Origin of the sequence: Nocardiopsis terrae, from assembly GCF_014651695.1 — a bacterium.
In the GTDB taxonomy this organism is placed as follows: domain Bacteria; phylum Actinomycetota; class Actinomycetes; order Streptosporangiales; family Streptosporangiaceae; genus Nocardiopsis; species Nocardiopsis terrae.
Map to the genome: position 1 here is coordinate 492,076 of NZ_BMXJ01000004.1, position 115,343 is coordinate 607,418.

Below are 115,343 nucleotides of genomic sequence, written 5' to 3' on the forward strand. Positions count from 1 at the left end.
GAGCCGAAGAAGTAGTCCACGACCAGCTCGGCGGGCACGTCGTCGCGGAAGACGCCCTCGCTCTGCCCCTGTCCGATCATGGCCCGGAAGAGCTCGTGGTACTTGCGGCGCTCGGCGCGGACGCTGCGCTGTTTCTCCGGGGCGAGCTGGTGCATGGACCGGAAGAAGATCTTGGTGTCGTCGAGGTTGGCGATGCTGGTGACGATGACGTCGGCGGCGGCGGCGTGGACGCGTTCGGCGACGGGTTCCTCGCGGGAGGAGATCTCGACGAGGTGGTCGGTCTGCATCCGCAGGACCCGGGCGTAGATCTCGTGGAGCAGGTCGTCCTTGGAGCCGAAGTAGTGGTACATGGCGCCCTTGGTGACGCCCGCGGCGGCCACGACCTCCTGTACCGACGTGCTCTCGAACCCCTTCTCGGCGAAGAGCCGCGTGGCGGCCCCCAGCAGGCGTTCGGGCACGGTCCCGCGCTCGGCTCCGGTTTCGGCCGTCCGCTGTCCTCGTACCATGTCCCGCCTCACGTCGTGCCCCCGTTCCCTCGGTGGTGATTCGCCCACCGACCGAGCAAGCATACCGACCGGATGGTACCCGGCGTACGGGCACGGGTCCTTCGGGAACGGGGACCGGAGACGGTCAGACGAGGTACTGCTCCGCGTACTCGCCGGAGGGCTCGATCGGGGTGATGACGTCCACCAGGGCCCCGGCGGGATCGGCCACGATGAAGTGCCGCTGGCCGAAGTCCTCGCTGCGCAGGGACAGCACGGGATCGAGGCCGCCCCGGACCACGAGCCGCTCCCACTCGGCGTCCGCGTCGGGCACCTCGAAGTTGAGCAGCATGCCCTGGGCCGCGCCCCGGCGGCCCCCGGGCAGGGTCGGATGCCCCGCCTCCAGCAGGCCGAGTTCGTAGCCGGGCGGCCCGGGGTGGCGCAGGCTGACGTACCAGTCCGCCACGAAGGCGTCCTGGAAGCCGAACCACTCCTTGTAGAAGGCGTGGCTCTCCTGGAGCCGGGGCGTGCACAGGACGGGGTAGAAGCTACTGAGACTCATGGCTCTCCTTTCACATACCAACGGTATGTTGAGTTGTGCCACTGACGTGCCAGAACTGTGCAAAGAGGAGGTTCGTTGTCCGAGGAAACCGGGTCCCGGGCCGAACAGCGGGCCCGGACCAGACGGACACTGCTGGACCAGAGCCGCCGCCTGTTCACCGAACACGGGTACGGCGGGGTGGGCCTGGCCGAGATCGTGGCCGCCGCGGGCGTCACCAAGGGCGCGCTCTACCACCACTTCGACGGCAAGCCCGCGCTGTTCCGCGCCGTGCTGGAACAGGTCCAACGGGAGGTGGGCGCCGCCGTGGCCGGGGCCGCCGAGGCCCGAACCGACCCGTGGGAGCAGCTGACCGCCGGGTGCCGGGCCTTCCTCACCGCCAGCACCGCACCCGACGTACGCCGGATCATGCTGGTGGACGGCCCGGCCGTGCTGGGGTGGAACCAGTGGCGGGCCCTCGACGAGTCCTCCTCCGCCCGCCACCTGGAGGAGTCGCTCGCCGCGCTGGCCGAGTCGGGAATCCTGCGCCCCCAGCCGGTCGCCCCCCTGGCCCGCCTGCTCTCGGGTGCCATGAACGAGGCGGCCCTGTGGCTGGCCGGGTCGGGGGACGGACAGGACCTGGAGGACGTCTGGTCGGCGCTGTCCCGCCTGCTGGAGTCCCAGCGCCGTTCGGAGTAGCGCCGTGACTGACACCGGAGCGCCCGGGCGGGGCGATATCGTGGCCCCCATGGCGCAGGGGGCACAACAGGAACGACCGTCGGGGGCGGGTCCGGCCCACGGGTCCGGGGACGAGGCGGACCGGTTCAGGGACGACTTCGTCGGACGCTTCTCCGAGTACTGGAACTCCCAGGGCCGCCCCAGGGCCGAGGGGCGCATCGTGGGCTTCCTCCTGGTGGCCGACCGGGACGCGGTCAGCGCCGAGGAGGTCGCCGAGGGGGCCGGGGTCAGCCGGGGCTCGGTGTCACAGTCGGTGCGCCGCCTGCGCGAGCTGGGCTTCGTGACCCTGGTCGAGGTGCCCGGCCAGCGCTCCCGGCTGATCAGCATGGACGAGGACGTGTGGGGCGGCTTCCTCCGCAACGAGCGCTCCTACCTGCGCCAGCAGCGCGACCTCGCCGCCAGCGCCCTGGAACGCCTCCCCGGCCTGGGCGCCTCCTCCCGCACCCGGCTGCGCAACATGTACGACTACATGACCTGGCTGGACGGCTACCACGACGTCCTCCTGGAGCGCTGGGAGGAGTACAAGGCGGCCCGGCCCGGGCGCGGGGACCCGGGGTCCGCTCCCCGCTGACCCTGCCCGTGGTGCGGGCCCGGCGTACCGGGCCCGCACCACGGGCAGGGCCGCTGGCAGCCGGGGCCGCGGAGGACTCACCGGCCGGCGCGTTCGCCCCGCAGGGCTCGCTCGTGCGGGATGACCAGCGGGGTGCCGGTCCGGGGGTCGGGGACCACGTCGCAGGCGAGCCCGAACACCGCTTCCACCCGCTCGGCCGTCACGACGTCCGCGGGTGCGCCGTCGGCGACCACCTCTCCCCCGTCCATCATCACCAGGCGGGTGGCGAAGCGGGCCGCCTGGGCCAGGTCGTGCAGGACCGCGACGACCGTGCGGCCGCGCCGGTGCAGGTCGGCGAACAGCTCCAGCAGGTCGTACTGGTGGGCGATGTCCAGGTAGGTGGTGGGTTCGTCCAACAACAGGGTCTCGCTGTCCTGGGCCAGGACCATCGCCACCCAGGCGCGTTGGCGCTGACCGCCGGAGAGCGCACCCACCCGGGCCCCGGCCAGCTCGGACAGCCCGGTGAGTTCCAGGGCGCGGGCGATGGCGGTCTCGTCCCGCGGGGTCCACTGGCGCAGCAGCGTGTGGTGGGGGAACCGGCCGCGCGCGGCCAGCGCCCGGACGGTGATGCCCTCCGGCGCGAGGGGGCTCTGCGGCAGCAGCGCCAGTCGGCGGGCGACCGCCTTGGGCCGTTGGGAGCGCATGTCGCGGCCGTGCAGGAGCACCCGGCCGGATTCGGGCCTGTTGACCCGCCCCAACGCCTTGAGCAGGGTGGACTTCCCGCAGCCGTTGGGGCCCACGATGACGGCGAACTCGCCCTCCTCGATGCCCAGGTCCAGGTCGCGCACGACCGGGTCGCCCCCGTAGCCGAGGGTGAGCCCCTGGGCGGACAGCACCGGTGCGGTTTCCTGACGCGCGTCCTCGCCGCTCACAGAGTTCCCTTTCGCCATTCACGGATCAACAGGTAGCCCAGGTACACGCCGCCCAGGGCCATGGTGAAGAGGCCGACCGGCAGTCCGTCCCCGAGGGGCGAGTGCTGGACGGCCAGGTCGGCGCAGACCAGCAGCAGGGCGCCCACCGTCCCGGACAGGACCAGGTTGGGTCCCGGTGCGGCGCTCAGCCGGCGGGCGATCTGCGGTGCTGTCAGCGAGAGGAACGCGATCGGCCCGGCGACGCTCACCGCGGCGGCCGAGAGCACCACGGAGAGGGCGACCGCCCCGGTGCGTGTGGCGGTGGAGCGGGCGCCCAGGGAGTCGGCGAGCTCGTCGCCCATCTCGTTGACGGTGATCGGCCCGGCCAGGGCCAGCACGAACGGCAGCGTCAGGGCCACCGCCAGCCAGATCGTGGCGGCGTGGTCCCAGGAGCGCGCGCCCAGGCTGCCGTTGACGTAGGCGGACAGGACGCTGGCCTGGTCGCGGGCCATCACCGAGACCACGAAGTGGGTGAAGGCCGAGGCCATGGCGGCCACGCCGATCCCGGCGACGATCATCCGGCCCGGGTCGCGCAGCCCGGTGCCGGTCACCAGGTACACGGTGACGATGGCCAGGACCGCGCCGGCCAGTGCGCCCACGGGTACCGGGACCACGCCCGGCAGCATCAGGGCGGCCACGGCGGCCCCCGCTCCGGCGCCCGGGGCGAGTCCGATCACGTCGGGGCTGCCCAGGGGGTTGCGGGTGACCGACTGGAAGAGGGCGCCCGCCAGGCCCAGGGCGACCCCGGTGCCCGCCGCGACGACCAGTCGGGGGCCGCGCAGGCGTTCGAGTACGAAGAGGTGTGTGGCCTCGCCCTGTCCGCCGAGCACCGCGGGCAGCTGGGCGAGGGGGACGCCGAGACGCCCCAGGCTCAGCGTGGCGGCGGCAGCCGCGGCCAGGCCCGCCAGCAACAGCAGGGCCGCCGCGACCGAGCGCGGGTGCACGGGCAGGGCGAGGACGCGGCCGACCCGCAGCACGCGCCCGGTGGGGCGGACGTCCGGGGCAGGGAAGGGTCCGGTGTCCGAGGGGTTCGTACCCGAGGTGGCCGGGGCCGGGGGTTCCGCTTCGGGAAACGGGTGCTTCGGGCTCGTCCGGCTCATGCGGCCCCCTTCGTCCTACGCAGTACGTACAGCAGCACCGGGGCGCCCACGAAGGCGGTGACCACGCCGACCATCAGCTCCGTCGGCCGCACGACGGTGCGGCCGAGGACGTCGGCCGCCAACAGCAGCGTGGGGCCGACCAGGAGCGCGAAGGGCACCTGGAGTCGGAAGTCCGCCCCCACCAGGGCACGCACCACGTGCGGAACGGCGAGGCCGACGAAGGCGATGGGGCCGGCCGCCGCGGTGGCCCCCGCGGCCAGCAGGACCCCGGCGACCAGCCCGCCCGCACGGGTGACGGTGACGTTGGCGCCGGTGGCCACGGCCGCCTCGTCGCCCAGGGCCAGCGCGTTGAGGCCGCCCATGACGGCCAGGGCGATGAGCAGGCCGGGGACGACGACCGGCAGGACCGCCGTCACCACCTCGGTGCCGCGTCCGGCGAGGGAGCCCACCACCCAGTAGCGGTAGCTGTCGAAGACGTCGGGCATGCTCAGCGCGACGGCCTGCACGTAGGCGGTCAGGACGGCCGAGACCACCGCCCCGGCCAGGAGCAGGCGGACCATGCCGCCGTCGCCGCCCCTGGTGCCCACGGTGTAGGCCGCCAGTCCCGCCAGGAGTGCTCCGGGAAGCGCCCACCAGACCGTTCCGGCGACCGAGGTGGGGCCGAGCACGGCGGTGGCGGTGGCCACCGCGGCGGCCGCCCCGGCGTTCACGCCGAGCAGCCCGGGGTCGGCCAGCGGGTTGCGGGTGATGCCCTGCATGAGGGTCCCGGCCACCGCGAGGGCGGCCCCGGCGACCACCCCGACGAGGGTCCTGGGGATCCGGCTCTGCACCACGGTGACGGTGTAGGGGTCGGCGCCGCCGGCCAGGGCCCGCCACACCTCGGCGGGGGCCGTGGGTTTGCTGCCCGCGACCAGGCTGAGCAGGACCGCCCCGGCCAGGGCCGCCGCGCCCGCGCCGAGCACGAGCACGGCGCGGGCGGGCCCGGCCTTCGGGGTCGTCGTCTTCACGTTCACCTGGAGTGGGTCAGTCGTCGAGCTGGTCGGCGGCCTCTTCGATGAGGGGCACGTAACGGTCGATGACCCAGGGGACGGTGAGCGGGTTGGTCAGCGAGGTGGCCGTGACGAAGGAGGTGTCGTCGCTGGCGACCACGGCGCCCCGCTCGATCGCGGGGATGGCCGCGTACAGGTCCTGGCCCTCGATCTCGGCGCGGGTCTCGGGGTCGCTGTAGAAGGTGAAGACGAGGTCGCTGTCGGCGAGCTTGTCGGCGTTCTCCAGGCCGATGACGGCGGAGTCGGTGCCCTCGGTCTCGGGGAGGGTCTCCACGACCGGGTCCACCTCCAGACCCAGTCTGCGGACCATGGCCACGCGCTGTTCGTCGGGCATGAAGACACCGAGGGTCCCGGGACCGTCGGTGTAGATGTAGGAGAAGGTGAGGTCGGCGAAGTCGGGGTGGTCGGCGGCGGCCTGCTCGAAGCGCTCCTCGATCTCGACGACCAGTTCCCCGGCCTCCTCGGGCTGGCCGAGCGCCTCGCCGATGATCTCGATCTGCTGGTCCCAGTCGGTGCTCCAGGGCAGGTCGGGGTAGGCGACCGTGGGGGCGATGTCGCTGAGGACGTCGTACTGCTCCTGGGTGACACCGGACCAGGGGGCGAGGATGACGTCGGGGGCGAGCTCGATGATCGCCTCGAAGTCGATGTCGTCGGCGCCGGCGAACTGTTCGGGGAGCTCCTCGCCGGACTCGGTGACGGCCTCGTGGATCCAGGGCAGGTAGCCGGTGTCGTCGCTGCCCCACTCGTAGCTCTCGATACCGACCGGCACGGTGCCCAGGGCGATGGCGGTCTCGGCGGAGCCCTGGCCGAGGGTGACCACGCGCTCGGGCCGGTCGGGGATCTCGGCGGTGCCCAGGGCGCTCTCGATGCTGACGGGGAAGGCGCCCCCGGCGGAGGCCGCGCCCCCGTCCGTGCTCTCGGCGCTCTCGTCGCCGCTGCCGCAGGCGGCCAGGCCGAGGGCCAGGGCCGCGGTGAGTCCGATACCGCCGACACGGCGCAGGGTGGGGTTCATGCTCACTGCTTTCTTCGTCACGGGGAGCGGCCGCGTCTTCTTCGGCGGGCCGTTTGCAGGGGGACGCCCGGGTGCGGGCAGCACAAAATCCAGGCATATCGGGGCAAATCCCCGACAGGAACATAGGTTAGTCTAACCTCACCTGGGAGGATTTCAAAAAATATGAAGCCCGAGCGCCGACTCGCCCGGCCCCGCACGCACTACGGGCGCCCGTCCCGGTGGGAGGGGCGCCCGTGGTGCGTCGCGGTTCGGGGACCGCGGTTCAGGGACGGCGGCCGGTGAGCACGTTGCTCACTCCGCCCAGATAGCCGACGTACCGGCGGGCGGCCAGGGCGCCGGCCCGCTCCCGGCCCAGGACGCGGGGCGCGGACAGGCGCAGGACCGCCTCCGCCCCCGAGGCCAGCAGCGCCAGGGAGGCGGGTCCCCTGCGGACCGATTCGTACCGGCGCAGCGCGGCGGCGGGATCGGCGGCGGCCCCCTCCTCCGCGAGCGCCAGGCTCAGCGCCCACGCGTCCTCCAACGCCTGGTCGGCCCCCTGCGCGGCGGAGGGCGGGAAGGCGTGCGCGGCGTCGCCCAACAGGGTCGCGCCGCCCCTGCCCCAGACCCTGGGCACCCGGTGGCGGACGTGCTCGGTCAGCACGAGGTCCTCGTCCCGGACGTGTTCCAGCACCGTGCGCACGTCCGGGTCCGTCCAGTCGCCGAACAGCCTGCGCAGCACGGCCGCCGGGGACTCGGGGCGGGGGGTGCCCGGACGCCAGCGCACGTCGAACCAGCACCGCACGAGCCCGTCCCCGGCCGGGGCCATCCCGCACGTGCCCTGCCTCCCCTGGACCAGGGCCGCGTCGGTGCCCGCCGCCAGGCCCACGGGCACCCGGGCGAGCACCTGCCAGCTCGCCCACCCGGTGGGGCGGGCGGGATCCCGGTCCCACAGGTCGCGCCGGGCCGCCGAGCGGGCCCCGTCGGCACCGACCACCACGTCACCCGTGGCACTGCTGCCGTCACCGAAGAGCGCGCTCACGGTGCCGTCGGGGTTCACCCGTACCCGGGTACAGGCCCGGCCGAAGCGCACCGTGCCCTCGGGCAGCCCCTCGGCGAGCAGCTCCAGGAGCGCGCTCCTGGGCACGGTCCGGCTCCCGAAGCCGTAGTGGTCGCGGGCCGCGTCCGCATCGAGCGTGTGGCGCACCCGCCCCGAGGGGTCGCGGTTGCGCACGCCGTCGAGGCGGCGTCCGATCCCCCCGGCGTCCACGCCCAGGGCGCTCAGGGCGGCGGTGCCGTTCGGGTGGAGGCCGAGCCCGGCGCCCTCGGAACGGAGGTCGGCCGCCCGCTCGTGGACCTCGACCGCGTGCCCCTGCCGGATGAGCCCTCGGGCCAGGGCGAGTCCGCCCGTACCGGCTCCGACGATGACGATCCTCATGAAAGCCCCAATTCCGCTCGCTCGGCTGCCAACACAGTACTCACGGCCCCGCTCCGCGAGGGGCGGCGCGGTCAACGGGCCAGATGGATACGGGCCTCCCAGGGGCGCAGCGGGGCCAGGGCGTGCTCGGGCGCGGGATAGTTGCCGAGCAGCAGTTCGGGTTCGGTTCCCGCCACGTCCCCGGGCAGGTCCACCCGCGCCGTCCGGTCGCTCCAGTTGGCCAGCACCAGCAGCACCTGTCCGTTGAACGTGCGGGTGTAGGCGTAGACCCGGGGGTCCTCCTCCAGCAGCGGGGTGAAGCTGCCGTGCGAGACGACCGGGTGCTCCTTGCGCAGCGCGATCAGGTGCCGGTAGTGGTGGAAGACCGACCCCTGGTCGGCGACCGCGGCCTCGGCGTTGATCTCGGTGTGGTTGGGGTTCACCCCGATCCACGGCGTCCCGGTGGTGAACCCGGCGTTCTCACCGGCGTCCCACTGCATCGGGGTGCGCGCGTTGTCCCGGCTCATCCGGGCGATACCGGCCATGGCGGCGTCGGCGTCGACCTTGCCGGTCTCCACCATGGTGCGGTGGTAGTTGAGGGTCTCCAGGTCCCGGTAGTCGGCGATGTCGTCCAGGTGGGCGTTGGTCATGCCCAGTTCCTCGCCCTGGTAGACGTACGGGGTGCCCTGCATCATGTGCAGCGTGGTGGCCAGCGCGGTCGCGGACTCCACCCGGTACCGGCCGTCGTCGCCGAACCGCGAGACCGCGCGCGGCTGGTCGTGGTTGTTCCAGTACAGGCTGTTCCAGCCCCGGTCGTTCAGGCCCACCTGCCAGCGGTTGAGCGAGGCCTTCAACCGGACCAGGTCCAGCGGCCGGGGGTCGAACTTGCCGCCGGGGCCGTGGTCCAGGTCCACGTGCTCGAACTGGAACACCATGTTCAGTTCCCGGTTGACCGGGTTGGTGTGGATGCGCGCCTGCTCCACGCCCACCCCGGGCATCTCCCCCACGGTGAGCACGTCGCGCCCGGCGAAGGCCCTCTCGTGCATCTCGTGCAGGAACTCGTGCAGGCGCGGACCGTTGACGGCGTGTTCGGCGAAGACGCCGTGGTCGCCGACCACCGGCCCGTCCGGGAGTTCGGGGTTCTTGGACACGAAGTTGATGACGTCCAGCCGGAACCCGTCCGCGCCGCGGGCCAGCCACCACAGGGCCACCTCGTGCACGGCCGCGCGCACCCGGGGGTTCTCCCAGTTCAGGTCCGGCTGAGAGGGGCTGAACAGGTGCAGGTAGTACTCGCCGCGCTCCTCGTCGTAGGTCCAGGCGGGCCCGGAGAAGACCGAGCCCCAGTTGTTGGGCGGGCCCCCGTCCCGGCCCGGACGCCAGAAGTAGAAGTCGCGTTTGTCGTCGTCGCCCGCGCGGGAGGCGGTGAACCAGGGGTGCCGGTCACTGGTGTGGTTGACGACCAGGTCCATCACCAGGCGCATACCGCGCTCGTGCAGCCCGTCCCGGAGCCGGTCCCAGTCCTCCAGGGTCCCGAACCGGGGGTCGATGCCGGTGTAGTCGCTGATGTCGTAGCCGTTGTCGTGCCACGGCGAGGGGTAGACGGGTGACAGCCACACCACGTCCACACCGAGCAGTTGCAGGTAGTCCAGTTTCTCGATGACGCCGGGCAGGTCGCCGACACCGTCGCCGTCGCTGTCGTTGAAGCTGCTCGGATAGACCTGGTAGACGACGCTGGACTTCCACCAGTCGGCGCTGGGTTCGGGCATGGGTTCCTTCTCCGCTCGTGGTCGGCTCACCATTCAATCGTTCCCGGGCCCGGGACGGCAGGGGAAACGCGTGGCGGATCCGCTTCGGTCCCCTCCTCCGTGCCGGGCGCGGCCCGGGCAGGACCGCGCACCGGCGACGGGGGGAGTTGACGCGCCCGGCCCGCCAGGCATAGGACCACAGGAGACACCAGACGAAGGGGACCCCATGTGCTTGCACGGAACCGGTGAGACCGTCAGGGCCCGGGCCGGGGGCTCCGCGCCCGCCGGACCGCCGACCCCGTCGGCCGCCCACCGCCCCTGGCCGAAGGGGTTCCGCAGGGTGGCCGACCTCAGCCACACCCTCTCCCCCGGTATGCCGTCCTGGGACGAGGACAAGCCCGTCCGGGAGACGCTCGCGCCGCCCGCGCCCGAGGGGGAGTTCGGGTTCTACGTGCAGCGGTGGAGCATGTCCGAGCACACCGGGACCCACCTGGACGCCCCCGGACACGTGATCGGCGGCGGTCGGCTGGTGCCCGACATCGATCCGGGTGAACTCGTCGCCCCGGCCGCCGTGATCGACATCCGCGCCCGGGCCGCGGAGGACCCCGACACCACGGTGACCGTGGACGACATCCGCGCCTTCGAGCGCCTGCACGGCCGTATCCCGGCAGGGGCGGCGGTCCTGATGTGTTCGGGGTGGAGCACCCGCTGGGCGGAGGGCGACGAGCGGGTCCGGGGCACCGCCGAGGACGGTTCGTGGCACTTCCCCGGATTCTCCCCCGAGGCCTGCGAGTTCCTGGTCTCCCGGCGCGGCATCGCCGGAACGGGCGTGGACACGCTGAGCACCGACCCCGGGAACTCCACCGAGTTCCCCGCCCACGAGGTGGTGGGGCGCGCCGACCGGTGGGGGCTGGAGGCCCTGACCGGGCTGGAGCAGCTGCCGCCGAGCGGCGCGATGATCACGGTGGGGGTGCTGCCCGGCCTGGACGCCTCCGGCGGCCCGAGTCGGGTGCTCGCCCTGTGGTGAGCCCGCCCTCCCCGGGCCGGGACCGGCCGGTCGGCTGAGTCGGGGGCAGCCGGTCGGCTGATCCGGCCGGTCAGTCGATCCGCGGCCGTGGGATGCCTCGGTCGGGGGTCCACTCCAGCAGCATGATGGTGGCGTCGTCGGTGAAACTGCCGCGCTGGTGGTCGTGGATGGCGTGGATCAGGCGCCGCAGGGTCTCGGGGGCGGGTTCGTCGGCGGAGGCGGCCCGGATGACGAAGTCGGTGAAGCGTTCCAGGCCGAACATCTGCCCGTCGCTGTCGTGTGCGTCGGTGACGCCGTCGGTGTAGAGCAGGACCTGGTCGCCGGGTTCGAGGGCGAACTCGTGGACGGTGCGCGGGGAGACGTCGGTGAAGACCCCGTCCAGACCGAGCGGGAGTTCGGGGGTGCGGTCCATCGCGCCCTCGACCAGTCGCCTGTCGCGGATCAGCAGGGGCGCGGGATGGGCGCAGTTGACCCAGGAGAACACCCCGGTGGACAGGTCCAGGGTGGCGAACACCGCCGTGCAGAAGCGTTCCGGCAGCCAGGTGACCAGGGCGTGTTCCACGTTGTCGGTGAGTTCGGCCAGGTCGGCGCCGTTGCGGCGGGCGCTGCGCGCACCGGCCATGGCGACCGACGCGGTCAGCCCGGAGGCGAGGTCGTGCCCCATCGCGTCGAGGATGACGGCGTGCAGGGTGTTGCGGGTGATGGAGTGGTCGAAGGCGTCGCCGCCCAGCTCGTAGGCGGGTTCGAGGACCGCCGTGGAGACCCCGCGCCTGGCCCCCAGGGTGCGGGGCGGGAGGAAGGCGCGCAGCATCTCGGTGCGGAGCTGCACGTCGCGGGTGCGGGTGCGGCGGACGTAGGTGTCGCTGTAGGCGCGCTTGGACGTGACGACCAGGGCCAGCAGCGAGGCGAGTGTGTGGCAGCGGCGGAGTATGGGTTCGTCGATCCGGGGTGTGCGGATGTGCAGGACCCCCACCCGGTCGGCGCCGTCCTTGAGCGGCAGCCAGAGGCTGAGCTCGTCGGCGCCGCCCTCGGCCAGCCGCAGGGTGTCGGAGCGGTAGGCCTCCCCCGCGACGCTGGAGTCGACGTCGAGGATGGGCCCGCCGGTGAGCGGGACGAGCAGGCGCTGCTGCAGGTCGACCAGGTGCACGGTGATCTTGCTGAGGCCGATCGCCGTGCCGTAGCGGCCGGCGGCCTCCAGGACCTCGATGGGCCCGCTCTCGTGTACGGACCTGACGAGCTCCTGGAACAGCAGCTCACTCTTGCTGAGCGGTGTCACTTCCGCCACTCCCGGCTCCTGCATGCCCCACCCCCGAAGGTCTCAGTGTCACACCGGCGGGAGCTCCGGCCCAGCCTTCGGACCGCGTGTCCCTTAGCAGGTCAAACCGGATGTATCTCCCTCCGGGCCCGCTCGGGGTCAGGGCTCAGCGGCGGTTCGGGGTACCGGCCCGGACACGAGCCGGTCCGGTTCCCGGGGTGAACGCCGCCACGGCGTGGGCGGCGCCGCGCTCCTCCGAGCGGGAGACGACCCGGCCGCGGTGCAGGCGGAGCGCGGTCTCGGTGTCGTCGTCGGCTCCGGCCGCCCCTGCGGTGGCGGCGACGCCGGGGTCGGGGACGATCCGCGGCCGCGCCCAGGCCCGGGCCGGAAGGCGCGAGGAACTGTGGCGGACAGTCCGCGAGCTCACCGACGAGGGCACGACCGTCCTGCTCACCACCCAGTACCTGGAGGAGGCCGACGCCCTGGCCGACGACATCGCGGTGATCGACCGGGGCAGGGTCGTCGCCGACGGCACCCCTGCCGAACTCAAACGCGTGGTGGGCGGGCAGGCCGTCTCCCTGCGACCCGCCGACACCGCCCGGACCTGGACGGCCGCCGCCGTCATGGAGCGGGTCGCGGGCCGTGCGCCCGAACAGACCCGGCAGACCCTGTCCGTACCGGTCGACGGCGACTCCACGGCCCTGGCATGGCGCTCGCCCTCCGGGAGCGCGGTGTCTCCGTCACCGAGTTCTCACTCCACCTGCCCAGCCTCGACGAGGTGTTCTCCGCACTCACCGGCACCGCCCGCAGGAGCGGGGCACCTTCGGACACGGACGAGGAGACCAGCGCATGAGCGCCCCCACCGGCAACAGCCGCGGCACTGCCCCGGCGGCCCCCGACCGCCGCCCCGCCCCGCTGCTCGGCTCGGTCCTGGCCGACCTGGTCCGCTACCTGGCCACGGTGCTGATCCTGTTCGCGATCGGTTCCCTCATGGACTTCCGGGTCGGGACCGACCCGGCCTCCGCGATCGCCGCCGCGGCCCTGGCCATCGGGTTCGGGTTCGCCCTGAGCTGGGTCATGGTGTTCCTGGGTGTGCTGATACGCGACGAGAACGGCGTCATGGCGATCACCTTCATCGCGATCCTGCCGCTGCTGCTCGGCACCAGCATGGCCGCCCCCGTCGACACCCTGCCCGGCCGGCTCCGGGCCCGGGCCGGGGCCAACCCGGCCATCCACGCCATGGACGCCGCCCGGGCCCTGCTCACCGGCACCCCGGCGGGTGACTCGCTCGTCCTCACCCTGGCCTGGTCGGCGGGGCTGGCCGCGGTGTTCGCGCCCCTGGCCGTGTGGGCCTTCAACCGCGAACGCTGCCCCCTCGGGCCCACGGGCCCTGTTCGTTCCGGGCCCGCTCCCCCCTACGCTGGCTCCGCCGGTCCAACCCATCTGGGCCGTCCCCTCGGCCCGGCCCCTGCGGGGCGCCCGGCGGGGCGGCGAGAGGAGTCGAGTTGAACGTCAAGCACCACCGCGTCGAGGTGAACGGCCTCCGTCTGCACGTCGCCGAACAGGGCGAGGGTCCGCTGGTCCTGCTGCTGCACGGCTTCCCTGAGAGCTGGTACTCCTGGCGGCACCAGTTCGCCGCCCTGGCCGAAGCCGGGTACCGGGTGGTCGCCCCCGACCAGCGCGGTTACGCCCGCAGCGACCGGGCGGCCAGCGTCGAGGAATACTCCCTGCCGCACCTGGCCGGGGACGTCACCGCGCTGATCGGCGCGCTGGGCGCCGAGGAGGCGGTGCTGGTCGGGCACGACTGGGGCGCCCCGGTCGCCTGGACCACGGCGCTGCTCCGACCGGACCTGGTGCGCGCCGTGGCGGGGTTGAGCGTGCCGCCGCTTCCGCCCACCGGGATGCCGTCGACCGGGTCGTCCCGGCGCACCTACGGGGAGGGCTACTACCAGGTCTACTTCCAGGAGCCCGGCAGGGCCGACGCCGAGCTCGCAGCGGATCCGGCCGCGACCATGCGCCGCCTGCTGGTCGGCGCCTCCGGCGACAACCCGGACCGGAGCTGGCCGCGGCCGTGGATCGTCGGCGAGGGCGAGGCACTGCTGGACGGCATGCCCGAACCGGCGGAGCTGCCGGACTGGCTGACCGCCGAGGACGTCGCCGTGTTCGCCGAGGACTACTCGGCCCCGGACGCGTTCACCGGCCCGCTCAACTGGTACCGCAACATCGACCGCAACCAGGGCCTGATGTCGGCCTTCCACGGCCTGCGCATCGAGGTCCCGGCCCTGTACGTGGCAGGCGACAGGGACATGGTCACCGTCCTGGAGGGCGTGCCGGAGCTGCGCGGGATGCTGCCGCTGATCGCCCCGAAGCTGCACGCCGACATCACCCTGTCCGGCTGCGGCCACTGGACCCAGCAGGAGCGCCCCAAGGAGGTCAACGCCGCCCTGCTGGACTTCCTCGCCGCCCTGTGAAGGCTCCCGCCCCTCTCCCCGGCGGGATCCTCCTGGTGATCTTGCTACCAGAAGCGACACAGGCGCCTTGGGATCAAGTGGTTGTTGCACCGACCCGGGCACTGTGCTTTTCAGGGGTGCGCCGATCACCGTGATCCTGCGCGCGGGTGTCACTGGCCCCTGTGCACCGAAGCTGCGCGTCCCGCCGCGCTGGGATCTCAACCGCGATCCGTACCCGTGTTCCGCCAAGCCCGTTTCTACCGGGCCCCGCGCAGCCCCGGGCCATCACTCCTTCGGGCCGCTCCAGGACAGCAGGTGCAGGGCCGCGCCGACGCTGACCGGGTCGTGGGCGAGCGGACGCGGCAGCAGCTCGTCGCAGCGGGCGAGCCGCCGGACCACGGTGTTGCGGTGGGTGTACAGGCGCTCGGCCACCCGGGCGGCGTTGCACTGCTGGTCGAGGTAGGTGCGCAGGGTCAGGTGCAGGACGGGGTCGGCGCGTGCCAGCTCGCCGAGGGTGTCCGCGACGAACTCGTCCGCCCGGCCGACGTCCTGGCTGAGCAGCGCCACCAACTGGGCGTCCGTGTAACCGCCCGCACGGCGGGAGGTACTCAGGCGGGCCATCATGCGTTGGACGGCCGCGGCCTCCAGGTGGCTCTGCCGGAAACCGTCCAGGTCCGCCCGCGGGCGGCCGAGGGCGACCCGGACCGCGGGGACGGCGGCGAGCCCCGACTCCAGGTCCTCGGTGCGCGGCGCGGTGGAGACCGGGAGCCACAGCCACATCGACGAACCGGTGGCCGGCACGGTGAGGCGCCGCGGTGTTCCGGCGGCGGCCAGGACCAGCTCGGCGGCCTGTTCGAGCTGGTCGCCGGTGACGTCGTTTCCCCAGATGATGGCGGCCAGGTGGCTGCCGGTCAGGTGGTAGCCCAGGCGTTGTTCGGCGCTGGAACGGGAGACCGGTGCGCCTTCGAGGATCAGGGACACGGTGGTCAGCCGTTCGGAGTGGGTGCCCTGGCCGAGTTCCCGCCGCTCCTGGCGCATGACCTCGCTGACGGCGTCGATGGTGTCGTCGATGAAGGTGTAGATCGACCGCGAGGTGAGGGCGAGCACCTCGTGCAGGACCTCGGCGTCGGAGGTGAGGCCGAAGCAGATCTCCATCCAGCGGCGCCAGGCGACGTTCTGGCCCAGCCGCCAGATGTCGAGGGCCTTCTCGTCCAGGTCGCGGCGGACCATGTCCCGGACGGACTCCAGCAGCTCGGGGCTCAGGTTGGCGCTGACCCGGGCCCCCGGACGCTGGATGTTGGCGGCGGCCCAGTGCAGGAGGTTGGAGAGGTTGGCCCGGCGGGCGCCGTCCTCCAGCACCGGGTCCACGTGCGCGGGGGACGTGCCGCTGGCGTGCCGGACCGCGTCGAACAGCTCGTCGAGCCATTCTTCCCGAGGGTCCAGCGCCTGTTCGGCACCCTTGCGGATGACTTCACGCGCCCGTGGTGAGGGTGGTTCCCAGTCGTGTCTCACCGGTGGATTTTATACCTCCCAGGCAGCTCGGATGAGGCGTTTTGGCCATGATGACCCGCCCATGCCGTTCAGCCCCTGCTACGGCGCGAGCGCACCGCGGCGGTGAAGACGCGCTGGTAGCCGGTGGGCAGGACGCGGACGAGGGCGTCGAGGAGACGGGCGTCGGCGCCGATGAGCACGCGGGGCCGGTCCCGGCGCACCCCGCGCAGGATGGCCGCGGCCGCCTTCTCCGGCGAGGTGATGAAGAGCTTCTCGAACTCCTGCCCGGCCTCCTCACCGCTCCTGCCGGTGAGTTCGCGGACGCTGTCGTCGTGGCGGGCCGTCCTGGCGATGTTGGTCCTGATCCCGCCCGGGTGCACGCAGGTCGCCGAGACCGCCGAGCCCGCCGCCTTCAGGTCCTGGCGCAGGGACTCGGTGAACCCGCGCACCGCGAACTTGCTGGCGTTGTACCCGCTCATCAGGGGTTGGGCGCTCAGCCCGAAGACGCTGGAGGTGTTGACGACGTGCCCTTCCCCCGAGGCCTCCAGGTGGGGCAGGAAGGCCTTGGTCCCGTAGACCACGCCCCAGAAGTTGATGTCCATGATCCAGCGGTAGCTGTCCAGGCCGATCCCGCCGACGGTGCCGGACAGGGCCACCCCGGCGTTGTTGAAGACGAGGTCGACCCGGCCGTGGTCGGCGACGACCCGGTCGGCCCAGGCGTACACGCCCGCCTCGTCGGCGACGTCGAGCACGGTGGTCGTGGTGGTGACCCCGGAGTCGGCGAGCAGGGCGGCGGTCTTCTTCAGGCCCGCCCCGTCCACGTCGGAGAGGGCGAGGTGACAGCCCTGGGCGGCAAGGGCCAGCGCGAGTCCGCGCCCGATCCCGGATCCGGCTCCGGTGACCGCGGCGACCTTGTCGGCGAGGTTCTTCATGGCGGGGTTTCCTTCGACGGGGGAAGACGGGGAAGGGGGTTGTTCGGGGATCGTTCAGCGGCCAACGGAGAGGTACCGCGAGCTCAGCTCTCGCGGCTCTCGCTCTTGACCCGCTCTGTGCGGGCGAGGCCGGTGGTGAGGTCGACCAGATGGTCGAGGACCCCGGGGGCCAGGTGGTGGCGCATGCCCGGGACGAGGACGTGCCGGGCCCCGGGGATCGCCCGGGCCGTGGCGCGGCCTCCGCTGGGGTGGACCATGGGGTCGGTGTCCCCGTGGACGACCAGCGTGGGCACGGTGATCCGGCGCACCTGTGCGGTGCGGTCGCCGGACGCCTGGATGGCGCCGACCTGGCGGGCCACCTCCGCGCCGCTGCGGGGGCCGCCGCGGCGGTCCCAGACGGCGCGCGCCCAGGTACGCTCCAGCTGCTCGTCGGGCGGGTGGACCGCGGACCCGATGTGCGCGAGCAGGGACAGGTGCCGTTCCACCGACTCCTCGGCGGTGCGGGCCGCGGGCCTGGCCATCCGGATCAGGGTCGAGGTCGCGGGCTGGCCCACCCTGCGGTTACCCGTGGTGGAGAAGATCGAGGTCAGGGTGGCTGCACGGTCGGGATGCCGGGCAGCGAGGGTCTGCGCGATCATGCCGCCCATGGACATGCCGACCAGGTGGACGCGGTCGACGCCGAGGTGGTCGAGGAGGCCGCGGGTGTCGGCGGCCATGTCGGCGAGGTCGTAGGCGTCCGTCCGGGGCCGGGCCAGCAGCTGACGCAGCCGCCCCGGCGGCGGTGCGGCCATCCGGGTGGAGCGGCCCGCGTCGCGGTTGTCGAACCGGATCACCCGGAACCCGCGGTCCACGAACCCCTGAACCATGCGCTGGGGCCAGGAGGTCAGGTCCAGGGCCAGGCCCGCGACGAGCAGGAGCGGGGTCCCGTCCGCGGGGCCGTCGACGCGGTAACAGATCCGGATCCCGCCGGGCAGGTCCGCGAACCGGTCACCGGACGCCTCCGCGGGCGCGGGCGCGGGCCCCGGGTCAGCGGCTTCGTTCTCGGTGTGCTCGGGGCTCTCGGTGTGCTCGGCGCTCATCGGGTGGCCGCCGTCCCGGTGTGCGCGGAGTCGGTGTGCGCGGCCCCGGCCCGGCTGAAGTGCAGTTCCGGGTCAAGGACGCTGTCGGCGCGCAGCAGTTTGACGTCCGAGCGGTAGTCCATCGAGGTCAGCCACGGCATCCGGTCTCCCTGGCGGGGCAGCTGGTCGATCGCCCGCTTGACGTAGCCCGCGTCGAAGTCGAGGAGGGGCCGGGTCGGCATCGCCGGGTCGGAGACCTCGGGGCGGGCCACGTCGTGGCCGTGGGCGTCCATGTGCGCCAACAGGCGGCAGAAGTGCTCGCACAGCAGGCCGACCTTCAGCGTCCAGGAGCTGTTGGTGTAGCCGATCGAGAAGGCCAGGTTGGGCACCCCGGAGAGCATCATGCCCTTGTAGGCGACGGTCTCGGGCAGGCGGACCTGCTCGCCGTCCACGGTGATCCCGATCCCGCCGAACGCCTGCACGTTCAGGCCGGTGGCGGTGACGATGACGTCGGCCGCCAGCTCGCGGCCGGATTCGAGGAGCACCCCGTTCTCGGTGAACGTGCTGATCCGGTCGGTGACGACCGAGGCCCTCCCCTCCCGGATGGCCTTGAACAGGTCCCCGTCGGGCACCGCGCACAGGCGCTGGTCCCAGGGGTCGTAGGGCGGATTGAAGTGCTCGTCGACCGGATAACCCTCGGGCAGCTGCCTGGTGTTGGCCCACCGGATGAACCGGCGCGCGGCCTTGGGGTAGCGCTGGCACAGGGACCAGATGAGGCGCTGCTGGGCGATGTTCTTGCGCCGGGTCAGCGCGTAGGCGCGCTCCGGCCCGAAGAGCCTGCGCAGGGTGTTGGCGACGGCGTCCTTCTTGGGCACCGCCATGATGTAGGAGGGGGTGCGCTGCAACATCGTCACGTGCGCGGTGGTCTCGGCCATCGCGGGCAGCAGGGTGACGGCGGTGGCGCCGCTGCCGATGACCACCACGCGCTTGCCCGCGTAGTCGAGGTCCTCGGGCCAGTGCTGCGGGTGCACGATCGTGCCGCGGAAGCGTTCCCGGCCCTCGAAGTCCGGGGTGAACCCCTGGTCGTAGCGGTAGTAGCCGCCGGCCGCGAACAGCCACGAGCAGGTCAGCGTCGCCTGCTCGCCGCTGTCGGTGCGCTCGGTCAGGACGGTCCACCGCGCCTGCTCACTCGACCAGGACACCGAGACCACCTTGTGGTGGTACCGGATGTGGCGGTCCAGGCCGTTCTCGGCCACGGTCTCGCGCAGATAGTCCAGGATCCGCGGCGCCGAGGCGATGGACTCCTCGTCCCGCCACGGCTTGAACTCGTATCCGAAGGTGTGCAGGTCCGAGTCGGACCGGATGCCCGGGTAGCGGAACAGGTCCCAGGTGCCGCCGGAGGCCGCCCGCGCCTCCAGGATCGCGAAGGACTTCGAGGAGAGTTCGGCCTTGAGGTAGCGACCGGCTCCGATCCCGGAGATCCCGGCGCCGACGATCAGGACGTCGAGGTGCTCGGCTGCGGCTGGATCCGGGGAGGACGGGGCAGAGGACATGGCGACTCCAGGCGACGGCGTACGGACTCCACCATCGTGAAGCATGGGAGCTCAAGCGACCAGTGGCGATCTGCACCAGTTCGAGCCCCACATGGTGCGAGGTGCACTACCGGACCGCCACCGCAGCCGTCCCGGTCATCGAACGGTGCCGAGCATCGGCGGGGCGACGACTCGATCAGACGCCGAGACGGCGTCCGGACCGCGCTACTCCTCCAAGGAGGAGGTCGCCATGGCCGCGGAGGGCAAACTGTGGGAGGACTACGCCCGGCGGCTGACCGGGTTCGCCCCGGCACACCGGTCCTGACCCAGCTACGGGACCGCTACGTCCGTTCGGTGCGGGAGATGCCCGGGGACTGGACCGGGCGCTACCTCGCCACCCGGGGACTGGCGGCCAGGACCCCCGCGCTGCGCGACCAGCACACGGACGCCACCGACCGTCTGCGGGCACGGATCACCGAGGCGCTGGAGGAGGCGTTCGGGGCCGACGGCCGCCAGGACGTGCGACTGCGCCTGGCCGCGGACAGGACGCTCTCCGCCGTGCGCTACCTGTCTTGTCCGAGAGTGCTCCGGCCTTCAGGCCGGAGGTGAATCGGATCCGATTTGCACGTTGCGCTCATATCTCTGTACATGCTGTGTTGGCGACGGGGGACAACCAACCCTGTCGCTGTGTCACCGCCGGGCAGGCGGAGACATGAAATGCCTGCGGAGGCCAGGTAAGACCGGTCAACTCACTTTCCGGCACCGGCCGATGAAACAGGAACCGGCTGTCACCGCGAGGTGCGCAGCACCACTCGCCCGTAAGGGCAAGTCGGAATCCCCGCCGGTTCACGGTGGGGAGGATGTCAAGGCAGCAAGAACTGGCGGACCGCGGAACGGGCCGGGGACGGCGAGACGCTGGTCGCCGAGCTGGTGGCCGCCTTCGACGCCCTTCCCGGCGCCGTCGCCCTGAGCCCGCCGCCCCGCACCTGACCGCGGCGGCCCCGCGGCCGGGCGAGGCCCGCAACCGCCCTGTCCGCACGCCCGCACAGGTCAGCGGCCTGCTCCGTGCCCGGGGCACGGCCCGGACAGCGCCCCGGCGCCGACTCCGGGGCCCGGGAAGCCCTACGGGACAGGAGTTTCAGGTGTGGCCCCAGGTGTCGGAAACCCTTCGTGTGTCACTAGACTGAGCGCCCCGCAACCTCCCCATGACAGGATGCCCGTGGCCCCCCGCTGCCCGTACGCCGAACTCCACTCCGCTGACTTCCAGGCCGACCCGCACGCGGTCAACCAGCAGATGGTCCGAGACCACGGACCCGTCTTCCCCGCCGAGATCTTCCCGGGGATCAGGGCCTGGGTGGTCGCCGACTACACGTTGATCACCGCCTGGTGCCGGGACACCCGCACCTTCCGCCGCGACTCGCGCCTGTGGCTCGACTGGCGCGAGGGCCGAATACCCGACGACGCCCCGGCACTGGCGATGATGGGCTACCGCCCCAACCTCCTGTACGCCGACGGCGACGAGCACGCCCGCCTCAAGCGCGCCGTGGTCGACTCGCTGGGCCGGGTCCCCGAGAGCCGGGTCGGGGACATCACCCGCCAGCACGCCGACACCCTCATCGACGCCTTCTGCACGCGGGGCCGCGCCGAACTCGTCTCCGAGTACGCGCGCCTGCTGCCGCTGCTGGTGCTGTGCGACCTCTTCGGCTTCTCCCCCGACGTCGGCCAGCGCGTGCTGAACTCCCTCAGCGACCTGTGGGACGGCGTCGACGCCGCCAAGGCCAACAGCGAGTACGAGCGCGCCCTGTCCGACGCGATCTCCGCCAAGCACGCCGCGCCCGGGGACGACATCACCTCCTGGATGCTCCAGCACCGTGCGGGCCTGACCGACGAGGAGCTGCTGGCCCAGCTCGTCGTGACGATCGGGGCCGGGGCCGAGCCCACCGCCAACCTCATCTCCGGCACCGCGCGCACGCTCCTGGTGGACGACGAGGTCCGCCAGGCGTTCCGGGGCGCCCGGGTGGGGGTCAGCGAGGCGATCGACCAGGTGCTCTGGCGCGACCCCCCGGTGAACAACTACCCCGTCCTGTACCCGGTGAAGGACGTGCGGACCAGCTCCGGCACCCTGATCAGGGCGGGTGAGCCGATCCTGCTCGGTTACGCGGCCGCGCACGCCGCCATGTCCGGGGGCGGCCCGGACCTCGAACAGGGCAACCGCGCCCACCTGGCGTTCGGGGTGGGCCCGCACCGCTGCCCGGCCCAGGGGTTCGCCTACGCCATCGCCCAGGTCGGGGTCGAGACCCTGACCAAGCGGCTCCCCGGCCTGCGGACGACCCAGGACACCCTCCAGTGGCGCCCCGCCCCCTTCGCCCTGGCACTGGCCCAGCTCCCGGTCACCTTCACCCCCGACTCCCCGAAAGGCAGCACGCCGCCATGGCAGCAGACATCCCCGTCCTCCACCCCTACGACCTCCACCGGCAGACAGCCGGGCTCCGCGGCCGAGGCCCCGTCGTCGAAGTTGAAATCACTGGTGGCGTGGTTGTTCGGGCGCTGACCGGACACGACGTGATCATGGAGGCCCTCGCCCACCCCGACGTGCGCAAGGAGGCGCGCCACTGGCGCCCCTGGGCCCAGGGCGAGATCCCGATGGACTGGCCGCTCATCTCCTGGGTCGCCCCGGACAACATGCTCACCGCGGACGGGGACCGGCACCGCCGCCTGCGCACCCTGGTGTCCCAGGCGTTCACGCCCCGCCGGGTGGAGGTCCTGCGCCCGCGCGTGCAGGAGATCACCGCGGAGCTGCTGGACGCCGCCGAGGCTGCGGGGCCCGGGCCGGTCGACCTCAAGGCGGCGCTGGCGCTGCCCCTGCCGATGACGGTGATCTCCGAGCTGTTCGGGGTGGCCCCCGAGCACCGCGACGCCCTGCACACGCTGATCAACCGGGTCTTCGACGCGACCACCACCCCGGAGGTGGCGGCCCAGACCAACGCCGACATGCAGACCTTCCTGGGCTCCCTGGCCGAGGAGAAGGCGAAGAACCCCGGCGACGACCTGACCAGCGCCCTGTTGGCGGCACGCGCCGAGGGCGACGAGAGGCTCTCGCAGAGCGAACTCGTGTGGACCCTCATCCTGATGATCGGCGCCGGCTACGAGACCACGATGAACCTCATCGGCAACGCCGCGCACGCCCTGCTCACCCACCCGGAGCAGCTCGCGCTGGTCCGGAGCGGCGAGGCGTCCTGGGCGGACGTGGTGGAGGAGACGCTGCGCTGGGACGCCAGCATCCAGTACCTGCCGCTGCGCTACACCGCCGAGGACCTCACCCTGGCCGGGGTGCACGTGCCCAAGGGCGAGGCCCTGCTGGTGGGCTTCGGCGCCGCCGGCCGGGACCCGGGCCAGCACGGTTCGGACGCCCACGTCTTCGACCTGAAGCGGGAGCAGAAGGGGCACCTGGCCTTCTCGCACGGACCGCACTTCTGCCTGGGCGCGGGGCTGGCCCGGCTGGAGGGCAGCACCGCCCTGGAGGCGCTGTTCTCCCGGTTCCCGGACATCCGGCTGGCCGAGGGCGAGGAGGTCCCCGAGGCGCCCTCGATCGTCGCCAGCGGCCGTTCCCGGCTGCCGGTCGTCCTCGGCTGACCCGTTTCCCGGCCCTGCCCTACCTTCGGAGCCCCGCGTACCACCGTGCGCGGGGCTCCGCCTCGTTCAGGGCCGCAACAGCATCTATCCATCCTCGCTTATATAAGCCCTCATTGATATTGTGGAGCCATGCACGCCTTCGACGTTCTCGGTGACCCGGTCAGGCGGCGCCTCCTGGAACTCCTCGCCGACGGCGAGCTCAGTTCGGGCGAACTGACCGCGGTGGTCCGCGAGGAGTTCGGGATCAGCCAGCCCGCCGTCTCACAGCACCTGCGGGTCCTGCGCGAACACGGGTTCACGACCGTGCGCGCCGAAGGCACCCGGCGGCTGTACTCGGTCAACGCCCGGGCCCTGCGCCCGGTGGACGAGTGGCTGGACCCGTTCCGCCGGTTCTGGGGACCGCGCCTGGCCGCACTGGAGACCGAGATCGCCCGGGGGAAGCGGCAACGACGCATCCAGGAGGAGCAATGAGCGAGAGCACAGCCGTCGACGTGGACGGGCAGATCCGGGCCGTGTCCCGGGAGCTGAGGACCGGGGAGCGCGACGGGGAGCAGACGATGGTGTCCTCGATCAGCCAGCGCTACGACACCACGGTCGAGGACCTGTGGGAGGCGTGCACCTCGGCCGAGCGCCTCCGCCGCTGGTTCGCCCCGGTGACGGGCGACCTCCGCCTGGGCGGGGAGTACCAGGTGGAGGGGAACGCCGGCGGCACGATCGAGGCCTGCACGGCGCCCCACTCCTTCAGCGCCACCTGGGAGTTCGGCGGCAACACGAGCTGGATCACCGTCCGGGTGGACCCGGAGGACGAGGGGGCGCGGCTGACGCTGAAGCACACCGCGCCCGCCGACACCGAGTCGGAGTTCTGGCAGCAGTTCGGCCCGGGCGCGACCGGGGTGGGCTGGGACCTGGCCTTCCTCGGCCTGGCGCAGCACCTGCGCTCGGGGGCGCAGATGCCCCAGGAGGCCGAGGGCTGGGAGGCCACGGAGGAGGGGCGCCGGTTCATCTCCGGGAGCAGCGCGGCCTGGGCAGAGGCGAACGTGGAGCTCGGCACCCCGCGTGCGGACGCCGAGGCCGCCCGGGAACGGACCACCGCCTTCTACCTGGGCGAGGAGCCGCCCGCCGAGGGCTGAGCGGGGAGCCGCCGGGGCTCGGACGCGGAGGGAGGCCGCCACGATCCCGTTGTCGTGGCGGCCTCCCGCGTGTGGGCCCGGTGCCCTGCATTCAGGGTTCTGCCCCGGCTCACTCCCGCAGCATGTAGGGCCGTACCAGGGCGCCCGCCACCCGGTCGGGATGGACCCAGTCGCTCCCCGATCCCGCTCCCTGGGCCCTGCCGGACAGCTCCAGCCGCCGAGGCGCCGGGGCCAGCGCGATCCTCGGCTCGCTCCCCGTCGGGGCGCCGATCACCTGGGCGAGGGCCCAGGCCAGAGCCGAGGCGAACACCCACCACAGGCGTGCGGTCATCGATTCCCGGGGCCTGCGGTGGCGGCCGCGAGTAGAGTTCTGCATGGTCAATCCCCTGTTCTCTCAGGTGGTTGATCAGCCCGGGCCGGTGATTGGTGCACCGGCCCGGGCACACTGCTTCTTGTCCCGGTGCGCTCCACGGGGGCACCCGGGTGTCAATGGCCCCGGTGCGCGTCGCACTTGTGCGCCCCCGGGACTGCGCTTCCCGCCGCGCCCGCTCAGTCCGCGAACCGTGTCCGTGTCCTCAGCTGACCAGGTCCAGGCCGATCTCGCCCAGGTCCGGCTCCCGGTCCAGGCGGATGATCGCCCGCAGCAACAGCGGCTGGCCCCGCTGACCCTCCCACCACCAAAAGTCCGCGATCCGATCCACCAACCACAGGCCCCGTCCGCCCGGGTTCAGCTCCCCGGGCTGACGGTCCACCACCTGCGGCGTGAGCACCGGCCCGCCGAACCTGGGCCCCTGGTCCAGCACCCCCAACAGCACGGTCCTCTCCCCCAGGAACTCCAACGAGAGCCCCATCCGGCCGTACTTCTCACTGCTCGCCGTGTGCCGCACAGCATTGGTGGCCAGCTCGCTGCCCACCAGCTCCACCCAGGACCCGCGCCCGCCCCGGAGCCGCCGATCCCGCACGAACCACGCCCGGGCCCGCGCCACATCGGCGCAGGTTCCACCCAGGTAGCACCACGCCGCGGACGACCACCCCACCCCACCACCAGGCCGCCGAGGCCCATGTATCCGACCACCACTCACAACGCCCTCCTCAAACACACCAACCACACGGCAACAGCTTGTTCTGCTGCCCTCCGCCCCAAGCATGGACCGCCAAAACTAAAACTGCAATACTGCAGAAAGAAGTCATGCTGTTTACGTAGATTGATTGTCGAATCATGCTGAGTGATACGGTTCACGAAGATCAAGGGAGGTCAGACAGCATGGCCGTACGTCTCAGCCCCACCGCCCGCCAGCGACGCCTCATGGCCGAACTGAACCGGCTGCGCGACAACTCAGGCCTCTCCAGAGCCGAGGTCGCCGAACGCATCGGGAGCACCGACAGCACGCTGTGGCGCTACGAGACCGGCATGACCCGCCCCAAGCCCGGAGACGTGGCCATCCTCCTCGACGTCTACGGCGTCCACGGGGCAGAACGCGAAGAACTCATCGAGATGGCCAAGCACGCGCGCAAACGCGGCTGGTGGCACCGGCACCGTCAGACCCTCAAGCCCGGTTTCGACAGCTACATCGGCCTGGAGGCCGCCGCCTCGGTGGTGCGCACCTTCCAGACCGCTGTGGTACCCGGCATCCTGCAGACCGAGGCCTACGCCCGCGCCGTCATCGAACAGACCGCCATCACCTCGGCTCCGGACATGGTGGACGAAAAGGTCCTGGTCCGCCTGTCACGCCAGGAACTCCTCACCCGCGAGGACGCCCCGCTTCAGGTCGTCGCAATCCTGGACGAGGCAGTCCTGCGCCGCCAGGTCGGCGGGCCCGAAACGATGCGTGGACAGGTCCAGCACCTCATCGACCTGGCCCAGCGCCCCAACGTGACCATCCGCGTGGTGCCGTTCTCCCATGGTGCCCATCCCGGACTGGACGGACAGTTCAACCTTCTCGAGTTCCCCGAGCAAGCCGACCCGGATCTGGTCTACCTGGAACAAGCTGGTAGCGGTCTGGTTCCGGAGGACCCGGAAGAGGTACGCAGGTATACGCTGATGTTCGGGAGCCTGTTGGGCAAGGCCCTCAAGGCCGACGAAACCCTCTCCTTCATGCGCGGGCTCCTGCCAGACAACCAGTAAGCCCCCCTCGAACGATGAGGAGGCCCGGAGATGTCCGCGCCACGCACCCCCGCTCACACCTCATGGCACAAGAGCAGCTACAGCACCAACGGCGGCGACTGCGTTGAGGTGGCGGAAGGCAAAAACGTCCTGGTCCGCGACACCAAGCACCGCGAGCACGGGCACCTCGCCTTCCAGAGCACCGAGTGGGCCAACCTCCTGACCACTCTCCAGCGCTGACGCGAACGGGTACCCCACCCCATATCCGGGGTACCCCTTCCCCAGGAAACAGCGCATGCGATGGGTCAAGGCCAGCACGAGCACCAGCGCCCAAGACTGCGTACAGGCCAGATCCGCCCGCGAAGGCGCGACCGAGCTCGGGGGCACCAAAACCCCGAAGGTCCCACCGTCACCGCCCCAACGCCGCCTGGGACCACTTCCTCGACCTGGTCGCCATCGGCCGCACCACCTACGGACGCCTGCGCACCGAGTTCCTGCCTGCCGGGGGCTCCACCCTCACCGACACCGCCACCCCGAACTCCCCCACCCTCGTCTGCACCAAGGGCAGAGTGGAACGTTCAAGCTCGGAGCCCACACAGGAGGGCCGCGCGATATCCGCCCCCAGAACATCCCCGTGAGCTGAGGGGTCATCGGCGCCCTGTCTGCCATCTACTGGGTGGGCAGCCGACAGCCCGAGCTTTGTGACCCAAGGGCGAAAATCCCCGTAGCGAGCGCCTTTCGTCGCCCCCACCCTTCGGGAATCTATTCGATCCGGAAGAGGTCCGCAGACATACGCCGATGTTCGCGAGCCTGGGCAGGCCAGACAGTTCTGCACGGTGCGCTTCTATTCCGCAACCACAGCCAAGCACGGGATCAGCATATTCGACACCCTGGCCAGGCCACACAAAGGTGAGTTCCAGATACTCAAAACCGCGCGATCTCTCACCGGAAAATCTGGAACGTTACGAGAAAATAAAACAGGAAAACAACAACAACGAGAAATAGCAGAGTCCGGCAAAGAACATCAAGGACAGATCCCACCGCCTCCACTGCTGAACCCCAGTAGAATCAACTGAAGCCAACCTGCGAGACCTATCCTTGATTTCAGCATCCATAGCCCTGGCAACTCGCCTAAAATTCCTATACTGCAACGCAAGAGAAAAAAGAGAATCCGGGAAAGCAACAGACCTTATCCTGGTGCCATTTTTCAATACAAGCTGCAGTCCACCACTCCAGCTGACGGATTTAATTAAACCGATCTCAACGTCAGTCTCTGTGGAAAAATTTCGAACCGTGACCCTGTCCAAAGCCACATCCACACCAGAGAAAACGCAGAGCTTGAAAATAAACCAAATCAAAACTGACACAAACGGCAGCAGCAGAATCAATGCCACAACGCCATCCGTAAAGATTTGACTTGCATTGGCCACCGCCCCTCCAAGCCCAATGAACAGGACTCCAAAAAAAGCAGATACGACACAGGCAAAGGCAACAGAAGACCATCGCCGAAACCGGACTACGCGATCTTTATTCGCTCTCACTCTTAGCAACCCCACCTAGTCGGCAGCCACGAAAGGCCGCCGTCATACTAGGCGCGGGCTCCGGCCCACCGCGCACCCAGGTCCGACCGCCGGCGCCCCCGGACGAAAAAGCACCTCCCGACGTGTCGAACGCGGGCCGGTGACGCCGGCCCGCCTGGTGGCGGTGGCCGGGCGCCGCTGGCGGGTGGAGGAGTCCTTCCAACAGGGCAAGGGCCGGGCCGGACGAGCACCAGGTGCGGACGTGGACCTCCTGGCACCGGTGGAGCCTGCTGGCCATGGTCGCCTACGCGTTCACGGCCGTGTGCCGCCTGCGGGAGAACCGCGACCATCCGGTCCCGGAAGGGTTGGTGGCGTTGACCTGCAACGAGATCGCCCCCCTGCTGCACATCCTGTTCGTTCTCCCGCCGGATGTGGAGCACACGCTGGTTTGGTCGGTGTTCAGACGCGTCCACCAGACGCGATCCCGCGCATGCCACTACCGCAGACAAGTAGCCCGCGAATCATGACAAACAGGAACTACAACTGGAGTAATAGGGGTGTTCACCAACCTGGATATCATCAGCCAAGGCGTCCGAATCACCGCATTCTTAGCTCTGGCCAGCATCCACCTGCCAGGACTCGGGCAGGATCACGACTCCCGACTCTCCTGAACTGATCACACCTCATGGTTCAGCAATTTCTTACGGGAGTGCAGTCCGGCTGTCCGGTCGCGTGCGGTGGCTCCCCGAAACGAGCTGACGAATCTCCTGGCGACCCACGCCGGCCCATGATTCAGGCCCAGCGGAGAAGCCACCGCACATCCTCCCTGTCAGTCCTCGAACACCAGGTGGAGAGGGGGACTCGGGTAGGACTTAGCCGCGTACCTCTCCAGCGACTCCCGCAGGGTCTCCGCGTCGTCAGGGAGAGTCCGCACCAGATGCGCCCAACCGGTGAAGCGGATGGTTCCCGGCAACTGCACCAGTCCGGTGATCGTGTCCCAGAACGCGTCCCAGTTGTGCCCGTACATGTCCGGAAAGCCCAACTCCCGCTTCAGCAGGCGCTGGAGCCCGCGCGCCGAGGACACGCCGTGGAGAGCGATCGTCACGTCAAGGGTCTCCGCCGAGTCGTTCAGGGTGAAGACCACCGAGTCCCACGCCCGCAGCACCGCGTCCCGCAGATGGGAGATCCCCGCCGCGGCCTCGGGACAGTCCTTCACCAGCCCACCCCATCCAACGACGTGCACGACCTCGTGCACGGGCCCGGCGTCGAGGACGGCGCGTTCCAGGGTGGGCCAGTCTCCCCGGGCCGACCACGGCACCCGCAAGGCGTTGCCGAGGATGCGACGGATCTCCTCGTCCTCCCACTCCTCGATCAGATCGACGATCATCGCATTCTCCTCATAAAGCGAACGGCGAACGCTCGCACTCTATTTGTAGGTTCCGACGAAGTGGGAGGTCTCGTAATGATCTGCCGTGACATACAACAGACCATCACTGGAATACAGGAGGCGGGTCCCGGGCTGCTTTGATCGCTTCATCTTATTACTCAATCCAACGTCTGCCTCATACCATACGCGACCGGGATAAGACGGCACCACCTGATACCTGTTCTCAAAGACATCCCCACCGACCTGTCCGCCCGGAACGTGATTGTTCAGAGCCTTGCCTTTAACCCATCCAGCCGCCTCTGCTTCGGCCTGTGTCACATACTGGGACGGGAGTTCACCGGTCGCACGGAGGCTCGCGATGACTTCGTTGGAGCTCTCCGTGGCCCCCATCACCTCGCGGTAGCGGACCATGTTGATGAGCGTGTCGGCACCCTTGTAGCTCGACCGGAGAGTACTGAGGAAGACCACACCCCCGAGCGCCCGGTCAATACCGGAAACGTTCTCGCCTGTGACGGGGTTGTCTCCTGTGATGCTCTCGTAGACGCCCTTGGCGTCCCCCACCCCGGGCGTGAGATCGAGCAGCAGGGACATACGACGCTGCTGCTCAGCGGACGCGAAGATCGAGTCGAGGTCGCGCTGGCCGAAGACGTCGTCCATCCCGGACAGGTCGAGGTCACTCAAATCCACGGGGACCGAACGCTCGCCCTCGATGAGATCGCTGAGGCCACCGAGCTCGGAGACCATCCCCGAGGCACCGGAGTTGAGCTTCTCCAATCCCTCATTGGCCTCCTTGATCCCCGCGTTGGTCTGGTCCATGGCCGCGTTTGCCTGGTCGATCCCGGCGTTCATCTGGGAGAGGCCACTGTTGACCTCGACCATCGCCGAGTTCATCTGATCGAGGCCCCTGTTGGCCTCGGCGATGCCCGCGTTGACGTCTTCAAGGGTGCCGTCGAGACCAGTGAGGAAGTCGTTCGCGTCCTCCGCGAAGTCCAGGAGCGGGCCCGCCATCTGCATGACCTCATAGGTCACCTTGCCGAGCTGGGCGGTGAGTTCGATGAGCTCCCGGACCTGGCGCACGGTCTGCTGGAACTCTTCCAGGTTCGCTTCGTCCTTGAGGTGTTCAGTGAGGTCAGCCGGCCCCATGTCCGCGAAGCGCTGCACTGACTCGATCACGTCGAACTGTTCGTTCTCCGCCTCGTTGTAAACGTGCAGCACGAACCCGTAGACGAGGACGGTGTCAACGACGGCCCTTGTGGTTCCAGCAGCACATTGGGCCCTGGCGGTGAAACCGGTGTCGTAGCAGCTCTCCATCAGTTCTTCGTTGGAGCGCCCCGAGTGGAGCCCGGCCATCGCTGGCGACTGCATTCCCAACTGAAGAATCAGAGCCAAAAAGAGAACAATTGAAATACTTCTTCGCATTACCGATCAAACTATTATCAATGGCCTTATCACTTCCATTTTCTCAGGATGATGAAGCGGTTCAATAACAACCAGTCCCACCTCGGCGTGACCAATGTTACTCAGGAGTAGAAAATCCCTGGTCATAGAACTGGACATGGGGTGAGCCACAGTTCGCCCGATCTGCCTGGCTACGACGGTCAGGCCGGCCGGAGTGAGGGCGGGCCAAGTTCGCCTGAAAGCGGGGCGAGCTGGCCACGCGGCCGGATTGCGGGGTGACACTGCCGAACGGGGCTGATCCGCCCCGGTGGTTCGACTACCCGGCCAAGCCAGGGCGCGGCAGGTGGATGTCCAGGGTATGGGCGGTGTGCGTGTCGTCTTCGGCTTGCACTCAGCCGCAGGAGCACCTGCTTCCCCTCAGGCCGCCGTCATACCAAGCGCGGGCTCCGGCGCACCGCACCCCCAGGTCCGCCCGCCGGCGCCCCCGGACGAAGAAGAACCTCCCGACGTGTCGAACGCGGGCCGGGCCGTTCGTCGAGAGGATGTAGGAGCAACCGAGCAGTGAGGAACCGAGCATGCGCACCCTGATCGTCACCGCGTTCGTGTCCGTCGACGGAGTCATGGAGGCTCCCGGCGGGGAACCCGGGTACCGAAACTCCGGCTGGACCGTCAACGCCGTCGAGATGGACGAGGCGGCCTACGAGATCAAGGGCCGCGAACAGGAGGAGGCCACCGCCCTCCTTCTGGGGCGGCGCAGCTACGAGGCCTTCTCCCCCGTGTGGCCCTCCATGACCGAGTTCGCCGGGTACAACGCCATGCCCCGCTACGTCGTCTCCACCACGCTCACCGAGGACGACCCGCGCTGGCCCGCCACCGTCCTGCGGACCCTGGACGAGGTCGCCGAACTCAAGGAGACCGAGGGCGGGCCCATCTCCGTGCACGGCAGCGCCGCGCTCGGTCGTTCACTCGCCGACGCCGGGCTGGTCGACCGCTACCACCTGCTGGTCTTCCCGCTGCTCCTGGGCGCGGGCAAGCGCCTGTTCAGCGACACCGACAAGGACGCAACCAAACTGGACCTGGTCGAGCACGCGGTGTACTCCAACGGCGTCCAGAAGCAGGTCTTCGACGTCGTGCACTGAACCCGGACCGCCGGGGCGCCGCGGCCTCAGGACCGTCCGGACCGGGCCGCCGCCCGGTCCCCGGCGGGACCCCACCAGAGCCAGGTCAGCGCCGCCCCGGCCAGGGCGCCGAGAACGTTGAGGATGACGTCGTCGGTCGACGTCACCCAGCTGTCCTCGCTCAGGTACTGGAGGGCCTCGATGGTGACCGCGATCCCCGCGGCCGCCAGGGCCACCCGGGAGAAGGACGCGAACGCCCCGGAGAAGGCCAGGGGCAGCAGGGCCCCGAACGGGGCGAACAGCGCGATGTGCCCGCCGTTCTGGTACAGGGTGGTCGAGTTGACCCCCGTGCTCCACATGTCGGCGAACGGGACCAGCTCCACGCCGTGCGGACCACCCGGGTTGACCAGGGTGAGGACGACCACCGGCACCAGGGAGAAGAACACCAGGACGTCGGGCACGGCGCGGGAGAGCGCCCTGCGCCAGCCGTGTCCCGGGCCGAGGCGGACCAGGAACACCACCAGGACCAGAACCGCGACCACGGGCAGCAGGACGAGGAGGAGGGGGAGCAGTCCGGTGACCGAGGAGAAACCCATCGGGCCAACCTAACGGTCCCCGCGTCCCCGAAGACACGCGAACGGCCGGCCCCGGAAGGGCCGGCCGTTCGTGCGTTGTCCGGCTCCCTAGCGCTTCATACCGCGCTCGATGGCCTCGATGATGCTCGGGCGCAGCTCGGCGGCGCTGATGATCGCGTCCACCGAACCCACCTCGACCGCGCGCTGGATGCTGTGCACGCTGTCGAACTCCGCGGCGACCTCGCCGAGCTTCTCCGCGCGGACCGAGGACTGCACCTCGGACAGTTCGGCGCTGAGCTCGGCCCGCTCCCCGGCCCCGGCCTCCGACACCCGGGTCTGCAGCTCGGTGACCCTCGGGTCGGTGGCGGTGCGCTTGTTCACCTCACCGGAGAAGACCACCGCCGCCGCCGGGGCGCCGCCGAGCACCGAGGCGAAGGAGCCCTCCAGCGCCAGCACCGTCATGTTCGGGTTGAGCGCCTTGGAGAACACCACGAACGCGCCGCCGTGGTAGCGGGAGATCACGCAGAACACGATCGGGCCGTCGAAGTTGACGATCGCCCGGCCGATCTCCGCGCCGTACTCCAACTGGAGCTTGCGCATCGACTCCGGGGAGCCGTCGAACCCGGACAGGTTGGCCAGCACCACCAGCGGCCGGTTGCCGGAAGCCGCGTTGATCGCCCGCGCGGTCTTCTTGGACGAACGCGGGAACAGCGTGCCCGCGGTGTAGGTGTCCGGCCCGTCGGTGGGCGGGAACCCGTGCCGCTGCACCGACTTCGACTCGATACCGATCAGGCAGACCGGCCAGCCGCCGATGTGCACGTCCTGCACCGCCGAGGTGTCGGCGTCGGCCATGCCCGCCCAGCGCTCCAGCACCGGGTGGTCCTGGTCGGACAGGGCCCGCATCACCGTGCGGATGTCGAACGGCTTCTTGCGGTCCGGGTTGTGCTCCGCGGAGAAGATCTCGCCGACGGTGGTGAAGTCGCTGCCCTCGATCGCGTGCGGGAAGTCGGAGACGTCCCGCTCGTCCGCGTCGCTGGTGACCGCCTTGCGCGGCGCGCCCTCGCCGGGCACGACGTAGGTGTGGTCGTAGTGCGCCATCAGCACGTCGCGGGCGGCCGGCAGGTTCGGCGCCCAGTACTGCGCCTGGCCGTTCGGACCCATCACCCGGTCGTAGCCGCCGATACCGAAGTTGTCCTCGGCCGACACGCCGCCGGAGAAGTCCAGCGACTGCTTGCCGGTGAGCACCATGGTCGAGTCCGGCGTCATCACCAGGATGCCCTTGGTGTGCATCAGCATCGTCGCCTCGGCGTTCCAGTACGGCTGGGCGCCGACGGTGATGCCCGCGACCACGATGTTGATCTCGCCGCCGTCCTGGGTGAACTCCACGATCCGCTTGAGGGCGGCCGCCACCCAGTCCATGTTCTCGGTTCCCGAGGTCATCGAGATCCGTGCGCCCGCCGAGAGCGCGAACCACTCCAGCGGCACCCGCATCCGCTCGGCCAGGTCGATCGCGGCGATCACCCGGGTGCACTCGGGCTCCGACAGCGCGCCCAGCGCCTTGGTCGGGTCGCCGAGCAGCACCACCCGGGTGACGCCCTCGGGGTGCCGCTCGGTCGGGGTCGTGACCACGCCCGCCACCATCGCGGCGGTGTTGCGGCCCCTGGGCCGGTCCACGGGGACGAGCGCGCCGTGTTCGTCGAGGTCGTGCTCGGTGAAGGTGCCCTCGGGCCCGGCGAGCATGCCGGTCAGCTCGTACGGGTAGACGGTTCCGCGGCGGGCGGCGCGCAGCACCTTCTGCCGGTAGTCGTCCAGCGGCTGGACCGGTTCGGTCGAGGGCCGGTCCACGTGCACGCTCGCGCCCTTGCCCGGGTCGAGGGTGATCCGCACGGCCGTCTCGGTGAGCTCGCCCTCGTCGGTGCGCTGGCGGGCCACGAACTGGACCTCCTCCAGCCCGGCGCCTTCGGTCGTCGGCAGGATGCGTTCGACCAGGGCGTTGAGCTCGTCGATGCTCAGCTCGGCCGGCGGCCACACGTACATCAGGATCCGGTTGGTGTCGAACCGCTTGTTGTGCGGCCGCTGCGCCTGGACGTTGCGGATCGCGTCCAGGCAGGCGGCGATCGTGCCCTCCACGGCGGGCAGCGCGACCAGCCGGCCCTCGGCGTCCCGCAGCGGCGTCAGGTCGCGGACCTGGCCCATCGCGAACAGCCGCTCGTCGGCGGGGTTGCTGCGCGCCACGGCCTTGAACAGGTAGACCTCCTCGTCCGCGGACGGCAGCCGGGTGAGGTCGAACTCCCGCAGGCGCTCCAACTGCAGCCGCTGGGCGATCTGCGGGTGCAGGCCGCGGATCAGCCGGTCCTCGGCCAGCCCCCCGTCCTGCGGGCGGAAGGTGAAGTGGTGGTGCATGACGGCACCGCTGGTACCGGCGACGGTCGCGGTGATCCGGCGCACCCCCTCGGGCAGCACGCGCTCCGCGAGGAGCTCACCGAGCCGCACCGCCATGGCGTCGGCGTCCGGCTGGCCTTCCCAGGTGAGGTAGAGGTCGGCGACCAGCCCGCCCTCGGGCGCGTCGGCGGCGAGTCCGGCGACGGCTCCCAGGGCCTCGGGCAGGGCGGCGATGTCCACGGCGGTGGTGACCACCCGGGTGGCGCCCCCGGCGCCGGTGTGCTCGGCGGTGACGAGCTGGCTGCCCGCGGCACGGAGCGTGGTGACCCCGGACAGGCCGCGGTTGCCGTAGTAGCGGCGGGTCAGCACCTCCAGCAGCGGTGCGTGGTCCTTGCCGGGGCGGCCGATGCGCTGGCCGATCAGGCGGACCAGCGGTTCGGAGCTGGCGACCATGGTCTGGATCCGCTCGGCGCGGTCCGGGGCGTCCGGGTCGCGGTCGAGGTGGCGCAGTTCGTCGCGGACCGCCGCGTAGACCCTGGCGCGGTTGCGGCGCAGCAGCGGCTGGGTGAACCAGCGGAACACCACGCCCCGGGACAGGTCGGACACCGCGGGGAAGCGCACCTGGGTGGCCTCCACCAGGTGTTCTAGGACGAGTCCGGCGCGTTCGCCCACCGACTCCTGGGGCGGTGCGTCGGCCAGCCACCGGCGCAGCAGCTCCGAGACGATGGTGACGCAGGCGCCCATGCGCTGCTGGGCCAGGAAGATCCGGAAGACCGCGTCCTCCAGCTCCGGGGTGCGGTCGAGGTCGGTGACGCCGTGGTGGGCGAGGACCCGGGTGAGCTTGGTCTGGAAGCCCTCGGTGACGCCCGCGCGCTCCACGTCCAGGCTCTGCAGGTAGCTGTGGAAGTACTCGCGCGGGCTGTGCACCCGGCTGTCCTGCGCGCTCTCCAGGGCGCCGCCCGGCTTGTTGCGGCTCAGTTCGGACAGGTCGGCGAACACGGTGAGCAGGTCCAGTTCGCCCTCGACCTGCCGCGAACCGAGTTCGGCGCGCGCGGCGAGGTAGTCCGACAGCACCCGCTCGCGTTCGGCGGGGTCGTAGTCGAAGCCGAGCAGCAGGCCGCGCAGGTCCCGCAGGCCCTGTTCGGCGCGCGCGGCGGCGGAGGCGGCCGGGGGCTGTTCGGGCAGCTCGATCTCGACGGCCTCGGTGGCCGCCTGCGCGTCCTCGGCGCCCTCCTCGGCCAGCGGCTCCAGCCGCATCAGCGGTGCGCCGGTCTCGACCTGGCCGCCGACCGCCACCGGGCACTCGCGGACCCGGGCCCGGAAGGGGGCGCGCAGGACCGTCTCCATCTTCATGCTCTCCAGCACCAGGATGGGGGCGCCCGACTCGACCTCGTCGCCGACCGCCAGCGGTGTGGCGACCACCAGGGCGGGCGCGGGCGAACGGACGACGCCGCCCTCGTCGCGGCTGATCCGGTGCGTGACGCCGTCGATCTCGACCAGGTGGATCGGCCCGTGGGTGGCCGAGACCATCCGGAACCGGCGACCGTTGACGGTGATGTTGCCGCTGTGGGTGTCGAACCGCTCCACCTCGACGTCGGCGGGGTGCACGTCGCCGCCGCCGCAGACGCCGACGCGGAACCGGTCGTGCCCGGTCCGGGCCACGTTCACCCGGTAGCCGACCCCGCGGAGCTTGAGGTCCAGGGGGCGGACGGTGTCGTGCTGCACCTGCGGGCGGCCGCCGTGCGCGGTGGACAGCAGCTGCTGGCGGCTGGCCTCCTCCTCGTCCTGGTAGGCCTCGATCGCGGCCGCGGCCAGGGCGATGGCGGAGTGGCGGTGGGTGACCAGGCGGCCCTCGGCGCGTACCCGGTCGATCCAGCCGGTGTCGGCGCTGCCGTCGATCACCTCGGGCTGGGCGAGCAGGTCGAGCACGAAGCTCTTGTTGGTGGCGCCGCCCTCGATGATCACCGTGGTCTCGGCCATCGCGCGGCGCAGGCGGCCGAGGGCCTGTTCGCGGTCGCGTCCGTAGGCGATGATCTTCGCGATCATCGAGTCGAAGTCGGCGGGGATGCTGTCGCCCTCGCGGACCCCGGTGTCCACCCGGATGCCGGGCCCGGCGGGCATGCTCAGCCGCGCGATGCGGCCCGGGGCGGGCGCGAAGTCGCGGTCGGGGTCCTCGGCGTTGAGGCGGGCCTCGACGGCGTGCCCGGACTCCTCCGGCTGGGTGCCCTCCAGCCTGCCGCCTCCGGCCACGTGCAGCTGCATGCGGACCAGGTCGGTGCCGGTGGTGAGTTCGGTGATCGGGTGTTCGACCTGGAGCCGGGTGTTGACCTCCAGGAACGCGAAGAGCCGCTCGCCGGGGTGGTAGAGGAACTCGACGGTGCAGGCGCCGCGGTAGCCGACGGCCACGGCCAGCCGCTCGGCCGAGGTCTTGAGCTCGGCGGCCTGGTCGGGTTCCAGGACCGGGGAGGCGGACTCCTCGATGATCTTCTGGTTGCGCCGCTGCACCGAGCAGTCCCGGACGCCCAGCGCCCAGGCGGTGCCCTGCCCGTCGGCGATGACCTGCACCTCGACGTGCCGGGCGCCGGTGACCAGGCGTTCCAGGAAGACCACGCCGGAGCCGAAGGCGCGCAGCGCCTCCTGGCTGGTGCGCTCGTAGGCCTCGGTCAGGTCCTCGGCGGAGGCGACCATCCGGATGCCCCGGCCGCCGCCGCCCGCGGAGGCCTTGAGCATCAGCGGGTAGCCGATCTCGTCCCCGGCGCGCAGGGCGTCCTCGAGGGTGGAGACCTCGCCGCGGCTCCACGGCGCGACGGGGACGCCGACCTCCTCGGCGATCAGCTTCGAGCCGATCTTGTCACCGAGTTTGCGCATCGCCTCGGCGCTCGGGCCGACGAAGGTGACGCCGATCTTCTCGCACAGCTCGGCGAAGGCCGGGTCCTCGGCGACGAAGCCCCAGCCGACCCAGGCGGCGTCGGCCCCGGTCTCCAGCAGGGCCCGTTCCAGGACGGCGAGGTCCAGGTAGGGGCGTGCGGAGGCCGGTCCCAGGTCGTAGGAGACGTCGGCCTCACGGACGAAGGTCGCGTTGCGATCGGCGTCGGTGTAGAGGGCGACCGTCTCGATCCGCGTCCCTGTTTCCGCCGAGAGGTCCCGGACGGCGTGGATGAGCCGCATCGCGGCTTCCCCACGGTTGACGATGGCGACACGACTGAACACCGGATGCCCTCCCAAGTACCAACACACAGAAGGCGACGTCCGGGTCCCGGAGCGCCGCCTGGCCTGGTATCCAGCTTGCTGGATTACCTCCAGGTACACCAATGTCCCGAATTGCTCACGCCGGAGCCGCTGCTTTGTGGGATCTCCACAAAAAGTGCCCCGCACCGCACCGCCGGACCGCCGTTTCGCGCGAGGTTTGCCACAATCCGTCGGTTCAGGGGGCCAGCACTCCTCCGGTCAGGGGGTGACCGGATCCTCCCGGAGGAGGGCGACGGGAGCCCCCCGAGGGGTGCGCGGAGTCAGGCGAAGCTCCGGAATCCTTCCGGGGAAGGCCTCGCGGTTGCGCACGTCCTGTCCCGGTCGGATGCGAAGGATGAGGTCCCTGAGCCCGGCGAGCGGGGCGAGATCGGGTCCCGTCCCGAGCAGAGTGGCCGAAGAGCTCTCGGGGAGGACGGCGGAGACAGGTCCGTGACGCCCTCGCACTCCCTGAGATCGAGGGTACGGAGCTTCTCCGGGTGAACCGCACAGCCCAGGCCCCTGAGGGGCGTGCCATTCACCTCGGGTTGCAGAGCCCTGGCCGGCCCTCCGGGCAATCCAGGTCGGTGACCACGTCCAGCCCGGTGAGACGGGCCCCTTTCAACCGCAGGGCCGCCAGAGGGCCAGGACCGGTGACCCGGGGACAGCAGGGGAGGTTCGGGCTGTCCGGGCGAGGGGCTCGGGTCAGCACCTCGGCAAGACCGCAGCGCAGGGCCGAGTACGTGAGGGAGAAACTCTGCGACTGCTCCGGCAGGGGGGAACCGACGATAGACACTCGAACCCGTCCCCGTAAGGCCAACCGGAGAAGGAGTCCCCGACCGCCCCCGACCACCGCCCCGGCCCGCTGTCGCAACCCCGTGCCACGATGCTTGCCACTCACTCGGCATACGGACGAAGAGGACGGCAGCAATGGGATGGGTAACCGTCAGCGACGAGTACACGGTGTGTCTTCGGGGCGAGGGCTCCCGGGCGCAGCTGGTCTGCCGCAACCCCAAGGGCCGTGAGCTGGCACGCGTGCCCTCGTCCCTCGGCAGGGATCCGGCTGTCATCGCCCTGCGGGACCTGCGCGGACGCCTCGCCCGGCATGAGGAGGACGTCCACGCGCAGGTCCGGACGTGGGTGCTGCGTTCGCTGTCGGTCCCGGCCGTGCTGCTCACCGCGGTCTGGTCCGACCCCGTCTGGCGGAAGGCGCTGACCGGGATCGTCGTCGTCCCCGACCCCGACGGCCCGGACACCGGGGAACCCGGCGCGGTCGGTGACACCCACCCCGAGCGCGGCGTGGAGCTGGTGGCCCTGGACGGTACCCGCAGCTGGTCGACGGCGTCTGTTCTCAGCCTTCCCCATCCCGTCCGGCTCGGCGCGGACCTGTCCTCCTGGCGCGCGCTCGCCGACAGGCACGGCACCGCGGACGGATCCCCTCAGCTGGACCGCCCCGTGTGGCGACGCCCGGACGACTTCGCCCCCGGGACGAGTTCCGTCGGCCTCAAGCACTCCTTCGGCTACGACGCGGGAGCGGCTTTCGAGAAGCGGGCCAACCAGTTCGGTGGACGGATCCGCGGCGAGACGGCCCACTTCCAGGTCTACGGGGCCGATCACGGCGCCGGACCGGTCCCCGTGACCGTGGGGCTGCGCTGGCAGGGGCTGGAGAGCTGCGTGGCGGTCAATGACCTGGCCTGGCACCCTCGCTCCGGCCCGGTCGACGACGTCGCCTGGTCCGAGGGCGTGAACATCCTCATGGAGCTGTACGAACGCAGTCCCGACGCCGGGGACGACCGGGGCGGCACCGAACAGCAGCAGGTGCCCGCGGTGGAGTACCGAACCGGTGACCCGGCACCGCCCAGACCGCTCCCCGTCCGCGACGAACGCGCCTGCCTCGTCCACGCCGGCGGTGTCGCGCTCTCCCCCGCCCGGGACGGGGAGGACGCGCTCATCGCGCTCGGGCTGTCCCACCCCGCACTCGACGGGCACGTCGTCACGCTGGTCCCCGACCACTCGGCCGCGGGTCGGCGGGTCCTCTGGGAAGCCCTGGGCCTGGTCCACCACTCCGAAACCGGGGTCGGCGCCACCCGTCACCGCCCGCCCGAGTTCCTGGCCGCCGTGCTCGAACGCCACCCCGCCCAGCTCGAACACGCTCTCGCGCTCCTGCCGGTGCTCCGCGCCCAGGGCGAGGTCGCCCCGGCCAAACCCGGACGCGCTCGCAAGGCGCTCGACGAGGCCGCCGACACCTTGCTGCACACCGCTCCCGAACTGCGTCACCTCTTCCTCGACGAGTGCGCGCAGGTCCTCGCCGAGGTGGGCAACGCCTCCTACGCCACCGGGTTCCACGACCAGGCCAGGGCGGCCGAGCGCGAACTCGACCGCGTGGACGAGGACGCCGTGATCGAGGCATACGCCCGCTTCCCCGCTCCGGGCTCCCTCCCCCACAGCCTGAAAACCCACGCCAGGGCCCTCGCCGCCCGGCTCGACCCGGCTGAGGCCTACCGCCGCCACCGCGAGCTGGTCATCGTCTGGTGCGAGGCCGAGCACCGGGCGTCCAAGGACCTCGCGACCGGCTTGGCCACTCTGGCCGGGGCGGCCGGAATCGTGCCCGGTGACCAGGGCAGCGGCGGTCAGGGAACCGGCGACCGCGAGGCCGACGCACGCGCGGTCCGGGCGATGCTCACCAACGGCTCCCTGGCCCTGGCACCGGCGAGGACGTGGAGCACGTTCCTGCCCCTCCTGCACTCGATGGTCGCGGAGGACCCGCGGTTGGGCGGGCTACTGGCCACCCAGATCCCGGCCCCTTCGGGGCAGACCGCCAAGGCGAAGGCCGCCGCCGCCAGACTCTGGGCCCGTGTGCTCCGGGAGAGCGGGGTCGGGGAGCCCTTCGGTACGGCCTCAGGGGTTTCCGCCGCCGCGGTCAAACACTGGGCGGACGCGTTCCTGCGCACGTACGCGTGGATGGCGCTTCCGGCCGAAGAGGTCCGCGAACCCCTCCGCCAGGCCGGGGCGGTGCTGCGCGAGGCGGGCCTGGCCGCCGACTGCTCACCGCTGGTGTCCCCCTTCAGCCGGCACGAACCACAGCCTCTGGGAACACTCGACTTCGTCGTGTCCTGTGGGATGCCGCTCGAGGGCTACCGCGGCAAGGACCCGGAGGGAGCGGAGCGGCTCCGGGCGATCAACCCGAAGAGCTGGCTGCTCGAAACCCCGGCACCACACGACCTCACCGCTCTGGCAGCCGATCCCCTGTGGCGTGGACGCCTGCGGGCCGCGGTGGACGGGTACACACGGTTCGAGAGTACGTCGGGGTTCGGGCGCTCCACGGATTCGCCCATCCCCGAGGACGGGGGTCATCACGCACGCCGGGTCCGGGAGCAGATGGCGGAGTACACGCGGGGGCTGGTCCACACACCCGGTTTCGCCGACGTCGTCGATGACATCCTGGCCGACCACCACGCATGGATCAGCGGGCCGAACGCTCCGGGGCTGCCAGTGCTCTACGCGGCTGTGCGGGCGGCGGAGCGCTTCCTCTGGAGGGAGCCCACCCCGCAGGTCATCGAGCGCGTGGAGCCGATCCTGGCCGGGGTTCGGGCGGCCGAGTCCCTGGCCGCGACCCTGAGCGGTGGCGTGACCGACGAGCTGCACTTCCCCGTGCTGGAGGGCCTGGATCCCCGCCACTCCTACGCTCTCGAGGAGTGCGGGCCCGACCTGTACCTCGCCTACCGGGAGGGGACCTTCGACTCCTCGATGAGGCCGGTCGGGCCCGAAGGCCTCGAACCGGTGCTGACGACCCGCTTGAGGTCGTCCGTCGAAAGACGGTGGTGCTCGGTGTGCCTCACCGCACAGGTCGAGGGCCAACCGCTCGAGAGGTGCACGCACGAGGACGGGAACGGTCCGGGAGAGACCGCTGAGGAACGGGTTCGCTTCCCCGGCGGTGCGGAGGTCACGGTCCGCCGCGTGAGCCGGCACCGCCAGGAACTGGTGGACTCCCAGGGACGAGTCCTGGCCGCCCACCGCATCGGCCGGGGCGGCTCCAGCGGTCTGATGGCGGTCCGCGAGTACTGCCACCGGTACGCGGCGGGAACCTCGCTGGTGCTTCCGCCGGGCTGGTGGCAGCACATGCGGGTGCGGGACCCGGAGGGCTCGGCCGCGCTCCGGACCGTGGACACGGAGCTGGCCGCGAAGCTGCTCAAGGCTGTGACGGAGGATCTGGGACGCGGAATCGCCTCAGCCACGGACCGGGCGGAACCGCGGGACATGGAACTGCCCGAGAAGAGGCGGTGCGTCGACGAGCTCACCTGGATCGTCCGCTTCTTCCTGCCGGCGATCACCGATGAATGGCTGTTGAAGGGCGTCACCGCACTGGTGTGGACGGCCGTGGAGTGCCGCGAGCGGGCGGCCGCTCTCCGGAGGCACCCGGCGACCACGGGAGCCCCGGTCCAGAGCTGAGGTACGGGGCTCCCTACCCGAACCCCGTGCTCCGCTCGGCCGAGCTGAGGTACGGGGTTCGTCGGCGCAAGGTGCTCAGGTGGCGGGGACGACCGGTTGCCGGAGGACGGTGCGGAGCTTCTCGGGTGCGGCCCTTCGGAAGTCGCTGAGGTAGACCTCGTGATGCCTGCCGACCATCCGCAGCCCGTTCTCCGGGATGAACTCGTCGTGCATCCGCGCGAGTACGTCCGCCTCCTCGTCGAAGGGACCGACGTGCAGCGTCTGCACGCAGCGGCCTTCGGAAAGCGCTTCCAGGCGGATGTCGTCGAGCCGCGGCGGTCGTCTCCCCGCCCCGGCACGTTCGACGGCGGCGGCGACCATGTCCTGGCCGATCCATTCCGGGACCATGATCATCAGCGTCCAGAGCCACCGCGACTTGTCCCGCGAGACGGTGAAGGAGTCCATGTCCGGGGCCCACCACAGGCCCTCCAGGGGCGGGACCACGTAGTCACGGCCCAACTCCTGTTTGCTGGCGAACTTCAGCCTGTGGGCGACCGGGTAGAGCGACTCGACCGCCTCGGTGAAGACCGGCGAGGCGGTCGGGTCGCCGTGGCCGTCCACCATCAGGTACCGCAGGTCGGGGACGTCCAGGATCCGGAACCGGCCGCGCCCGGCCCGGTAGGAGTCGAGGCTTCTCTTGAAGTCGGTCTTGTCCGTCATCGGCCGTCCGCGCTCCCGCTCCGAGGGCGCCGGAGGGAGCGGGTCCATCCCGGGTCCGCTCCGGCGCTCCGCCAACATCTCCCGCCTTACCGTCCTTGACGCGACCCTGGCAGCACGACAGCCTCTGAGCAACAACCAGATCCGGGTACGTGACGGCGGCCGCGCCGTCCACCCGGGCGCCTCCCCCCGTACCCCCTCCCCCGACCCCCGTCACCGAGCACGTTGATCCCGACGGTGTGAGTGCTGTCCAGTGGTCCCGCGGCCGGTCCGACCGTGCCCGTCCGCCCCCGCCCGAACGGCGGTGGCGCCACTTGCCGCGGAGGCCGGGCCACCCGCCCGCTCCGCGCTGAGCGCAAAGGACCGGAATGGGACAAGCGACATGGAGCGGGTCGCGGCGTGCGCGCCGCGCCGGACTCGTCGTCGGGGCGGCCGCCGCGCTGCTGCTGCCGACGGCGGTGCCGGCCGCGGCCGAACCCGACACGGCGGTACTGGAACTCGACGAGACATCGGTGGTGGAGGTCCTCCTCGACGACCGGGACGAGCTCGACCGGCTCGTGGAGCTGGGCGGGGACATCGCCCGACTGGACCCGTCGGGTGAGCACGGGTTCGTCGCCCAGGCCGTGATCGGCCCCTTCGACCTGGACACCTACAACGACGCCGGGTTCACCTTCGGCGACGTGCTCTTCACCGAGTCCGACTCCCGGGACCGCCTCGACGAACGCGAGGCGACCATCGAACGGCTACGGGCCGAGAACGGGTCCGAGGAGGGGGTGGGCACGCTCTCCGACACCGACGAGCTGCAGGTCCTGCGGGCGGACTACTTCGAGGGCCGAAACGGCGACTACCTGTCCGTGGAGGTCGGCTCCAGCTCCGGGCAGAGCGGGAACTTCCAGCTGACCGTGGAACGCGACGCCGGGCCCGGCACCGAGATCGGTGACGGCGGCACCCAGACGCTGAACCGCTTCGTCGACGTCGGGGTGTACATGTACCACCGCGGCCAGGCGGAGGTGGCCAAGCGGCCCGAACGCGTCCGGGTCACCAGCCCGCACGGCGGCACCGCCGTCGCGGAGGTCACCGAGTGGCTGCCGGACCCCGACGGGCCCGGGGACCCGCTGCCCCACACCGACTTCCTCAACGCCTACATGACACCGGGCGAACTCTACGACCGGATCCACCAGATCGCCGACGAGTTCCCCGACATCGCCGAGGTCGTCGAACTGCCCCACCCGACCAACGGCTACCGCCGCCACGCCCAGGCGATCCTCGGTGTGGACGTCAACGGCCGCAACGCCGACCGCGGCGTCGTCGTGGAGTCGCTCGTGTACGGCCACGAGGGCGGAAACGACGTCGTCGTGGACCTGGCGGCCCCCGGCACACCGGACTCCGAACTGTCGGTGGGGGTGGAGGGCGAGGAGATCACCGTGTCCCTGGCCACCGACGGCAGCGGCGCGGTCACCACGACCGCGGCGCAGGTCGTGGACGCGGTCAACGCCGGGGCGGGCGACCTGGTCCGCGCCTTCACCTTCCGGGGCAACGCCGGAGACGGGGTGGTGGAGCCGGAGAGGGTGCGTGCCAGCGACTTCCTCGACGCACCCGAGGACGTGTCCCGCGAACCGGCGCCGGTCTACGCGCTGCGCATCGGTTCCACCCGGGACGGCTCCAGGACCGGTGTGCTGGGTTACGCCCAGGAGCACGCACGGGAGTGGCAGACCCCCCTGGTGACCATCGAGACCGCCGAGCGCCTGGTGCGCAACTACGGCATCCACGAGACCACCACCGAGCTGGTGGACGAGCTGGACATCTTCCTGATGCCCTCGTTCAACCCCGACGGCGCGAACTACTCGTTCCACGACGTACCGCTGCACCGCAAGAACATGACCAACTACTGCGGCACCGAGGGCGCCCGCGACCAGTGGGCCGTGGAGCGGGGGGCGCAGTGGGGCGTGGACAACAACCGCAACTACGGCGCCTACACCCTGTGGGACGGCTACTCCGGGGCCTCGTTCAACTGCACCGCCACCACGTTCGCCGGACCCGAGGAGCTGGGGCCGCTGTCGCAGCCGGAGAACCAGAACCTGGTGTGGCTGGTCGACACCCACGACAACATCGACTTCTCGATGAACATCCACTCCTCCGGCGACTACTTCATGTGGTCCCCGGGCGCCTACGTCGCCGACGGGCGCGTCTCCACCCCCCGGCCGACGGCGATGGAGGAGGCCTACTTCTGGGAGTCGTCGGCGAGCATCCTGGGAGCGATCAAGGAGCACCGCGGCACCGTGGTCACCCCGGCCCGCACCGGTCCGATCATCGACGTGCTGTACTCCGCGGCGGGCAACTCCGGCGACCACCTCTGGTACGAGAACGGGATCTTCGCCTGGAACTTCGAACTGGGCCAGGCGGGGTTCCAGCCACCGTGGGAGGAGGCCCACGCCCAGGGCATGGAGTACTCCAACGGGCTGTACACCATGCTGGAGGTGGCCCTGGCTCACCAGAACGACCGGTTCCGCCCGCGTTCGGGAGCCTCGCCGCGCCACGGCGGGCACACCGGACCGGTGGAGGTCGTCTTCGAGACCAGCGAGCCCGCCGAGATCCACTACACCCTCGACGGCAGCCGTCCGGACTTCGACTCCCCCAAGCTGGAGCTGACGGGCGTGCGCGGGGAGCGGGAGACCCTGCTGATCGAGGAGACCACCACCGTCCACTGGTTCGCGGTGGACGTCGCGGGCAACATCGAGGGCGGCTACGACCCCGGCGGTAGGGCCCGGAACCACCGCAGGGGCACCTGGACGATCGTGGACTGAGTCCGTCGCGGTCCGGAGTCGGTCGGGCCGCATCCGGAACGGCCGGCCCGCCCGAATGCATCGGGCGGGCCGGCCGGCGTCCAGGCTGCTTCGGCGCTGTCGGCCGGATCGGTTACAGGTCGACCTCACTGCCGCCGATGGTCACCACGAGGCGGCCGTCGGAGTCGAAGCTCCAGTCCAGGTCCCCGGAGTACTGGGAGCAGCGGGAACCGTTGGAGCCGTCCCAGAACTGGTTCGAGCCGTCGGCGTCGCCCCGGTACCGGTCGGTCGAGCCGCTGTCGCACGAGGTGTTGCCGCGGAACACCGAGTCGCCGCCGTCGAACTGGAAGTTGCGCTCCTCGTTGCCGATGCTCAGGTTGTTCGAGACCGTCATGGTGCCGGGGTTCGAGTTGTAGGTGAAACCGTGCTTGCCGTTCTCGAAGGCGATGTTGTGGTGGACGTCGTGGTCCACCTCGATGCCCGCACCGCCGAGCTTGAAGCCGTTGCGGTCGCCGTCCGAGTGCTGGGAGCCGTCCGAGAGCGAGCCGTTGCCGAACGCCAGCGAGTGTTCGATGGTCACCTCGCCGATCGGGCCCGTGTCCGACTTGGTGTACAGGTCGTAGCCGTCGTCGATGTTGTTGTAGGCCACGGTGTGGCGGAACACGTTCCCCTCCCCGACGGTGAGCTTGGGGGCGAACCCGTCGGCGTCCTCACCGTCGGAGTCGGCGTTGTCGTGCGAGACCGAGCTGACGATCAGGTTGTTCGAGGGCCACTCCGACTTGGGGGCGCCGGCGGTGTACCGCGACAGCTGCAGCCCGGTGTCGCGGTTGAACCGGGTGGTCACCCTCTCGATGACGTTGTCGTTGCCGCCCAGCAGGATGCCGTTGTCGCCGGCGCGCTCGACGACGATGCCGTTGATGTGCCACCAGTCGCCGCCGATGGCCAGTCCCCGGTTGGCGGAGTCCTCGCTCTGGGCGGAGAAGTTCAGTACGGGGGTCTCACCGGGGTAGGCGAACAGCTCGTTGCGGTCGTTCGACAGGCCGTCGTTCCCCGGCTCGATGTGCACCGTCTCGGAGAGGTCGTAGGTGCCGTCGCGCATGTAGATCGACCCGCCGGGCTCGATCCGGTCGATCGCCGAGGGGAGCGTGGTCGGGTCGGACTCGGTGCCGTCGGCGCCGTCACTGCCGCCCGGGGCCACGAAGAGCTCGTCGCCCGAGGGCGGCGGGGTGTCGCCGCCACCGTCCGGAGGCGTGTCACCGCCGTCATCCGGCGGGGTGTCCCCTCCGCCGTCCTGCGGCGAGCCGGCGTAGGTCTCGAACTCGGCGACGCGCGGCGTGCCGTCCGAGCTGGTGATCTCGAAGTTGATCTTTCGCAGCGCCGTCGGGTCGAAGGTGATGACGCCGGCTCCGCTGCCGGTGGTCAGGACGTCGCCGCTGTCGTGCTCCACGACCTGCCAGGAGCCGATGTTGCCTTCGGCCCCGGCCGCCTCGCGGATGTTGATCGCGGACACCGTGGTGTCGGAGCCCCACTTGACCGAAATACGGCCGGTCGGACCGGTCGGCGACCAGTAGCTGCTCATGTCGCCGTCGATGGCGTTCCCGTAGCTGGTCCCGCTGGCCTTGCCGGAGCCGTCGGCGCCGGCCCCGATGCTGAGGTTGGTCCCGTCGGGGGGATCGGTCGGTTCCGGCTCGGAGGGGTCGGTCGGGTCCGGGTCGACCGGGTCGGTGGGGTCCGGGTCGGTCGGCTCGGTCGGCTCCTCCGCTTCGCAGTCGCCGTCCGAGGTGCGGTTGCCCCTGCCCGCACCCGCGGTCTGCTCCAGCACCTCCAGCACGCAGCCGGCGTCGTCGAGCTCGTAGGAGTACGGAATGCTCACCGAGGTGTTGGACTGCGGGTCGGGGCCGGCGGGGTAGTTCTTGTCGCCCTCGTCGGACCAGGTCACGTTGTCGAAGATGTTGCCGCTGACCTCCCAGGAACCCTTCTCGTTGGTGTAGAAGGTGCCCAGGACGTCCTTCGAGTCCTTGAAGTAGTTGTTCTCCACCTTCGCACTGGCCCCGGCCCGGGAGTTGATGCCGGACTTGTGCAGCTCCGAGTAGTGGTTGTTGTACATGTGCCCGGTGCCGCCGCGCAGCAGGGGGGCGCGCGAGTCGATGTTCTCGTACAGGTTGTGGTGGTAGGTGACGTAGCCGTTCGAGCGGTCGCTCTCGCTGGATCCGACCAGGCCGCCGCGGCCGGAGTTGCGCAGGGTGCTGTAGGAGAGGGTGACGTACCGGGTGTTGTTCTTCAGGTCGAAGAGGGCGTCGTAGCCCTCCGACTCCCCGCCCGAGGCCTCCAGGGTGACGTGGTCGACCCAGACGTTGCGGACGTCGCTCTCCATCCCGATGGCGTCACCGCCGTTGGAGGTGGGCGAGCCGGACTTCTTGACGTTCCGGACGGTCACGTTCTGGATGATGATGTTGCTGGACTCGCGGATGTGGATGCCCAGCTGGTCGAACACGGCTCCGCCGCCGGTCCCGACGATCGTGACGTTGCTGATCCGCTTGAGCTCGATCACGTCGTCCGCGGTGTCGCAACCGTCGCCCGACACCTTGGAGGTGTTGCCGTGGTTGATGGTCCCCTCCACCTCGATGATGATCGGGGTGTCGGTGCCGGGCCGCTCGCACAGGGCTTCGTGGATCTCGGTTCCGGTGGTGGCCCGGACCTTCTGCCCGCCGGCGCCGCCGGTGGTTCCGCCGTTCTCGCTCGCGTAACCCGTGGCGTCGCCGGTCTGCGCCGATGCCGAGGACATCGCACCCAGACCGGCCGCCACCATGGCCGCCACGGCCATCGTCGACAGGAGTCGACGCGTGCTTGTTCGTCTCACTGCTTACCCTTCGTAGTGGAGCATGAGCTTTGAAGTGCTTTACCTGAGAGTAGAGAAAGCGCTTTCCATGTCAAGGGGTGTTAATGCAACCGTTTGCAAAGCGATCGGACGCCTCTGCGGCCCCACAAGCCCGTGTACTGCGGATTCACCGGAATCGGGCGCCGAATTCGGAACCGGGTACCCCAAATCGTGCAACCGCTTGGACACCTCGCCGATACCGGGAGGCGGCCAAGACAAGCCCGAAAGGGGCAACGGAGGCTCTCAGGCGGTGACTGGGAGCGGTCCGACCGCATCGTTAAGAGCAGGCCCCGGTCCTCCCGAAGGCTCGACAGCAGGGCACGTAACCCGCGAGTAACTCAGCTGGGGTTCGCGGTGGGTGTCGCACTTGTGGAAGCACGCCCCCCGGCCCGCGGCAGCCCTCCGAATCCACTTCCGGAAACACACGGACCGGACGTCCCCGCCGACCCGTGGAGCTTCCCGACGACCTGGCGGCCGAACTCGCCGCGTTCACCGACCGGCTGGCCGCCGCCACCGACCTCGGAGCGGCCGCCCGCGACAAGTACCGACGCAGCACTGCCGCCTTCCTCACCTGGCTCGCCGAAGCCCGCGAGGCCGGCGCCCTGGACGTAGCCGACATCCGCCTCTCAGCGAGGAAGGGGAGCGTGCGGGTGCGCGGGAAAGGACGGTTGGGCGGCAAGGACCGCGCCGTGCCGCTGCACGCCCAGGCCCGCGCCACCCTCGAGGCACTGCTCGACGAGCTCGGCCGCCCCACCGCGGGCCCGCTGATCCGCAACCGTGACGGCGCAGGCCTGTCCACCCGGTCCGCCAACACCGTCGTGTCCGCGCTCGGGGCCACGGCGGGGGTCGGGCCGGCCGACGACGGCGAGGCGTTCGGGCCGCACGTGCTGCGCCACACCCTCGGCACCGACCTGGTGCGCGGGCACGGCGGCCTCGCCTCTGAGCCGGTCGACGTGGTGCTGGTCGCGGAGCTGACGGGCCACGCTGATTGAACACCACCCGCCGCTACGCCCTGCCCGCGGAGGCGGACAAGGCTCGTGCCCTGGAGGTACTCACCACCGACCGGTGAGGTTCAGCTGCGTTTGCGGCTGGTGACACGTTCGTTAACGGCACCCCGACAAGCGAGCGTCAGGCCCGGATCCTCGCAGGGATCGCCGAGAGCGCCGTAGAGGCGGCAGAATCGGCGTATGCGACGTATGCGGGTGTGGGTCCTGGCGACCATCGGGGCGGCTCTGCTGCTGGTGTTGGGAGCTTCCCTGCTGTTGCCCGGTCTGGAGGAGCTCTCCTGGGCTGCGGGGGCCGGCTCCTTCGTCCTGGCCGCCGCAGCCATGGCCCTGGCCTGGACACCCCCAAAACGCGCCTCCACCCCTCTGGCGCAGGCGCCCGAACCGGAACCGGCGGGGGCGGGGGTGAACAACCGCATGGGTGAGAACCACGGGGTCTCGATCCAGGCCGGCGCCATCCACGGACCGGTCACCGTGAACACCCCACCCGCCCAGGCGGGGGCGCCGGTGCCGGGCTGGGTGGAGATAGCCCTGCCCGTCCACCAGGCCGATGCCCGTGACCTGGGCGCCCACGACGCCCTGCCCGGCGCTGAGGACGCGGGGCTGCCCCCTTACGTGGCCCGCGATGTGGACGACGAACTCGACCGGCGGCTGAGTGCGGCCGCGGAGCACCCGCGCGGCGGGATGGTGTTGGTGGCCGGCGCCTCCACCGCGGGCAAGACCCGCGCCCTAGCCGCCGCGCTGGCCCGCGCCCTGCCCGACCGGATGCTGGTGGCCCCGCCCGAGGACACCGACCTGCGGTCTCTTCCCACCTGGCTCCAGGAGAGAACCAAGCGGAACCCACAGGGGTGGGTGGTGTGGTTGGACGATCTGGACCGCCACCTGAGCTCCTCGGGGCTAACCCCGGCCCTGGTCGCCGAACTGGGCCGGACCGGCGCGTTGGTGGCCGCCACCATCCGGCGGGAGCGGCTTGACTCCCTGCGCCCGAGCGCCACCGACCCCGCCCCCGGCTCGGAGAGGGCGGGCTATGCGGTGCTCAAGACCCCACCGGTCGTCGTCAACCGCCGCTGGAGCCTGCCCGAGCGCGAACGCGCCCGTGCCAGCGCAGACGAACGCCTGGTCCAGGCTGCGGCCGATGAACGCTTCGGTGTGGCCGAGCAGCTGGCAGCCGGCCCCCTGCTGCAACAGGCCTGGCGCGATGGCCCCGACAGCGGCCACCCTCGTGGGTATGCACTGGTGGCCGCAGCCGTGGGTCTGGCCCAGGCCGGGGTGTCCAGCCCTCTGACCCGCGAACAGCTCCACACCGCCCACAGCGCCTACCTGCCCGATCCGCCTCCCCTGCCTGAGGAGACCGACCGGGCCTGGGAGTGGGCGACGCAACCCCGGAGCGGTCTGGCCGGTTTGCTGGTGCCCGCCGACCACGACGGCCTCCGGTGGCGGGCCTTTGACTACCTCACCCTGCCCGACCCCCTGCCCGACGCGGTGTGGCAGAACGCTCTGGACGCGGCCACCGACCAGGACCGCCTCGACGTCGGTCTCACGGCCTACCACGCAGACCGGGCCGACGTCGCCGAAACCGCCTGGCTCCGTGTCGCCCGGGAGGGCGACTCCCTCGCCATGTTCAACCTCGGGCAACTTCTGGAGAGGCGTGGTGAGACCGACGGGGCCGAGCACTGGTACCGGCGCGCCGCCCAGCAGGGCAACACCTTCGCCATGCACAACCTCCGGCTCCTCCTGACAGCGCGTGGTGAGACCGACGAGGCCGAGGACTGGTACCGGCGCGCCAACCGGGACGGCGACGGCCTGTCCACACTCGTTCTCGGGATGCTCCTGAAAGATCCTGGTGAGGCCGGTGAAGCCGAGGCCTGGAACCGGCTCCGGGCCCAGGAGGGCAGCACCTCCGCCATGTTCGATCTCGGGAACCTCCTGAAAGGGCGTGGTGAGACCGACGAGGCCGAGCACTGGTACCGGCACGCCGCCCAAGGGGGAAAAACCCTCGCCATGTTCGATCTCGGGAACCTCCTGGAGAGGCGTGGTGAGACCGACGAGGCCGAGCACTGGTACCGGCACGCCGCCCAGCAGGACGACCTGACCGCAATAGCCGCACCGGGCAAGCTCGGTCACCTCCTGAGAAAACAGGGCAGAACCAGGGAGGCGGAGGACTGGTACCGGCGTGCCGCCCAGGAGGGTTACATCAGCGCCATGTCCGAGCTCGGGAACCTCCTGGAGAAGCGTGGTGAGACCGACGAGGCCGAGCACTGGTACCGGCGCGCCGAAGAGGGCGAGCGGCACCTGTGGGATAACTCCGAGGGCTTCCGGTAGTGGCGTCGTAAGACCGGTGAGGACGAGTAGCGGCGCGCTTCCCCGAAGGCTCCAGGAGCTACTGAAGCGCGACCAGGCCGTTCGCCAGGAGGAACCTGAGGGCTTCTTCTCGCTGCTGGACTTCCCCGCGAGGACAGCCCTCAAGGGACTGGAGAACACCGCGAGTTCCGGGTCCCCCCGCAACCACTCTTGCAGAGGAAACGACGGAACAACCCGGCGAGGCGGCCGAAGGCCCCCGAGCAGGGCCGTTCCGGAATGGAGTGGACCCTGGACAACGTAACTACAACCCGTGGGGCGAAGCCCCACACCGGGGGTCTGGGGGTCGCCCCCCAGAAGAAACGACGGAACGACCCGGCGAGCGCGGTCACGCGCGAGCAGGGTCGTCCCGGAGTGGAGTGGGCGCGAAGGGACTCGAACCCCTGGCCTATTGCTTGTAAGGCAATTGCTCTAACCAACTGAGCTACGCGCCCCGTGTGTGCGTCGCGAGCGATCATACCGCTTCTCGGCGGTCCTCGCGCCTGATTTATCCGGCCAGCTCCCGGGCCTGGCGAAGGTACTCGGTGACGTCCCGGGGCTCACCGGCGGGGGTGTGCACGGTCCAGCGGACGGTGCCGTGGCCGTCGATGAGGAAGGTGCCCCGGCGGGCGACCCCGCGCTGCTCGTCGAAGACCCCGTAGTCCCGGGCGGTGGCGCCGTGCGGCCAGAAGTCGGACAGCAGCGCGAACGGGAAGTCCTCCCGGTCGGACCAGGTGCGCAGGGCGAAGGTGGAGTCGACGGACACCGCGAGGACGGTGACGTCCAGTTCCTTGAACTCGGCGTGGTGCTCGCTGAGGTCGGCGAGCTCGCCGGAGCACACACCGGAGAAGGCCAGCGGGTAGAAGACCACGAGCACGGGCCCGCCGCGCAGGGAGCTCAGGAGGACCTCCTGGCCGTACTGGTCCCGGAGGGCGATCTCGGGCGCGCTGGCGCCCGTGGAGACGGTGTCGGTCATACTCGCGTTCGCGTTCGTCGGCGTACAGGCCGGTATCGGCGCCCGCCGTTCAGCGGGCGCCCTTCAGCGCCGCGCGTCTTTTCCTGCCGGGACGCGCGGCACCGGACGTCTCACCCGGTGCGGGTGCCGACCGTCACCTCTTGGGGACGACCAGGCGGATGCCCGACCAGTCGGCACCGATGCTGACCGCACTGGTCTGGGACAGGCCCGAGGTGTTGGCCGCCTCGGCGACGTCGTTGGGGGACACGTGCAGATCACGTCCGGCCTTCGGGGTCAGGACCAGGATGGTCCCGCCGTCGGCGATGGTGGTCACCGTGTCCATCAGTGCGTCGGTGAGGTCGCCCTCCTCGTCGGACCGCCACCACAGCAGGGCCGCGTCGACGTCGCCGTCGTACTCCTCGTCGACCAGCGCCTCGCCCGTGAGTTCGGCGATGGATGCGCGCAGTCCCTCGTCGACGTCGTCGTCGAACCCGAATTCCTGCACCACCTGACCCGGCTTGATTCCGAGTCGGTCAGCCAAGCCGCGTTCGCTTTGTGCCTGGCCCGCGGTCGCGCTCACGAAAGTTCTCCTCCACAGATGGTTTTTCTCAATCTTGCCTGCACGAAGCAGTTGTCACAACGATGCCGGGCTTTTCGGTCGCCCGTCACGTGGGTCCGTAACCATCGCTGATGGCCTAGTTCACACGCTACTGGCATCTCCCGTCAACGCGCGGCCGAACCCGGCACGCGTCGGCTTCCGTTCATTCCGACCTCAGGTAGGACAGCCGCACCCGTCGGTCCGGGTTGTCCACGTTCAGGTCGACGAACGCGATGGACTGCCACGTTCCCAGTTCGAGTCTGCCGGAAAGGACGGGCACCGTGGTCTGGGGAGCGACGTACGCCGGCATGACGTGTGAACGCCCGTGTCCCTGGGAGCCGTGCTTGTGGCGCCAACGGTCGTCGGCCGGCAACAGGTCGTCCAGGGAGGCCAGGAGGTCGTCGTCGGACCCCGCCCCGAGTTCGATGATGGCCACACCCGCGGTCGCGTGCGGGACGAAGACGTTGAGCAGGCCGTCGCCACCGCTGCGGGCGACGAAGTCGCTGCACTGCCCGGTGATGTCGGTGATGCTCTCCGATCCGCCGGTGTGCAGCTCAAGGATCTGTGTCCGCATAGCGCCACCTTCGCGCAGCCGGGCCCCGGGCGCAACCATCGCATGTCAACCGTGCGTGGCCGCGAGCTGCGCGAAGGGTCCATACTCGTCGTCGACGTGTGTGAAACTGGTCGAAAGAAGGGAAAAGGGTGACTGTCTCGTTACTTTTGGGCCCCGTGCTGCGGCATGTGGGACCCACCACCGCAACGGTGTGGGTGGAGACGGACGCGCCCTGTGACGTCCGGATCCGTGTGGACGGCGGGGCGGTCCACGCCGCCCGGACCTTCACGGTCCACGGCCACCACTACGCCGTGTGCGAAATCGACGGCCTCCCCACCGGTGCGGTCCTTCCCTACGAGGTCTTCCTCGGCGAGGACCGGGTCTGGCCCGAACCCGACAACTCCCTGCCGCCGAGTGTCCTGCGCACGCTCTGCCCGCAGGCGCCCACCCGGCTGCTGTACGGTTCCTGCCGCGCCCCCACCGGGGACACACCCGAGGGGCTGGTCCGCTACGGGCCCGACATGCTCCGCGCGAGCGCGCGCCGGCTGGCCCGGGAGGGTTTCGACTCAGCCGACGAGAACCTGGTGCTGCTGCTGATCGGCGACCAGGTCTACGCCGACGAGGTCCAGGAGCCGATGCGCGCCTTCCTCAGGCGGGTGCGCCGCACCGACTCCGGTGACGACGCCTCCGGTGACGACGCGCCCGAGGACGAGGTGGTGCGCTACGACGAGTACGCCGAGCTCTACCGGCAGGCCTGGTCCGACCCCCAGGTGCGGTGGCTGCTGTCGACCGTCCCCACCCTGATGGTCTTCGACGACCACGACATCCGCGACGACTGGAACACCTCGGCGGCCTGGCGGCGCGGCATGGACGAGCGTCCGTGGTGGCGCACCCGGGTGACGAGCGGACTCGGCGCCTACTGGGTGTACCAGCACGTGGGGAACCTCTCCCCCGACGCGCGGGCCGAGGACCCGCTGTGGGCCGCGGTCCGCGACCACCGGGAGCGCGGCGCCGACGCCGGGGACACCCTCGACTCCTTCGCCTGGCGGGCCCACGAGGAGCCGTCCTCCTACCGGTGGAGCCACCGCCACGACGTGGGCGGTGTCCGGATCCTGGTGGCCGACACCCGCTGCAACCGGGCCCTGGGCGAGGGCGACCCCTCCGACGGCTCCCGGTCCATCCTCGGCTCCGAGGGGCACGACTGGCTCGACGAGAACCTCACCGGCGGCCCGGAGCACATCGTCGTGGCCTCCACCGTCCCGGTCCTGCTGCCGCCGCCGGTCCACCACCTGGAGGCCTGGAACGAGGCGGTGTGCGGCGGCGCCTGGGGGGCGGCGGCGCGCGGCCCCGCGGAAAGGCTCCGCCAGGCCCTGGACCTGGAGCACTGGGGCGCCTTCCAGTACTCCTTCCACCGCCTGGCCGACGCACTGCTCGACGTCGCCCGGGGCGGACGCGGCCCGGCCCCCGCCACCGTCCTCCTGCTCAGCGGGGACGTCCACTTCTCCTACCTGGCCCGCGCCCGCGCCCGCGCGGGAGGAGGGACGACGTCCCGGGTGACCCAGCTGGTCTCCTCCGCGCTGTGCAACCAGCTCCCCCCGAACTTCCGCCGCGCCGCCGCCCTCTCCGCGAGCTGGCCCTTCCATCTGGCCGGGCTGGTCATGACACGGCTGGCCGGGGTGCGCCGCAGCCCGCTGTCGTGGCGTCTGGCCGGGCGCCCCCACTTCGGCAACACCATCGGTGAGGTGGCCTTCGACGGCCGTGAGGCCGAGGCGCGCTGGTACCACTGCCCGCAGGGCGGCGGCGAAGCCCTGCCCGAGGTGCACCGCCGCGCCCGGGTCTGAGCCCCGGGGATCGGAACCGCTCTCCCGCGACCGCCGCCGGGGACTCCGGGGGCGTCCGGTCGGCGGACGAAGCCCGGCGGCGCCCGGGCGGGCGCCGCCGGACCGGTCAGGGCTTGTTGGAGCGGGGAGGCCGGGTGGTGTGGGGGCCGCGGCGTCTGCGCCGGACTCCCAGGCCGAGCGCGCCGCCCTGTTCGAGGATCTGCCGGGCGGCCCGGTTCACCGTGCCGCGGGTCCCGGTCGCCGGGACGGGAGTGCCCTCGGAAGCGGCCGGTTCGGGTTTGGGGAGGAGCGCGGTGGGCTCGTTGTCCTCGTTACCGGTCTCCTCCGGCAGCGCGTGGAGCCTGCGGGTGCGCTGCAGCCCGGACTCCCCGGTGCCGGATCCGCTGCCGGACGCCTCCGGTGCGGGGGCCGCGGTCTCGGTCGGGTTGAGCTTCTCCTCCCGCACGGCCTCCTTCCACGCCTTCTCCTGCTGCTGGTCCTGCTCCTTCTGCTGGGCCAGGCGGCGGTCCCGGTCGGCCCGCCAGGCGCGGTAGGAGCGGGCCAGCGGGGTGGCGACCGGCCAGGTGACCCTGGCCGGACGGGACAGCGCGTGCCACAGGTAGGCCGTGGTGCCCCAGGCCTCCATGGCACGGCGCGCCTTGGTGATGGTGAAGAAGGTGGGCACGGCCAGCAGCAGTTGCGGCCAGGCCAGGGCCAGCGCGGCGAACAGCGGGTACATGCCGCCGCCCGCGACCGCGGCGGCCGCACCGATCACCATCGGCACCAGGGCCAGCGCCACCCGCAGCTGGGTGAACTGGCGGAAGCGGTGCAGGGAACGGCGGGCCGACACCGGCGGGGCCAGGCCCTCCGGCAGCGGTGTGGGTTGCACGAGCATGGCGAGCAGCATCGTTCCCACCCCCACACTGGCGGCGAGCAGGATCGTCCAACCGGCGGCGGAGAACGTCCCTCCCACCATGAGGTAGACCAGCCCCAGGACCGGAATCGGCGCGGGGAGCCAGAACAGCACCCGTCTGCGCAGCTCGCCCTCCTGAGTGGGCTGGAGAACGAAATCGATCACCGGGCGTAGTATCCGGAACCTCTTCCTCGGTCGCTCGACCACAGCGTTGGACCCCCCAAGAACGTCGTGACGAGGCGGTGCGGGGAGCGTCGCCCGAGGGTTTTCGTCGCCTCTTGGCTCCACCTGCATCCCGCCCGTATCAAAGCTATCTCTTTCGCCTGGTCCCCGGGCGCACACGGTCAGTTACAGGCATACCCGGCGCTGGTGAAACTTCCATAAGGCAGCCGAAATAGCAGGCAACGATAAGATTACGACGTACCGGCGGGCTCCGTCACGGTTATGCCTGATACCGGTGAGGCGAATCACCTCTCCCGGGTTTCGGACAGCCTTCCGAGGGCCACCGCGATCCGGAGCACGAACGAGCCCCGGCCGTCGGAGGGGATGTGTCCGGTGAGCTCCGAGATGCGGCTGAGCCGGTAGCGCACCGTGTTCGGATGCACGAAGAGCATCCGCGCGGTGGCCTCCAACGAGGAGGCGTGCTCCAGGTACACCGACAGCGTGTCCAGGAGCGGGGAGCCCGCGCTCCGCAGCGGGAGGAACACCTCGGTCACGAGCTGGCGGCGGGCCTCGGCGTCGCCCTCCAGGGCGCGTTCGGGCAGCAGGTCGTCCGCGAGCACCGGGCGGGGCGCGTCGGGCCAGGCCACGGCGGACCGGAGCCCGCTCACGGCCGCACGCAGCGAGGCCCCCGCCGCGTGCAGGTCGGGCACGGTCGGCCCCACCACCACGGGCCCGTCCCCGAAGAGCCCGGCCAGGGGTTCGGCGGCGGCGAGCGGGAGCTCGTCGACCGGGTACCGGTCGCCCACGCCGATCACCACGACCACACGGCGCCCCTGCGTTCCCGCCAGCACGTCGTAACCGAGCCGGCGGGCGGCCGAGCGCAGATCGTCGAGGACCTTGCCGCCGGCGTCCTCGCCGACGTCCCCGGCCACCGCGATCACCGGGGTGTGCGACCAGCCCAGCGCCGAACCCCAGGTCTGCAGGCCCTCCACCTGGTCGCCGTGCAGCAGTGCGTCGACGATCAGCGCCTCCAGGCGCGCGTCCCAGGCCCCCCTCGCCTCGGCCGCGCGGGCGTAGACCTTCGCGGAGCTGAACGCCACCTCGCGGGTGTAGCGGAGCATGGCCTCGCGCAGCTGCTGTTCACCGCCGGGTGCGGCCAGCTCCTCGACCTGGCTCTCCACCACGTCGATGACCACACGGATCATGTCGACGGTCTGCTGGAGGGAGACCGAGCGGGTGAGCTCGCGCGGGGCGGTGCCGAAGACCTCCACCGTGATCGCGGGACGGCCCCGCCCGGGGTTGCGGAACCAGTCGACGAAGGCCGCGACCCCGGACTGGGCCACCAGCCCGATCCAGGAGCGGTCCTGGGCGGACATCCTGCGGAACCAGCCGAGCCGCTCCTCCATACGGTTGACGGCGGCGGTGCCCAGCACGCCCATGGAGCGCTCCAGGCGGCGGACGGTCTCCGCGCGGGTCCGGTCCTGGGCGGCCTCGGAGGCGGAGGGCGCAGCCGCGCCGTCCTCAGTCGGTTGGGATTCGGTGTTCACCCGTCCAGGTTCGCATCCTCTCCGGTCCGGCCCCGGAGTTCACCCCCGTGTCGGCCGTCACCCTCCAGGTGAGCGGGGTCCCCGGACGGCGCACGGAGGCGCCCGCGTAACGTCAGAAAGTGATCTCCTCCACCCGTTTCGGGCTCGTGGGCACAGCTCGGACGCCGTTTTGTGGAGTACCTACAAACGGTCTCCTCCTAACTTCGTGTCTCTCCCTATCCAACTGGTGATCTCCTACAGGGCAAGGTTGATGTCGTGCTTGTAATCGTTGCTCCCGGCCAAGGCGCCCAGGTTCCCGGTTTCCTCTCACCGTGGCTCGAACTCCCCGGCATGACCGAGAAGTTCGCCTCGTGGTCCGAGGTGACCGGCCTCGACCTGGTGCGCTACGGCACCACCGCGGACGCGGAAGAGATCCGTGACACCGCCGTCGCCCAGCCCCTGCTGGTCAGCGCCGGCCTCGCCGCGGCCTCCGCCGTGCTCGGCCCGCCGTTCGTCCCCGGGGCCCCGCTGCCCGCCGACCCCTCGCTCGTGGACGCCACGGCGGGGCACAGCGTCGGCGAGTTCACCGCCGCCGCGATCGCGGGCGTGCTCTCCCCCGAGGACGCGCTGGCGCTGGTCGCCGAACGCGGCCGGGGGATGGCCGACGCCGCCGCGCAGGCCGAGACCGGCATGACCGCGGTCCTGGGCGGCAAGCGCGAGGACGTCCTGGCCGCCATCGGGGCCGCCGGACTGACCCCGGCCAACGACAACGGATCCGGCCAGATCGTGGCCGCGGGCACCACCGCACAGCTGGCCGCGTTCGCCGAGAACCCGCCCGAACGGGCCCGGCTCCGCCCCCTGCCCGTCGCGGGTGCCTTCCACACCGAGCACATGGCCCCGGCCGTGCAGCGGGTACGGACCGCCGCCCGGGGACTGGAGCCCGCCGACCCCGCGGTGCGTCTGCTCTCCAACGCCGACGGCGCCGTGGTCGGCAGCGGCACCGAGTACCTGGAGCGTCTGATCGCCCAGGTCTCCTCCCCCGTCCGCTGGGACGCCTGCACACAGACGCTCGCCGACCTCGGGGTGAGCGCGCTCATCGAGCTGACGCCCGCGGGCACGCTCACCGGCCTCGCCAAGCGCGCGCTGCGCGGTGTCGAACTCCTCGCGGTGAAGACCCCCGACGACCTCGATCGCGCAGGCGCCCTCATCAAGGAGCACGCGGGAACCGCCTCCTCCGCGAGCACCCAGCAGGAAGGCTGACCATGTTCAAGTCCCCGAACGTGCCCGGCGGCGCCGCGATCCTCTCCTTCGGCGAGTACCAGCCGTCCGGCGTGGTGACCAACGCCGACCTGGAGGCCCGTGTCGAGACCACCGACGAGTGGATCCAGAGCCGGGTGGGCATCAAGGAGCGCCGCATCGCGGGCCCCGAGGACACCGTGGCGAGCATGGCCGTGGCAGCCGGCGGCAAGGCCCTGGCCGCCAGCGGTCTCTCCCCCGAGGACATCGACCTGGTGATCGTGGCCACCTGCACCGTGCAGGACCAGATCCCCAACACCGCCGCCACCGTCGCCGCCCGGCTCGGCATCACCGCCCCGGGCGCCTTCGACGTCAACGCCGCCTGCGCGGGCTTCTGTTACGCCCTGGGGCTGGCCTCGGACTCCGTCCGGGCCGCGAGCGCGCGCAACGTCCTGGTGATCGGTTCGGAGAAGCTCAGCGACTGGGTGGACTGGGAGGACCGCTCCACCTGTGTGATCTTCGCCGACGGTGCCGGGGCGGCCGTGGTCTCGGCCACCGAGGACCACGGCATCGGTCCGGTCGTGTGGGGTTCCTCCGGCGAGCGCGCCGACAAGATCTACCTGCGTGAGGGAAAGTACCTCTACCAGGAGGGCCAGGCAGTCTTCCGGTGGACCACCACCGAGCTGTACAAGGTGGCCCTGGAAGCCCTGGAGCGGGCCGGCGTGGAGCCCTCCGAGCTCACCGCCTTCGTGCCCCACCAGGCCAACCTGCGGATCGTCGAGTCCATCGCACGCAAGCTGGGTGCGCCCCAGGCACTTGTGGCCCGCGATATCGTCACCGCTGGCAACACCTCCTCCGCATCGATCCCTCTGGCGCTGTCGCGCATGATCGAACGCGGGGAACTGCCGTCGGGGAGCACCGTGCTCACCCTGGGATTCGGTGCGGGCTTGGTCTACGCCGCACAGGTGATCCGCATCCCCTGATCCGACCCCGGCGGCCCGGGCGCACCCGTTCCGTACGGGACCGTTTCCCGACACCACATTCGTCAAGCAAGGAGAAACAAGACATGGCCCTCAGCGAGCAGGAGATCCTGGCCGGCCTCGGCGAAATCGTCGAGGAGATCGTCGGCACCGAGCCTTCCGACGTCACGCCCGAGAAGAGCTTCGTGGACGACCTGGACATCGACTCGCTGTCCATGGTGGAGATCGCCGTCGCCGCGCAGGACAAGTTCGGCGTGGAGATCCCCGACGACCAGCTCAAGGACCTCAAGACGGTCCAGGACGTCATCAACTTCATCCAGAAGTAGCTGCGTCCGGGCCGCCGGGGCCCACCCGGTCCCGGCGGCCCGCCCGTCCGCACCACGGACACCCAGACCGAACCATCCGCCACGCCTCCCGGCGCACACGGCCGGGAACGACCCACGAGAAGGGCGATCGGATCATGTCCAAGACCGATGTCGTCGTCACCGGCCTCGGCGCCACCACCCCCCTCGGGGGTGACGTCGCGACCACATGGTCCGCGCTCCTCGACGGCCGCTCCGGGATCAGTACCCTGCCGGAGGACTGGCACGACAAGCTCCCGGTGCACTTCGCCGGGCAGATCGCGCAGGAGCCCTCCGAGAAGCTGCCGCGCCCGCGGCTGCGCCGCCTCGACCGGACCCAGCAGTTCGCGCTCATCGCCGCGCAGGAGGCGTGGGACCACGCGGGCGCCCCCGAGATCGACCCCCTCCGCCTCGGAGTGGTGGTCTCCAGCGGGATCGGTGGCATCCTCACCATCCTGGAGCAGTACGACACCTTCCGTGAGAAGGGCTGGAAGCGGGTCTCCCCGTTCACCGTGCCCATGCTCATGCCCAACAGCCCGGCCGCGGCCGTGGCCCTGGAGTTCACCGCCCGCGCGGGGGCGCACGCCCCGGTCAGCGCCTGCGCCTCCAGCGCCGAGGCCATCGCCAACGGTGTGGACATGATCCGCGCCGGTCGGGCCGACGTGGTGATCGCGGGCGGCACCGAGGCCGCGATCCACCCCCTGAACATCGCCTCCTTCGCCTCGATGCGGGCCCTGTCCACGCGCAACGACGACCCGCAGGGCGCCTCCCGCCCCTGGGACGCCGGCCGCGACGGCTTCGTCATGGGCGAGGGCGCGGGCATCCTGATCCTGGAGTCGGCCGAGCACGCCGCCAAGCGCGGTGCCCGGGTGTACGCCCACGCCGCGGGCGTCGGCTACACCGACGACGCCTACGACATCGTCCAGCCCGACCCGGAGGGCGCCGGCCAGGCCCGCGCCATCACCCAGGCCCTGTCCGACGCCGACCTCAAGCCCAGCGACATCGTGCACGTCAACGCGCACGCCACGTCCACCCCGGCCGGAGACGTCGGTGAGACCCGGGCGATCCGCTCGGCCCTGGGCGACTCCGCCGCCGACCGGGTCGCGGTGACCTCCACCAAGTCGATGACCGGCCACCTCCTGGGCGGCGCGGGCGCGGTGGAGTCGATCGCGACGATCCTGGCCCTGCACGAGGGCCGGATCCCGCCGACGATCAACATCGCCGAGCTCGACCCGGACGTGGCCGTGGACATCGTCCGCGACAAGCCCCGGGACATGCCCGAGGGGGACGTCGCGGCCATCAACGAGTCCTTCGGCTTCGGCGGCCACAACATCGCGGTGGCCTTCCGCCGGGCCTGACCGACCGCACCCGCGAACGGGCTCCGTCCACCGGACGGGGCCCGTTCGGCGTACCCGGACCCTTCACCGCACCAGCCGCCCGCGCGAAACGGCCCGTGAAGCTGTGTTGAACAGAGTCGGACAGGTCTTCAGGTCGGTGCGCCCCACCCGCCACCATGGGTCCCGTGTCCACGCTGCCCCCACACCCAGTACACCAGGACCCGGCCCCGGCCCCCGGCCCCGCCGTCCCGGCGCCCGGTACCCCCGAACCGGACCCGACGAGGGCCCGTACCACCCTGTCCTACCGCCCGGTGGTGGACCTGGACTCCGGCGCCGTCGTGGCGGTGGAGGTGGCCGCGGCTCCGCCGGGCAGACGCGGCGGGGCCGAGGTCTCCGAACGGGAGGCCGCGGCCGTGGCCGATTGGCTGCTGTCACTGGTGCGCGAGGCCGCCGGGGCCGAGGGCCTCCTGCCCCTGGTGCTTCCGCTGCCCGCCTGGGCGCTGGCCGCCGGGGAGGACTTCGCTGTCCTTGCGGAGAGCGGCCTGCGACGGGCGGGGCGACGCCCGCGTGATGTCACGTTCATGCTCACCGCCGACCTCGCGGAGCTGCCGCGGGCCACGGTCCTGTCGGGGGTGGCCCGGCTTCGGGCCTCCGGTTTCCGCTGCGGGTTCGGTACGGCCATGGCCCGCCCGGACCTGGTGGTGGAGGCGGCGCCGTTCCTGATCCGGTTGGACCCCTCCCTCGTGTCGGGGATCGACGGCGACCACCGCAACGGGGGGATCGTGGCCGGGCTGGCCCGGATCGGGCGGAGCAGCGGCGTGTACGCGGTGGCCGCGGGGGTGACCAGTGCCGAGGAGATCGTCCGGCTGCGCGAGTGCGGGGTGCGGTTGGGCGGCGGGACGTTCTTCGCCGACCAGGGGTGGCGGCCCGGCGAGCGGGTGACCCCGGTGCCCGAACCGGCGGCGGCCGCCCAGGGCGACGCGGACTCCGGCCCGCGCGTCACCGAGTTCATGGTCCCGCCGGTCGGCTTCGACTCCAACTCCACCGCCGAGCAGATCCTGGAAGCCTTCACCGGCGACCCCGCCCTCAACAGCGTCGTGCTGATCGACCACCGGGAGCGTCCGCTCGGGGTCATCGACCGGACGCGTTTCCTGTTGTCGGTGACGGGACGCTACGGGCACGCCCTGCACGCCAAGCGCCCGGCCCTTCGGCTGGCCGAGGCGCCGCGGACGGTTCCGGCCTGGATGTCGGCGATCGCCGCGCTGCGGGTCGCGGGCCAGGACCGCGAGCGCGTCTACGACGACCTGATCGCGACCAACCCCTACGGTCAGTGCCTGGGGATGGTGCACGTCAGCGCTCTGATCCAGTCCCTGTCCCGGAACTGAGGCGGCGCCGAGCGCCGACGGGCCCGGGGCCCGCACCGAACCCCGGCCGCCGTCCGCCGCGAGCCCCTGTCGGGCTCGTGTGCGCTCACAGCCACCCGGTCAGCGCTGGGGTTCGGGGCCCTTGGTCCCGGAGGGGCTGCTGGTCGGCGGGGTGTCGTCCGCGGAGTAGTCGTTGTAGTGCGTGTCCGCCCCGGCCTCCTTCAGCTTCCTGCGGAGGAGTTCGCGGGTCTCCTCGTCGTGCAGGTAGTCCAGTTCCGGTCTCCGGGGCAGTCGGCCGTCCCCGGAGGAACGGCCCATCGCTCGGCGGCGCAGCCACGGCACGAGGTGCTGACGGGCCCAGCGGCGGCCCTCACGGCGGCGCAGGATCCGGGGGAGCTGCTGGGGCGGGGTGGACCAGGGGTCGGTCCAGGACTCGGGCGGACCCATCGGGTGGCCGAGCAGGTCGGCGACCCGGGCCGCGACGATCTGGTGTCCCGCGCCGTTGGGGTGCAGCCGGTCGTCGCTCCAGGCGCGGGGGTCGTTGAGGGCGTTGAGCGCCCACAGGTCGACGATCTCGGTTCCGGTGCGTTCGGCCACCGCGCGCATGTGCATGCTGAACACGGCGATACGGCCGCGGTAGAGGCGCAGGACGGGGATCCATCCGGTGTCGTGCCCGGCGAGGATCACGACCCGGATCCCCGCGTCGCGCAGCTGACGCACGCCCCACTCGAAGTTCTCGGCCAGCTCGTCCAGGTCGCCCCCGGGGCGCAAGACGTCGTTTCCTCCGGCGAGGACGGTGACCAGGTCCGGTTTCCAGGCGAGGGTCTGGTCGAGCTGTTCGCCGAAGATGTGCTTCATCCGGCGCCCGCGCACACCGAGGTTGGCGTAGCGGAAGTCGGGAGAGAGCGTGCCCAGGTGTTCGGCGAGGCGGTCCGCGAACCCCCGGTACTCGCCGCCGGGGCCGCTGTCGTCCTCCATCCCCTCTGTGATGCTGTCACCGATCGCCACGTAGGACCGGATCAGTTCCGGTCTGGCCACGGGCGCGGCAGCGGGGGGATTCATCTCAAGGTCTGTCACGTCAACCAATCATCCGGATCGACCGTCCCACGCCTGCCAAGCGCCGGGGTGCGCGGGAACGGAAGTCTTGGCGGGTCGCGGTGTGCCGCTGGCCCGAATGTCCGAGCACCGTCGGTCCCAGGGTCGGCCGCGCCGTGGCCACCCGGCCGAGGGGCGCTCGGGCGAGGACAGTGCCCGTTCAGCATACCCGCGCCCGACATCGGAGCGCCGGGCCTGTACAGGAGTCCTCCCGCCGGGCTGCACCGGCCCGACACCCCCTCGGACCCCGGCTCCGACCGAGGGCGGTGCGGGCAGCGGGAGCGTCGTACGGACAACGAGGGGCGGCGACGGTAAGAGCCGAAAGTCCGACATGAGGTAGATCACATCAGTTGACCTGTTCTTGGCGCGGATCTCTTCCGCCACGGTCATCACACAGCGTGTCCGCCCCCGGGCGGAGGCGGACCGGGACACCCTGGGACTACCCATGTGGCCCCAGGACACGTACGATCTCGGGGAAGTGCTCACGGCACCCCTGTCCCTCGGCTGACCGTGCCCCGCGCGAAACGGCCGAGCCGGCTCCCGACCCGTCCCCCTCCGGGTCAAGGACGCGTACTGTGGTGCATCGAACCGAAGGCCCGTGCGGTTCCTCCCGAATTCACGTGCAGACACCAGGAGGTCGAGGTCCCCAGCGGATGAACGCCGTCTCTCCGATCTGCCTCGTCGACCTCGCGCCCGCCCTGCGGTGGTCGAGGTCGCCGGACGTGGCACCCCTGCTCCACCACGACCGTCTGATCGACGGCTGGTGGCACTCGCTGCCCGTCGCCCGCGTCCTGGACATCGCGGGGCCGCCCTGGCTGGCCAACGGCCTGGCCCGCCTCGCCGTGGAACAGTGGGGGCACATCCCCCTCGCGGAGTTCCTGCCCAGCCTGCGCACCCAACCGGTGGACTGCTCGGACCTGGCCGAACCGGTCCGCGGCGCCGTGACCGCCACCGCCGGAGACTGGGACCGGCTCATCTCGGCCAGCCCCGCGGAGATCCACGAGTGGCGCCTCCAGAGCTGCGGGGTCCTCGACGTCGTGAGCACGGTCGCCTGGCGCGCCCTCCAGCCCTGCTGTGAGCTGCCCAGCGGCCCCACCCCCTCGCCCGCACTCATGCTGGAGGCCGTGCGCACCATCTCGCACTGGCTCCCCGAGTCGGCCCCCGAACACGTGCGCAACGCGCTCGACTACCTCACCTCCGCCACCGGGGTGGACGGGACCTCCGGTTCCGCCGAGGGCGGCGGGGACGACTCGGTCCCGCCGCAGACCCCCGCCACCCGCGCCATCCGGACCCTGCGGGCCCTGCGCGCCCAACGGGACCAGGAGCAGGCGCCCGAGAGCCAGCAGGCCCCGGCGGACCACTACACCCCCGCCGCCGAGGCCCAGCCCTCCGCCGTGGCCGGGGGCATGGTCAGCTCCGCCGCGATGCTGCCCGGCGCGGCCCTGGCCTCCGACGCGGGAGGCGCCCAGGGGCACAGCCCCGAGCACAGCGGTGTGGGCGACCTGCGCTCCCAGTTCCGGAGTTCGCTCCTGGGCCCCGGCCGCACCCTGCGCCGCCCCAGCTTCCGCCGGACCAAGGCACCGCCCCCGGAGCAGGTGGAGGAGCGCCCCGCCCCGCCCGCCCTGGGCCAGCACCCGCTGGTGGACCTGGTCGAGGAGATGTTCCGTTCCTGGCCGGACCTGGAGCGGACCGTGGCCGCCGAACGGCTCTTCGCCACCGACCCGATCAGCATCCGTGTCCTGTCGGAGCAGATCTCGGTGGACGTGACCGACATCCGCAGCGCCCAGCGCAAGGTCGAGGAGCGCCTCCTGCACTGGCTCGGCTCCCCAGAGGGCGCCGCCATCACCAAGCACCTGCGGGAGCTCTCCGAGCAGCTCGGGGCCGCGACCACCATCGACCGGCTGATCAACGCGCACCCGGACCACCCGGTGGAGGTGCCCACGCTGCACACCCCCCTGTGGCGCGTGATCATCACCCTGTTCACCGATCGGCGCATGCACAACGGCTGGCTCATCGCCGACGATCCGAACCGGCTGCGCTGGCAGACCCGCGAACTGCTGGGCGACACCCCCAGCCTGACCGAGGCGGGCATCCGGCTGAGCCGGATCGGCATCCGCCAGCAGGAGTTGCGCGCCTGGCTGCTGAGCACCCCCGGGGTGAGCCTGCGCGACGGCCACGTGTTCGTGGACGCCTCGGTGCCCATGGAGGCTCCCGGCGGCGGCCACTCACCGGAGGAGTCCGGGGTCACCACGGAGAACGGGCTACCGATCCGCCGCCGCTCCGACGGGCAGCCGACCACCGAGCCCCTCAGCCCTCCCCCGCCCGGTGCGGACCAGGGCTACCAGCAAAGACCCGGACCCGACCACGGCGGTTTCCCGCCCCCGCACGCCCCCGCCCCGGCTGCGCGCCCGCCGATGCCCCCCGCTCCGGCGGCGGCCGCCGCGCAGGCGCCCGTCCGCCCGGGGGCGAGCGGACCGGCCATGTCGGCCCGCTGCTTCCGCGCCCCGGACGGCCGCTGGTGGCACCGCATCGACGTCACCGCCGACCATCTCAACGGTGCTCCCGTGGCGGTGCCCAACGGCTACGCGACCCTCCTGGGCCTCCAGCCCGGTCGGCTGCTGTGCCTGACCGCTCCCGGCGCGGACCTGTTGGTCCTGGTCTGGCGCGACCAGCCCGCCTTCGACTCCCTGCGCCCGCTGTTGCGGCGCCAGGCCGCACAGCCGGGCGACCGTATCTTCATCACGGTCTCCGGCGACCGCCTGGACGCACGCAAGCTGCCCGCCGGAGATCTGAGCGGGCATCCGCCGGCCGCCCGGGCCCTGCACCTGATCGGCTACACGGCACCGGCCGCCCCGGAGGAAGCGCTCAGGATCCTCTCCCGACGGATCACCGACAACGGGGACGAGTCCCTCGCCGACCCCCAGGCGCTGCTGGACGTGCTGTCCCTGCGCGGGGACGACGACATCGCGAGCGAGCTGCGCTCGGCCATGTACGCCGCCCACTGACGCCCGCTCCCGCGACGGGGCCCGCGGCCGGACACCCTCCGGCCGCGGGCCCCGCTTTTCTCTGTCCGGATGGTCCGGGTCCGCCCGGGAACCGGCGCGCGCTCCCCCTGGACGGGGCCGATCAACGAACCGCGTCCCGCCGGGTTTCGAACCGACCCGAAAGGAGATAGGTTAGGCTTACCTAAAAGAATTGAGGTGGTCCTCCTGTCTCCGCACTCCCTCGCGCCCTCCCCCGCCGAGAGGGCCCGTTCCGTCCTCTCCCGGCCCAACCCGGCCACGGTCACCACCGCCCACGTCTCCCTGCACCTGACCGGGGCCGTCTGCCACACCACGGCCGAAGGCGAGGTCACCCTGCTGCTCCCCGACCAGCACCGGGTCCTGGCCGAGATCGGCGAAGGCGGCCTGGAGGCCACCGTGGAGTTCACCGACACCGCCCCGGTGGACCTGCGCGACCCGACCCGCTCGCTGCTCTGGATCATCGGGGACCTGCGCATCGCACCCCCCGCCCAGGCACGCGGCCGAGCGCTCGCCGTCCTGGCCGAGGACCCCGACGAGCGCCTGCTCGACCTGGGGCACGGCCGCACCATGGTCGTCATGGACCCCCACCTGATCGTCCACTCCGACTACGAGGGCTGCCACCTGCTGCACCCGGAGGAGTTCACCGAAGCCGCCGCGGACCCGTTCGGCCGCTGGGAGGGGCCCTGGCTGCGCCACCTCGAAGACGATCACCCGGACGTGCTCCGGGCCCTGGTCGCACACTGCCCCGCCCCGCTCCCCCAGGGCCGCCCCCGCCCGCTCGGTGTGGACCGGCACGGCCTGTGCCTGCGCCTGGAGGGCCCCGACGGCGACCACGACGTCCGCATCCCGTTCCGCAGGCTCGTGCGCACCCCGCACGACATCGCCCACGAGGTCCGGGAGATGGCCGGACTCGACCGGCACCGGTGCTGAGGAGGACTCGGCACGCCGGTTCGGGTGCGCACACGCGAACGGGCCGGGCCGCTGGGAGTCTCACCCAGGGCCCGGCCCGTTCGCACGTCGGATCAGATCAGACGTTGAAGCCCAGCATCCGCAGCTGGTCCCGACCGTCGTCGGTGATCTTGTCCGGACCCCACGGCGGCATCCAGACCCAGTTGATCTTGACCTCGCGCTCGAACTCGTCCAGGGCGCTGTTGGCCTGGTCCTCGATCACGTCGGTCAGCGGGCAGGCCGCGCTGGTCAGGGTCATGTCCAGGGTGATCGACTCGTCGTCGTGGTTCACCCCGTAGACCAGACCCAGGTCGACGATGTTCACGCCGAGCTCGGGGTCGATCACGTCCTTGAGAGCCTCACCGATCTCCTCGGCCAGCGCCTCCTGCTCAGGGGAGAGCGGAGCGGCCTCGGGCTTCTCGGCGGGCTCGGTCGTCGTGGTCTCGTTGTCACTCATTCAGGCGCCTTCCTTCTCCAAGGACTGCGACACCGCGTCCTTCCAGGCCATCCACCCCAGCAGGGCACACTTGATCCGAGCCGGGTACTTGGACACGCCGACGAACGCCACGGCGTCCTCCAGCACGTCCTCGTCGGGCTCACCCTTGCCCTTGGACTGCATCAACTCGGTGAACGCGTCCAGGGTCGTCATACCCTCGGCCACCGTTCTGCCGATGAGCAGGTCGGTGAGTACCGAGGTGCTGGCCTGGCTGATCGAGCAGCCCATCCCCTCATAGGAGATGTCGCTGACGACGGCCTTCTCGTCCAGCACCGAGCCGGGGGCGGGGGCCAGCGCCACCCGGAGCGTCACCTCGTCCCCGCAGGTGGGGTTGATGTGGTGCGCCTCGGCGTCGTGCGGATCCCGCAGCCCCTTGTTGTGCGGGTTCCGGTAGTGGTCCAGGATGATCTCCTGGTACATCGCGTCCAACTGCATGGTCAGCCAGAATCCTCGTCCTAAGCAGTGTTCTCTGTGGGCCTCCGCTGCGCTTCGGCCCTCGTGGAGAACACCCCCGGTGGTTCACCGAATCGTTCCTAGGCCCTGGTCCCGAAGAACCTCTGGGCGGCCCGGATGGCCTCCACGAGCGCGTCCACGTCCTCCAACGTGTTGTAGAGGTAGAAGGACGCGCGCGTGGTCGCGACGATACCGAGCTTGCGGTGCAGCGGCCAGGCGCAGTGGTGGCCCACCCGCACCTCGACGCCCCTGTCGTCCAGGACCTGGCCCAGGTCGTGCGGGTGGATGTCGTCCACCACGAACGACACAGCGCCGCCCCGGTCCACCGCCTCGGTCGGGCCCACGATCCGCACGCCCTCGATCGCGCCCACGTGCTTGAGGGCGTACTCGGTGAGCGTGTGCTCGTGCGCGGCGACCCGGTCCATGCCCACCTTCGACAGGTAGTCACAGGCCGCGGCCAGGCCGACGGCCTGCGGGGCCATCGGCACCCCGGCCTCGAAGCGCTGCGGCGGGTCCGCCCAGGTGGAGTGGCTCATGTGCACCACGCCGATCATCGAACCGCCGCTGATGAACGGCGGCATGGCGGCGAGCAGTTCCCGGCGCCCCCAGAGCACCCCGATCCCGTTGGGACCGAGCATCTTGTGCCCGGAGAAGGCCAGGAAGTCCACGTCCAGCCCGCTGACGTCCACCGGCATGTGCGGGACCGACTGGCAGGCGTCCAGCAGCACCATCGCGCCGACCTCGCGGGCCCGCGCGGTGACGGCGCCGACCGGGTTCACGGTGCCGAGCACGTTGGACTGGTGCGCGAACGCCACCAGCTTGGTGCGCTCGTTGACCAGATCGCCCAGGTCCGAAAGGTCCAGGCGGCCCGACTCGGTGACCGGGAACCAGCGGAGCGTCGCGCCGGTGCGCTGGCACAGCTGCTGCCAGGGCACCAGGTTGGCGTGGTGCTCCATCTCGGTGACGACGATCTCGTCCCCGGGGCCCACCTGGAACCCGCGCAGGCCGTCCTCGGCCGTGGCCGCGTTGCTCATCGCGTACGCGACCAGGTTCACCGCCTCGGTGGCGTTCTTGGTGAAGACCACCTCGTCGGAGTCGGCGCCGATGAAACGGGCGATCGTCTCCCGGGCCGACTCGTAGGCGTCGGTGGCCTCCTCCGCGAGCTGGTGCGCGCCACGGTGCACCGCCGCGTTGTGGCGTTCGTAGAACCCGCGCTCGGCGTCCAGCACCTGGCGCGGTTTCTGCGAGGTCGCCCCGGAGTCGAGGTAGACCAGCGGGCGCTCGTCACGGACGGTCCGGGACAGGATCGGAAAATCCTCCCGGATCGTCTGCGTGTCGAGCAGGCCAGTGTCGGGCTGACCGGACTCGCGGAGGGCCATGGTTATGCGCCCGCCTTCGCGAACCGCTCGTAGCCCTCGGACTCGAGCACGTCGGCCAGCTCCGGACCGCCGGACTCGGCGATACGGCCCTCGGAGAAGACGTGCACGAAGTCCGGCTTCACGTAGTTGAGGATGCGGGTGTAGTGCGTGATGAGCATGACGCCGAGGTCGCTGTCGGCCTGGGCGCGGTTGATGCCCTCGGAGACGATCTTGAGCGCGTCGACGTCCAGGCCGGAGTCGGTCTCGTCCAGGACGGCGACCTTGGGCTTGAGCAGCTCCAGCTGGAGGATCTCGTGGCGCTTCTTCTCACCGCCGGAGAAGCCCTCGTTGACGCCGCGGGCGGCGAAGGCCGCGTCGATGGAGAGGTTCTTCATCGCGCCCTGGAGTTCCTTGGAGAACTGGCGGAGCTTGGGGGCCTCGCCGCGCACCGAGGTGACCGAGCTGCGCAGGAAGTTGGACATGGACACGCCGGGGACCTCGACCGGGTACTGCATGGCCAGGAACACGCCGGCGCGGGCCCGCTCGTCCACCTCCATGTCCAGGACGTTCTCACCGTCGAGGAGGACCTCGCCCTCGGTGATCTCGTAGCGCGGGTGGCCCGCGATCGCGTAGGCGAGGGTGGACTTGCCGGAGCCGTTGGGGCCCATGATGGCGTGCGTCTCACCGGAGTTGATGGTCAGGTCAACGCCCTTGAGGATCTCCTGCCGCTCGTCCTCGCTGATGAGGACGTCGGCGCGCAGACCGCGGATTTCGAACTTCGTCATTTCAGGCCTCAGGAATTCTTCTCATCCAGCGACACGAGCACGTCGTCGCCGTCGATCTTCACGTCATAGGTGGGGACCGGCTGGGTCGCGGGCGGGTTGATCGACGCCCCCGAACGCAGGTCGAAGCAGGAACCGTGCAGCCAGCACTCGATGGTGCCGTCCTCGACCTCTCCCTCGGAGAGACGGACCTCCGCGTGCGAGCACACGTCCCGCAGGGCGAAGACCTCGCCCTCGGTGCGCACCAGCGCGATGGGGGTCTCGTCGTCGGTCTCGACCGCCAGAACCCCTTCGTCGGGGATCTCGTCGAGTTCGGCGAGCTTGGTCCAGTTACCCGTCTCACTCATGTGCGGCAAGCTTTCGCTCGACCTTCTCCATGACCCGGTCCCGCAGTTCCTGGCTCTCGATCCGGTTGACGATGTCCAGGAAGTAGCCGCGGATGATCAGGCGTCGGGCCTCCTCCTCCGGGATCCCGCGCGAACGCAGGTAGAAGAGGTGGATGTCGTCCAGGCGCCCGGTGGCGCTGGCGTGTCCGGCCCCGGCGACCTCACCGGTGAAGATCTCCAGGTTCGGGACGGAGTCCACCCGGGTGTCGTCGGTGAGCTGGAGGTTGCGGTTGTTCTCGTAGGAGTCGGTACCGGTGGTGCCCTCCCCGATGATCACGTCGCCGATCCAGACCGTGTGGGCGCCGGAACCGTTCAGCGCGCCCTTGTAGTCCACCCGGGAGCGGGTGTTGGACACGTTGTGGTCGATCAGCGAGCGGTGCTCGTGGTACTGGCCGTCACCGGCGAAGTAGAGCCCGTAGAGCTCGGCGTTGCCGCCGCGGCCCTCGTAGGACACGCGCGGCGACAGCCGCACGAGGTCCCCGCCCAGGGTGATGACGACCGACTTGAAGCTGGCGTCCTTGCCGACCCGCGCGTTGTGCTGGCTGACCTCGACCGTGTCGTGGTCCCACTCCTGGAGGCTGACCAGGGTGAGCTTGGCGCCCTCGCCGACGTGGACGTCGAGGCTGCCCGCGCGCACACCGGTACCGGTGTTGCTGATGATCACGGTGGCCTCGGCCATCGGCTTGACGTCGATGACCAGCTGCTCGAAGGCGGTGCCGCCCAGGGCCTGGCGGTCGATCGTGATCGGCTTGTCGGCGACCAGCGACTGCGGCACGGTGACGACGGTGGCCTCCTCGAAGGAGGTGTAGGCCTGCGCGATCACGCGGTTGACGGGGAGGCCCGCCTTGCCCAGGCGCTCGTCGTCACGGCCGACCGTCTCGAAGGTGACGCCCTCGGGGGCGTCGACGACGGTCTCGTCGGTGCCGTCGGCGGTCCCCTTCCAGTCGTGCAGCCCCTTGAGGCGGCGCACCGGAGTGAAGCGCCACTCCTCCTCGCGCCCGTTGGGGACGGGGAAGGCGGCCACGTCGTAGGAGCCGTGCGTGTCGAGCTTGGAGACAGGGATCTGCCCCAGCCCGTGGCTGTGCGCCTTGGGCTCTGTGTTCGCGGTCGTCAACTTATCCCACCGATCCTTCCATCTGGAGCTCGATCAGACGGTTCAGCTCCAGTGCGTACTCCATCGGGAGCTCCCGTGCGATGGGCTCCACAAATCCTCGGACGACCATGGCCATGGCCTCCTCCTCGCCCATCCCCCGGCTCATCAGGTAGAAGAGCTGGTCCTCGCTGACCTTGGAGACGGTGGCCTCGTGCGCGAGCTCGGTGTCGTCCTCGCGCAGGTCGTTGTAGGGGTAGGTGTCCGAACGGCTGATCGTGTCGATCAGCAGGGCGTCGCACTCGACCGAGGACTTGGCGGAGTGCGCCCCCTCCTGCACCTGGATCAGGCCGCGGTAGGAGGAGCGGCCGCCGCCGCGCGCCACCGACTTGGAGACGACCTTGGAGGAGGTGTTGGGTGCGCAGTGCACCATCTTGGCGCCGGTGTCCTGGTGCTGGCCCTCGCCCGCGAAGGCGATCGAGAGGGTCTCGCCCTTGGCGTGCTCGCCCATGAGGTACACGGCCGGGTACTTCATGGTGACCTGGGAGCCGATGTTGCCGTCGACCCACTCCATGGTCGCGCCCTCTTCGGCGATGGCGCGCTTGGTGACCAGGTTGAAGACGTTGTTCGACCAGTTCTGGATGGTCGTGTAACGGCAGCGGGCGTTCTTCTTGACGATGATCTCGACGACCGCGGAGTGCAGCGAGTCCGACTTGTAGATCGGCGCGGTGCAGCCCTCGACGTAGTGGACGTAGGCGCCCTCGTCGACGATGATCAGCGTCCGCTCGAACTGGCCCATGTTCTCGGTGTTGATCCGGAAGTAGGCCTGGAGCGGGATCTCCACGTGCACGTTCTTGGGCACGTAGATGAACGACCCGCCGCTCCACACGGCGGTGTTCAGCGCGGAGAACTTGTTGTCACCGGGCGGGATGACGGAGCCGAAGTACTCCTCGAAGATCTCCGGGTGCTCCTTGAGCGCCGTGTCCGTGTCCATGAAGATGACGCCCTGCTCCTCCAGGTCCTCGCGGATCTGGTGGTAGACGACCTCGGACTCGTACTGCGCGGCGACACCGGCGACCAGGCGCTGCTTCTCCGCCTCGGGGATACCCAGCTTGTCGTAGGTGTTCTTGATGTCCTCGGGCAGGTCCTCCCAGGAGGTGGCCTGCTTCTCCGTGGACCGCACGAAGTACTTGATGTTGTCGAAGTCGATCTTGGACAGGTCCGCGCCCCAGTCGGGCATGGGCTTCTTGTCGAAGAGCCGCAGCGACTTGAGTCGGAGCTTGGTCATCCACTCCGGCTCGCTCTTCTTGTCCGAGATGTCGCGGACAACCTCTTCGTTCAGGCCGCGACGGGCCGTGGCCCCGGCGTCGTCGGAGTCGGCCCAGCCGTACTCATATGTTCCGAGCCCTTCGAGCTCGGGGTGCGCGACAGAAGTCATGCGCGGACTCCTCCTGGACTCAGACGTCCGTTTGGTGAACTGAGCCGCCCGCCCGCTGGCGGATGGCCTTCTTGGACGCGGGGGTGCCGTCCTCCCCGCTCGCCCCGTCCCCCCGTGGGGTGACGTGCGTGGTGCACACACCGTCGCCGTGGGCGATGGTGGCCAACCTGCGCACCGGGGTGCCCAGAAGCCGCGCGAAGGCCTCGACTTCGGCCTCACAGAGTTGCGGGAACTCGGCGGCCACGTGCGCGACGGGGCAGTGGTGTTGGCACAACTGGTCGCCGCCTCCGGGTGCGGGTGCCTGGCCCGCGGTGGCGGCGTAGCCGTCGTTGGAGAGCGCCTCCGCCAGCAACCGGACGCGCTGTTCCTGGGGAACCGCGTCCAGCAGGGGCTTATAGCGCCGCTCCAGGTCGGCTACCTGACTCTGGGCGAAGTCGCCGACGGCCTCGGGACCAGCGGTCCGCGCCAGGAAGCGCAGTGCGTTGGAGGCGAGGTCGTCATAGGCGTGGACGAAGGCGTCACGGCCGGCTTCGGTGATGGCGAAGACCCGTGCGGGACGGCCCCTGCGGCGGCGACCGTGTGTGGGCCGCGCGTCGCGGGCTTCGACCATGCCCTCGCTGGTCAGGTTGTCGAGGTGGCGGCGGATGGCCGCCGGGGTGAGGCCGAGCCGCTCCCCCAGTGAGGAGGCGGTGATCGGTCCCTTCTCCAGGATGAGCCGGGCGACGCGGGCACGGGTCCCGTGGTCGGGCCCGTTCAGGGGGCGGGGCGCGCTCGCTGCCTCAGGCATGGTGCTCCCCTCCCGTAGTCACTCGGCTTCTGGTTTAGACAACATCAGTGTGGCCTAAATAAGTCCGCCTAGGCAAACCCGGATTCATGCACTTCATCACGAAGGTCAGGCTTGCCTAACCAGGCGCTTCGCGCGGACGAACGCGCGGGAAAAGCCGCACAGGCCCGCCTCCGCGCGGGACCGACCGCCCCGCCCGTCCCAGCCACTGAGACTGAAATACCGCCATTCGGCCAATACCGCGGATGTGCCCGACCGCGCCCGGGCACGGCGAACGGTTCGGCCCGGAACGAACCGCTCCTCTCGGTGCACCGTGTGGCACAACCACACGGGCCGCACCATTCTTCCACCGCGGGGAGACGGAACCGCTCGGTCTCCGGGCCGCGGTCCGCCGACGTGTTCCGACCGCCCCGATCAGGCCCTTCGCCGCGCCCCGGCCCACCGCCGCCCGCCACGGGGCGGGGTGGTGCGGCACGAGGCCGGGACGCACGTAAACTCAGGCCCCATGGACACAGCCGCCGTCGAGGTCGTCGACCTGGTCAAGCGCTACGGCGCCACCACGGCCGTCACCGGCCTCACGTTCACCGCGCGCCGCGGCGCGGTGACCGCCCTGCTCGGCCCCAACGGCGCGGGCAAGACCAGCACCATCGAGATCTGCGAGGGGTTCCGCCACGCCGACGGCGGGAAGGTCCGGGTACTGGGACTCGATCCGGTCTCCGACGCCACCGCGCTCAAGCCCCGCGTGGGTGTGATGCCCCAGTCCGGCGGGGTGCCCACCGGCGCCCGGACCGCCGAGTGGCTGCGGCTGATGGCCTCCTTCCACGCCAGCCCGATCGACCCCGGCGTCCTCCTGGAGCGCCTGGGCCTGACGGCCGCCGCGCAGACACCGTTCCGCCGCCTGTCCGGCGGCCAGCAACAGCGGCTGTCCCTGGCCTGCGCCGTGATCGGCCGCCCCGAACTGGTCTTCCTCGACGAGCCGACCGCCGGACTGGACCCGCAGGCGCGCATGGCCGCCTGGGACCTGGTCTCGGCCCTGCGCGAGGCGGGCGTGGCCGTGATCCTGACCACGCACTACATGGAGGAGGCCGAACGGCTCGCCGACCACGTGGTCATCATCGACCGCGGCGCGGTCGTCGCCGAGGGCACCCCCGCCGAACTCACCCAGGGGCGGCGCGAGGTCCGCTTCAACACCGACGCCCCCGTGGACGCCGAGGCGCTGGAAGCGGCCCTGCCCTCCGGGAGCCGCGTGTCGGCCGCCGCCGCGGGCGGACGGCACGAGTACGCCGTGGCCACCGACGAGCCCGGCGACCTCGGCCCGGAGTTCCTGGCCACCGTCACCGCCTGGTGCGCCTCCTCCGGTGTCCTGGCGGAGGACCTGCGCATGCGGCGGCGTACCCTCGAAGACGTCTTCCTCGAAACCACAGGCCGGGAACTGCGCGACACATGACCGAGCACACCTCAGGGACGGCCCGCCCGGCCGTCACCGACGCCCAGACACCCGCCCCCGACGCGAGCCTGTTCACCCCGGCGCCCGGTGCCGCCCCGATGCGGCGCATGGTCGCCGCCCAGGCCGGGATGGAACTGCGGGTCATGCTGCGCCACGGCGAGCAGTTCCTGCTGACCATGGTCATCCCCGTCCTGTTGCTAGTGGGGTTCAGCCTCGTCAACGTCCTGGACGTGGGCGAGGGGGCGCGCGTGGACGCGTTGACGCCCGGGGTGCTGGCTCTGGCGGTCATGTCCACCTCCTTCACCGGACTGGCCATCGGCACCGGGTTCGAGCGCCGCTACGGGGTGCTCAAACGCCTGGGCGCCACCCCGCTGTCCCGGTTCGGGCTGCTCGCCGCCAAGACCCTGGCCGTGCTGGCGGTGCAGGCCATCCAGATCGCCGTGCTGTGCGCGGTGGCCCTGCTCCTGGGCTGGTCGCCGTCGCTGGAACCGGCCGGTGTGCTCGCCGTGCTGGGGCTCCTGCTGCTGGCGACCGCGGCCTTCAGCTCACTGGCCCTGCTGATGGCGGGCACGCTCCGCGCCGAGGCGACCCTGGCCGGCGCCAACCTGGTCTACGTGCTGATGCTGGGGCTGGGCGGGGTCCTGTTCCCCACCAGCAGCTTTCCCGGGCCGATGGAGCAGGCGGTGTCGGCCCTGCCGATCACCGCGCTCAGCTCGGGCCTGCGCGCCGTGCTCACCGAGGGGGCCCTCCCCGGCCCGGGTGCCTTCGTGGTACTGGCAGTGTGGACCGCGGGCGCCGGCTTCCTCGCTTCGCGCCTGTTCCGCTGGGAGTGACGCTCCGCCCGGACGCGGTCCCGGACCGACCGGCGCGCCCCTCTAGGCTGTCGGTCATGACGATCGACATCGACGCGGTGACCGGTATCCTCCGCGAGGCCGCCGACACCGCGGTCCTTCCCCGTTTCCGGGCCCTGGCCGAGCACGAGGTGTCGGAGAAGTCGCCCGGCGAGATCGTCACCGTGGCCGACAACGAGGCGGAGGAACTCATCTCCCCGCGGTTGCGGGAACTGCTCGACGTCCCGGTGGTCGGCGAGGAGGCCGCCTCCGCCGACCCGGGCCTGCTCCGGGCCCTGCGCCGGGAGCCCGCGGCCTGGCTGGTCGACCCGGTGGACGGCACCCGCAACTTCGCCCGGGGCAGCACCGCGTTCGCCGTCATGGCCGCCCTGGTCCGCGAGGGGCGGACCGTCGCCTCCTGGATCCTGCGGCCCACCGAGGACCGGGCCTACGTCTCCGAACTCGGCTCCGGTTCGTGGCGGGACGGGACCCGGCTGCACCGCGAACCCGCACCCGCCGACCCCGCGGAACTGCGCGGGGCGGTGCTGTCCCGTTTCCTGTCCCCCACGGCCCGCGAGCGCGTGGTCTCCGCGGCCCCCGCGTTCGCCGAGGTGGGCCCGGGGGCCCACTGTGCGGGGGTGGACTACCCCCAACTCGTGGAGGGCGATCTGGACTTCGTCCTGTTCCATCGGACCCTGCCCTGGGACCACGCCCCCGGCAGCCTGCTGCTGACCGAGGCGGGCGGGGTCGCCCTCAGGCCCGAGGGCGACCCCTACCGGCCCGACGACGAACGGGTCGGCCTGCTCAACGCCGCCGACGGGACGGCCTGGCGGACGGTGCGCTCACTCCTGCTGGCCTGAGTCGGCCGGAGCAGGGACGGGCAGGGCCAGCCGGGTCCGGGGCCCGGTCGGTCCGGAGCGGGGACTCAGTCCAGCGGGACCAGCCGCCACTGCTGGTGGGCGTGGCCGCCGTCCTCGGCCTGGGTGACCAGTGTCCCGTTGTCGGGGGCGCCGCCCTGCCCCTCGAGGACCCGCCCGGTGGCGCGGTTGATCAGGCGGACCACCCCGTCCCCGACCTCGACCACCCTCCAGTGCTGGTTCTGCCCGCCGGTCCGGGTGAGGATGGCGGCTCCGGGACCGGCTCCCTCACCGGTGGGGACCTCCAGGAGCTTGCCGCTGCCCACACCGACGATCTCGTAGAGGTCGGCCTCCAGGTGGACGAAGCGCCACTGCTGGTTGCCCTGGTCGTGGCGGTCCCAGAGGTGGACGTGGGCCCCGTTCTGGTCGGAGGAGCCCGCGACGTCGAGGACCCGGTCGCCGTGCACGTTCTGCAGGACGTAGGTCCGCTCGGGGTCGAGCCCCGCGGGGTGGGTCTGCTCCTCCTCTTCCTCCTCCTCTTGCTCCTCGGGTTCGGGCTCCTCCTCCGGGGCGTCCGAGGGTTGGACGAGGATCCCCGAGACCACGGACATCTCCTCGGGCTCCGCATCGGTGTCGGCGACGAACAGGCCCGCCACGTAGCCGGCGAGCCCCACCGCCAGGACCAGGGCCAGCGCACCGGCGAGAATCGGCCACCTGGGCACGTGCCACTCCGGGGATGCGGCACGCGAGGCTCTACGTCGGGACATGGCGGGACTCTCCTGCGGGACGGGGGCGGTCCGGTTCACTACGGGTCCGGACTATTCCACACCAATCGCCCTACTTGGCGCATATCAGGGGCCTCTCGCGCCCCGCACGGGGCAGGCCGGGGGCGGACGGGAACGCTCGATAGGGTGTGCGCCCATGGAAGCCATCGGAGTGCCCTGGTTCATCGTCGTCCGCTATCTCGGGCCTCCCCTGTTCCTGCTCGCGGTGGGCGGAGCCCTCCTGGTGTGGCGGCGCCCGGCCCGCCCGGGGCTGGTGTGGGCCGCCCTGGTGGTGAACCTGCTCGCGGCGGCGCTGCCCTTCCTGTGGATCGCGGTCCAGCTCCTCACCGGGCTGGGCGAGGCGACGGTGGTCGGGCTGGTCATGACGCTGCTGCAACCGGGTGTGGTGGTCGTGGCGTGGCTGCTGCTCCTGTGGGCGGCGGTGTCCCGGAGCAGGCCGGGAGGAACGGCCCCGGACGGCACGGGGGCCGCGGACTCCGAGGACGCGAAGAGGGCAGCCGAAAACGTAGGATGACCCATCATGAGCACCCGGACCGGTTCGACCAGCACCTTCTCCCCCAGCGCGGCGCTGGGATCACTGCCCCCCGTCTGGCTGGTGATGGCCGGCATCGTCTCGGTGCAGACCGGTGCGGGCGTGGCCAAGAACCTGTTCGAGTCCCTGCCCCCGGCCGCGGTGGTGTGGCTGCGCCTGCTCACCTCGGCGGTGCTCCTGGTCCTGCTGGCCCGGCCCGCGCTGAAGGCCCGGAGCCGCGGCGACTGGCTGGTGGTGATCGGCTACGGCGTGGCCCTGGCCTCGATGAACTACCTCATCTACCAGGCCTTCGCCCGTATCCCGCTGGGTATCGCGGTGACCATCGAGTACCTGGGGCCGCTGGCGATCGCGATCATCGGCTCACGCCGCCGCGTCGACCTGCTGTGGGCGGGACTGGCGGGGCTCGGCGTGGCGGCGCTGGGGATCGAGTTCGGTGAACTCGACCCGGTGGGCGTGCTGTTCGCGGTGCTGGCCGCCACGGCCTGGGCCGGGTACATCATGCTGAGCGCCGCCACGGGGCAGCGGTTCAGCGGGGCCTCCGGCCTGGCCGTCGCCAGTGTGGTGGGGGTGGTGGTGCTGGCTCCGGCCGGGATCGCCGAGGGCGGCGCCGCCCTGCTGGACTGGCGGCTGCTGCTGTTCGGCCTGGCCGTGGGCGTGCTCTCCTCCGTGGTGCCCTACACCCTGGAGCTGAACGCTCTGCGCCGGATGCCGCCGAGGGTGTTCGGGGTGCTGATGAGCCTCCAGCCCGCGGCGGCAGCCCTGGTGGGCCTGGTCCTGCTGGGTGAGCTGCTGACCGTGTGGCAGTGGCTTGCGGTGGCGTGTGTGATCACCGCGAGCGCGGGTTCGACCCGCACCTCCGCCAAGCGCGACGCGCGTGAGGCGGCGGAGGAGGGCGACCGGTAACCGACGCGGCGGGGCGCCGGGCGGCGGGGCCGCCACAGGAGGGGTGCGGCCGACGGGGCTGGACGGCCGGAGAAGGCGGCGGGGCCGCCGGAGGATCTCCGACGGCCCCGCGGGGTCGCTTCCGGGCGCCCGGCCGGTGGCTCAGTGGCCGCCCACCAGGGTTCCGGTCAGCTCCTTGTGCAGGTGCGCACTGGGCTTGTTCAGACCGGTGATCTCCACCTCCACGTCGTGCCTGCGGAAGTGCTCGGTGACCTGGTCCAGCGCGGCCACAGCGGAGGAGTCCCACACGTGGGCCCCCGACATGTCCACCACGACCTTGCTCAGCCCCTGCTCGGCGTAGTCGAACCGCTGCACCAGCTCACCGGTGGAGGCGAAGAAGACCTCGCCGTTGACCGAGTACACCCGGGTACCGCCGTCGGGGTCCAGCACGCTGGTGACGTCGGCCTGCATGGCGGCCTTGCGGGCGAAGAGGACCATGGACACGATCACGCCCACGATCACGCCGAGCGCCAGGTTGTGGGTCCAGACCACCACGGCGACGGTGACGGCCATGACCAGGGTCTCGGTCCAGGGCATGCGCCTGACCGTCCCGGGGGCGATGCTGTGCCAGTCGAAGGTCACGATCGCCACGAAGAACATCACCGCGACCAGCGCGGCGATCGGGATCATCCCGACGACGTCGCCCAGTCCCACGCACAGGATCAGCAGGAACACCCCGGCCAGGAATGTCGAGACCCGGGTCCGGGCGCCGGACTTGACGTTGATCATCGTCTGGCCGATCATCGCGCAGCCGGCCATCCCGCCGAAGAAGCCGACCAGCACGTTGGCGATGCCCTGGCCGCGGGCCTCGCGGGCGTGGTCGGAGGAGGTCTCGGTGATGTCGTCGACGACCTTGGCGGTCATCAGCGACTCCATCAGGCCCACCAGCGCCAGCGTCACCGCGTAGGGCAGGACCAGCGTGAGGGTCTCGACGTTGAACGGCACGTCCGGGATCAGCGGGATCGGGAGGGTGTCGGGCAGCTCGCCCATGTCGCCCACGGTGCGGGCGGGGATGCCCATGGCCAGGGCGCCCACCGTGAGCACGACGATGGCCACCAGCGGGGCGGGGATCGCCTTGGTGAGCAGCGGCAGGCCGAAGATGATGACCAGACCGACGGCGACCATCGCGTAGATGGGCACCCCGACCCCGGCCAGGTGCGGAAGCTGGGCCAGGAAGATGAGGATGGCCAGGGCGTTGATGAACCCGGTCATCACGCTGGGCGGCACGAACCGCATCAGCTTGGCCACGCCCAGCAGGCCCAGCCCGACCTGGATCAGACCGGCCAGGATGGTGGCCGCGATCAGGTAGTCGACCCCGTACTCGATGGACAGCGGGGCGACCACCAGGGCCATGGCGCCGGTGGCGGCGGAGATCATCGCCGGTCGCCCGCCCAGGAAGGCGATGGACACGGCCATGATGAAGGAGGCGTACAGGCCGACCCGGGGGTCGACCCCGGCGATCAGGGAGAAGGCGATCGCCTCGGGGATCAGGGCCAAGGCGACGACCAGACCGGCCATCACGTCGGCGCGCAACTGGGCCCCGCTGGGGATTCTGGACATCAGGGACCCTCGTCGGGTCTTCAGCAGACTCATGGAACCCATCTGGTTCGGGCAGTCCACGTCGAGGACTGCGGTGTTCACACGTCAGGTGGTGCGGCGACGGCGCGGAGGGCGCCACCCGGCCCGGTGGGACCGCGGCGGCAGGCGCCTGGGGTTCTCCGGTGCGGCACCCGATGGGCGCCCCGGAGCGCGGCCTCGTCGCCGCGTGCCCGACGCCGTCCCTGAGGGCGGGTCGGGAGGTATGTGGGGTTTCCGCCTCGTGCGTGCGGAACCGACCTGCTTCAAATTTACAGTTACGTGAGGGTTCGAGTCACGCAGAGCGACTGAGACAACTGTCACAGGGGCGGAGAATGACGGATCTTCCCTGATCAAAATATGTGATCTCGATGGCAGCCGCATTTCCGGCGGGATAACCCAAAGTGATTTTCTGGGCGGAATCCCGGGGCGTTCACACGTCTTGCTCAGCCGCACCGGGGACGTCCCCTCGACGGTGCGGTTCACCTGGGAATTCAGCCGACCTGATCGTGGTGTGACACGGGAGGGGAAAGGGAGGTCCGGGGCTTGCGCGCGAAACACACCGCGACCGCGACGACGGCGCACAGCAAGGCCAGACCCATGATTCCCGGGCGATAGGAGTCCGCCCAGCCGTGGGCCAGGGACAGCAGGATGGGCCCCACGGCGGTGGAGGCGACCGCCACGGACTGGGTCAGACCGCGCAGGGTCCCCAGACTCGCCGTACCGAAGTAGAAGGGCAGCGCGGCGCTCTCGACGGCGCGGGCTCCGGAGGCCGCCGCGCCCAGCGCGGCCCCGTAGAGCAGGGCGCCCCACCCGGGGGCCACCAGCGGCAGGGTGACCAGAGCCAGGGCGTGCATGGCCATGGCCGCGCTCATCAGCAACTTCGGGGACACCCGGTCCGCCGCCGACCCGAACAGCAGGGCCGCGCCCAGCCCGGCGACCGTCTGGGGAAGGAAGTTGGCGGCGGCCTGGGCGGGGGTGAGTCCCTGCTCCCCCAGGACGGAGATCTGGTGGAAGAACACGGCGGTGGAGACCAGACCGCTGCACGCGATGGCTCCGGCCATCGCCCAGAACATCGAGGTGCGGGCGATCACGGAGAGGGGCCACGCCGGTGCCCCGGTGCCCGAGCCCGGGCTCTGCGGGCCGGCCTCGTCCGCCGAGGGCGCCCAGGCCGCGCCGCGCAGCCCCCACAGGGCCAGCGGCAGGACCACAACCCAGATCAGCAGCCCTTCGGCGACGAAGGTGTAGCGCCAGTCCAGGACGGTGATCGCCCGCTCGGCGAGCAGGGGGAACAGGGAGATCCCCGCCGCCCCCAGGGAACTGGTGAGGCCGAGCAGGGTGCCCCGGTTACGGGTCACCGAGATCGCGACGGCAGTGGTCGCGATCATGCTCATGCCGCCCTGCCCCAGGGCGCGCACCCCCACGAAACCGGCCGTCAGCCCGACCAGTTCCTGGGCGCAGGCCAGCAGCATCAGGAAGCTCCCGAAGCCGAGCGCCACCAGGGCCAGAACCCGTTGGACCCCGAAACGGTCCACCGCACGACCGATCCAGGGAAGTGCCAGAGCGCCGGACAGGGTCCCGGCCATGTACGCCAGGGAGACCGCGGAACGGCCGACCCCGAGGTCGGCGATGACGTGATCGACGAAGACCGCGATACCGGCGGTCTGTCCGGGGCCGCTCAGCGCCAGAACCATCGCTGAGGCGATGACGATCCTGGGGATGGAACGGTTGGGGGCGGAGGTTTCGGCGGCGGGCGGCGCGGAGGGCAGTGAAACTCCTCGGACGTGGCGGGTACGGGCGCTCTGTTCGGTGCTCACACGCGGCGCGGTGCCGCGCGCCCCGTGGGGGCAGGGACAGCCGGGTCCCTAGTATTCCTCGTCGACGCCGCCGGCGAGCAGCGGCTCCATCAACAGCGACGGGTTGTCCCGCTCGATCACCCGCAACCGCCACTTGTTGTGCACCAACACCAACAACTCCCCGTCGTTGCGCCGCTTGAGCACCTCCGCACCCGAGAGCGCGTGCAACACCGGAGCCGACTCCGCATCCGTACGCCGCGCCACCGAGTACTCCAACGGCGAAACCTCGATCGGAGAGCGGAACTCCTGCTCCATCCGGTGCCGCACCACGTCGAACTGCAACGGACCCACCGCCGCCAGCACCGGAGCCTGCTCACCCCGCACATCCGAGGTCAGCACCTGCACCACACCCTCGGCGTCCAACTGCGCGATCCCGCGCTGGAACTGCTTGTACTTACCCGCATCCACCGCACGCGCCACCACGAAGTGCTCCGGAGCGAAGCTGGGAATCGGCGGGAAGACCACCTTGGGACCGTCGTAGAGAGTGTCACCCACCGACAGAGCATGCGCGTTGACCAGCGCGATCACATCCCCCGGATAGGCGGTGTCGATCGTGGAGCGGTCCGAACCGAACACCGCCTGGGTGTACTTGGTCGCGAACGGCCGCCCCGTCGAGGCGTGGGTGAGCACCATCCCCCGGTCGAACCGCCCCGAGCTGACCCGCACGAACGCCATCCGGTCCCGGTGGTTACGGTCCATGTTGGCCTGCATCTTGAACACCTGCCCCGAGAAGGGGGAGCTCACGGGCCGGGGCTCGTCCTTGGTGTCGGTCTTCGCGGACGGAGCGGGGGCGAGGCCGACGATGGTCTCCAGCAGCTGGCCGACGCCGAAGTTGGGCAGGGCCGCGCCGAACAGCACCGGAGAGGACTCACCCGCCATGAAGGAGGTGTGGTCGAAGTCGGCGCCGATCTCGCCGAGGAGTTCGATCTCCTCGGTGGCCTGCTCCCATTCGGCGCCCTCCACGCGCGCCGCCTCCTCGGCCGACAGCGTCTCCTCGATAGCCTTGCTGGCGCCGCCCGGGGTGCGGGTCATCTTGGTGTAGGTCCCGCTCGTGCGGTCCACCAGACCGCGGAAGTCGCCCGCGATACCCACCGGCCAGTTCAACGGGGTCGGACGCAGGCCGATACGCTGCTCGATCTCGTCCAACAGCTCCAACGGCTCACGCCCGGGCCGGTCCCACTTGTTGACGAAGGTGATCACCGGCATCCTGCGCGCCCGGCACACGTCGAAGAGCTTCAGCGTCTGCGGCTCCAGGCCCTTGGCCGAGTCCAGCAGCATGATCGCGCAGTCCACCGCCGAGAGCACCCGGTAGGTGTCCTCGGAGAAGTCCGCGTGACCGGGGGTGTCCACCAGGTTCAGCACCCGGTCGGCGTAGTCGATGCGCAACGCGGCCGAGGTGATCGAGATCCCCCGGTCCTGCTCCATCTCCATCCAGTCCGAGGTCACCCCCCGACGGTCGCCCTTGCCGTGCACCGCCCCGGCCGAGGAGATCGCCGCCGCGTGCAGCGCCAGGGCCTCGGTCAGCGTCGACTTACCGGCGTCCGGGTGGGAGATGACCGCGAAGGTCCGCCTCCGCTCCGCCTCGTGAACGACCTCAGCCGTCACCTTGTCCGTCGCCGGCGCCGTCACGATCACTCCTCGCACGTGTGGGTTCTCAGGTGGGGGCGTCGGCCCTGGCCCGTTGTTCGCGTAGCCGTCCGGCGAACTCCTCGGCCATGGCCAGTTGCTTCTGCAGGGCCTGGCAGCGGGCGACGATGGCCGCCTCGAAGGCGTCGAGCCTCTCGCTGAGGGCCTCCCGGTCCTGGACGGAGGTCTGCTCGGCCCCGAGCCGGTCGAGGGTCTCCAGCAGCTCCCGGGTCTCCTCCAGGCTGAACTCCAGCGGTTTCATCCGCTTGATGAGGTTCAACCGGTCGACGTCCTCCTGGGTGTAGAGACGGAAGCCCCCACGCGAACGGGCGGACGGCACGACGAGGCCGACCTCGCCGTAGTAGCGGATGGTCCGCAGGGAAAGGCCGGTCCGTTCGGCCACCTCACCGATCTGCATGTGGCCCGGTTCAGGCATCGGGGCGCCCCTTCTTGTTAACTCTACTCTAACGTCAGGTTCGTTCGGGTGATGTTGGCCGTCGAAGGCGCCATGTTAGTGCGCTCCCGCACCAGGAGGATTTCATGCCGCGTCGGATGACCCGTCCGGACCACACAGGGAAGGGGAGCCCCGTCGATGGACGCACGGGCGCGGGGTCCACACCCGAGCGGACCACGTGCGGGGCGGCACGGACCACGGCAGGGGTCGCGGCCGCGGCCGTGCCACCACGGGAGGGCGCGGAGCGCGAAGGAAGCAGGTCGACCCTCCACGGCAAACCCTACCCTCTCGTGAGGGTAGCTTCGCCCCGCGCACCGGTCGCGGACACCGGACCGTACCGGCCCCTGCTGGACCAATGCGGGTACGGCCCGGGACAACGGGAGGCCACGCCCCCACCCGCTGAGCCATCGGTGCGGCAGCACATCACCACAAGTCAGACAAACATCGCACGGGCCGCGTTTTCTCCCGCCCGGGCCCGGCAATTGATGCCCCTGGGAAGGCCGACCCGCTCCTGATCATCCGCATCCGGAAGGGAAACCATGCGCATCGCCGCCAAGCTCGCCCTGACCCTGTTCTTCACCGCCAGCCTGCTCGGGCTGGGCGCCGGTGCCGCCTCAGCCGGCACGTGGGCCTACCAGCAGTGCGTCCAGGAGCAGCAGTCGCTCGGCCTGCTCAACCTCAACCTCAACCTGTTGAACCAGTGCATCGCGCAGTACGACGACTGAGGCGCCGCGGCTGACCGACACCGAGGCCGGACAGCACCGACCGCCCGACCGGGGTCCCGGAACGCGTTCCGGGACCCCTCGCGTGTTCCGGGGAAACCCGTCATCGCAGGTGGCGACCTGTGTCGGGGGGGCGTCGGGAACTCCGGAAGCGTGTACTACGCTTTGTCGTATGTTTGCATCCCCGGCCTCCGCGGCGACGGCCACGAACACGCTCACACCGCTCGCTGCGGACGAGATGGAGGACATCGTCCTCCTCGGCGTCCCACTCTGGGGCTGGCAGATCGTCCTGGCCGCCGCGGGTGTCCTGACGCTGGTCCTGCTGGCCCGCAGCATCTGGGAGCCCACCCCGAGGTCGCTGCGCGCCTGGGCGCTGGGGAACATCGTCGTCAACGCCGGGATCGCCGTCACCGGGGCGACCGTACGGGTCACCTCCTCCGGCCTGGGCTGCTCCGAATGGCCCAGGTGCACCCCGGACAGCTTCGTGCCCATCGACACCGGGCACGCCGCCCTCAACGCCGCCATCGAGTTCGGCAACCGCACGCTGACCTTCGTGGTCCTGGCGGTCGCCGTGATCACCCTCGTCGCCGTGCTGCGCACGAGCCCACGCCGCCGCGACCTCGTCCGGCTGGCCGCGATCATCCCGATCGGTGTGCTGGGCCAGGGCGTGGTCGGCGGCATCACCGTCTGGACCGACCTGCACCCCGCCTCGGTCGCCGCCCACTTCCTGCTGTCCATGGTGATGGTCTTCATCACCGTCGCGCTGTACGTGCGCTGCCAGGAGCCCGAGGGCAGGCCCCGGATCTGCGTGGGCCCCATGCTGCACACGGTGAGCGTCGGCCTGGTCGTGGTCGGCTTCCTGCTGCTGATCGCCGGGACCGTGGTCACCGGCACCGGTCCGCACGGCGGTGACGCCGCGGCTCCGCGCTGGGACCTGGACCTGCCCGCGATCACCCGGGTGCACTCGGCCCTGGCCTGGCTCACCCTGCTGGGCAGCCTCCTCGCCACCGTGATCGCCTTCCGCGGCGGCGCCTCCCGGCCCGCCCGCAGGAGCAGTGCGGTCCTGCTCGCGGTCGTGCTGCTCCAAGGCGTGCTCGGCTACACCCAGTACGCCCTGGAACTGCCCGAGGCCCTGGTGGTGCTGCACGTGCTCGGCTCCGCGCTCACCTGGGTAGCGGTCTCCCGCCTGTACTTCGCCACCACACGGCTGATGCCGCCGGGCGAGGAGCTCACCGCGGAGGCTGCCCGTGCCGGGGCACGTAGTCCTGCTGAGCCTGTGTCTGGGCGATGACGTGCGCGAAGTCCGCTCGGCGCAGGAAACCCGAGTCGGTGGGGTTCTCCGCCCACCCCGGCTTCACCGGCTGGGGCAGCCGCCCCAGGAAGGTGTCCCGGGCCACGTGCATCAGCGCCAGGAACGAGTCACGGCGGACCTTCCAGTCCTGTCGGGGTAGGCCGAGGTCGAGCTTCTGGTGCAGCAGGGCGAGCTCGGTCGCGGCCAGCTGGTAGTCCTTCATCGCGAGGCGGCCGCGGGCGCCCGCGTTGTGCGCGGCCCACTCCCGGGCCCGGCGCCGCGCCGTCATCGAACTGAGCATGGTGATGTCGGACGGGGTGACCAGGCCCGTGGAGATGTAGGGCGGCAGGTACCGGTCGATCGCCGCGACCTGGCTGCGGCGGTCGCGGGCGGCGATCACCAGGATGCCCAGGAGCACCAGGAACAGCACCAGGTAGGCCACCCCCAGCCCGGACCAGCCGAAGGTGGTCGCCGCGTTCCACATGCCGTGCAGGAGGACCGCCGCCACCCATCCGGCGAACGGCGCCAGGAGGCGGAGACCGCCGGTACGCATGGCGGCGTAGGCCACGCCGAGGCCGATCATCGCGGTGTAGACCGGGTGCCCGAAGGGCGCGACGAGGCCGCGGATGGCGAAGGTCGCGACGAGCGTGCCGTCGAAGAAGGCGCTGAGGAAGTAGAGGATGTTCTCGGTGAAGGCGAACCCGGTCGCCACCATCCCGGCGTAGACCACGCCGTCGGTGAAGGTGTCGATCTCGTTGCGGCGCCGCCAGAGCAGGATGAGCAGGACCACGCCCTTGGCGCTCTCCTCCACGACCGGCGCCACCAGCGCCGTGCCGAGGAAGTCGGCCACCCCCTCGCCGAACACCGGCACCGTGAAGTAGGTCAGCCCCCAGGTGTTGAGCAGGAGCGAGGCGACGACGGCCACGCCCCCGCCCCACACGAACGCGAAGAACAGCACCCAGCCCGGTTCCGGTTCCAGCCGGTCGAGCATGAGGATGAGCGGCACCAGGATGGTGACCGGGACGACCGCGGTCACCAGGCTGACGAGGAACCCGGTCGCACCGTCGATCCCGGCCGCCGCTCCCCCGGCCATCGCCAGCATCCACAGGTACCCGAGCATGCCGAGCATGCACACCACGCTGACGGTGGTGCCCAGGATGAGGGTCATCGAGTAACGGGAGCGGCGTCCCTGAAGGATCGCCTTGCTGTCGAGTCGGGGCATGGGGACAGATCGTAGCGGTTGGACGCCCGCTGGGAGGAGCCGGAGGGGCCGGTCCGGGTACGACACAATCGGACCTGTTCAACCGTCACGGAGAAAGGCCGCACCATGGACCCGAAGACGACCGCCGACCGGGCGGGCAACCCGCTCTGGCTCCTGGTACTGCGTATCGCGATCGGTGCCAGCCTGGCCGCCCTCCTGTGGGAGTTCGCCACGGCGGGGCAACTGGTCACCTTCAACACCGACGCGCTGCCGCTGCACTACGGCGGGGCCTTCGCCGTGCACGCGGCCACCGGCGTGCAGCTGTTGGCGGCACTCCTGGTGTGGCGGCTGCCGGGGGCCGGGTCGCCCGGCGGGCCCCGGCACGACCGCCTGGTCATGGTGGTGAGCCTGCTGGCGTTCCTGCTCGGCTTCGGCCAGGCCGCGCTGGGCACCTACGGACCGCTCCAGGCGCACGTGCCGCTGGCGATGCTGCTGGTGGCGCTGGTGGTGTGGTCAGCGGTCCTCGTCTGGGGCCGCCGGAGCCGCCGGGGCTGAGCCCCGGACCGCCCCCGGGCCCCGTCCGATGACCGCCGTACACGGCAGCGGCGCCCTGCCCTGCGGGCGGGGCGCCGTCACCGGGCCTTCGGGGGCGTCCCTCAGACGAGGAAGCGCGCGATCAGGGGGTCGACGGTGACCGCGGCGAACAGCAGCGCCAGGTAGGCGTTGGAGAGGTGGAAGAAACCCATCGTCTTCAGCCGGGCACCGGTCACCCCCGCCTTCGAACGGCTGAGCAGGCGGTGCGCCTGGACGACCAGCAGGGCGCCCAGGACGAGGGCGACCGCGCCGTAGAACCAGGTGGTCCCGGCGACCGGCCAGAAGATCAGCGAGACGATCGCGGTCGCCCAGCTGTACAGCACCGACTCCAGCAGGACCCGGCGGTCGCTGGCGACCACGGGCAGCATCGGGACCTTGGCGGCCGCGTAGTCCTCGCGGTAGCGCATGGCCAGCGTCCAGGTGTGCGGCGGCGTCCAGAAGAACACGACCAGGAAGAGCACGAACGGCGCCCAGTCGAGGCTGTTGGTGACGGCCGCCCAGCCGATGAGGACCGGCATGCAGCCGGCGATGCCGCCCCACACGACGTTCTGCGCGGTGCGCCGCTTGAGCAGCATCGTGTAGACGAAGATGTAGAAGGCGATCGCGAAGAGCGACAGCACGGCCGAGAGCACGTTGACGAGTGCGAGGAAGCCGACGGTGGAACCGACCGCCAGGATCAGGCCGTAGACGAGGGCGCCGCGCGGGGTCACCAGGTCCATCGCGCCCGGACGCTGGCGGGTGCGACGCATCTCACGGTCGATGTCGCGGTCGATGTAGCAGTTCATCGCGTTCGCGCTGGCCGCCGACATGGTGCCGAACAGCAGGGTGGCGACCGCGGTCCACAGCGGCGGCACACCCCCGGCCGCGACGAACATCACCGGGATGGTGGTGATGAGCAGCAGCTCGATGACGCGCGGCTTGGAGAGGGCGACGTAGGCGCGGGCGTAGGCGCCGAACGATGCCTTGCGGGGGGCCTCCGGCGCGGGGGCGGTCGCCTCGCCGCTCTCCTGGGCCTGCGGGGAACGGTTGGTGAGAGCCATCAGTTCCGCGTCCTCACGTCCGGAAGCACTGCTGTCCCCCGGGGGGCCGGCTCGGTTTCAGACACGCGGATACCTCGACAACTCTTGGGGATTTCGACACTGCTCGCCACGCGGGGTCGAACGGCCCGACAAAGCGTCAGGATCAGCCAAAACCCCGTCAACGACAAAGTGTAGTACTTGGCTGTGGGGACCGGCGACCAACCCCCTCCGTACGGGTGGCCTCCGGCCGGGGCCCGGCGGCCTGCGCCTCGGGCCCCGCCGCCCGCACGGGTGTAGAGAAGGTTCGCACAGCCCTCGCCGTGCTTCCAACGTGCCACGCGCCCGGGAGGAGGGCCGGGGTGGGCAGGAACCCGCACACCTGCTGTGTTACCCACAACTAATAGGAGGTGTCGGGCAACGACATCCCCGGCCGCGGACGATAGGCTCAAAGTCGGCACCGTGCGGCCGAGCCACGTCCACAGCCGATGCCGACGCCGACGCCGAAGGCGACCCCGCCCTCCCGCGCTCCCCCGAGACCCGCCCGACCGGCGGGCCTCCGACGGGGTGCCCGGCGACAACCTGCACGCACAACCGCACACCCGCCCCGGAACCGGGTGCACGGGTGCCCGAGAAGGAGACCAAAGGCCGTGAACGCCCACACCCCGAACACCCTGGAGTGGTCGGACCTCGACCTCCGCGCCGTCAACACGGTCCGGGCGCTGGCCATGGACGCGGTAGAGAAGTCGGGTAACGGTCACCCCGGCACCGCGATGAGCCTCGCTCCCGCCGCCTACCTCCTCTTCCAGAAGGTCATGCGGCACGACCCCGCCGCGCCCGACTGGGTGGGCCGGGACCGGTTCGTGCTGTCGATCGGCCACTCCAGCCTCACCCTCTACATCCAGCTCTACCTGGCCGGGTACGGCCTCACCATCGACGACCTCAAGGGGCTGCGCCAGTGGGACAGCCTGACCCCGGGCCACCCCGAGGTCGGCCACACCGCCGGCGTGGAGACCACCACCGGCCCGCTGGGGCAGGGCGTCGGCAACGCCGTCGGCATGGCCATGGCCGCCCGCCGCGAGCGCGGCCTGTTCAACCCCGAGGCCGGCCCGGGTGCCAGCCCCTTCGACCACCACGTCTACGCCTTCTGCTCCGACGGCGACGTCCAGGAGGGCGTGAGCCACGAGGCCAGCGCCCTGGCCGGGACGCAGAACCTCGGCAACCTCATCATGATCTGGGACGACAACCAGATCTCCATCGAGGACGACACCCGCATCGCGCACAGCGAGGACGTCGTGGCGCGCTACGCCGCCTACGGCTGGCACGTCGAGGAGGTCGACTGGACCGCCACCGGCGAGTACACCGAGGACGTCGAGGCGCTCCACCAGGCGATCCTGCGCGGCAAGGCCGAGACCGGGCGTCCGACCTTCATCCGCCTGCGCACCGTCATCGGCTGGCCCTCGCCGAACAAGCAGAACACCGGCGCCATCCACGGCGCGGCGATGGGCGCCGACGAGATCTCCGCCACCAAGGAGATCCTCGGCCTGCCCGACGAGCCGTTCGCCGTCGAGGACGCCGTGATCGAGCACACCCGCAAGGCGCTGGACCGCGGCCGTGAGGCCCACGCCGCCTGGGACGAGGCCCTGCACGCCTGGCGCAAGGGCGCCGAGGAGCACGGCGAGCTCTTCGACCGCCTCCAGTCGGGCAAGCTCCCCGAGGGCTGGGAGAAGTCCCTGCCGTCCTTCGAGGCCAGCGAGAAGGGGATGGCCACCCGCAAGGCCAGCGGTGAGGTGCTCGGCGCCATCGCCCCGCTCCTGCCCGAGCTGTGGGGCGGGTCCGCCGACCTCGCCGGGTCCAACAACACCACGCCCAAGGGCGAGCCGTCCTTCCTGCCCTTCGACCGGGCCAGCAGCATGTTCCCGGGCAACCCCTACGGGCGGGTGCTGCACTTCGGCGTCCGCGAGCACGGCATGGGCTCGATCCTCAACGGCATCGCCCTGCACGGCCCCACCCGCCCCTACGGCGGCACCTTCCTGGTGTTCAGCGACTACATGCGCCCGGCCGTGCGCCTGGCCGCGCTGATGAAGCTCCCGGTCACCTACGTGTGGACGCACGACTCCATCGGCCTGGGCGAGGACGGCCCCACCCACCAGCCGGTCGAGCACCTGTGGGCGCTGCGCGCCATCCCCGGCCTGGACGTGATCCGTCCGGCCGACGCCAACGAGACCGCCGTCGTCTGGCGCGAGGTCCTGGCCAACGCCGACCGGCCGTCCGCGCTGGCGCTCACCCGCCAGAACGTGCCCGTCCTGGACCGGGACACCTACTCCTCCGCCGAAGGCGCCGCCCAGGGCGGTTACGTGCTGGCCGAGGCCAGCGGCGGCACCCCCGAGGCGATCGTCGTCGCCACCGGCAGCGAGGTGTACCTGGCCCTGGAGGCCCGCACCGAACTGGAGAAGGCCGGCACGCCCACCCGCGTGGTCTCCATGCCGTGCGTGGAGTGGTTCGACTCCCAGAGCGAGGAGTACCGGGAGCAGGTGCTGCCGTCCTCGGTGCGCGCCCGCGTATCCGTCGAGGCCGGGATCGCCATGGGCTGGCGCTCCTACGTCGGCGACGCCGGCGTGTCGGTGGGCCTGGAGCACTTCGGTGCCTCCGCTCCCTACCAGACGCTCTACGAGAAGTTCGGCATCACCTCCGAGGCCGTCGTCGCGGCGGTCCGCGACAGTCTGGCCAAGGCCGGAAGCTGACGACGCGGGCCCGCCGGGAGGATCCCCGGCGGGCCCGCTCCGTGTGACAGGGGCGCACGCGCCCCGTGAGGAAGGCGTGAGAGAACCATGAGCACCGCTCTGAAGGACCTGGCCGCGGCCGGACAGTCCGTCTGGCTGGACGACATCAGCCGCAACCGGCTGCGCACCGGCAACCTGGCCGAACTGATGTCGACGCACAACGTCACCGGCGTCACCTCGAACCCCTCCATCTTCGACAAGGCGCTCGCCGAGGGCGACGCCTACGACCTGCAGGTGCACGAGTTCGGTGTGCGCGGGGTCTCGGTGGGTGAGGCCGTCCGGCTGCTGACCGCCTACGACATCCGCTGGGCGGCGGACACCCTGCGCCCGGTGTACGAGGCCACCGACCGCGTGGACGGCCGGGTCTCCCTGGAGGTGGACCCGCGTCTGGCGCGCGAGACCGAGCGCACCGTCGCCGAGGCCAAGTCGCTGTGGTGGCTGGTCGACCGGCCCAACCTGATGATCAAGATCCCGGCGACCGTCGAGGGCCTGCCCGCGATCACCCAGGTGCTCGGGCTGGGCATCAGCGTCAACGTGACCCTGATCTTCTCCCTGGAGCGCTACCGCGCGGTCATGGACGCGTTCCTGGCCGGGCTGGAGCTGGCCCGGGAGAACGGCCACGACCTGTCCCGCATCCAGTCGGTGGCCTCGTTCTTCGTCAGCCGGGTGGACGCCGAGACGGACAAGCGCCTGAAGGGGATCGGCACCCCGCGCGCCGAGGAGCTGCTCGGCCGCGCCGCCATCGCCAACGCCCGCCTGGCCTACCGCGACCACGAGGAGGTGTTCTCCTCCGAGCGCTGGAAGGCCCTGGCCGCCGGTGGCGCCACCCCGCAGCGTCCGCTGTGGGCCTCCACCGGTGTGAAGGACCCGGCCTACCCGGACACCCGGTACGTCACCGAGCTGGTGGCCCCGGGCACCGTGAACACGATGCCGCAGGCCACCCTGGACGCCACCGCCGACCACGGCGAGGTCACCGGGGACACCGTCCGTGCGGGCTACGAGGCCGCCCAGGCCGACCTGGACGCCCTGGCCGAGGTCGGCGTGGACCTGGCCGACGTGACCCGTCACCTGGAGGAGGACGGCGTGGTCAAGTTCGTCGACTCCTGGGAGAGCCTGCTCGGCCGCCTCACCATGAAGCTCGACGAGCTCGCCTGAGCCGACGGGCCCTTCTGAGCCCGGCCCGCGTCCGCGCGTGCACCCGACCAGGGGCGCGCGGACGCGGGTGCCGCCGACCACCGATCCACCGGCCACTCTCGACAGGAAGCGCGGACAAGCGTGAAAGAACCGGTGATGCCGGGAGCGGTACCCAACCCGCTCCGCAACGCCCTGGACCGAAGGCTCCCCCGTATCGCCGGGCCCAGCGTGCTGGTGCTGTTCGGCGTCACGGGCGACCTGGCCCGCAAGAAACTCCTGCCCGCCATCTACGACCTCGCCAACCGCGGCATGCTCCCGCCGGGCTTCGGCCTGGTCGGTTTCGCCCGCCGCGACTGGGAGGACCAGGACTTCGCGGCCGAGGCCTACGCCGCGGTGCGCGAACACGCCCGCACCCCGTTCCGTGAGGACGTGTGGCGCCAGCTGAGCGAGGGCGTGCGGTTCGTCCAGGGCGACCTGGACGACGACAGCGCCTTCGACAACCTGGCCCGGACCGTCCGCGAGCTGGACTCCGAGCGCGGGACCGGGGGCAACTACGCCTTCTACCTGTCGCTGCCGCCCAAGCTGTTCCCGACCGTGGTCACCCAGCTCAAGCACAGCGGTCTGGCCACACCCGAACCCGCCGGACCGGGCGGGGCCACGCCGTGGCGCCGAGTGGTGATCGAGAAGCCGTTCGGCCACGACCTGGAGAGCGCCAAGGAGCTCAACGCGGTGGTGGACGACGTGTTCCCGCCGTCGTCGGTGTTCCGCATCGACCACTACCTGGGCAAGGAGACGGTCCAGAACATCCTGGCGCTGCGCTTCGCCAACACCCTGTTCGAGCCGCTGTGGAACCGCAGCTACGTGGACCACGTGCAGATCACCATGGCCGAGGACATCGGCGTGGGCGGCCGCGCGGGCTACTACGACGGCATCGGCGCGGCCCGCGACGTCATCCAGAACCACCTCCTCCAGCTGCTCGCGCTCGTCGCCATGGAGGAGCCCGTCTCCTACAGCGCTGACGCGATCCGCGCCGAGAAGGAGAAGGTCCTGTCCGCGGTGACGCTCCCCGACGACCTGGCCGAGGGGACGGCGCGCGGCCAGTACGCGGCCGGGTGGCAGGGCGGGGCGTCGGTCCGCGGCTACCTGGAGGAGGAGGGCATCCCCTCCGACTCGGTGACCGAGACCTACGCGGCGCTGAAGCTGGACGTGGGCACCCGCCGGTGGTCGGGGGTCCCGTTCTACCTGCGCACCGGCAAACGGCTGGGCCGCCGGGTGACCGAGGTGGCGCTGGTGTTCCAGGCGGCACCGCAGCAGATGTTCGCCCGCAGCGACATCAGCGAGCTCGGCCAGAACGCCCTGGTGCTGCGCATCCAGCCCGACGAGGGGGTCACCCTCCGGTTCGGCTCCAAGGTGCCGGGCACCTCCATGGAGGTGCGCGACGTGAGCATGGACTTCACGTACGGGCAGTCCTTCACCGAGGCCAGCCCGGAGGCCTACGAGCGGCTCATCCTGGACGTGCTCATCGGCGACCCGCCGCTGTTCCCGCGCCAGGAGGAGGTCGAGCTGTCCTGGCGGATCCTGGACCCGGTCGAGGAGTACTGGGCCAAGGACGGCCGGCCCGAACAGTACGGTTCGGGCACCTGGGGCCCCGAGTCCGCGGAGGAACTGCTCAGCAGGGACGGCCGCCAGTGGCGCCGCCCGTGACCGCCCGCGCCCGCTTCCGGAGGGACAGATGACGCTCTATCTTCCGCGCACCACGACCTCGCAGATCACCGAGGCGCTCATGGCCGAGCGGCTCAGTGTCGGCGGGGGCGCCATGAACATGGTGCTCACCCTGGTGATCGTCACCGACGAGGCCGACCACTACGACGCCGTGCGCGCCGCCACCGAGGCGGGCCGCGAGCACCCCTCGCGGGTGGTGGCGCTGATCCGCCGCGACCCGGAGGCCGAACCGGCCATCGACGCGGAGATCCGCCGCCCCGGCACCTCGGGGCCGGGCGAGGCGGTGCTGCTGCGCCTGTACGGGCCGTTGGGCGAGCACCCCGACTCGGTGCTGACCCCGCTGCTGGTCCCGGACGCCCCGGTGGTGGTGTGGTGGCCGGGCCGGGGGCCCGCCGACCCGGCCGCCGACCCGGTGGGCCGCCTGGCCCACCGCCGGATCACCGACGCCCTGCGCGCCCCGGACCCGGTACGGGACCTGGTGGAGCGGGTAGCCCACTACCGTGCGGGTGACACCGACCTGACCTGGACGCGGCTCACCCCGTGGCGTTCGCTGCTGGCCAGCGCCATGGACCAGCCGTGCGGGTGGGTGAACTCGGCCAGGGTGACGGCCGAACGCGACTACCCGAGCGCCGAACTGTTGGCGGCGTGGTTGTCGGAGCGGTTGGAGGTGCCGGTGGAACGCGGCACCTCGGACGGGCCCGGCCTGACCGAGGTCCGGCTGACCACCGACCAGGGGGACATCACGATCTCCCGGGTGGACGGCCGGGTGGCGACCCTGTCCCGGACCGGACAGCCGGACCAGACGGTGGCGCTGGCCCGGCGCGGCGCGGCCCTGGCGTTGGCCGAGGAGCTGCGCCGTCTGGACGCCGACGAGACCTACGCGAGCGCGGCCCGCCACCTGGAGCCGCTGCTCGCTGGAAGCGGAGTGGACCGATGACCGAACCGGAGATCGTCCGTACGAACGACGCGGGCCAGTTGGCGCAGAGCGCCGCGTCCCGGCTGGCGAAGCTGATCGTGAGCGCCGAGGTGGAGGAGCGCGAGTTCCACCTGGTGCTGACCGGCGGCGGGGTCGGTATCCGAACTCTCGCGGCGCTGCGGGACGAGGCCAAGGCCAGCGGGATGAAGTGGTCGCACGTCCACCTGTGGTGGGGGGACGAGCGCTTCCTGCCCGAGGGCGACCCCGAGCGCAACGAGACCCAGGCCTGCGAGGCGCTGGTCAACGACATCGACATCCCGTCGCACCAGGTGCACCCGATGCCGTCCTCGGACGGGACCGACAACCACGACGCGGTGCGGGGTGCCACGAACTACTCGGCGGCGCTGTCCGTGGCGGCGCGGGGGAACGGCCCGGTGCCCGAGTTCGACGTGTGCCTGCTGGGTCTGGGGCCGGACGCGCACGTGGCGTCGCTGTTCCCGGGGCTGCCGGGGGTGCACGAGGACGAGGCCGCCGTGGTGGCGGTGCACGACTCCCCCAAGCCGCCGCCGACGCGGATCAGCCTGACCCTGCAGGCCATCGGCGCGGCACGGCAGGTGTGGGTGCTGGCCTCGGGTGAGTCCAAGGCCGAGGCCGTGCGCCTGGGACTGTCCGGCGCGAGCGTGGACCGGGCCCCGGTGGCCGGTGCGCGCGGTAGTGAGCGGACGGTGTTCTGGGTGGACGAGGAGGCGGCCTCGAAGCTCTGAGGCCGCCCGGGAGCGGTACGTACGCACGCCCCGGCCGGGGTGGTTTCCGTTCAGGAGATCCGCGGCCGGGGCGCCGTCGTGTCCGGGGGCCGGGGCTCGGAGGACGGAGCGCTCAGAGCCGGACGGGGGCGCCGCGGCGTCGGTCCGCGAAGGACCGCGTCCCGGATCAGCTGCACGCCGGAACCCCAACGGGACCATCTACTCGAAGCAGGCAGAACACGACGAAGGGGCCGCGCGGTGTGCGGCCCCTTCGTCGTCGCTCCACACATCCGGGAAAATATTTTCACCCGAACCCTAGAGAAGCAACACGGAAAACTGCCAAACACCCGAGTAGAGCAACAGGGACACCACAAGCAGCATGACATCGGGGCGCACCCGCGTCTTACCGGAGCCAGGAGAGGGGGACCCGTTCTCCTTCCACTCCGACAGCGCCCCGGAGATCTCATCGCAAGCTCCAGAGTAGGACCTGTACCCACGCAGCGCACCGAACGCGGAAGGCTCGAACCCTGGAAGAGTCACCCGACTCCCACCCTGAACGAGGAGAAACAAGCCGTCGTGAGCGCACACGGAATCAACTTCAGAAAAAGTGATGACCCTGTCCCTAAAAGCCCCCCGCACGAAGAAGAACCCGTCACCGATTCCGACCTTGGAGTAGATGACCGCCTTCAGACACACCCACGTCACCAGACCGGCCAGGAAGGAGACCGTGAGATTGAACGAAGCCGTTGACCCCACTCTGTTGGTCATCACCAGAATGACAGCGACCACAGACGCAAAGGCCAACCCGAGGGCGGACATCAGCAACAGGTAACGAACGTTCCGCACGCACTTCACACCTCCCCAAGCGGGGAGACCACGGGCATTCACTCACTTCTCCTCAACCAGGAACCCCCGATCGTCCGCTTGTTCTCCCCCGCACACCGAAAAGCCTTCGCAGGCGGGGCGGCCCGATCAAGCTACATCTGAACCGGGACGAAACCCACCGCTCGTCCCAGGGCGGCCACAGCCGGGTGCGTCGGGTCATCTGCCGGTGCCGCTCAGTCCGGCAGCCGTGGCGGCGCGGTCCGAACTGACACGGCGGCGGGTTCACCGGGGCCGTGGCCACCGCGGACCGGTGGGGGGACCTGACGGGCCCGGGGCCGCGTGGCCTCACCGGAGCCCGTCATTCGGACGGGGCGGAACTCCCCCGCCCCCGTACCGGGTGGTGGCCGGGGCCACTACAGCACCCGGGCCACCGTGCGGGGATCAGCCCTTCTCGGCGACCCGCGAGGTCGGTTCGTAGATCCCGGAAAGCGGGCCGGTGGACGCGGTGGAGAACTCGCGGACGGTGGTCATGTCGTCGAAGGGCAGCATCTGGTCGCCGAAGATCTGGTACGGCTCGCAGCCCTTGCCCGCGATCAGCACGACGTCACCGGAGCGGGCCACCGACAGGGCCCGGCTGATGGCGGACCGGCGGTCAGCGATCCGGGCGAACGGGGTCCCGGTCCGCTCCACCCCCTCCGCCACCTGGTCCATGATCGCCTCCGGGTCCTCGTGGCGCGGGTTGTCCGAGGTGATCACGCACCGGTCGGAGTGGGTGCCCGCGATCTCGCCCATCCGCGCCCGCTTGGTGGTGTCCCGGTCCCCGCCGCACCCGAAGACGGTGATCACACCGCCCGGGGCGAAGCCGCGGATCGTGGCCAGGACCTTGTCCAGGGAGTCGGGCGAGTGGGCGTAGTCGACGATCACCGAGACCCCGTGCGGCGCGGCGAAGTGCTCGAACCGGCCCGGGATCTGCGGCATGTGTTCGAGTGCGGCCACCAGGCCTTCGAGGTCGTGCCCCTGCACGTGGCAGGCGGCCAGCGCGGCGAGCGCGTTGGACACCGAGAAGCGCCCCGGCATCGGGATCACCGCCGGGTACTCGCGGCCGCCGTGGTGCAGGACGAACCGGGTGCCCGAGGCCTCCACCACCAGGTCGCTCGCCCGGTAGTCCGCCGGGCCCTCGACGGAGTAGGTGGTGACCGCGCCCGGCATCATCGCGGGAATGGTGGCGCCCACGGGGTCGTCCACGTTGACCACGGCCTGACGGCACAGGCCCTGGAACAGCCGCAGTTTGGCGTCCCGGTAGCTGTCCATCGTGCCGTGGTCGTCCAGGTGGTCCTGGGTCAGGTTGGTGAAGATTCCGACATCGATGTGCGAGCCGTCCACCCGGTGCTGGAGCAGTCCCATGGACGTCGCCTCCAGGACGACGCTGAGGGTGCCGCGGCTGCGCATCCGGGCCAGCAGGTACTGCAGGTCCGGGGCCTCGGGTGTGCTGAGCAGCGACCGGGGCATCGGGATCGAGTCCCCGCCGGTCCGGGCCCCGGAGGTGCCGATGACCCCGACCCGGGCCCCGTTGGCGATCCGCAGCAGCGACTCGTAGACGGCCGCCACCGAGGTCTTGCCGTTGGTGCCGGTGACCGCGACCACGTCCATGGCGGCGCCGGGTTCGCCGTGGTGGCGCGCGGACACCAGCGCCGCGGCGATCCGGGCGTCGGCGACCTGCACCAGGCAGGTGCCGGGTGGCGCGGACGACCCGTCCGCCGGGAGGGGTTTCTCGACGATGGCGGCGACGGCGCCCCGGGCGAACGCCGTGGCGACCCCCTCCGGGCCGCCCTCGGGGTGCCCGGGGAGCGCGAGGTAGAGGGAGCCCGGCGCGACCCGGTCGATGTCGACGCAGGGCGCCGCGGTGATGGGGAGGGCCGGGTCCCCGTGGATGACCTGGTGGGCATGGCCGTTGAGCAGTGCGCTCAGTTGCAGGGGGTGTCCCTTCGAAGGCGGCACGGCCGCTGGTGCGGTCGCCAGCCGGTATGTCCGAACTATACGCCCACACCCAGAACCCGGGCCGCCCCGGCCGCGGGCGGGGGCGGTGCGAACGCCGCCTGCTCCGCGGCGGGGCCTCCTACTCCACGGCGGGGACCTCGAAGTTCACCAGCCGGGACAGGTGGGCGCGGAGTTCCCCGACCATGTCGACGGCCTCCCGGTCGAGGAGCCACTGCACCTGGAGGCCGTCGAAGAGGCCGATGGTGCTGCGGGCGGCACTGGCCGGCTCGACCCCGGCCACCAGGTCCCCCTGGTCCCGGAGCGCCTCGAAGATCGAGGTGACCGTGCCCCTTATCCACTCGTAGCGGCGGACGAAGTAGTCGTGGGCGGGGTGGGCGGGTGCGGTGGCCTCGGCGGAGAGGGTGCAGTACAGCTCGACGATCCCGGGGACCGACGAGTTGTAGGCCGTGAGCCGGAGGATGCCGATGAGCCCCGTCCGCGCGTCCCCGGGGCCCTCCGGCTCGAAGAAGTCCGCCGTGCGCTGGTCGCGGTGCTCGAGCACCGCGGCGAGCAGGGCGCTCTTGTTCGGGAAGTGGTGCAGGAGCCCCGCCTCGCTCATCTGGACCCGGTCGGCGATGTCGCGCAGCGAACCGGAGCGGTAACCGTCCTGGGAGAAGACCTCGAAGGCGGCCTCCAGGATCAGCCGTCGCTTCTGCTCGGTCTTGGCGTAGGAACCGCGTTTCCTGCCGGTCCGTCGGCCCGATGGGGGGTGGACCGCCGTCATCTGTTCACGACTCCTTCCGGGTCCGTTGGGGGGCTCAGCCTAGTTCAGAGTGCGCCTCGTGCGGCACCCCGGAGGCCGGGCACCGTCTCTACCTGGGAAATTACAGTACGGTAAAACCCTAGTGGACACTCGGTTTTTAGGTTAACGTGTTCGTCATCACGGCGGATCGCCGCTTCCCCCAGAGTCGCGAAGGAGTCAAGAACGTGTCCCAGAAGAGAACCCTGGTGGTCATGGCCATAGCCGCTCTCGCCTTGAGCGGGTGTGCCAACGGCGAGAGCACCGCACCTGGTGACTCCGACACGCTGACCATCGGAACGATCCTGCCGCCCACCACCTTCGACCTGGAAGGACGCGAGTGGGGCAACGCCTCGCCCTTCTACCAGGCCGTGTACGACACGCTGCTGAGCGCCACCCCGGACGGGGGCGTCGAACCGCGTCTGGCCACCGAGTGGTCCTACGACGGGGACGAGACCCTCCTGACGATGGAACTGCGCGACGACGTCACCTTCAGCGACGGTTCGGAGCTCACCGCACAGGTCGTGCAGGACAACCTCGAGGCCTTCCAGGAGAGCGGCGCCACCGCAGCGGTCTACCTCGCGGGCGTGACCGGCATCGAGACAACCGGCGAGCACAGCCTGGAGATCAGCCTGGCCGAGCCCGACCCCGCCTTCCTCAACTACCTGGCGCGCGACCCCGGGGTCATCGTGAGCGGCGAGGCCCTGAACGACGAATCCCTGGCCGGTGAACCCGTCGGGTCGGGCCCCTACCTGCTGGACACCTCGGCGACGGTCACCAGCACGAGCTACGTCTACACCCGGAACCCGGACCACTGGGACACCGAGGCCCAGCACTACGACGAGCTCACCATCAACGTCTACGAGGAGCCGACCGCCGCTCTCAACGCGATCAGGGCGGGCGAGGTCGACGCCGCACAGCTGGCCTCCAACGACAACCGGGCCGAGGTCGAGGCCGAGGACTGGGACATCCACACCGTCGAACTGGACTTCCAGGGGCTGCTCCTGTTCGACCGGGCCGGGGACATGAACCCGGCACTGGGCGAGACCAAGGTCCGCCAGGCCATCAACCACGCCATCGACCGGCACGCGATGCTGGAGGCCCTCCAGGGCGGCTACGGCTCGGTGACCTCCCAGGTCTTCCCCGAGCACGCCATGGGGTTCGACCCCGAACTGGAGGAGCACTACCCCTACGACCCGGAGAAGGCGCGGGAGCTGCTGGAGGAGGCCGGTTACGGCGAGGGGTTCGTCCTGGAGATGCCCATGTCGGGCGCCCTGGGCAGCACGCCCTACACCCTGTTGGAGCAGCAGCTCAACGACGTCGGCATCGTCGCCGAGCACACCGACTCGGGCAACAACTTCTTCGCCGACATGCTCGCCCCCAAGTACCCGGCCGCGATGATGAGCCTGGAGCAGAACCCCGACTGGCAGCTGGTCCAGTTCATGGTGGCGCCCCAGGCACAGTTCAACCCGCTCAACTCGCAGTCCGACGAGCTCGACACGATGATCGAGGACCTGCAGTACGGCGACGGGCAGGAGCAGGCCGCCCGCGACATCAACACCTACCTGGTGGAGGAGGCCTGGTTCGCGCCGTTCTACCGGGTGGACGCCGCCTTCGCGACCAGTGAGGGGGTCCAGGTCGACATGCTGGCGACCAACGCCTACCCGAACGTGTACGACATCCGCCCGCAGTCCTGAGAGCGGCGCTCCGGCGGGCCCGCTCGGGGCCCGCCGGAGCGCCTGCTCCGCACGACCCCTGGACGAACTCCGTGTTCAGATTCGCACTCCGCCGCCTGATCTCGGGCGGCGCCCTCCTCTTCCTCATCACCACCGTGGCCTACGCGCTGCTGTACGCCGGCGGAGGTGACATCGCCCGCCGCATCATGGGACCCAACGCCACCCAGGAGCAGGTGGACCGCAGGGCCGCCGAACTCGGCCTGGACCGGCCCCTGTGGGAGCAGTACCGCTCCTGGCTGGGCGACGCCCTCACCGGTGACCTCGGCACCTCCTGGTTCAGCCGCCAGCCGGTGCTCACCGAGGTGACCGACCGGTTGGCCGTCACCCTCTCGCTCGTGGTCGGGGCCACCGTGCTCGCCACGGTCCTGGCCGTGGCCCTGGGTGTGCTGGCCGCGGTGCGCCGGGGCTGGATCGACCGGTCCGTGCAGGTCATCGCCCTGCTCGGCTTCGCCGTTCCGGGGTTTTTGATCGCGCTCGGGCTCGTGCTGCTCCTCGCGATCGAACTGGGGTGGTTCCGGGCCACCGGCTACGTACCCCTGGCCCACTCCCCCGGCGAGTGGCTGGCCTCGGTCACGCTCCCGGTCCTCGCGCTCTCGGCGAGCGCGGTGGCGGCCGTGGCACAACAGATCCGCGGATCGGTCATTGACGCGCTGGACCGCGACTACGTGCGGACCCTGCGCAGCCGCGGCCTGGGCTTTCGCCAGGTGGTCCTCAAGCACGTACTGCGCAACTCGGCGGGGCCGGCCCTGGCCGTGCTGGGCGTGCAGTTCATCGGCCTGCTGGGCGGAGCGGTGATCGTGGAACAGGTCTTCTCCATCCCCGGCCTGGGACAGCTCTCGGTGCAGGCCACCGGGAACGGCGACATCCCGCTGGTCCTGGGGCTGGTCCTGGTGACAGCCGCCATCGTCATCGCCGTCAACCTGCTCATCGACCTCTGCCAGGCCGCCCTGAACCCGAAGGTGAGGCTGTCATGACCCAGGAGACCGCAGCGCGGCGACACGCCCCGGGACGGGGGCGGGGGCTCCCGGCCAGGCTGCTCGCCAACCCGGCCACGGCGCTGTCGCTGGCCTTCCTGTTCCTGGTCACCCTCGTGGTGTTCGGCGGGGAACCGCTGGCTCCGCGCGACCCCAACCACTCCTCGCTGCACGACATCCTGGTGGGTCCCGGCGGCGACTACCCGCTCGGCACCGACGGCGCGGGACGCGACGTCCTCTCCCGCCTGCTGGTGGCGACCCGGATCAGTGTCCTGGCCGCCCTGCTCGCCCTGGCCGTCGCCCTGCTGCTGGGTGTGGCGGGCGGAATGCTGGCGGGCTACTACGGGGGCTGGTTCGACACCGTCTCCACCTGGTTGACCAGCCTGGTCATGTCGTTGCCCGCCATCGTGGTCCTGCTCGCGGCGCGCGCCGTCCTGGGCCCCTCGGTGTGGCTGTCCATGGCCATCTTCGGAGTCATCCTGTCACCGGTCTTCTTCCGCCTGGTGTACAGCCTGGTCTCCTCCGTGCGGGAGGAGCTCTACGTCGACGCGGCCCGGGTCAGCGGCCTCGGGGACGCCAGGATCCTGGGCCGGCACATCCTGGCCGTGGTGCGCGCGCCGATCATCATCCAGGCGGCCATCGTGACCAGCACGGCCATCGCCATCCAGTCGGGGCTGGAGTTCCTCGGTCTGGGCGACCCCTCCGTGCCCACCTGGGGCAGCATGCTCAACGAGGGGTTCGCGAACATCTACCGCGCTCCGATGCTGCTGCTCTGGCCCGCGGTGGCGATCGCCCTGACTAGTGTCGCCCTCGCGGTGCTGGCCAACACCCTGCGCGACGAACTGGAGGGCGGGGCCCGTCCGGCCGGGGGCCCGCAGACCGCTGAGGACGGTCCCCGGGAGACCGCGCACGCCCCGGTCCGGCACCGGCCCGAGGAGACCGGCACCGGCCGGGAACTCCTGTCGGTGCGGGGCCTGCGGGTGGGGTACCGGACCCCCGCCGGCGTCCGGGAGGTCGTGCACGGGATCGACCTGAGCGTGGACCGCGGCGAGGTCCACGGACTCGTCGGCGAGTCGGGGTCGGGCAAGACCCAGACGGCCTTCGCCGTCATGGGCCTGCTCTCCCGCGGCGGACGGGTCCTGGCGGGCTCGGCGGTCTTCGAGGGAAACGACCTGCTCGCCGGCGGGGAGGCCGACCGGGCACGGGTCCGCGGCCGCGGTATCGGTTACGTGCCGCAGGAGCCCATGAGCAACCTGGACCCGTCCTTCACCATCGGTTCCCAACTGGTCGAACCCCTGCGGGTGTGCCTGGGCATGGACCGGCGGGCCGCCCGGGCACGGGCCCTGGGCCTGCTCGAACGGGTGGGCATCCCCGACCCCGAGCGCACCTTCTCCGCATACCCGCACCAGGTCTCGGGCGGGATGGCCCAGCGCGTACTCATCGCGGGCGCCGTCTCCACCGAACCCGCGCTGCTCATCGCCGACGAACCGACCACCGCCCTGGACGTGACCGTGCAGGCCGAGGTCCTCGACCTGCTGCGCGACCTGCAACAGGACCTGGACATGGGTGTCCTGCTGGTCACCCACAACTTCGGTGTCGTGGCCGACCTGTGCGACCGGGTCTCGGTCATGCGTTCGGGCCACATCGTGGAGTCCGGCCCCACCCGGGAGATCTTCCGGGACGCGGAGCACCCGTACACACAGTCGCTGCTGGACTCCATCCTCGACGGCGGCAGCGCCCGGGGCCCGCTGGCCCCGACAGACCGGAAGGACGTGGACCGGTGACCGAGCCCCTGCTGGACGTACGAGACGTCGAGGTGCGCTACCCCGGCCGGGGCCTGCGCTCCAAGGGCTTCCTCGCCCTGCGCGGGGTGAGCCTGGACATCCGCGAGGGCGAGACCGTGGGCCTGGTGGGCGAGTCGGGGTCGGGCAAGACCACCCTGGGCCGCGCCATCCTGGGGCTGGCCCCGGTGACCTCCGGCAGCATCACCTACCGGGGCCGGGAGATCTCGGGGCTCCCGCGCCGCCAGCGGCGCACGCTCAGCGACCAGATCCAGGTCGTCTTCCAGGACCCCTACAGCTCCCTGAACCCGTCGATGACGATCGAGGCGATCCTCAGCGAACCCCTGACCGTGCGGGGCGGGGCGGGCCGGGAGGCCAGGGACCGGATCGCCGAACTCCTGGACCAGGTGGCCCTGCCCTCCGACGCGGGCAGGCGCCTGCCCCGCGAGTTCAGCGGAGGGCAGCGGCAGCGCATCGCGATCGCCCGAGCCCTGGCGCTGGAGCCCCGGCTCATCGTCTGCGACGAGGCCGTCTCCGCGCTGGACCTGTCCAACCAGAAGAGGATCCTGCGGCTGCTCACCGAGATCCAGGAGGACTCCGGGGTCTCCTACCTGTTCGTCTCACACGACCTGGCCGTGGTGCGGCACGTCAGCCACCGGGTGGCGGTCATGTACCGCGGGGAGATCGTCGAGTCCGGAGACGGCGACACCGTCACCTCCGACCCCGAACACCCCTATACCCGGCGGCTCCTGCTGGCCGCCCCGGTGCCCGACCCCGACCTGCAGGCACGGCGGCGCCGGGAGCGCGCCGCCCTGGCCGCCCGAGAGAACCACGAGAGGACCGTATGACCACCAGTAGGCGACCGAGCGAACTCGTCGCTGAGCTCAGCCTGGAGGAGAAGGTCCGGCTCGTCTCCGGGGGCGGGTTCGCCACCACCGCCGCCCTGGACAGCATCGGGCTGCGTTCCCTGTGGCTCTCCGACGGGCCCTCCGGTGTCCGGGGCCCCGTCTGGGACGAACGGGACCCCTCCCTGTGCCTGCCCTCCCCCGCCGCCCTGGCCTCCTCCTGGGACACCGGACTGGCCCGGGAGTACGGGACGGTGATCGCCGCCGAGGCCTCCCGCAAGAAGATCGACGTCGTCTTCGGGCCGGTGGTCAACATGCACCGCTCCCCGCTGGGCGGGCGGCACTTCGAGGCGTTCAGCGAGGACCCGGAGCTGACCGCGGCCCTCGCCGGGTCCTACGTCCGGGGCCTGCAGGAGAACGGGGTGGCGGCGGCGCCCAAGCACTACGTCGCCAACGACTCCGAGACCGACCGGATGTCCCTGGACGTGCGGGTCTCGGAGCGGGCGCTGCGCGAGGTCTACCTCCTGCCCTTCGAACGCGTCGTCGAGGCGGGAACCTGGGTGCTGATGAGCGCCTACAACGCGGTCAACGGCACACCGATGACCGAGCACCCGCTGCTGGAGGAGCCCCTGAACCGGTCCTGGGGTTTCGACGGCGTGGTGGTCAGCGACTTCATGGCGGTGCGTGGCACCCGTGCCGCCTCCGCGTCGCTGGACCTGGCCATGCCGGGCCCCTCCCGGGCCTGGAGTGAGGCGTTGCTGACCGCGGTGCACGAGGGAAGGGTGAGCGTCGGGGCGATCGACCGCAAGGTGGAGCGCCTCCTGCTCCTGGCCTCCCGGGTGGGTGCCCTGGCGGGCTCAGCGGAGGGCGGCACCGAACGCCCCTCCCCGGCCGGAAGCCCCCCTTCGGCGGTGGACGGCCGGGCCTTCGCCCGCCGCGCCTCGGCCGAGGGCATGGTCCTGCTGCGCAACGAGGCGGCGCTGCCCCTGCCCGCCTCCCTGGAAAGCCTCGCCGTCATCGGCCACAACGCCGGGACGGCACGTATCCAGGGCGGCGGCAGCGCCACCGTCGTACCCGACAGGGTGGTCTCCCCCCTGGAGGGGCTGCGGGCGGCGCTGCCCGGCACCCGCGTGGAGTACTCCCTGGGAGCGATCGTCCAGGAGGACATCGAGGGCTTCGCCCCGGAACTGACCCGGGACCCGGTGACCGGCCTGCCCGGTGTCCGCGCCACCTTCCTGGACGCGCAGGGGGAGGTGGTGCTCGACGAGCACAGACGGGCGAGCGCCCTCTACTGGATGGGTGAGGAGCGCCTGCGCCGGGCGCGGCGGCTCGTACTGCGCACGGCCCTGGGCTTCGAGCGGAGCGGTGAGGTGCTGCTGGGGTTCGCCACCTCGGCACTGGGCCGCCTGAGCGTGTCCGGACGGACCGTGCTCAAGGGCAGACCGGACACCCGGGATCTGGACCCGGCAGCGGCAGTCCTGTCACCCCCTGCCCTGACCACGCCCCTGACCGTCACCGCGGGGGAGACCGTCGACGTGGTCGCCGAGTTCGAGGTGGACCCCGAGCGCGCGCTGACCGACGTCTTCTCCGCGGTCCTGGGCACGGCCCCGGCCCCGGTGCCGCCGGAAGAGCTCATCGCGGAGGCGGAGGCCGCGGCCCGCGGGGCCGAGGCGGCGGTCGTGGTGGTCGGCACCAACACCGCCGTGGAGGCGGAGGGGCACGACAGGACCGCGCTGTCCCTGCCCGGGCACCAGGACGAGCTGGTCCGCGCGGTGGCCGCGGTGAACCCGCGCACCGTCGTCGTGGTGAACGCGGGCTCCCCCGTGCTGATGCCCTGGCGGGAGGAGGTCGCGGCGGTGCTGCTCGGCTACTTCGGCGGGCAGGAGTTCGGCAACGCGCTCGCCGACGTGCTGTCGGGCGAACGCGAACCCGGCGGCAGGCTGCCTACCACCTGGGCGGCGCGCACCAGCGACGTGCCGGTGCTGGACGTGACCCCCGACCGGGGCCTGCTCGCCTACGACGAGGGCGTGCACATCGGTTACCGGGCATGGCTCCGGGACGGTGCCGAGCCCGCCTACCCCTTCGGGTTCGGCCTGGGGTACACCTCGTGGCGCCTGGAGCGGGCGGAACTGCTCACCGGGCAGGGCTCCGGACCCGTCCTGCGGGTGGACGCCGCCAACACGGGGGGACGTCCGGGTAAGGAGGTGGTCCAAGTCTACGCCGAACGCGCCGACTCCGCGGTGGACCGCCCGGCCAGGTGGCTGGTCGGCTTCGCCCCGGTACGGGCCGGGGCGGGCGGGCGGGCGACCGCGGACGTCCCGCTGCGCCCCCGCTCGCTGGCCCACTGGGACGGTGCGTGGGTGTACGAGCCGGGAGGGTTCCGGCTCCGTGTGGGCACGTCGGTGGCGGACCTTCCGCTGGACGTGACGGTGGAACTCGACGCTGAGGGGGGTCTGGGGTGACGGACGCACGGATCACGGAGCTGCGCGCCGAACACTGCCGGGGCGGCGCGGCGGTGGCCGTCGCCGAGCCGAGGCTGAGCTGGGAGGTGGGCGGCGGCGCCGCGGACTGGCGGCAGAGCGCCGCCGAGCTGTGCTGCGACGGTCGGCTGGTAAAGCTCGACGGCCCCGATTCGGTGCTGGTGGACTGGCCCTTCGCGCCCCTGGCCCCAGGCCGGAGGTGCGAGGTGCAGGTCCGGGCCGCGGACTCCGAGGGGGTGTGGACCCCGTGGAGCCGCCCGCTCCCGGTGGAGGCCGCCTTTCTCGGCCGGGGCCGCTGGCGGGCCGAGCCGATCGCGTTGGCCGCACCGGACCGGCCGGCGCAGCCCGTGCTGCTGCGGCGCTCCTTCACCGTGCGGGGCCCGCTGCGCAGGGCACGGCTGCTGTGGACCGCGCTCGGGGTAGCCGAGATGGAGGTCAACGGCTCGGCCGCCGACGACACGGTGCTCTCCCCCGGGTGGACCGACTACCGGCGGCGCCTGGTCCACGAGACCGCGGACGTCACGGATCTGCTGGTGCCCGGCGAGAACGTCGTCGGCGCCCGGCTGGCCGGCGGCTGGTACACGGAGGAGTACGGCTTCTTCGGCCAGGTGTCCCGTCACTACGGCGAGCAGCCGAGCCTGATGGCGCAGCTGGTGCTGGAGTACGAGGACGGCACCTCGGAGGAGGTCCGCACCGACGGCCGCTGGCTGGCCAGGGGGGACGGACCCCTGGTCTCCAGCGGTATCTACGCCGGGGAACACCACGACGCCAGGCGCGAGCTCCCCGGCTGGTCGCGTCCGGGGGCGACCGCGCGGGGCTGGTCCCCGGCGGTCCCCACCGGTGAGGAGGTCCCCGAACCGGAGCCCCGCTCCGCTCCCCCGGTGCGCCGGATCGAGACGCTGCCGGTACGGGAGGTCGCCACCTCCCCCTCCGGGGCCCTGCTGCTCGACTTCGGACAGAACCTGGTGGGCAGGCTGCGCATCCGGGTCCGGGGCCCGCGCGGCACCACCGTCACCCTCAGGCACGCCGAGGTCCTGGAGGACGGTGAACTCGCCCTGCGGCCGCTGCGCCGCGCGGCGGCCACCGACGTCTACGTGCTCTCCGGTGAGGGGGAGGAGGAGTGGGAGCCGAGGTTCACCTTCCACGGTTTCCGCTACGCCCGGGTGGAGGGCTGGCCGGGCGAGTTCGACCCAGCCGACGTCTCCGCCGTGGTGGTGCACACCGACATGGCCCGGACCGGGTGGTTCGACTGCTCCGACCCGCTGCTGAACCGGCTCCACGAGAACGTGGTGTGGAGCATGCGGGGCAACTTCCTGGCCATCCCGACCGACTGCCCCCAGCGGGACGAGCGCCTGGGGTGGACCGGGGACATCCAGGTGTTCGCGCCCACCGCGTGTTTCCTGTACGACAGCTCCGCCTTCCTGGCCTCCTGGTTGCGGGAGCTGGCCCTGGCCCAGGAGCGGGCCGGGGGCGTGGTGCCGTTCGTGGTGCCCCCGGTGACCAGCGGTCTGGGCGACGGCGCCGCCGCCGCGTGGGGTGACGCGGCGACGGTGGTGCCGTGGGTCCTGCACGAACGCTACGGCGACACCGGGGTGCTCCGCGCCCAGTACCCGAGCATGCGCGACTGGGCGAACGTGCTCCTGGCCGAGAGCGGGGGCACCGGTCTGTGGGAGGGGACCCTGCAGTTCGGTGACTGGCTGGATCCCTCCGCGCCCGCCGACCGGCCCGGGCAGGCCAGGACCGACTCCGACATCGTCGCGAGCGCCCACCTGTTCCGTTCGCTGGACATCGTCGCCCGGTGCGCGCACCTGCTGGACCACACCGAGGACGCGCGCCGCTTCGCCGACGCGGCCGAGCACGCACGCGAGGCCTTCGTGCGGACGTACGTGAGTGCCGCGGGGCGTATGGTCTCGGACGCCCAGACCGCCTACGCGATGGCGCTGCGTTTCGGCCTGGTCACCGACGGGCAGCTGCGCCGTCGGCTCGCCCGCCGCCTGGCCGAACTGGTGCGCAGGGACGGCTACCGGATCAGCACGGGGTTCGTGGGCACCCCGATCGTGACGGACGCGCTCACCGACCACGGGTACGTGGAGACGGCGGGGCGGCTGCTCACCCAGACGGAGAACCCGTCCTGGCTGTACCCGGTCACCATGGGCGCCACCACCGTGTGGGAGCGCTGGGACAGCCTCCTGGAGGACGGCACCCTCAACCCGGGTGAGATGACCTCGTTCAACCACTACGCCCTGGGCGCCGTGGCCGACTGGATGCACCGGGTGGTGGCCGGGCTGGCCCCCGACGAACCCGGCTACCGGAGGATCCGGGTGGCGCCCCGGCCGCTGCCCGGGCTGGAGCACGCGAGCGCCCGCCACCTGACGCCGTACGGACCCGCGGGCGTGCGGTGGCGCAGGCGGGGCGAGGAGGTGGTGGTGCGCGCGAGTGTGCCGCCCAACACCGAGGCCCGGGTAGAACTACCCGGCAGGGAGGCCTTCTCCGTGGGTTCGGGTGAGCACGAGTGGGTCTTCCACCAGCCGGCCCCGGAGCCGCGGAGCGGTCCGCTGCAGCTGGACTCCTCGACCGCCGAGGTGATCGATGACCCGCGCGCGTACGCGACCGTCATCGAGGCGATCGCCGAGCACTCCCCGCAGATGGCGCGGGAGGTGGGCCGCAACACCGTCTGGGGTGAGCGGCGCACCCTGAGGCAGGCGTTGATGTTCCTGCCTCCGCAGGTGGCGGTGGATGTCGAGAGGGCGCTGGCGGCGCTGGCCCGGGGCTGAGGCCCCGGCGCGGGGCCGTGCGGACGCCGCGGTGCTCCCACGGCCCCGTTCCCGGGAGTGCGCGGACGGGGTTCGGGCCGCCCCGGAGCCGCACCGGAACACCGGGATGACGGCGGCGGCCACCCGGCGGGCCACTCCTCGCGGTTCGCCTTCTCCAACGCGTTCAAACGGGAGTTCGGTGCTCCCCCGGCCGGGAGCGAGGAGGACACCGGGACCGCCCCTGAGGTCAGCGACGCGAACCCGACCAGGGTGAGCAGGGCCGTGCGCACCGCCGCCGTACCGGTGGCCCGAACCGGTGAACGCCCCGGGGCCCGCCCACGTGGCGGCCCGTCCGGTAGTCCGCGTTCCCATGGCCGGTCCTTCCCTTCGGTCGCCCCGCTCGTGTCCGGGTCTGCCCGGCCGCAGGCGGTGGCGGTTCCCCCGCACGGGAGCCGGATCGTCCCCGGGAGGCGGGGGCGGGCGGCTGCCCTCGCTCAGTCGGCGGACAGGGCGAGGCTGGCGGGGATGGCGGCGAAGGCCTCGTCGACGCGGCGCAGCAACCGCTCGCGTCCGCCCCGGACCCGGGCGGCGGTTCCGGCGTCGAGGGGGTCGGGGGTGGCGTCCATGGCCGGCCGGCCGGTCTGGCCGGGTTCGCGTCCCATCACCCACTCCTTGGCCCCGCACCGCCAGGCGCTGAGGGCGAACTCGCCGAGCAGGCGCAGCCGGACGTCCGCCTCTGAGCTGGTTCCCAGGCGCCGTTCGAGGATGCCGGTGAGCTCGGCCTGGACGTGGAACGAGGCGACGACGGTGTGGTCGCGCAGCGCCGGGGTGGGGCTGTGCGCGGCGAGCCTGCGGCAGGCGTAGAACCGCTCCTCCCACCCCAGGGGCATCCGGGTGACGGTGTCGAGCAGGGCGGAGCGGAGGGAGTCCAGCACCGTTCCGCCGAGGGGGCGTTCGGCGACCTCCGCGACGTAGCGCTCCCACAGCTGCCCCTCGGGTGCCAGAGCGACCGCCTCCTTGGACCCGTAGTAGCGGAAGAAGGTCCGCTTGGAGACCTCGGCCGCGGCGACGACCTCCTCCAGCGTGGTCGCCTCGAAGCCCTGCTCGGCGAAGAGCCGTGCGGCGGCGGCGGCGAGCTCCTCCAGGGTGCGCTGCTTCTTGCGTTCGCGGAGGGAGGGGCGGGCCTGCGGGGTGTCGTTCGGAGCCATGCCCCGCATCCTAACCAGCAGCCACGAAAAACGCCCCTGGTGTTCTTTTGCCTCTCGGTATAAAGTGCCTACCAATATCCAATGCCACTCAGTGGCAGTTTTTGACCAGAGGTCCCCCCATGCCCGAACCGAAGCCCGCCCCACCCGCGACGCCCGGCCCCGGCACCGCCGCGGGAGCCCCCTCAGCCCCCTCAGCCCCGTCGGCCTCCGGCACACGGCACCCGCACGGCGCCCTCGTGGTCCTCCTGCTGTCCTCCACCCTGGGCATCATGTCGAGCACGATCCTCATGCCGGTGCTCGAACTCATCCGCACCGACCTGGAGATCAGCGCGACCCGGGCCGGAACCCTGCTCACCGTCAACGGACTGACCGTCGCCGTCGTCAGCCCGCTCACCGGCTGGCTCGTGGACCGCGTGGGGGTACGCGGGCCGATGTTCGCCGGTCTCCTCCTCTACGGCCTGGCGGGAGGGGCCGGACTGGTCACCGACGACTACACCCTGCTGCTGGCCGGCCGGGTCGTGTTCGGCATCGGCGCGGCCACGGCCTTCTCGGCCACGACGGTCGCCCTCCTGAACGGTTACCGGGGAGCGGACCGCGACCGGGTGATGGGCTGGCGGACCGCGGCCACCGGCCTGGGCGGCGTGCTCTGGCCGATCCTCGGCGGCGCGCTGGGCGCGATCTCCTGGCAGGCGCCGTTCGCCGTGTACCTGGTCGGGATCCCCGTGGGCGCGGCCGCGCTGTTCCTGTTCGGCTCTTCCGGGCCCGCGCGGAGCGGACCGGTCGGCGAGCGCCCCGCGGAGGTGACCACCCTGCGGGCGGCGGTGGCCGCGCAACCCGCGCTCCTGGGCGTGTTCGCCCTGTCCGGCGTGTACATGGTGCTCACCTACGGCCTGCTGGTCTTCCTGCCCCAGCGGCTGGCGGAGCTCGGTGTGCACGACCCCGCGGCGGTCTCCGTGCACGTGGCCGCGGTCACCGGGACATCCGCGCTGGTGGGCGTCGCGTACGCGCGGCTGCGCCGGGTCCTGGGCGTCAACGCCCTGCTGCGCACCGCAGCCGTGCTGTGGACGGCGGCCTTCCTGCTGCTGGGGCTGGCCGACGCGCGCGCGGCCCTGGTGGCGGCCGCGGTCCTGGTGGGAGCCGGCGGCGGAGTGTGGCTGACCTCGCTGACCGTGCTGGTGGGCGCACTGACGCCCGCTCCGGTGATGGGGCGGGCGAGCTCGGTCTCCAGCACGATGGTCTTCGTCGGGCAGTTCCTCTCGCCCCTGGCCCTCGGCCCCCTGATGGCGGCCACCTCGATCAGCGTCGGCCACCTGGTGCTGGCCGGGGGCGCTGGGGCCCTGGCCCTGGTGCTGTCGTTCG

At 71.3% G+C, this 115,343-nt stretch carries 95 protein-coding genes, 1 tRNA gene and 1 pseudogene (1 of these 97 running past the window's edge); 48 read left to right on the forward strand and 49 right to left on the reverse strand.

What is annotated here, in order from left to right; translation table 11 throughout:
• Both IE195_RS13585 and IE195_RS13590 read right to left on the reverse strand, forming a co-directional pair.
• Window positions 1–506: TetR/AcrR family transcriptional regulator (locus tag IE195_RS13585; RefSeq protein WP_191271601.1), on the reverse strand; the 506-nt coding region annotated here is incomplete at its 3' end.
• A 124-nt stretch (window positions 507–630) separates the two neighbouring features.
• Window positions 631–1,044, reverse strand: a complete 414-nt coding sequence (locus IE195_RS13590; protein ID WP_191271272.1) for a VOC family protein — start codon at window positions 1,042–1,044, stop codon at window positions 631–633.
• Window positions 1,045–1,119: 75 nt separating this feature from the next.
• On the opposite strand from IE195_RS13590, the gene IE195_RS13595 reads away from it, so the two are divergent.
• Entirely contained in the window at window positions 1,120–1,719 is a 600-nt protein-coding gene (locus IE195_RS13595; RefSeq protein ID WP_191271274.1) for a TetR/AcrR family transcriptional regulator, read from the forward strand.
• A 49-nt stretch (window positions 1,720–1,768) separates the two neighbouring features.
• Complete coding sequence (locus IE195_RS13600; protein ID WP_191271603.1) at window positions 1,769–2,329, forward strand: GbsR/MarR family transcriptional regulator; 561 nt, start codon at window positions 1,769–1,771, stop codon at window positions 2,327–2,329.
• A 77-nt stretch (window positions 2,330–2,406) separates the two neighbouring features.
• Here the strand turns inward: IE195_RS13600 and IE195_RS13605 are convergent, their stop codons facing one another.
• The 6 genes from IE195_RS13605 to IE195_RS13630 form a co-directional block, all read right to left on the reverse strand.
• Entirely contained in the window at window positions 2,407–3,258 is an 852-nt protein-coding gene (locus tag IE195_RS13605) for an ABC transporter ATP-binding protein (RefSeq protein WP_191271277.1), read from the reverse strand.
• Window positions 3,237–4,256: a FecCD family ABC transporter permease gene (locus tag IE195_RS13610; protein WP_229826224.1), complete on the reverse strand. Its 1,020-nt coding sequence runs from the start codon at window positions 4,254–4,256 to the stop codon at window positions 3,237–3,239. Before IE195_RS13610 ends, IE195_RS13605 begins: the two co-directional genes overlap by 22 nt.
• Window positions 4,257–4,375: 119 nt before the next feature.
• Window positions 4,376–5,386 carry a FecCD family ABC transporter permease gene (locus tag IE195_RS13615; RefSeq protein WP_229826198.1) on the reverse strand — a complete coding sequence of 337 codons (1,011 nt, stop codon included), beginning with the start codon at window positions 5,384–5,386 and terminating at the stop codon, window positions 4,376–4,378.
• A gap of 16 nt (window positions 5,387–5,402) precedes the next feature.
• Entirely contained in the window at window positions 5,403–6,440 is a 1,038-nt protein-coding gene (locus IE195_RS13620) for an iron-siderophore ABC transporter substrate-binding protein (protein ID WP_191271283.1), read from the reverse strand.
• 262 nt (window positions 6,441–6,702) lie between these two features.
• Window positions 6,703–7,854, reverse strand: a complete 1,152-nt coding sequence (locus IE195_RS13625; protein WP_191271285.1) for an FAD-dependent monooxygenase — start codon at window positions 7,852–7,854, stop codon at window positions 6,703–6,705.
• 71 nt (window positions 7,855–7,925) lie between these two features.
• Window positions 7,926–9,599 (reverse strand): glycoside hydrolase family 13 protein, encoded by a 1,674-nt coding sequence (locus tag IE195_RS13630; protein WP_191271287.1) that lies wholly within the window; start codon window positions 9,597–9,599, stop codon window positions 7,926–7,928.
• A gap of 205 nt (window positions 9,600–9,804) precedes the next feature.
• Between IE195_RS13630 and IE195_RS13635 the strand changes: the two genes are divergently transcribed.
• Complete coding sequence (locus IE195_RS13635; RefSeq protein WP_191271289.1) at window positions 9,805–10,605, forward strand: cyclase family protein; 801 nt, start codon at window positions 9,805–9,807, stop codon at window positions 10,603–10,605.
• A 70-nt stretch (window positions 10,606–10,675) separates the two neighbouring features.
• On the opposite strand, the gene IE195_RS13640 is transcribed toward IE195_RS13635, so the two are convergent.
• Together IE195_RS13640 and IE195_RS26220 are read right to left on the reverse strand one after the other, a co-directional pair.
• Entirely contained in the window at window positions 10,676–11,905 is a 1,230-nt protein-coding gene (locus IE195_RS13640) for a PP2C family protein-serine/threonine phosphatase (protein WP_191271291.1), read from the reverse strand.
• Between the two features lie 121 nt (window positions 11,906–12,026).
• The gene (locus IE195_RS26220) at window positions 12,027–12,485 is read right to left on the reverse strand and encodes a hypothetical protein (RefSeq protein WP_225942396.1); all 459 of its coding nucleotides are present in this window, start codon (window positions 12,483–12,485) and stop codon (window positions 12,027–12,029) included.
• An 81-nt stretch (window positions 12,486–12,566) separates the two neighbouring features.
• Here IE195_RS26220 and IE195_RS26225 point away from each other — a divergent pair, with 81 nt between their 5' ends.
• From IE195_RS26225 to IE195_RS13660, 3 genes are read left to right on the forward strand one after another with little or no spacing between them, the layout of a single operon-like run.
• On the forward strand, window positions 12,567–12,713 hold the full coding sequence (locus IE195_RS26225) for a DUF4162 domain-containing protein (RefSeq protein ID WP_225942395.1): 147 nt from the start codon (window positions 12,567–12,569) through the stop codon (window positions 12,711–12,713).
• Window positions 12,710–13,369, forward strand: coding sequence for an ABC transporter permease (locus IE195_RS13655; protein ID WP_225942394.1), 660 nt, complete (start codon window positions 12,710–12,712; stop codon window positions 13,367–13,369). Before IE195_RS26225 ends, IE195_RS13655 begins: the two co-directional genes overlap by 4 nt.
• Window positions 13,366–14,331, forward strand: a complete 966-nt coding sequence (locus IE195_RS13660; RefSeq protein ID WP_191271294.1) for an alpha/beta fold hydrolase — start codon at window positions 13,366–13,368, stop codon at window positions 14,329–14,331. Before IE195_RS13655 ends, IE195_RS13660 begins: the two co-directional genes overlap by 4 nt.
• Window positions 14,332–14,595: 264 nt before the next feature.
• Here the strand turns inward: IE195_RS13660 and IE195_RS13665 are convergent, their stop codons facing one another.
• The 4 genes from IE195_RS13665 to IE195_RS13680 form a co-directional block, all read right to left on the reverse strand.
• On the reverse strand, window positions 14,596–15,822 hold the full coding sequence (locus IE195_RS13665) for a PucR family transcriptional regulator (RefSeq protein ID WP_191271296.1): 1,227 nt from the start codon (window positions 15,820–15,822) through the stop codon (window positions 14,596–14,598).
• 68 nt (window positions 15,823–15,890) lie between these two features.
• Window positions 15,891–16,733: an SDR family NAD(P)-dependent oxidoreductase gene (locus tag IE195_RS13670; RefSeq protein ID WP_191271298.1), complete on the reverse strand. Its 843-nt coding sequence runs from the start codon at window positions 16,731–16,733 to the stop codon at window positions 15,891–15,893.
• Between the two features lie 83 nt (window positions 16,734–16,816).
• On the reverse strand, window positions 16,817–17,812 hold the full coding sequence (locus IE195_RS13675) for an alpha/beta fold hydrolase (RefSeq protein WP_225942393.1): 996 nt from the start codon (window positions 17,810–17,812) through the stop codon (window positions 16,817–16,819).
• A complete protein-coding gene (locus IE195_RS13680; protein ID WP_191271300.1) occupies window positions 17,809–19,344 on the reverse strand; it encodes a flavin-containing monooxygenase in 1,536 nt (511 codons plus the stop codon). Before IE195_RS13680 ends, IE195_RS13675 begins: the two co-directional genes overlap by 4 nt.
• A 145-nt stretch (window positions 19,345–19,489) precedes the next feature.
• Here IE195_RS13680 and IE195_RS26230 point away from each other — a divergent pair, with 145 nt between their 5' ends.
• The 6 genes from IE195_RS26230 (at window position 19,490) to IE195_RS13710 (ending at window position 24,086) form a co-directional block, all read left to right on the forward strand.
• Window positions 19,490–19,648, forward strand: a complete 159-nt coding sequence (locus tag IE195_RS26230) for a hypothetical protein (RefSeq protein WP_229826199.1) — start codon at window positions 19,490–19,492, stop codon at window positions 19,646–19,648.
• A gap of 29 nt (window positions 19,649–19,677) precedes the next feature.
• Entirely contained in the window at window positions 19,678–19,932 is a 255-nt protein-coding gene (locus tag IE195_RS13690; RefSeq protein ID WP_191271304.1) for a hypothetical protein, read from the forward strand.
• Between the two features lie 610 nt (window positions 19,933–20,542).
• On the forward strand, window positions 20,543–21,874 hold the full coding sequence (locus tag IE195_RS13695; protein ID WP_191271607.1) for a cytochrome P450 family protein: 1,332 nt from the start codon (window positions 20,543–20,545) through the stop codon (window positions 21,872–21,874).
• Window positions 21,856–22,956 carry a cytochrome P450 family protein gene (locus IE195_RS13700; protein WP_191271306.1) on the forward strand — a complete coding sequence of 367 codons (1,101 nt, stop codon included), beginning with the start codon at window positions 21,856–21,858 and terminating at the stop codon, window positions 22,954–22,956. Before IE195_RS13695 ends, IE195_RS13700 begins: the two co-directional genes overlap by 19 nt.
• Window positions 22,957–23,085: 129 nt before the next feature.
• Complete coding sequence (locus IE195_RS13705; RefSeq protein ID WP_191271308.1) at window positions 23,086–23,427, forward strand: ArsR/SmtB family transcription factor; 342 nt, start codon at window positions 23,086–23,088, stop codon at window positions 23,425–23,427.
• Window positions 23,424–24,086 carry an SRPBCC family protein gene (locus tag IE195_RS13710; RefSeq protein ID WP_191271310.1) on the forward strand — a complete coding sequence of 221 codons (663 nt, stop codon included), beginning with the start codon at window positions 23,424–23,426 and terminating at the stop codon, window positions 24,084–24,086. The genes IE195_RS13705 and IE195_RS13710 overlap by 4 nt, the downstream gene beginning before the upstream one ends.
• Before the next feature lie 109 nt (window positions 24,087–24,195).
• Here IE195_RS13710 and IE195_RS13715 read toward each other — a convergent pair whose 3' ends face one another.
• On the reverse strand, window positions 24,196–24,462 hold the full coding sequence (locus IE195_RS13715; protein ID WP_225942391.1) for a hypothetical protein: 267 nt from the start codon (window positions 24,460–24,462) through the stop codon (window positions 24,196–24,198).
• 199 nt (window positions 24,463–24,661) lie between these two features.
• The gene (locus IE195_RS13720) at window positions 24,662–25,123 is read right to left on the reverse strand and encodes an ATP-binding protein (RefSeq protein WP_308428428.1); all 462 of its coding nucleotides are present in this window, start codon (window positions 25,121–25,123) and stop codon (window positions 24,662–24,664) included.
• 227 nt (window positions 25,124–25,350) lie between these two features.
• On the opposite strand from IE195_RS13720, the gene IE195_RS13725 reads away from it, so the two are divergent.
• Both IE195_RS13725 and IE195_RS13730 read left to right on the forward strand, forming a co-directional pair.
• Window positions 25,351–26,211 carry a helix-turn-helix domain-containing protein gene (locus IE195_RS13725; protein ID WP_225942390.1) on the forward strand — a complete coding sequence of 287 codons (861 nt, stop codon included), beginning with the start codon at window positions 25,351–25,353 and terminating at the stop codon, window positions 26,209–26,211.
• Between the two features lie 30 nt (window positions 26,212–26,241).
• Window positions 26,242–26,430, forward strand: coding sequence for a DUF397 domain-containing protein (locus tag IE195_RS13730; protein ID WP_191271314.1), 189 nt, complete (start codon window positions 26,242–26,244; stop codon window positions 26,428–26,430).
• Window positions 26,431–27,152: 722 nt separating this feature from the next.
• Here the strand turns inward: IE195_RS13730 and IE195_RS13735 are convergent.
• Window positions 27,153–27,620, reverse strand: a complete 468-nt coding sequence (locus IE195_RS13735; RefSeq protein ID WP_191271316.1) for a hypothetical protein — start codon at window positions 27,618–27,620, stop codon at window positions 27,153–27,155.
• Between the two features lie 247 nt (window positions 27,621–27,867).
• On the opposite strand from IE195_RS13735, the pseudogene IE195_RS13740 reads away from it, so the two are divergent.
• Window positions 27,868–28,237: pseudogene (locus IE195_RS13740) on the forward strand (IS701 family transposase); the annotation flags it as partial.
• Between the two features lie 302 nt (window positions 28,238–28,539).
• Here the strand turns inward: IE195_RS13740 and IE195_RS13745 are convergent.
• Window positions 28,540–29,097 carry a barstar family protein gene (locus tag IE195_RS13745; protein ID WP_191271318.1) on the reverse strand — a complete coding sequence of 186 codons (558 nt, stop codon included), beginning with the start codon at window positions 29,095–29,097 and terminating at the stop codon, window positions 28,540–28,542.
• 39 nt (window positions 29,098–29,136) lie between these two features.
• Complete coding sequence (locus IE195_RS13750) at window positions 29,137–30,486, reverse strand: pre-toxin TG domain-containing protein (RefSeq protein WP_229826201.1); 1,350 nt, start codon at window positions 30,484–30,486, stop codon at window positions 29,137–29,139.
• Window positions 30,487–31,070: 584 nt separating this feature from the next.
• Here IE195_RS13750 and IE195_RS13755 point away from each other — a divergent pair.
• Window positions 31,071–31,634: a dihydrofolate reductase family protein gene (locus IE195_RS13755; RefSeq protein WP_191271322.1), complete on the forward strand. Its 564-nt coding sequence runs from the start codon at window positions 31,071–31,073 to the stop codon at window positions 31,632–31,634.
• A gap of 26 nt (window positions 31,635–31,660) precedes the next feature.
• Here IE195_RS13755 and IE195_RS13760 read toward each other — a convergent pair whose 3' ends face one another.
• Together IE195_RS13760 and IE195_RS13765 are read right to left on the reverse strand one after the other, a co-directional pair.
• Entirely contained in the window at window positions 31,661–32,209 is a 549-nt protein-coding gene (locus IE195_RS13760) for a VanZ family protein (protein WP_191271324.1), read from the reverse strand.
• 87 nt (window positions 32,210–32,296) lie between these two features.
• A complete protein-coding gene (locus tag IE195_RS13765; protein WP_191271326.1) occupies window positions 32,297–37,780 on the reverse strand; it encodes an ATP-binding protein in 5,484 nt (1,827 codons plus the stop codon).
• Between the two features lie 945 nt (window positions 37,781–38,725).
• Between IE195_RS13765 and IE195_RS13770 the strand changes: the two genes are divergently transcribed.
• On the forward strand, window positions 38,726–42,244 hold the full coding sequence (locus IE195_RS13770) for a DUF4132 domain-containing protein (RefSeq protein ID WP_191271328.1): 3,519 nt from the start codon (window positions 38,726–38,728) through the stop codon (window positions 42,242–42,244).
• A gap of 75 nt (window positions 42,245–42,319) precedes the next feature.
• On the opposite strand, the gene IE195_RS13775 is transcribed toward IE195_RS13770, so the two are convergent.
• Entirely contained in the window at window positions 42,320–42,943 is a 624-nt protein-coding gene (locus IE195_RS13775) for a GyrI-like domain-containing protein (protein WP_191271331.1), read from the reverse strand.
• 365 nt (window positions 42,944–43,308) lie between these two features.
• Between IE195_RS13775 and IE195_RS13780 the strand changes: the two genes are divergently transcribed.
• Window positions 43,309–45,744, forward strand: coding sequence for a M14 family zinc carboxypeptidase (locus tag IE195_RS13780; RefSeq protein WP_191271333.1), 2,436 nt, complete (start codon window positions 43,309–43,311; stop codon window positions 45,742–45,744).
• A 112-nt stretch (window positions 45,745–45,856) separates the two neighbouring features.
• Here the strand turns inward: IE195_RS13780 and IE195_RS13785 are convergent, their stop codons facing one another.
• On the reverse strand, window positions 45,857–48,583 hold the full coding sequence (locus IE195_RS13785) for a pectate lyase family protein (RefSeq protein WP_444544294.1): 2,727 nt from the start codon (window positions 48,581–48,583) through the stop codon (window positions 45,857–45,859).
• A 467-nt stretch (window positions 48,584–49,050) separates the two neighbouring features.
• Between IE195_RS13785 and IE195_RS13790 the strand changes: the two genes are divergently transcribed.
• Window positions 49,051–49,593 (forward strand): tyrosine-type recombinase/integrase, encoded by a 543-nt coding sequence (locus IE195_RS13790; RefSeq protein WP_229826202.1) that lies wholly within the window; start codon window positions 49,051–49,053, stop codon window positions 49,591–49,593.
• A gap of 195 nt (window positions 49,594–49,788) precedes the next feature.
• A complete protein-coding gene (locus tag IE195_RS13795) occupies window positions 49,789–51,927 on the forward strand; it encodes a tetratricopeptide repeat protein (RefSeq protein WP_225942387.1) in 2,139 nt (712 codons plus the stop codon).
• A gap of 396 nt (window positions 51,928–52,323) precedes the next feature.
• Here the strand turns inward: IE195_RS13795 and IE195_RS13800 are convergent.
• The 4 genes from IE195_RS13800 to IE195_RS13815 all read right to left on the reverse strand — a co-directional run bounded on the left by IE195_RS13800 (window position 52,324) and on the right by IE195_RS13815 (window position 54,069).
• Window positions 52,324–52,397: transfer RNA gene (locus tag IE195_RS13800), tRNA-Val, on the reverse strand.
• A gap of 53 nt (window positions 52,398–52,450) precedes the next feature.
• Window positions 52,451–52,918, reverse strand: a complete 468-nt coding sequence (locus IE195_RS13805) for a peroxiredoxin (RefSeq protein ID WP_191271335.1) — start codon at window positions 52,916–52,918, stop codon at window positions 52,451–52,453.
• A 133-nt stretch (window positions 52,919–53,051) separates the two neighbouring features.
• Entirely contained in the window at window positions 53,052–53,477 is a 426-nt protein-coding gene (locus tag IE195_RS13810) for a DUF3052 domain-containing protein (RefSeq protein WP_191271337.1), read from the reverse strand.
• Between the two features lie 181 nt (window positions 53,478–53,658).
• Entirely contained in the window at window positions 53,659–54,069 is a 411-nt protein-coding gene (locus IE195_RS13815) for a secondary thiamine-phosphate synthase enzyme YjbQ (protein WP_191271339.1), read from the reverse strand.
• A gap of 128 nt (window positions 54,070–54,197) precedes the next feature.
• Between IE195_RS13815 and IE195_RS13820 the strand changes: the two genes are divergently transcribed.
• Window positions 54,198–55,889, forward strand: coding sequence for a DUF7800 domain-containing protein (locus tag IE195_RS13820; RefSeq protein WP_191271341.1), 1,692 nt, complete (start codon window positions 54,198–54,200; stop codon window positions 55,887–55,889).
• A gap of 106 nt (window positions 55,890–55,995) precedes the next feature.
• Here the strand turns inward: IE195_RS13820 and IE195_RS13825 are convergent, their stop codons facing one another.
• Window positions 55,996–56,946: a hypothetical protein gene (locus IE195_RS13825; RefSeq protein WP_191271343.1), complete on the reverse strand. Its 951-nt coding sequence runs from the start codon at window positions 56,944–56,946 to the stop codon at window positions 55,996–55,998.
• Between the two features lie 302 nt (window positions 56,947–57,248).
• A complete protein-coding gene (locus IE195_RS13830; RefSeq protein WP_191271346.1) occupies window positions 57,249–58,490 on the reverse strand; it encodes a PucR family transcriptional regulator in 1,242 nt (413 codons plus the stop codon).
• Window positions 58,491–58,820: 330 nt separating this feature from the next.
• Here IE195_RS13830 and IE195_RS13835 point away from each other — a divergent pair, with 330 nt between their 5' ends.
• The 5 genes from IE195_RS13835 to IE195_RS13855 all read left to right on the forward strand — a co-directional run bounded on the left by IE195_RS13835 (window position 58,821) and on the right by IE195_RS13855 (window position 63,748).
• Window positions 58,821–59,729 carry an ACP S-malonyltransferase gene (locus tag IE195_RS13835; protein ID WP_225943031.1) on the forward strand — a complete coding sequence of 303 codons (909 nt, stop codon included), beginning with the start codon at window positions 58,821–58,823 and terminating at the stop codon, window positions 59,727–59,729.
• Window positions 59,730–59,731: 2 nt separating this feature from the next.
• The gene (locus IE195_RS13840) at window positions 59,732–60,688 is read left to right on the forward strand and encodes a beta-ketoacyl-ACP synthase III (RefSeq protein WP_191271350.1); all 957 of its coding nucleotides are present in this window, start codon (window positions 59,732–59,734) and stop codon (window positions 60,686–60,688) included.
• Between the two features lie 83 nt (window positions 60,689–60,771).
• Window positions 60,772–61,011, forward strand: coding sequence for an acyl carrier protein (locus IE195_RS13845; protein WP_017589705.1), 240 nt, complete (start codon window positions 60,772–60,774; stop codon window positions 61,009–61,011).
• Between the two features lie 134 nt (window positions 61,012–61,145).
• Window positions 61,146–62,384 (forward strand): beta-ketoacyl-ACP synthase II, encoded by a 1,239-nt coding sequence (fabF, locus tag IE195_RS13850; protein ID WP_191271352.1) that lies wholly within the window; start codon window positions 61,146–61,148, stop codon window positions 62,382–62,384.
• 173 nt (window positions 62,385–62,557) lie between these two features.
• The gene (locus IE195_RS13855) at window positions 62,558–63,748 is read left to right on the forward strand and encodes an EAL domain-containing protein (RefSeq protein WP_225943030.1); all 1,191 of its coding nucleotides are present in this window, start codon (window positions 62,558–62,560) and stop codon (window positions 63,746–63,748) included.
• 99 nt (window positions 63,749–63,847) lie between these two features.
• On the opposite strand, the gene IE195_RS13860 is transcribed toward IE195_RS13855, so the two are convergent.
• Window positions 63,848–64,789, reverse strand: a complete 942-nt coding sequence (locus IE195_RS13860; RefSeq protein ID WP_191271356.1) for an SGNH/GDSL hydrolase family protein — start codon at window positions 64,787–64,789, stop codon at window positions 63,848–63,850.
• 686 nt (window positions 64,790–65,475) lie between these two features.
• On the opposite strand from IE195_RS13860, the gene IE195_RS13865 reads away from it, so the two are divergent.
• Window positions 65,476–67,827 (forward strand): hypothetical protein, encoded by a 2,352-nt coding sequence (locus IE195_RS13865; protein ID WP_191271358.1) that lies wholly within the window; start codon window positions 65,476–65,478, stop codon window positions 67,825–67,827.
• A gap of 195 nt (window positions 67,828–68,022) precedes the next feature.
• Entirely contained in the window at window positions 68,023–68,775 is a 753-nt protein-coding gene (locus IE195_RS13870) for a DUF2470 domain-containing protein (protein ID WP_229826204.1), read from the forward strand.
• Between the two features lie 97 nt (window positions 68,776–68,872).
• Here IE195_RS13870 and IE195_RS13875 read toward each other — a convergent pair whose 3' ends face one another.
• From IE195_RS13875 to IE195_RS13910, 8 genes are all read right to left on the reverse strand, one after another.
• Complete coding sequence (locus IE195_RS13875; protein WP_191271362.1) at window positions 68,873–69,250, reverse strand: metal-sulfur cluster assembly factor; 378 nt, start codon at window positions 69,248–69,250, stop codon at window positions 68,873–68,875.
• A complete protein-coding gene (sufU, locus tag IE195_RS13880) occupies window positions 69,251–69,724 on the reverse strand; it encodes a Fe-S cluster assembly sulfur transfer protein SufU (protein ID WP_191271364.1) in 474 nt (157 codons plus the stop codon).
• Window positions 69,725–69,822: 98 nt separating this feature from the next.
• Window positions 69,823–71,121 carry a cysteine desulfurase gene (locus tag IE195_RS13885; protein WP_191271366.1) on the reverse strand — a complete coding sequence of 433 codons (1,299 nt, stop codon included), beginning with the start codon at window positions 71,119–71,121 and terminating at the stop codon, window positions 69,823–69,825.
• A gap of 2 nt (window positions 71,122–71,123) precedes the next feature.
• On the reverse strand, window positions 71,124–71,885 hold the full coding sequence (sufC, locus tag IE195_RS13890) for a Fe-S cluster assembly ATPase SufC (protein ID WP_191271368.1): 762 nt from the start codon (window positions 71,883–71,885) through the stop codon (window positions 71,124–71,126).
• Window positions 71,886–71,893: 8 nt separating this feature from the next.
• The gene (locus IE195_RS13895; RefSeq protein WP_191271371.1) at window positions 71,894–72,229 is read right to left on the reverse strand and encodes a non-heme iron oxygenase ferredoxin subunit; all 336 of its coding nucleotides are present in this window, start codon (window positions 72,227–72,229) and stop codon (window positions 71,894–71,896) included.
• Window positions 72,222–73,382, reverse strand: coding sequence for a Fe-S cluster assembly protein SufD (sufD, locus tag IE195_RS13900; RefSeq protein ID WP_191271373.1), 1,161 nt, complete (start codon window positions 73,380–73,382; stop codon window positions 72,222–72,224). Before sufD ends, IE195_RS13895 begins: the two co-directional genes overlap by 8 nt.
• Window position 73,383: 1 nt before the next feature.
• Window positions 73,384–74,796 carry a Fe-S cluster assembly protein SufB gene (gene sufB, locus IE195_RS13905; protein ID WP_191271375.1) on the reverse strand — a complete coding sequence of 471 codons (1,413 nt, stop codon included), beginning with the start codon at window positions 74,794–74,796 and terminating at the stop codon, window positions 73,384–73,386.
• 19 nt (window positions 74,797–74,815) lie between these two features.
• On the reverse strand, window positions 74,816–75,583 hold the full coding sequence (locus IE195_RS13910; protein WP_191271377.1) for a helix-turn-helix transcriptional regulator: 768 nt from the start codon (window positions 75,581–75,583) through the stop codon (window positions 74,816–74,818).
• Window positions 75,584–76,085: 502 nt separating this feature from the next.
• On the opposite strand from IE195_RS13910, the gene IE195_RS13915 reads away from it, so the two are divergent.
• From IE195_RS13915 to IE195_RS13925, 3 genes are read left to right on the forward strand one after another with little or no spacing between them, the layout of a single operon-like run.
• Window positions 76,086–77,027 carry an ABC transporter ATP-binding protein gene (locus IE195_RS13915; RefSeq protein ID WP_191271380.1) on the forward strand — a complete coding sequence of 314 codons (942 nt, stop codon included), beginning with the start codon at window positions 76,086–76,088 and terminating at the stop codon, window positions 77,025–77,027.
• Window positions 77,024–77,860 carry an ABC transporter permease gene (locus tag IE195_RS13920; RefSeq protein ID WP_191271382.1) on the forward strand — a complete coding sequence of 279 codons (837 nt, stop codon included), beginning with the start codon at window positions 77,024–77,026 and terminating at the stop codon, window positions 77,858–77,860. The genes IE195_RS13915 and IE195_RS13920 overlap by 4 nt, the downstream gene beginning before the upstream one ends.
• 56 nt (window positions 77,861–77,916) lie before the next feature.
• Entirely contained in the window at window positions 77,917–78,717 is an 801-nt protein-coding gene (locus IE195_RS13925; RefSeq protein WP_191271384.1) for an inositol monophosphatase family protein, read from the forward strand.
• Window positions 78,718–78,782: 65 nt separating this feature from the next.
• Here IE195_RS13925 and IE195_RS13930 read toward each other — a convergent pair whose 3' ends face one another.
• Complete coding sequence (locus tag IE195_RS13930; RefSeq protein WP_191271386.1) at window positions 78,783–79,481, reverse strand: RICIN domain-containing protein; 699 nt, start codon at window positions 79,479–79,481, stop codon at window positions 78,783–78,785.
• Window positions 79,482–79,635: 154 nt separating this feature from the next.
• Here IE195_RS13930 and IE195_RS13935 point away from each other — a divergent pair, with 154 nt between their 5' ends.
• Together IE195_RS13935 and IE195_RS13940 are read left to right on the forward strand one after the other, a co-directional pair.
• Window positions 79,636–80,013: a hypothetical protein gene (locus IE195_RS13935; protein ID WP_191271388.1), complete on the forward strand. Its 378-nt coding sequence runs from the start codon at window positions 79,636–79,638 to the stop codon at window positions 80,011–80,013.
• A 6-nt stretch (window positions 80,014–80,019) separates the two neighbouring features.
• Entirely contained in the window at window positions 80,020–80,934 is a 915-nt protein-coding gene (locus IE195_RS13940; protein ID WP_191271390.1) for an EamA family transporter, read from the forward strand.
• A gap of 141 nt (window positions 80,935–81,075) precedes the next feature.
• On the opposite strand, the gene IE195_RS13945 is transcribed toward IE195_RS13940, so the two are convergent.
• From IE195_RS13945 to IE195_RS13960, 4 genes are all read right to left on the reverse strand, one after another.
• Window positions 81,076–82,575 (reverse strand): SulP family inorganic anion transporter, encoded by a 1,500-nt coding sequence (locus IE195_RS13945; protein ID WP_191271615.1) that lies wholly within the window; start codon window positions 82,573–82,575, stop codon window positions 81,076–81,078.
• 467 nt (window positions 82,576–83,042) lie between these two features.
• Window positions 83,043–84,242, reverse strand: a complete 1,200-nt coding sequence (locus tag IE195_RS13950; protein WP_191271616.1) for an MFS transporter — start codon at window positions 84,240–84,242, stop codon at window positions 83,043–83,045.
• Between the two features lie 171 nt (window positions 84,243–84,413).
• Complete coding sequence (locus tag IE195_RS13955) at window positions 84,414–86,039, reverse strand: peptide chain release factor 3 (RefSeq protein ID WP_191271617.1); 1,626 nt, start codon at window positions 86,037–86,039, stop codon at window positions 84,414–84,416.
• Between the two features lie 19 nt (window positions 86,040–86,058).
• Complete coding sequence (locus IE195_RS13960; RefSeq protein ID WP_191271392.1) at window positions 86,059–86,466, reverse strand: MerR family transcriptional regulator; 408 nt, start codon at window positions 86,464–86,466, stop codon at window positions 86,059–86,061.
• A 557-nt stretch (window positions 86,467–87,023) separates the two neighbouring features.
• On the opposite strand from IE195_RS13960, the gene IE195_RS13965 reads away from it, so the two are divergent.
• On the forward strand, window positions 87,024–87,209 hold the full coding sequence (locus IE195_RS13965) for a hypothetical protein (RefSeq protein WP_191271394.1): 186 nt from the start codon (window positions 87,024–87,026) through the stop codon (window positions 87,207–87,209).
• A gap of 169 nt (window positions 87,210–87,378) precedes the next feature.
• Window positions 87,379–88,497 (forward strand): COX15/CtaA family protein, encoded by a 1,119-nt coding sequence (locus IE195_RS13970; protein ID WP_191271396.1) that lies wholly within the window; start codon window positions 87,379–87,381, stop codon window positions 88,495–88,497.
• Here IE195_RS13970 and IE195_RS13975 read toward each other — a convergent pair.
• Window positions 88,436–89,719, reverse strand: coding sequence for a PrsW family intramembrane metalloprotease (locus IE195_RS13975; RefSeq protein ID WP_191271398.1), 1,284 nt, complete (start codon window positions 89,717–89,719; stop codon window positions 88,436–88,438). The two genes, IE195_RS13970 and IE195_RS13975, sit on opposite strands and share 62 nt — an antisense overlap.
• A 105-nt stretch (window positions 89,720–89,824) precedes the next feature.
• Between IE195_RS13975 and IE195_RS13980 the strand changes: the two genes are divergently transcribed.
• Window positions 89,825–90,253 (forward strand): hypothetical protein, encoded by a 429-nt coding sequence (locus tag IE195_RS13980; protein ID WP_191271401.1) that lies wholly within the window; start codon window positions 89,825–89,827, stop codon window positions 90,251–90,253.
• 101 nt (window positions 90,254–90,354) lie between these two features.
• Here IE195_RS13980 and IE195_RS13985 read toward each other — a convergent pair whose 3' ends face one another.
• The gene (locus IE195_RS13985) at window positions 90,355–91,332 is read right to left on the reverse strand and encodes a heme o synthase (protein WP_191271403.1); all 978 of its coding nucleotides are present in this window, start codon (window positions 91,330–91,332) and stop codon (window positions 90,355–90,357) included.
• A 626-nt stretch (window positions 91,333–91,958) separates the two neighbouring features.
• Here IE195_RS13985 and tkt point away from each other — a divergent pair.
• The 5 genes from tkt (at window position 91,959) to pgl (ending at window position 98,627) form a co-directional block, all read left to right on the forward strand.
• Window positions 91,959–94,052, forward strand: coding sequence for a transketolase (gene tkt / locus IE195_RS13990; protein WP_191271405.1), 2,094 nt, complete (start codon window positions 91,959–91,961; stop codon window positions 94,050–94,052).
• Between the two features lie 87 nt (window positions 94,053–94,139).
• Window positions 94,140–95,246, forward strand: coding sequence for a transaldolase (tal, locus tag IE195_RS13995; RefSeq protein ID WP_191271406.1), 1,107 nt, complete (start codon window positions 94,140–94,142; stop codon window positions 95,244–95,246).
• Window positions 95,247–95,381: 135 nt separating this feature from the next.
• On the forward strand, window positions 95,382–96,929 hold the full coding sequence (zwf, locus tag IE195_RS14000; protein WP_191271407.1) for a glucose-6-phosphate dehydrogenase: 1,548 nt from the start codon (window positions 95,382–95,384) through the stop codon (window positions 96,927–96,929).
• Window positions 96,930–96,957: 28 nt separating this feature from the next.
• Entirely contained in the window at window positions 96,958–97,884 is a 927-nt protein-coding gene (locus tag IE195_RS14005) for a glucose-6-phosphate dehydrogenase assembly protein OpcA (protein WP_191271408.1), read from the forward strand.
• Window positions 97,881–98,627 carry a 6-phosphogluconolactonase gene (pgl, locus tag IE195_RS14010; protein WP_191271409.1) on the forward strand — a complete coding sequence of 249 codons (747 nt, stop codon included), beginning with the start codon at window positions 97,881–97,883 and terminating at the stop codon, window positions 98,625–98,627. The genes IE195_RS14005 and pgl overlap by 4 nt, the downstream gene beginning before the upstream one ends.
• Before the next feature lie 294 nt (window positions 98,628–98,921).
• On the opposite strand, the gene IE195_RS14015 is transcribed toward pgl, so the two are convergent.
• From IE195_RS14015 to IE195_RS14025, 3 genes are all read right to left on the reverse strand, one after another.
• Window positions 98,922–99,452: a hypothetical protein gene (locus IE195_RS14015; RefSeq protein ID WP_191271410.1), complete on the reverse strand. Its 531-nt coding sequence runs from the start codon at window positions 99,450–99,452 to the stop codon at window positions 98,922–98,924.
• Between the two features lie 420 nt (window positions 99,453–99,872).
• Entirely contained in the window at window positions 99,873–101,429 is a 1,557-nt protein-coding gene (locus IE195_RS14020) for a UDP-N-acetylmuramoyl-L-alanyl-D-glutamate--2,6-diaminopimelate ligase (RefSeq protein ID WP_229826206.1), read from the reverse strand.
• A gap of 118 nt (window positions 101,430–101,547) precedes the next feature.
• On the reverse strand, window positions 101,548–102,192 hold the full coding sequence (locus tag IE195_RS14025; RefSeq protein ID WP_191271411.1) for a TetR family transcriptional regulator: 645 nt from the start codon (window positions 102,190–102,192) through the stop codon (window positions 101,548–101,550).
• A 203-nt stretch (window positions 102,193–102,395) separates the two neighbouring features.
• Between IE195_RS14025 and IE195_RS14030 the strand changes: the two genes are divergently transcribed.
• The 6 genes from IE195_RS14030 to IE195_RS14055 all read left to right on the forward strand — a co-directional run bounded on the left by IE195_RS14030 (window position 102,396) and on the right by IE195_RS14055 (window position 112,797).
• Window positions 102,396–103,904: an ABC transporter substrate-binding protein gene (locus tag IE195_RS14030; protein ID WP_229826207.1), complete on the forward strand. Its 1,509-nt coding sequence runs from the start codon at window positions 102,396–102,398 to the stop codon at window positions 103,902–103,904.
• Window positions 103,905–103,975: 71 nt separating this feature from the next.
• The gene (locus tag IE195_RS14035; RefSeq protein ID WP_191271412.1) at window positions 103,976–104,917 is read left to right on the forward strand and encodes an ABC transporter permease; all 942 of its coding nucleotides are present in this window, start codon (window positions 103,976–103,978) and stop codon (window positions 104,915–104,917) included.
• Window positions 104,914–106,701: a dipeptide/oligopeptide/nickel ABC transporter permease/ATP-binding protein gene (locus IE195_RS14040; RefSeq protein ID WP_191271414.1), complete on the forward strand. Its 1,788-nt coding sequence runs from the start codon at window positions 104,914–104,916 to the stop codon at window positions 106,699–106,701. Before IE195_RS14035 ends, IE195_RS14040 begins: the two co-directional genes overlap by 4 nt.
• The gene (locus IE195_RS14045; protein WP_191271416.1) at window positions 106,698–107,546 is read left to right on the forward strand and encodes an ATP-binding cassette domain-containing protein; all 849 of its coding nucleotides are present in this window, start codon (window positions 106,698–106,700) and stop codon (window positions 107,544–107,546) included. The genes IE195_RS14040 and IE195_RS14045 overlap by 4 nt, the downstream gene beginning before the upstream one ends.
• Window positions 107,543–110,005 (forward strand): beta-glucosidase family protein, encoded by a 2,463-nt coding sequence (locus tag IE195_RS14050; RefSeq protein ID WP_191271418.1) that lies wholly within the window; start codon window positions 107,543–107,545, stop codon window positions 110,003–110,005. The genes IE195_RS14045 and IE195_RS14050 overlap by 4 nt, the downstream gene beginning before the upstream one ends.
• The gene (locus tag IE195_RS14055) at window positions 110,002–112,797 is read left to right on the forward strand and encodes a family 78 glycoside hydrolase catalytic domain (RefSeq protein ID WP_229826208.1); all 2,796 of its coding nucleotides are present in this window, start codon (window positions 110,002–110,004) and stop codon (window positions 112,795–112,797) included. The genes IE195_RS14050 and IE195_RS14055 overlap by 4 nt, the downstream gene beginning before the upstream one ends.
• Window positions 112,798–113,270: 473 nt before the next feature.
• Here the strand turns inward: IE195_RS14055 and IE195_RS14060 are convergent, their stop codons facing one another.
• Window positions 113,271–113,984 carry a TetR/AcrR family transcriptional regulator gene (locus tag IE195_RS14060; RefSeq protein ID WP_191271420.1) on the reverse strand — a complete coding sequence of 238 codons (714 nt, stop codon included), beginning with the start codon at window positions 113,982–113,984 and terminating at the stop codon, window positions 113,271–113,273.
• A gap of 119 nt (window positions 113,985–114,103) precedes the next feature.
• Between IE195_RS14060 and IE195_RS14065 the strand changes: the two genes are divergently transcribed.
• Window positions 114,104–115,343: the 5' portion of an MFS transporter gene (locus tag IE195_RS14065; protein ID WP_191271422.1), read on the forward strand. It continues 74 nt past the right edge of the window; 1,240 of the gene's 1,314 nt are visible here — the first part of the coding sequence; the start codon lies at window positions 114,104–114,106; its stop codon lies off the right edge, out of view.

What these genes read in the sequence shown, in the direction of transcription:
- IE195_RS13840 (WP_191271350.1), top strand. Translation starts at nt 59,732, where the DNA reads ATGTTCAAGTCCCCGAACGTGCCCGGCGGCGCCGCGATCCTCTCCTTC.
- IE195_RS13980 (WP_191271401.1), top strand. Translation starts at nt 89,825, where the DNA reads ATGGACCCGAAGACGACCGCCGACCGGGCGGGCAACCCGCTCTGGCTC.
- IE195_RS13635 (WP_191271289.1), top strand. Translation starts at nt 9,805, where the DNA reads ATGTGCTTGCACGGAACCGGTGAGACCGTCAGGGCCCGGGCCGGGGGC.
- IE195_RS26220 (WP_225942396.1), bottom strand. Translation starts at nt 12,485, where the DNA reads ATGACGGCGGCGGCCGTCCAGGTCCGGGCGGTGTCGGCGGGTCGCAGG.
- IE195_RS13940 (WP_191271390.1), top strand. Translation starts at nt 80,020, where the DNA reads ATGAGCACCCGGACCGGTTCGACCAGCACCTTCTCCCCCAGCGCGGCG.
- IE195_RS13895 (WP_191271371.1), bottom strand. Translation starts at nt 72,229, where the DNA reads ATGAGTGAGACGGGTAACTGGACCAAGCTCGCCGAACTCGACGAGATC.
- IE195_RS13705 (WP_191271308.1), top strand. Translation starts at nt 23,086, where the DNA reads ATGCACGCCTTCGACGTTCTCGGTGACCCGGTCAGGCGGCGCCTCCTG.
- IE195_RS13755 (WP_191271322.1), top strand. Translation starts at nt 31,071, where the DNA reads ATGCGCACCCTGATCGTCACCGCGTTCGTGTCCGTCGACGGAGTCATG.
- IE195_RS13985 (WP_191271403.1), bottom strand. Translation starts at nt 91,332, where the DNA reads ATGGCTCTCACCAACCGTTCCCCGCAGGCCCAGGAGAGCGGCGAGGCG.
- IE195_RS13710 (WP_191271310.1), top strand. Translation starts at nt 23,424, where the DNA reads ATGAGCGAGAGCACAGCCGTCGACGTGGACGGGCAGATCCGGGCCGTG.
- IE195_RS13925 (WP_191271384.1), top strand. Translation starts at nt 77,917, where the DNA reads ATGACGATCGACATCGACGCGGTGACCGGTATCCTCCGCGAGGCCGCC.
- IE195_RS13630 (WP_191271287.1), bottom strand. Translation starts at nt 9,599, where the DNA reads ATGCCCGAACCCAGCGCCGACTGGTGGAAGTCCAGCGTCGTCTACCAG.
- IE195_RS13910 (WP_191271377.1), bottom strand. Translation starts at nt 75,583, where the DNA reads ATGCCTGAGGCAGCGAGCGCGCCCCGCCCCCTGAACGGGCCCGACCAC.
- sufC (WP_191271368.1), bottom strand. Translation starts at nt 71,885, where the DNA reads ATGACGAAGTTCGAAATCCGCGGTCTGCGCGCCGACGTCCTCATCAGC.
- IE195_RS13780 (WP_191271333.1), top strand. Translation starts at nt 43,309, where the DNA reads ATGGGACAAGCGACATGGAGCGGGTCGCGGCGTGCGCGCCGCGCCGGA.
- IE195_RS13945 (WP_191271615.1), bottom strand. Translation starts at nt 82,575, where the DNA reads ATGGGTTCCATGAGTCTGCTGAAGACCCGACGAGGGTCCCTGATGTCC.
- IE195_RS13745 (WP_191271318.1), bottom strand. Translation starts at nt 29,097, where the DNA reads ATGATCGTCGATCTGATCGAGGAGTGGGAGGACGAGGAGATCCGTCGC.
- IE195_RS13935 (WP_191271388.1), top strand. Translation starts at nt 79,636, where the DNA reads ATGGAAGCCATCGGAGTGCCCTGGTTCATCGTCGTCCGCTATCTCGGG.
- IE195_RS13805 (WP_191271335.1), bottom strand. Translation starts at nt 52,918, where the DNA reads ATGACCGACACCGTCTCCACGGGCGCCAGCGCGCCCGAGATCGCCCTC.
- IE195_RS14040 (WP_191271414.1), top strand. Translation starts at nt 104,914, where the DNA reads ATGACCCAGGAGACCGCAGCGCGGCGACACGCCCCGGGACGGGGGCGG.
- IE195_RS13875 (WP_191271362.1), bottom strand. Translation starts at nt 69,250, where the DNA reads ATGAGTGACAACGAGACCACGACGACCGAGCCCGCCGAGAAGCCCGAG.
- zwf (WP_191271407.1), top strand. Translation starts at nt 95,382, where the DNA reads ATGCCGGGAGCGGTACCCAACCCGCTCCGCAACGCCCTGGACCGAAGG.
- IE195_RS13680 (WP_191271300.1), bottom strand. Translation starts at nt 19,344, where the DNA reads ATGTCCTCTGCCCCGTCCTCCCCGGATCCAGCCGCAGCCGAGCACCTC.
- IE195_RS13965 (WP_191271394.1), top strand. Translation starts at nt 87,024, where the DNA reads ATGCGCATCGCCGCCAAGCTCGCCCTGACCCTGTTCTTCACCGCCAGC.
- IE195_RS13770 (WP_191271328.1), top strand. Translation starts at nt 38,726, where the DNA reads ATGGGATGGGTAACCGTCAGCGACGAGTACACGGTGTGTCTTCGGGGC.
- sufU (WP_191271364.1), bottom strand. Translation starts at nt 69,724, where the DNA reads ATGCAGTTGGACGCGATGTACCAGGAGATCATCCTGGACCACTACCGG.
- IE195_RS14025 (WP_191271411.1), bottom strand. Translation starts at nt 102,192, where the DNA reads ATGACGGCGGTCCACCCCCCATCGGGCCGACGGACCGGCAGGAAACGC.
- IE195_RS14050 (WP_191271418.1), top strand. Translation starts at nt 107,543, where the DNA reads ATGACCACCAGTAGGCGACCGAGCGAACTCGTCGCTGAGCTCAGCCTG.
- IE195_RS13670 (WP_191271298.1), bottom strand. Translation starts at nt 16,733, where the DNA reads ATGAAGAACCTCGCCGACAAGGTCGCCGCGGTCACCGGAGCCGGATCC.
- IE195_RS13920 (WP_191271382.1), top strand. Translation starts at nt 77,024, where the DNA reads ATGACCGAGCACACCTCAGGGACGGCCCGCCCGGCCGTCACCGACGCC.
- IE195_RS13625 (WP_191271285.1), bottom strand. Translation starts at nt 7,854, where the DNA reads ATGAGGATCGTCATCGTCGGAGCCGGTACGGGCGGACTCGCCCTGGCC.
- IE195_RS13930 (WP_191271386.1), bottom strand. Translation starts at nt 79,481, where the DNA reads ATGTCCCGACGTAGAGCCTCGCGTGCCGCATCCCCGGAGTGGCACGTG.
- IE195_RS13915 (WP_191271380.1), top strand. Translation starts at nt 76,086, where the DNA reads ATGGACACAGCCGCCGTCGAGGTCGTCGACCTGGTCAAGCGCTACGGC.
- IE195_RS13715 (WP_225942391.1), bottom strand. Translation starts at nt 24,462, where the DNA reads ATGCAGAACTCTACTCGCGGCCGCCACCGCAGGCCCCGGGAATCGATG.
- IE195_RS13775 (WP_191271331.1), bottom strand. Translation starts at nt 42,943, where the DNA reads ATGACGGACAAGACCGACTTCAAGAGAAGCCTCGACTCCTACCGGGCC.
- IE195_RS26225 (WP_225942395.1), top strand. Translation starts at nt 12,567, where the DNA reads ATGGCGCTCGCCCTCCGGGAGCGCGGTGTCTCCGTCACCGAGTTCTCA.
- IE195_RS13860 (WP_191271356.1), bottom strand. Translation starts at nt 64,789, where the DNA reads ATGAATCCCCCCGCTGCCGCGCCCGTGGCCAGACCGGAACTGATCCGG.
- IE195_RS13865 (WP_191271358.1), top strand. Translation starts at nt 65,476, where the DNA reads ATGAACGCCGTCTCTCCGATCTGCCTCGTCGACCTCGCGCCCGCCCTG.
- IE195_RS13975 (WP_191271398.1), bottom strand. Translation starts at nt 89,719, where the DNA reads ATGCCCCGACTCGACAGCAAGGCGATCCTTCAGGGACGCCGCTCCCGT.
- IE195_RS13725 (WP_225942390.1), top strand. Translation starts at nt 25,351, where the DNA reads ATGGCCGTACGTCTCAGCCCCACCGCCCGCCAGCGACGCCTCATGGCC.
- IE195_RS13590 (WP_191271272.1), bottom strand. Translation starts at nt 1,044, where the DNA reads ATGAGTCTCAGTAGCTTCTACCCCGTCCTGTGCACGCCCCGGCTCCAG.
- IE195_RS13835 (WP_225943031.1), top strand. Translation starts at nt 58,821, where the DNA reads ATGACCGAGAAGTTCGCCTCGTGGTCCGAGGTGACCGGCCTCGACCTG.
- pgl (WP_191271409.1), top strand. Translation starts at nt 97,881, where the DNA reads ATGACCGAACCGGAGATCGTCCGTACGAACGACGCGGGCCAGTTGGCG.
- sufB (WP_191271375.1), bottom strand. Translation starts at nt 74,796, where the DNA reads ATGACTTCTGTCGCGCACCCCGAGCTCGAAGGGCTCGGAACATATGAG.
- IE195_RS13760 (WP_191271324.1), bottom strand. Translation starts at nt 32,209, where the DNA reads ATGGGTTTCTCCTCGGTCACCGGACTGCTCCCCCTCCTCCTCGTCCTG.
- IE195_RS13605 (WP_191271277.1), bottom strand. Translation starts at nt 3,258, where the DNA reads ATGGCGAAAGGGAACTCTGTGAGCGGCGAGGACGCGCGTCAGGAAACC.
- fabF (WP_191271352.1), top strand. Translation starts at nt 61,146, where the DNA reads ATGTCCAAGACCGATGTCGTCGTCACCGGCCTCGGCGCCACCACCCCC.
- IE195_RS13600 (WP_191271603.1), top strand. Translation starts at nt 1,769, where the DNA reads ATGGCGCAGGGGGCACAACAGGAACGACCGTCGGGGGCGGGTCCGGCC.
- IE195_RS13845 (WP_017589705.1), top strand. Translation starts at nt 60,772, where the DNA reads ATGGCCCTCAGCGAGCAGGAGATCCTGGCCGGCCTCGGCGAAATCGTC.
- IE195_RS14005 (WP_191271408.1), top strand. Translation starts at nt 96,958, where the DNA reads ATGACGCTCTATCTTCCGCGCACCACGACCTCGCAGATCACCGAGGCG.
- IE195_RS13730 (WP_191271314.1), top strand. Translation starts at nt 26,242, where the DNA reads ATGTCCGCGCCACGCACCCCCGCTCACACCTCATGGCACAAGAGCAGC.
- IE195_RS13815 (WP_191271339.1), bottom strand. Translation starts at nt 54,069, where the DNA reads ATGCGGACACAGATCCTTGAGCTGCACACCGGCGGATCGGAGAGCATC.
- IE195_RS13795 (WP_225942387.1), top strand. Translation starts at nt 49,789, where the DNA reads ATGCGACGTATGCGGGTGTGGGTCCTGGCGACCATCGGGGCGGCTCTG.
- IE195_RS13950 (WP_191271616.1), bottom strand. Translation starts at nt 84,242, where the DNA reads ATGGTTCTGGCGCTGAGCGGCCCCGGACAGACCGCCGGTATCGCGGTC.
- IE195_RS13970 (WP_191271396.1), top strand. Translation starts at nt 87,379, where the DNA reads ATGTTTGCATCCCCGGCCTCCGCGGCGACGGCCACGAACACGCTCACA.
- tal (WP_191271406.1), top strand. Translation starts at nt 94,140, where the DNA reads ATGAGCACCGCTCTGAAGGACCTGGCCGCGGCCGGACAGTCCGTCTGG.
- IE195_RS13675 (WP_225942393.1), bottom strand. Translation starts at nt 17,812, where the DNA reads ATGAGCGCCGAGCACACCGAGAGCCCCGAGCACACCGAGAACGAAGCC.
- IE195_RS14060 (WP_191271420.1), bottom strand. Translation starts at nt 113,984, where the DNA reads ATGGCTCCGAACGACACCCCGCAGGCCCGCCCCTCCCTCCGCGAACGC.
- IE195_RS13960 (WP_191271392.1), bottom strand. Translation starts at nt 86,466, where the DNA reads ATGCCTGAACCGGGCCACATGCAGATCGGTGAGGTGGCCGAACGGACC.
- IE195_RS13655 (WP_225942394.1), top strand. Translation starts at nt 12,710, where the DNA reads ATGAGCGCCCCCACCGGCAACAGCCGCGGCACTGCCCCGGCGGCCCCC.
- IE195_RS13620 (WP_191271283.1), bottom strand. Translation starts at nt 6,440, where the DNA reads ATGAACCCCACCCTGCGCCGTGTCGGCGGTATCGGACTCACCGCGGCC.
- IE195_RS13885 (WP_191271366.1), bottom strand. Translation starts at nt 71,121, where the DNA reads ATGGCCCTCCGCGAGTCCGGTCAGCCCGACACTGGCCTGCTCGACACG.
- IE195_RS13640 (WP_191271291.1), bottom strand. Translation starts at nt 11,905, where the DNA reads ATGCAGGAGCCGGGAGTGGCGGAAGTGACACCGCTCAGCAAGAGTGAG.